The organism is Bradyrhizobium sp. RDI18, assembly GCF_043203335.1.
Taxonomy (GTDB): Bacteria; Pseudomonadota; Alphaproteobacteria; order Rhizobiales; family Xanthobacteraceae; genus Bradyrhizobium; species Bradyrhizobium retamae.
In genome coordinates this window covers 850,553-964,148 of the sequence record NZ_JBICRN010000006.1, presented here as the reverse complement: position 1 = coordinate 964,148, position 113,596 = coordinate 850,553, and the positions used below count along the sequence as shown (strand labels likewise).

At 61.0% G+C, this 113,596-nt stretch carries 101 protein-coding genes and 9 pseudogenes (2 of these 110 cut by a window edge); 68 read left to right on the top strand and 42 right to left on the bottom strand.

From position 1 onward, the window contains the following. The 4 genes and pseudogenes from ACFXS9_RS05665 to ACFXS9_RS05650 form a co-directional block, all read left to right on the top strand. Positions 1-228, top strand: a pseudogene (locus ACFXS9_RS05665) (tripartite tricarboxylate transporter permease) (its annotated part extends 45 nt beyond the left edge of the window); the annotation flags it as partial. A 228-nt stretch (positions 229-456) separates the two neighbouring features. Beyond that, a pseudogene (locus ACFXS9_RS05660) lies at positions 457-2,372 on the top strand (SDR family NAD(P)-dependent oxidoreductase). A gap of 48 nt (positions 2,373-2,420) precedes the next feature. Next, positions 2,421-2,723, top strand: coding sequence for a hypothetical protein (locus ACFXS9_RS05655; protein WP_392685949.1), 303 nt, complete (start codon positions 2,421-2,423; stop codon positions 2,721-2,723). 23 nt (positions 2,724-2,746) lie between these two features. Further along, complete coding sequence (locus tag ACFXS9_RS05650) at positions 2,747-2,989, top strand: hypothetical protein (protein WP_392685946.1); 243 nt, start codon at positions 2,747-2,749, stop codon at positions 2,987-2,989. A gap of 211 nt (positions 2,990-3,200) precedes the next feature. Here the strand turns inward: ACFXS9_RS05650 and ACFXS9_RS05645 are convergent, their stop codons facing one another. From ACFXS9_RS05645 to ACFXS9_RS05625, 5 genes and pseudogenes are all read right to left on the bottom strand, one after another. Further along, on the bottom strand, positions 3,201-3,860 hold the full coding sequence (locus tag ACFXS9_RS05645; protein WP_392685943.1) for a hypothetical protein: 660 nt from the start codon (positions 3,858-3,860) through the stop codon (positions 3,201-3,203). Between the two features lie 11 nt (positions 3,861-3,871). Next, entirely contained in the window at positions 3,872-4,348 is a 477-nt protein-coding gene (locus ACFXS9_RS05640) for a type II 3-dehydroquinate dehydratase (protein ID WP_392685940.1), read from the bottom strand. A gap of 200 nt (positions 4,349-4,548) precedes the next feature. Beyond that, positions 4,549-4,851 (bottom strand): annotated as a pseudogene (locus tag ACFXS9_RS05635) (CoA transferase); the annotation flags it as partial. 260 nt (positions 4,852-5,111) lie between these two features. Next, a complete protein-coding gene (locus tag ACFXS9_RS05630; protein WP_392685937.1) occupies positions 5,112-6,386 on the bottom strand; it encodes an ERF family protein in 1,275 nt (424 codons plus the stop codon). Further along, the gene (locus tag ACFXS9_RS05625; protein WP_392685934.1) at positions 6,370-7,191 is read right to left on the bottom strand and encodes a YqaJ viral recombinase family protein; all 822 of its coding nucleotides are present in this window, start codon (positions 7,189-7,191) and stop codon (positions 6,370-6,372) included. Before ACFXS9_RS05625 ends, ACFXS9_RS05630 begins: the two co-directional genes overlap by 17 nt. 226 nt (positions 7,192-7,417) lie before the next feature. On the opposite strand from ACFXS9_RS05625, the gene ACFXS9_RS05620 reads away from it, so the two are divergent. After that, positions 7,418-7,660 (top strand): multiprotein-bridging factor 1 family protein, encoded by a 243-nt coding sequence (locus tag ACFXS9_RS05620; RefSeq protein ID WP_392685931.1) that lies wholly within the window; start codon positions 7,418-7,420, stop codon positions 7,658-7,660. Between the two features lie 64 nt (positions 7,661-7,724). Here ACFXS9_RS05620 and ACFXS9_RS05615 read toward each other — a convergent pair whose 3' ends face one another. Next, a complete protein-coding gene (locus tag ACFXS9_RS05615; protein WP_392685929.1) occupies positions 7,725-8,918 on the bottom strand; it encodes a CaiB/BaiF CoA transferase family protein in 1,194 nt (397 codons plus the stop codon). 348 nt (positions 8,919-9,266) lie between these two features. Here ACFXS9_RS05615 and ACFXS9_RS05610 point away from each other — a divergent pair, with 348 nt between their 5' ends. The 9 genes from ACFXS9_RS05610 (at position 9,267) to ACFXS9_RS05570 (ending at position 19,471) form a co-directional block, all read left to right on the top strand. Then, positions 9,267-11,888: a M10 family metallopeptidase C-terminal domain-containing protein gene (locus ACFXS9_RS05610; RefSeq protein WP_392685926.1), complete on the top strand. Its 2,622-nt coding sequence runs from the start codon at positions 9,267-9,269 to the stop codon at positions 11,886-11,888. Positions 11,889-12,606: 718 nt separating this feature from the next. Beyond that, positions 12,607-13,503 (top strand): oligosaccharide flippase family protein, encoded by an 897-nt coding sequence (locus ACFXS9_RS05605; RefSeq protein WP_392685923.1) that lies wholly within the window; start codon positions 12,607-12,609, stop codon positions 13,501-13,503. A gap of 46 nt (positions 13,504-13,549) precedes the next feature. Further along, entirely contained in the window at positions 13,550-14,161 is a 612-nt protein-coding gene (locus ACFXS9_RS05600; protein ID WP_392685921.1) for a hypothetical protein, read from the top strand. A 3-nt stretch (positions 14,162-14,164) separates the two neighbouring features. Further along, positions 14,165-16,000, top strand: coding sequence for an asparagine synthase (glutamine-hydrolyzing) (gene asnB, locus ACFXS9_RS05595; protein WP_392685918.1), 1,836 nt, complete (start codon positions 14,165-14,167; stop codon positions 15,998-16,000). A gap of 1 nt (position 16,001) precedes the next feature. After that, a complete protein-coding gene (locus tag ACFXS9_RS05590; RefSeq protein WP_392685915.1) occupies positions 16,002-16,166 on the top strand; it encodes a hypothetical protein in 165 nt (54 codons plus the stop codon). A 109-nt stretch (positions 16,167-16,275) separates the two neighbouring features. Then, positions 16,276-16,593, top strand: a complete 318-nt coding sequence (locus ACFXS9_RS05585; protein WP_392685912.1) for an acyltransferase — start codon at positions 16,276-16,278, stop codon at positions 16,591-16,593. A 5-nt stretch (positions 16,594-16,598) separates the two neighbouring features. After that, entirely contained in the window at positions 16,599-17,666 is a 1,068-nt protein-coding gene (locus ACFXS9_RS05580) for a glycosyltransferase (protein ID WP_392685910.1), read from the top strand. 60 nt (positions 17,667-17,726) lie between these two features. Next, a complete protein-coding gene (locus ACFXS9_RS05575; RefSeq protein WP_392685908.1) occupies positions 17,727-18,545 on the top strand; it encodes a class I SAM-dependent methyltransferase in 819 nt (272 codons plus the stop codon). After that, positions 18,542-19,471 carry an NAD-dependent epimerase/dehydratase family protein gene (locus ACFXS9_RS05570; RefSeq protein ID WP_392685905.1) on the top strand — a complete coding sequence of 310 codons (930 nt, stop codon included), beginning with the start codon at positions 18,542-18,544 and terminating at the stop codon, positions 19,469-19,471. Before ACFXS9_RS05575 ends, ACFXS9_RS05570 begins: the two co-directional genes overlap by 4 nt. A gap of 80 nt (positions 19,472-19,551) precedes the next feature. Here ACFXS9_RS05570 and ACFXS9_RS05565 read toward each other — a convergent pair whose 3' ends face one another. Then, positions 19,552-19,914 (bottom strand): hypothetical protein, encoded by a 363-nt coding sequence (locus tag ACFXS9_RS05565; RefSeq protein ID WP_392685903.1) that lies wholly within the window; start codon positions 19,912-19,914, stop codon positions 19,552-19,554. A gap of 90 nt (positions 19,915-20,004) precedes the next feature. On the opposite strand from ACFXS9_RS05565, the gene ACFXS9_RS05560 reads away from it, so the two are divergent. Continuing rightward, a complete protein-coding gene (locus ACFXS9_RS05560; protein ID WP_392685900.1) occupies positions 20,005-20,631 on the top strand; it encodes a glycosyltransferase in 627 nt (208 codons plus the stop codon). Between the two features lie 80 nt (positions 20,632-20,711). Here ACFXS9_RS05560 and ACFXS9_RS05555 read toward each other — a convergent pair whose 3' ends face one another. Next, positions 20,712-22,064, bottom strand: coding sequence for a hypothetical protein (locus ACFXS9_RS05555; protein WP_392685897.1), 1,353 nt, complete (start codon positions 22,062-22,064; stop codon positions 20,712-20,714). 171 nt (positions 22,065-22,235) lie between these two features. Here ACFXS9_RS05555 and ACFXS9_RS05550 point away from each other — a divergent pair, with 171 nt between their 5' ends. From ACFXS9_RS05550 to ACFXS9_RS05510, 9 genes are all read left to right on the top strand, one after another. Then, on the top strand, positions 22,236-22,688 hold the full coding sequence (locus tag ACFXS9_RS05550) for a hypothetical protein (RefSeq protein ID WP_392685894.1): 453 nt from the start codon (positions 22,236-22,238) through the stop codon (positions 22,686-22,688). A gap of 331 nt (positions 22,689-23,019) precedes the next feature. Then, a complete protein-coding gene (locus tag ACFXS9_RS05545; protein ID WP_392685891.1) occupies positions 23,020-24,081 on the top strand; it encodes a Gfo/Idh/MocA family protein in 1,062 nt (353 codons plus the stop codon). Further along, positions 24,078-24,545, top strand: a complete 468-nt coding sequence (locus tag ACFXS9_RS05540; protein WP_392685889.1) for an acyltransferase — start codon at positions 24,078-24,080, stop codon at positions 24,543-24,545. The genes ACFXS9_RS05545 and ACFXS9_RS05540 overlap by 4 nt, the downstream gene beginning before the upstream one ends. Positions 24,546-24,557: 12 nt before the next feature. Further along, the gene (locus ACFXS9_RS05535; RefSeq protein WP_392685886.1) at positions 24,558-25,664 is read left to right on the top strand and encodes a DegT/DnrJ/EryC1/StrS family aminotransferase; all 1,107 of its coding nucleotides are present in this window, start codon (positions 24,558-24,560) and stop codon (positions 25,662-25,664) included. A 182-nt stretch (positions 25,665-25,846) separates the two neighbouring features. Continuing rightward, positions 25,847-26,845, top strand: coding sequence for an NAD-dependent 4,6-dehydratase LegB (locus tag ACFXS9_RS05530; protein ID WP_392685883.1), 999 nt, complete (start codon positions 25,847-25,849; stop codon positions 26,843-26,845). Positions 26,846-26,850: 5 nt separating this feature from the next. Beyond that, the gene (locus ACFXS9_RS05525; RefSeq protein ID WP_392685880.1) at positions 26,851-28,059 is read left to right on the top strand and encodes a LegC family aminotransferase; all 1,209 of its coding nucleotides are present in this window, start codon (positions 26,851-26,853) and stop codon (positions 28,057-28,059) included. 15 nt (positions 28,060-28,074) lie between these two features. Continuing rightward, positions 28,075-29,463, top strand: coding sequence for a hypothetical protein (locus ACFXS9_RS05520; protein WP_392685877.1), 1,389 nt, complete (start codon positions 28,075-28,077; stop codon positions 29,461-29,463). A gap of 456 nt (positions 29,464-29,919) precedes the next feature. Further along, on the top strand, positions 29,920-31,518 hold the full coding sequence (locus ACFXS9_RS05515) for a hypothetical protein (RefSeq protein WP_392685874.1): 1,599 nt from the start codon (positions 29,920-29,922) through the stop codon (positions 31,516-31,518). Positions 31,519-31,780: 262 nt separating this feature from the next. Next, a complete protein-coding gene (locus ACFXS9_RS05510; RefSeq protein ID WP_392685872.1) occupies positions 31,781-32,626 on the top strand; it encodes an FkbM family methyltransferase in 846 nt (281 codons plus the stop codon). 144 nt (positions 32,627-32,770) lie between these two features. Here the strand turns inward: ACFXS9_RS05510 and neuC are convergent, their stop codons facing one another. Continuing rightward, a complete protein-coding gene (gene neuC / locus ACFXS9_RS05505; protein ID WP_392685869.1) occupies positions 32,771-35,314 on the bottom strand; it encodes a UDP-N-acetylglucosamine 2-epimerase in 2,544 nt (847 codons plus the stop codon). Then, the gene (locus ACFXS9_RS05500) at positions 35,311-36,057 is read right to left on the bottom strand and encodes an acylneuraminate cytidylyltransferase family protein (RefSeq protein ID WP_392685866.1); all 747 of its coding nucleotides are present in this window, start codon (positions 36,055-36,057) and stop codon (positions 35,311-35,313) included. The genes neuC and ACFXS9_RS05500 overlap by 4 nt, the downstream gene beginning before the upstream one ends. A gap of 138 nt (positions 36,058-36,195) precedes the next feature. Between ACFXS9_RS05500 and neuB the strand changes: the two genes are divergently transcribed. The 12 genes from neuB (at position 36,196) to ACFXS9_RS05440 (ending at position 47,071) form a co-directional block, all read left to right on the top strand. Next, positions 36,196-37,278: an N-acetylneuraminate synthase gene (neuB, locus tag ACFXS9_RS05495; protein ID WP_392685863.1), complete on the top strand. Its 1,083-nt coding sequence runs from the start codon at positions 36,196-36,198 to the stop codon at positions 37,276-37,278. Then, entirely contained in the window at positions 37,275-37,916 is a 642-nt protein-coding gene (locus ACFXS9_RS05490) for an acetyltransferase (protein ID WP_392685860.1), read from the top strand. Before neuB ends, ACFXS9_RS05490 begins: the two co-directional genes overlap by 4 nt. Beyond that, positions 37,913-38,953: a nucleotidyltransferase family protein gene (locus ACFXS9_RS05485; RefSeq protein WP_392685857.1), complete on the top strand. Its 1,041-nt coding sequence runs from the start codon at positions 37,913-37,915 to the stop codon at positions 38,951-38,953. Before ACFXS9_RS05490 ends, ACFXS9_RS05485 begins: the two co-directional genes overlap by 4 nt. Then, positions 38,950-39,762: an SDR family oxidoreductase gene (locus ACFXS9_RS05480; RefSeq protein WP_392685855.1), complete on the top strand. Its 813-nt coding sequence runs from the start codon at positions 38,950-38,952 to the stop codon at positions 39,760-39,762. Before ACFXS9_RS05485 ends, ACFXS9_RS05480 begins: the two co-directional genes overlap by 4 nt. A gap of 37 nt (positions 39,763-39,799) precedes the next feature. After that, entirely contained in the window at positions 39,800-40,972 is a 1,173-nt protein-coding gene (locus ACFXS9_RS05475; protein ID WP_392685852.1) for an N-acetyl sugar amidotransferase, read from the top strand. 8 nt (positions 40,973-40,980) lie between these two features. Next, positions 40,981-41,946 carry a polysaccharide deacetylase family protein gene (locus tag ACFXS9_RS05470; protein WP_392685849.1) on the top strand — a complete coding sequence of 322 codons (966 nt, stop codon included), beginning with the start codon at positions 40,981-40,983 and terminating at the stop codon, positions 41,944-41,946. A gap of 265 nt (positions 41,947-42,211) precedes the next feature. Further along, positions 42,212-42,736 carry a formyltransferase family protein gene (locus tag ACFXS9_RS05465; protein ID WP_392685847.1) on the top strand — a complete coding sequence of 175 codons (525 nt, stop codon included), beginning with the start codon at positions 42,212-42,214 and terminating at the stop codon, positions 42,734-42,736. Between the two features lie 168 nt (positions 42,737-42,904). Beyond that, positions 42,905-43,564, top strand: a complete 660-nt coding sequence (locus ACFXS9_RS05460; protein WP_392685844.1) for a YdcF family protein — start codon at positions 42,905-42,907, stop codon at positions 43,562-43,564. Positions 43,565-43,579: 15 nt separating this feature from the next. Next, entirely contained in the window at positions 43,580-44,218 is a 639-nt protein-coding gene (gene hisH, locus ACFXS9_RS05455) for an imidazole glycerol phosphate synthase subunit HisH (protein ID WP_392685841.1), read from the top strand. 8 nt (positions 44,219-44,226) lie between these two features. After that, a complete protein-coding gene (locus ACFXS9_RS05450) occupies positions 44,227-45,003 on the top strand; it encodes an imidazole glycerol phosphate synthase cyclase subunit (RefSeq protein WP_392685838.1) in 777 nt (258 codons plus the stop codon). A 4-nt stretch (positions 45,004-45,007) separates the two neighbouring features. Next, a complete protein-coding gene (locus ACFXS9_RS05445; RefSeq protein ID WP_392685835.1) occupies positions 45,008-45,709 on the top strand; it encodes a hypothetical protein in 702 nt (233 codons plus the stop codon). 168 nt (positions 45,710-45,877) lie between these two features. Beyond that, positions 45,878-47,071: an acyltransferase family protein gene (locus ACFXS9_RS05440; RefSeq protein WP_392685832.1), complete on the top strand. Its 1,194-nt coding sequence runs from the start codon at positions 45,878-45,880 to the stop codon at positions 47,069-47,071. Positions 47,072-47,706: 635 nt separating this feature from the next. Here ACFXS9_RS05440 and ACFXS9_RS05435 read toward each other — a convergent pair. From ACFXS9_RS05435 to gmd (ACFXS9_RS05420), 4 genes and pseudogenes are all read right to left on the bottom strand, one after another. Further along, entirely contained in the window at positions 47,707-49,020 is a 1,314-nt protein-coding gene (locus ACFXS9_RS05435; RefSeq protein ID WP_392685831.1) for an aminotransferase class III-fold pyridoxal phosphate-dependent enzyme, read from the bottom strand. Positions 49,021-49,112: 92 nt separating this feature from the next. Beyond that, positions 49,113-50,348, bottom strand: coding sequence for a glycosyltransferase family 4 protein (locus ACFXS9_RS05430; RefSeq protein WP_392685828.1), 1,236 nt, complete (start codon positions 50,346-50,348; stop codon positions 49,113-49,115). Positions 50,349-50,396: 48 nt separating this feature from the next. Then, on the bottom strand, positions 50,397-51,359 hold the full coding sequence (locus tag ACFXS9_RS05425; RefSeq protein WP_392685826.1) for a GDP-L-fucose synthase family protein: 963 nt from the start codon (positions 51,357-51,359) through the stop codon (positions 50,397-50,399). Then, a pseudogene (gmd, locus tag ACFXS9_RS05420) lies at positions 51,340-52,417 on the bottom strand (GDP-mannose 4,6-dehydratase). The gene ACFXS9_RS05425 and the pseudogene gmd (ACFXS9_RS05420) overlap by 20 nt, the downstream one beginning before the upstream one ends. Positions 52,418-52,749: 332 nt before the next feature. On the opposite strand from gmd (ACFXS9_RS05420), the gene ACFXS9_RS05415 reads away from it, so the two are divergent. After that, a complete protein-coding gene (locus tag ACFXS9_RS05415) occupies positions 52,750-53,253 on the top strand; it encodes a hypothetical protein (RefSeq protein WP_392685823.1) in 504 nt (167 codons plus the stop codon). 100 nt (positions 53,254-53,353) lie between these two features. Here ACFXS9_RS05415 and ACFXS9_RS05410 read toward each other — a convergent pair whose 3' ends face one another. From ACFXS9_RS05410 to ACFXS9_RS05395, 4 genes and pseudogenes are all read right to left on the bottom strand, one after another. Continuing rightward, positions 53,354-53,869 (bottom strand): D-glycero-alpha-D-manno-heptose-1,7-bisphosphate 7-phosphatase, encoded by a 516-nt coding sequence (locus ACFXS9_RS05410; RefSeq protein ID WP_392685820.1) that lies wholly within the window; start codon positions 53,867-53,869, stop codon positions 53,354-53,356. A gap of 282 nt (positions 53,870-54,151) precedes the next feature. Continuing rightward, a complete protein-coding gene (locus tag ACFXS9_RS05405; RefSeq protein ID WP_392685818.1) occupies positions 54,152-54,322 on the bottom strand; it encodes a hypothetical protein in 171 nt (56 codons plus the stop codon). Between the two features lie 38 nt (positions 54,323-54,360). Next, positions 54,361-55,242 (bottom strand): NAD-dependent epimerase/dehydratase family protein, encoded by an 882-nt coding sequence (locus tag ACFXS9_RS05400; RefSeq protein ID WP_392685815.1) that lies wholly within the window; start codon positions 55,240-55,242, stop codon positions 54,361-54,363. Positions 55,243-55,613: 371 nt separating this feature from the next. After that, positions 55,614-55,940, bottom strand: a pseudogene (locus tag ACFXS9_RS05395) (single-stranded DNA-binding protein); the annotation flags it as partial. 592 nt (positions 55,941-56,532) lie between these two features. Here ACFXS9_RS05395 and ACFXS9_RS05390 point away from each other — a divergent pair. Beyond that, the gene (locus tag ACFXS9_RS05390) at positions 56,533-56,976 is read left to right on the top strand and encodes a hypothetical protein (protein WP_392685812.1); all 444 of its coding nucleotides are present in this window, start codon (positions 56,533-56,535) and stop codon (positions 56,974-56,976) included. Further along, positions 56,973-57,329 carry a hypothetical protein gene (locus ACFXS9_RS05385; protein WP_392685810.1) on the top strand — a complete coding sequence of 119 codons (357 nt, stop codon included), beginning with the start codon at positions 56,973-56,975 and terminating at the stop codon, positions 57,327-57,329. Before ACFXS9_RS05390 ends, ACFXS9_RS05385 begins: the two co-directional genes overlap by 4 nt. Before the next feature lie 155 nt (positions 57,330-57,484). Here the strand turns inward: ACFXS9_RS05385 and ACFXS9_RS05380 are convergent, their stop codons facing one another. After that, a complete protein-coding gene (locus ACFXS9_RS05380) occupies positions 57,485-58,711 on the bottom strand; it encodes a phenylacetate--CoA ligase family protein (protein WP_392685807.1) in 1,227 nt (408 codons plus the stop codon). 89 nt (positions 58,712-58,800) lie between these two features. Here ACFXS9_RS05380 and ACFXS9_RS05375 point away from each other — a divergent pair, with 89 nt between their 5' ends. Further along, positions 58,801-59,961, top strand: a complete 1,161-nt coding sequence (locus ACFXS9_RS05375; RefSeq protein ID WP_392685804.1) for an AGE family epimerase/isomerase — start codon at positions 58,801-58,803, stop codon at positions 59,959-59,961. Positions 59,962-59,975: 14 nt separating this feature from the next. Here ACFXS9_RS05375 and ACFXS9_RS05370 read toward each other — a convergent pair whose 3' ends face one another. The 7 genes and pseudogenes from ACFXS9_RS05370 to ACFXS9_RS05340 form a co-directional block, all read right to left on the bottom strand. Further along, the gene (locus tag ACFXS9_RS05370; RefSeq protein WP_334411133.1) at positions 59,976-60,818 is read right to left on the bottom strand and encodes an ABC transporter ATP-binding protein; all 843 of its coding nucleotides are present in this window, start codon (positions 60,816-60,818) and stop codon (positions 59,976-59,978) included. A gap of 188 nt (positions 60,819-61,006) precedes the next feature. Further along, a pseudogene (locus ACFXS9_RS05365) lies at positions 61,007-62,285 on the bottom strand (ABC transporter substrate-binding protein). Between the two features lie 58 nt (positions 62,286-62,343). After that, positions 62,344-63,417, bottom strand: coding sequence for a branched-chain amino acid ABC transporter permease (locus ACFXS9_RS05360; RefSeq protein ID WP_392685802.1), 1,074 nt, complete (start codon positions 63,415-63,417; stop codon positions 62,344-62,346). A 103-nt stretch (positions 63,418-63,520) separates the two neighbouring features. Continuing rightward, positions 63,521-64,414, bottom strand: coding sequence for a branched-chain amino acid ABC transporter permease (locus ACFXS9_RS05355; protein WP_392685799.1), 894 nt, complete (start codon positions 64,412-64,414; stop codon positions 63,521-63,523). Continuing rightward, positions 64,411-64,566, bottom strand: coding sequence for a hypothetical protein (locus ACFXS9_RS05350; RefSeq protein WP_392685796.1), 156 nt, complete (start codon positions 64,564-64,566; stop codon positions 64,411-64,413). Before ACFXS9_RS05350 ends, ACFXS9_RS05355 begins: the two co-directional genes overlap by 4 nt. Beyond that, the gene (locus ACFXS9_RS05345) at positions 64,563-66,494 is read right to left on the bottom strand and encodes a long-chain fatty acid--CoA ligase (RefSeq protein WP_392685793.1); all 1,932 of its coding nucleotides are present in this window, start codon (positions 66,492-66,494) and stop codon (positions 64,563-64,565) included. The genes ACFXS9_RS05350 and ACFXS9_RS05345 overlap by 4 nt, the downstream gene beginning before the upstream one ends. Continuing rightward, positions 66,491-67,312: an ABC transporter ATP-binding protein gene (locus tag ACFXS9_RS05340; RefSeq protein WP_392685792.1), complete on the bottom strand. Its 822-nt coding sequence runs from the start codon at positions 67,310-67,312 to the stop codon at positions 66,491-66,493. The genes ACFXS9_RS05345 and ACFXS9_RS05340 overlap by 4 nt, the downstream gene beginning before the upstream one ends. Positions 67,313-67,613: 301 nt before the next feature. On the opposite strand from ACFXS9_RS05340, the gene ACFXS9_RS05335 reads away from it, so the two are divergent. The 3 genes from ACFXS9_RS05335 (at position 67,614) to ACFXS9_RS05325 (ending at position 70,403) form a co-directional block, all read left to right on the top strand. Next, positions 67,614-68,288, top strand: a complete 675-nt coding sequence (locus tag ACFXS9_RS05335; RefSeq protein WP_392685789.1) for a Crp/Fnr family transcriptional regulator — start codon at positions 67,614-67,616, stop codon at positions 68,286-68,288. A gap of 92 nt (positions 68,289-68,380) precedes the next feature. After that, positions 68,381-69,466, top strand: a complete 1,086-nt coding sequence (gene gmd / locus ACFXS9_RS05330) for a GDP-mannose 4,6-dehydratase (protein ID WP_392685786.1) — start codon at positions 68,381-68,383, stop codon at positions 69,464-69,466. Further along, on the top strand, positions 69,447-70,403 hold the full coding sequence (locus ACFXS9_RS05325) for a GDP-L-fucose synthase family protein (protein WP_392685783.1): 957 nt from the start codon (positions 69,447-69,449) through the stop codon (positions 70,401-70,403). The genes gmd (ACFXS9_RS05330) and ACFXS9_RS05325 overlap by 20 nt, the downstream gene beginning before the upstream one ends. A 65-nt stretch (positions 70,404-70,468) precedes the next feature. Here ACFXS9_RS05325 and ACFXS9_RS05320 read toward each other — a convergent pair whose 3' ends face one another. The 3 genes from ACFXS9_RS05320 to galE form a co-directional block, all read right to left on the bottom strand. Continuing rightward, a complete protein-coding gene (locus ACFXS9_RS05320) occupies positions 70,469-71,170 on the bottom strand; it encodes a fumarylacetoacetate hydrolase family protein (protein WP_392685781.1) in 702 nt (233 codons plus the stop codon). Positions 71,171-71,268: 98 nt separating this feature from the next. Then, positions 71,269-73,089, bottom strand: a complete 1,821-nt coding sequence (locus ACFXS9_RS05315; protein ID WP_392685778.1) for an ABC transporter ATP-binding protein — start codon at positions 73,087-73,089, stop codon at positions 71,269-71,271. 104 nt (positions 73,090-73,193) lie between these two features. After that, entirely contained in the window at positions 73,194-74,207 is a 1,014-nt protein-coding gene (gene galE / locus ACFXS9_RS05310; protein ID WP_392685775.1) for a UDP-glucose 4-epimerase GalE, read from the bottom strand. Positions 74,208-74,335: 128 nt separating this feature from the next. Between galE and ACFXS9_RS05305 the strand changes: the two are divergent. Next, positions 74,336-75,381, top strand: a pseudogene (locus tag ACFXS9_RS05305) (glycosyltransferase family 4 protein). Here the strand turns inward: ACFXS9_RS05305 and waaF are convergent. Then, a complete protein-coding gene (waaF, locus tag ACFXS9_RS05300; protein WP_392685772.1) occupies positions 75,363-76,427 on the bottom strand; it encodes a lipopolysaccharide heptosyltransferase II in 1,065 nt (354 codons plus the stop codon). The pseudogene ACFXS9_RS05305 and the gene waaF sit on opposite strands and share 19 nt — an antisense overlap. Positions 76,428-76,591: 164 nt before the next feature. On the opposite strand from waaF, the gene rfaD reads away from it, so the two are divergent. From rfaD to ACFXS9_RS05275, 5 genes and pseudogenes are all read left to right on the top strand, one after another. Continuing rightward, positions 76,592-77,569: an ADP-glyceromanno-heptose 6-epimerase gene (gene rfaD / locus ACFXS9_RS05295; RefSeq protein ID WP_392685770.1), complete on the top strand. Its 978-nt coding sequence runs from the start codon at positions 76,592-76,594 to the stop codon at positions 77,567-77,569. An 18-nt stretch (positions 77,570-77,587) separates the two neighbouring features. Beyond that, a pseudogene (rfaE1, locus tag ACFXS9_RS05290) lies at positions 77,588-79,061 on the top strand (D-glycero-beta-D-manno-heptose-7-phosphate kinase). Beyond that, complete coding sequence (locus ACFXS9_RS05285) at positions 79,058-80,347, top strand: O-antigen ligase family protein (RefSeq protein ID WP_392685768.1); 1,290 nt, start codon at positions 79,058-79,060, stop codon at positions 80,345-80,347. Before rfaE1 ends, ACFXS9_RS05285 begins: the two are co-directional and overlap by 4 nt. A gap of 79 nt (positions 80,348-80,426) precedes the next feature. Then, positions 80,427-82,343 (top strand): SDR family NAD(P)-dependent oxidoreductase, encoded by a 1,917-nt coding sequence (locus ACFXS9_RS05280; RefSeq protein WP_392685766.1) that lies wholly within the window; start codon positions 80,427-80,429, stop codon positions 82,341-82,343. 54 nt (positions 82,344-82,397) lie between these two features. Next, positions 82,398-83,603: a glycosyltransferase family 4 protein gene (locus tag ACFXS9_RS05275; protein ID WP_392685764.1), complete on the top strand. Its 1,206-nt coding sequence runs from the start codon at positions 82,398-82,400 to the stop codon at positions 83,601-83,603. On the opposite strand, the gene ACFXS9_RS05270 is transcribed toward ACFXS9_RS05275, so the two are convergent. Continuing rightward, positions 83,600-84,622, bottom strand: coding sequence for a glycosyl transferase (locus ACFXS9_RS05270; RefSeq protein ID WP_392685761.1), 1,023 nt, complete (start codon positions 84,620-84,622; stop codon positions 83,600-83,602). The genes ACFXS9_RS05275 and ACFXS9_RS05270 overlap by 4 nt on opposite strands. Positions 84,623-84,651: 29 nt before the next feature. Next, complete coding sequence (locus ACFXS9_RS05265; RefSeq protein WP_392685758.1) at positions 84,652-85,611, bottom strand: lysylphosphatidylglycerol synthase transmembrane domain-containing protein; 960 nt, start codon at positions 85,609-85,611, stop codon at positions 84,652-84,654. A gap of 181 nt (positions 85,612-85,792) precedes the next feature. Here ACFXS9_RS05265 and ACFXS9_RS05260 point away from each other — a divergent pair, with 181 nt between their 5' ends. From ACFXS9_RS05260 to murJ, 5 genes are all read left to right on the top strand, one after another. After that, entirely contained in the window at positions 85,793-86,782 is a 990-nt protein-coding gene (locus ACFXS9_RS05260; protein ID WP_392685755.1) for an NAD-dependent epimerase, read from the top strand. A 6-nt stretch (positions 86,783-86,788) separates the two neighbouring features. Further along, positions 86,789-88,201: a mannose-1-phosphate guanylyltransferase/mannose-6-phosphate isomerase gene (locus ACFXS9_RS05255; RefSeq protein ID WP_392685752.1), complete on the top strand. Its 1,413-nt coding sequence runs from the start codon at positions 86,789-86,791 to the stop codon at positions 88,199-88,201. Positions 88,202-88,362: 161 nt separating this feature from the next. Continuing rightward, positions 88,363-89,379, top strand: coding sequence for a Gfo/Idh/MocA family oxidoreductase (locus tag ACFXS9_RS05250; RefSeq protein WP_392685749.1), 1,017 nt, complete (start codon positions 88,363-88,365; stop codon positions 89,377-89,379). A gap of 27 nt (positions 89,380-89,406) precedes the next feature. Continuing rightward, positions 89,407-90,558: a DegT/DnrJ/EryC1/StrS family aminotransferase gene (locus tag ACFXS9_RS05245; RefSeq protein ID WP_392685746.1), complete on the top strand. Its 1,152-nt coding sequence runs from the start codon at positions 89,407-89,409 to the stop codon at positions 90,556-90,558. Positions 90,559-90,671: 113 nt separating this feature from the next. Then, on the top strand, positions 90,672-92,213 hold the full coding sequence (gene murJ, locus ACFXS9_RS05240) for a murein biosynthesis integral membrane protein MurJ (protein WP_392685743.1): 1,542 nt from the start codon (positions 90,672-90,674) through the stop codon (positions 92,211-92,213). Here the strand turns inward: murJ and ACFXS9_RS05235 are convergent. Beyond that, entirely contained in the window at positions 92,210-92,575 is a 366-nt protein-coding gene (locus ACFXS9_RS05235) for a hypothetical protein (protein ID WP_392685740.1), read from the bottom strand. The genes murJ and ACFXS9_RS05235 overlap by 4 nt on opposite strands. Between ACFXS9_RS05235 and ACFXS9_RS05230 the strand changes: the two genes are divergently transcribed. Both ACFXS9_RS05230 and ACFXS9_RS05225 read left to right on the top strand, forming a co-directional pair. Further along, positions 92,543-94,852, top strand: a complete 2,310-nt coding sequence (locus ACFXS9_RS05230; RefSeq protein ID WP_392685737.1) for a xanthine dehydrogenase family protein molybdopterin-binding subunit — start codon at positions 92,543-92,545, stop codon at positions 94,850-94,852. The genes ACFXS9_RS05235 and ACFXS9_RS05230 overlap by 33 nt on opposite strands. Before the next feature lie 105 nt (positions 94,853-94,957). Then, positions 94,958-95,404 carry a c-type cytochrome gene (locus ACFXS9_RS05225; protein WP_392685734.1) on the top strand — a complete coding sequence of 149 codons (447 nt, stop codon included), beginning with the start codon at positions 94,958-94,960 and terminating at the stop codon, positions 95,402-95,404. 204 nt (positions 95,405-95,608) lie between these two features. On the opposite strand, the gene ACFXS9_RS05220 is transcribed toward ACFXS9_RS05225, so the two are convergent. After that, entirely contained in the window at positions 95,609-96,031 is a 423-nt protein-coding gene (locus tag ACFXS9_RS05220) for a CHRD domain-containing protein (RefSeq protein WP_392685731.1), read from the bottom strand. A 169-nt stretch (positions 96,032-96,200) separates the two neighbouring features. Here ACFXS9_RS05220 and ACFXS9_RS05215 point away from each other — a divergent pair, with 169 nt between their 5' ends. Then, positions 96,201-97,139 (top strand): c-type cytochrome, encoded by a 939-nt coding sequence (locus ACFXS9_RS05215; protein ID WP_392685728.1) that lies wholly within the window; start codon positions 96,201-96,203, stop codon positions 97,137-97,139. Positions 97,140-97,163: 24 nt separating this feature from the next. Here the strand turns inward: ACFXS9_RS05215 and ACFXS9_RS05210 are convergent, their stop codons facing one another. The 3 genes from ACFXS9_RS05210 to ACFXS9_RS05200 form a co-directional block, all read right to left on the bottom strand. After that, the gene (locus tag ACFXS9_RS05210; protein WP_392685725.1) at positions 97,164-97,658 is read right to left on the bottom strand and encodes a hypothetical protein; all 495 of its coding nucleotides are present in this window, start codon (positions 97,656-97,658) and stop codon (positions 97,164-97,166) included. After that, on the bottom strand, positions 97,592-97,960 hold the full coding sequence (locus tag ACFXS9_RS05205; protein WP_392685722.1) for a J domain-containing protein: 369 nt from the start codon (positions 97,958-97,960) through the stop codon (positions 97,592-97,594). The genes ACFXS9_RS05210 and ACFXS9_RS05205 overlap by 67 nt, the downstream gene beginning before the upstream one ends. Positions 97,961-98,219: 259 nt before the next feature. Continuing rightward, positions 98,220-98,465, bottom strand: coding sequence for an Lrp/AsnC family transcriptional regulator (locus ACFXS9_RS05200; RefSeq protein WP_057844007.1), 246 nt, complete (start codon positions 98,463-98,465; stop codon positions 98,220-98,222). A gap of 132 nt (positions 98,466-98,597) precedes the next feature. Here ACFXS9_RS05200 and thiD point away from each other — a divergent pair, with 132 nt between their 5' ends. The 4 genes from thiD (at position 98,598) to ACFXS9_RS05180 (ending at position 102,580) form a co-directional block, all read left to right on the top strand. After that, positions 98,598-99,398: a bifunctional hydroxymethylpyrimidine kinase/phosphomethylpyrimidine kinase gene (gene thiD, locus ACFXS9_RS05195; RefSeq protein ID WP_392685719.1), complete on the top strand. Its 801-nt coding sequence runs from the start codon at positions 98,598-98,600 to the stop codon at positions 99,396-99,398. A gap of 271 nt (positions 99,399-99,669) precedes the next feature. Next, positions 99,670-100,482, top strand: coding sequence for a UDP-2,3-diacylglucosamine diphosphatase (locus ACFXS9_RS05190; RefSeq protein ID WP_392685716.1), 813 nt, complete (start codon positions 99,670-99,672; stop codon positions 100,480-100,482). Continuing rightward, positions 100,479-101,537: a glycosyltransferase family 4 protein gene (locus tag ACFXS9_RS05185; RefSeq protein ID WP_392685713.1), complete on the top strand. Its 1,059-nt coding sequence runs from the start codon at positions 100,479-100,481 to the stop codon at positions 101,535-101,537. The genes ACFXS9_RS05190 and ACFXS9_RS05185 overlap by 4 nt, the downstream gene beginning before the upstream one ends. Before the next feature lie 53 nt (positions 101,538-101,590). After that, positions 101,591-102,580, top strand: coding sequence for a threonine/serine dehydratase (locus ACFXS9_RS05180; protein WP_392685710.1), 990 nt, complete (start codon positions 101,591-101,593; stop codon positions 102,578-102,580). Positions 102,581-102,943: 363 nt separating this feature from the next. Here the strand turns inward: ACFXS9_RS05180 and ACFXS9_RS05175 are convergent, their stop codons facing one another. Then, complete coding sequence (locus tag ACFXS9_RS05175) at positions 102,944-104,320, bottom strand: caspase family protein (protein ID WP_392685707.1); 1,377 nt, start codon at positions 104,318-104,320, stop codon at positions 102,944-102,946. 172 nt (positions 104,321-104,492) lie between these two features. Here ACFXS9_RS05175 and ACFXS9_RS05170 point away from each other — a divergent pair, with 172 nt between their 5' ends. Then, entirely contained in the window at positions 104,493-105,527 is a 1,035-nt protein-coding gene (locus tag ACFXS9_RS05170; RefSeq protein WP_392685704.1) for an AI-2E family transporter, read from the top strand. Here ACFXS9_RS05170 and ACFXS9_RS05165 read toward each other — a convergent pair. Together ACFXS9_RS05165 and ACFXS9_RS05160 are read right to left on the bottom strand one after the other, a co-directional pair. Then, positions 105,524-107,302 (bottom strand): metallophosphoesterase family protein, encoded by a 1,779-nt coding sequence (locus ACFXS9_RS05165; protein ID WP_392685701.1) that lies wholly within the window; start codon positions 107,300-107,302, stop codon positions 105,524-105,526. The genes ACFXS9_RS05170 and ACFXS9_RS05165 overlap by 4 nt on opposite strands. A 38-nt stretch (positions 107,303-107,340) precedes the next feature. Beyond that, positions 107,341-107,646: an AbgT family transporter gene (locus ACFXS9_RS05160; protein WP_392685699.1), complete on the bottom strand. Its 306-nt coding sequence runs from the start codon at positions 107,644-107,646 to the stop codon at positions 107,341-107,343. 397 nt (positions 107,647-108,043) lie between these two features. On the opposite strand from ACFXS9_RS05160, the gene glsA reads away from it, so the two are divergent. From glsA to ACFXS9_RS05135, 5 genes and pseudogenes are all read left to right on the top strand, one after another. Then, on the top strand, positions 108,044-109,042 hold the full coding sequence (glsA, locus tag ACFXS9_RS05155; RefSeq protein WP_392685696.1) for a glutaminase A: 999 nt from the start codon (positions 108,044-108,046) through the stop codon (positions 109,040-109,042). Positions 109,043-109,115: 73 nt separating this feature from the next. Further along, positions 109,116-109,865 (top strand): annotated as a pseudogene (locus ACFXS9_RS05150) (MFS transporter); the annotation flags it as partial. A 178-nt stretch (positions 109,866-110,043) separates the two neighbouring features. Continuing rightward, positions 110,044-110,766: an MFS transporter gene (locus ACFXS9_RS05145; RefSeq protein ID WP_392685694.1), complete on the top strand. Its 723-nt coding sequence runs from the start codon at positions 110,044-110,046 to the stop codon at positions 110,764-110,766. Between the two features lie 48 nt (positions 110,767-110,814). Further along, complete coding sequence (locus tag ACFXS9_RS05140; RefSeq protein ID WP_392685692.1) at positions 110,815-111,171, top strand: hypothetical protein; 357 nt, start codon at positions 110,815-110,817, stop codon at positions 111,169-111,171. 15 nt (positions 111,172-111,186) lie between these two features. Beyond that, positions 111,187-111,750: an HdeD family acid-resistance protein gene (locus ACFXS9_RS05135; RefSeq protein ID WP_392685689.1), complete on the top strand. Its 564-nt coding sequence runs from the start codon at positions 111,187-111,189 to the stop codon at positions 111,748-111,750. A gap of 152 nt (positions 111,751-111,902) precedes the next feature. Here ACFXS9_RS05135 and ACFXS9_RS05130 read toward each other — a convergent pair whose 3' ends face one another. Beyond that, on the bottom strand, positions 111,903-112,229 hold the full coding sequence (locus ACFXS9_RS05130; RefSeq protein ID WP_392685686.1) for a hypothetical protein: 327 nt from the start codon (positions 112,227-112,229) through the stop codon (positions 111,903-111,905). Positions 112,230-112,278: 49 nt separating this feature from the next. Beyond that, positions 112,279-113,190, bottom strand: coding sequence for a hypothetical protein (locus ACFXS9_RS05125; protein WP_392685683.1), 912 nt, complete (start codon positions 113,188-113,190; stop codon positions 112,279-112,281). A gap of 76 nt (positions 113,191-113,266) precedes the next feature. Between ACFXS9_RS05125 and ACFXS9_RS05120 the strand changes: the two genes are divergently transcribed. Further along, on the top strand, positions 113,267-113,596 hold the 5' portion of the coding sequence (locus ACFXS9_RS05120) for an MFS transporter (protein ID WP_392685680.1). Its footprint extends 870 nt past the window's final position; 330 of the gene's 1,200 nt are visible here — the first part of the coding sequence; its start codon is at positions 113,267-113,269; its stop codon lies beyond the right edge, outside the window.

Below are 113,596 nucleotides of genomic sequence, written 5' to 3'. Positions count from 1 at the left end.
GCTTACGTCTTCAAAAAGATCGGCATTCCGTTCACGCTGGCGCTCGGCAACCGCGCCGAGGATGCGTTCCGCCTGTCGATGATCGGCGCCGGCGGCGATTTGAAGGTGTTCTGGTCGAACGGCCTGGTCGGCTCGATCACGACGCTGGCGATCGTGTTGCTGTTCTGGCCCGTCATCGACAAGGCGCTCGGCAGCGTCACGCGCATGTCGCGGCAGGCGAAGGCGTAGCGGCGCGGATAAACATCCGCTTTCGCTCTTCGAGCTACGGCGGACAAGTCATCCCTTCTCTCGCAATTGCGGTTGGACTGGCGGCATGGTGCTGCAGGCCAGATCCCCGCGAGGCTGTGGAACCTTCCAGATTGTCCCGCCATGATCGCTGGCTTGCACGCGGCAGATAAGATATCAGCGGGCGCGGGGGCCTGAGATCCCCATCGTATCCGCCAGCCGGCCATTGGAATGACGCCTCTTTCGCAACTGACCCGTCGCAATTACCTGATCGCAACGCATGATGGGTTGGCGACGGCGCTTGCGCTGCTCGCAAGCTTCTACCTGCGCTTCGACGGTGGCGAGGCCTTCTATGCCCGCCTGCCGCTGCTGCTGAAGATCTTACCGCTGTTCGTCGCCTTCAGCATCGTTATCAGCTACGTCTTCAATCTGACGACGACGAAATGGCGTTTCATTTCGCTCCCCGATGCACTGAACATCCTGCGCGTGGCGACCCTTCTGGCGGTAACGCTCGTCGTGTTGGACTATGCCTTCATTTTCGCCGCATCGAACGGCAAGACGCCGGTGCTGTTCGGCCGTGTCACCATCGTTCTCTACTGGTTTCTGCAGGTGTTCGCGCTGAGCTCGCTCCGCTTCGGATATCGCTATTTCCGGTACACCCGGGTTCGCCGCCATGCTCAGACCGAAGGCGCGTCGGCGACGCTGTTGATCGGCCGCGCCGCCGACGCCGAGGTGCTGTTGCGCGCGATCGAGAGCGGCGCAGTCAAGCAGCTTTGGCCGGTTGGCGTGCTGTCGCCGTCGGCCGCGGACCGCGGGCAGTCGATCCGCAACGTGCCGGTGCTGGGCGGGATCGACGACGTCGAGGACGTGGTCCGCGATTATGCCGGACGGGGAAAGCCGATCTCGCGGGTCGTCATGACGCCGTCGGCGTTCGAACCCGAGGCGCACCCCGAGGCGGTTCTGATGCGGGCCAAACGGCTCGGGCTGTTCGTCAGCCGCCTGCCGTCGCTCGAAGGCGGCGACGTGCCGAGGCTGACCAATGTCGCCGTCGAAGACCTTTGCTGCGGCCAAGCGAGAAGATCGACTACGCACGGCTTGAAGCGCTGGTGAAGGGCAAATCGGTGATCGTCACCGGCGGCGGCGGCTCGATCGGTTCGGAGATATGCGACCGCGTCGCGACCTTTGGCGCTGCGCGGCTGTTGGTGATCGAGCACTCGGAACCGGCGCTTTATGCGGTAACGGAAGCGCTGACGGCACGCGCGGCCAATGCCGCCATCGAAGGCCGGATCGCCGACATCCGCGATCGCGACCGGATCATGGGCCTGATGAAGGAATTCAAGCCCGATATCGTGTTCCATGCCGCAGCGCTGAAGCACGTGCCGATCCTCGAGCGCGATTGGAGCGAGGGCGTCAAGACCAACATCTTCGGTTCGGTCAACGTCGCCGACGCCGCGCAGGCGGCGGGCGCCGAAGCCATGGTGATGATCTCGACCGACAAGGCGATCGAGCCGGTCTCGATGCTGGGACTGACCAAGCGCTTCGCCGAAATGTATTGCCAGGCGTTCGACCACGACCTGATGATCCAGTCGGAGGGCAAGCCGCACATGAGGCTGATCTCGGTGCGGTTCGGCAACGTGCTGGCCTCGAACGGATCGGTGGTGCCGAAGTTCAAGGCGCAGATCGAGGCCGGCGGTCCTGTCACGGTGACCCATCCGGACATGGTCCGGTACTTCATGACGATCCGCGAAGCCTGCGACCTTGTGCTGACCGCAGCCACGCACGCGCTGACGCCGGCGCGGCCCGATGTCTCCGTCTATGTTCTCAACATGGGACAGCCGGTCAAGATCGTGGAGCTTGCAGAGCGGATGATCCGCCTGTCCGGCCTCGAACCGGGCGTCGACATCGAGGTGGTGTTCACCGGCATGCGGCCGGGCGAGCGGCTGAACGAGATCCTGTTCGCCACGGAGGAGCCGCCGGTCGAGATCGGGGTCGCCGGCATCATGGCGGCGAAGCCGAATGAGCCGCCGATGCAGACCTTGCGAAAATGGCTTGCGGCGCTGGAGGATGCAATCGCGCGGGATGACCGCTCCACCATCCGCGCGGTGCTCAAGGATGCCGTGCCGGAATTCGGATCGAACGCCGCCTGATTTTGCTGCCTCGCCCGGTCGGTCCCCCCGCTGTTGCAATATCGTGGAATGACAAGCGACAAGATCCGCTACATTCCGAACTGGGCGACGCTTGCGCCGGGCGTTCGCGCGGTTGCGCCTGATAATCCCTTTCGCCGTCCGCTTTCGCCCGTTTCGTTGTCGGTCTATCCGGGCCGGGGGATGGGATTCGATCAACTAAATCACATGCAGTCTGAAGCGAAACTTCCGAATGTCATGCTGGTCGACCTCATCGAGGACGAACAGTTAGAGATGCTTCTTTCGGCCGCAGACGTCTGGATCATTCCTTACCGCAAGAGCGGAGCCGGCGTATCGGTACCAAGCCGGTTCTAAAATCTGCTGTCGATCGCCGCCCGGTGATCCTCATTTCCGAAACCGACGCCGAGGCGGCGCTGACGGTGACCGAACATGACATCGGCTGGGTCGTCGAGCCCGGTAACACCAACGAACTGGTGAAGATAGTCAGTGGCGCAGCCAAATCCGTGGACCCGCAGCGGGCCGAACGTGCGACAGAAGTCTCCAAACGCTTCGATTTTGCCGCGGCCATGGTCAGTTATTGCGACCTGATCCGCGAGCTCGTCCAGAAAAAGCCTAGTTAAGGCGCGGAAAACCCATGGATATATCCATGTTTTCGCGAGGCGGATGAAGGAGAAAGTTAGCCGCACCATCTCCGAACACGAGGTAGGTTAGCAATTTACAATTACAACGAGATCAGCATGCGGAGTACGTGGCGAAAATTGATTCCCAGTTCGCGAGGTGGTCGCGCTCCAGATGTAGGCCACTTGCACGCGTCGATGCACAGTAATTTCCTCAAGCCGGCAGAAGCCTTTTCGGCAAGCTGAACGCGAGCCGGTAGAGCGGCAGGCTGTCGATTGCACCGTGATCCTCGCCCGGAAGCGTCTTGCGGAGATGATGAAGGGCGTTGCGGACGGCGGCCTCGTCCAGTCCCTCGATTAGTAGAAGGGCGGCGAAGGAGCCGTCGTTGCTTCGCATGCCTTTCTCACGGGTCTTGATTGAGGTTTGCGCTATGTCGGTGCGCAGTACCCGCGCGGCGATGATGCGGTCGAGGCGAGCGAGCTCGGCGACAAGCGTGGCGGCATCCCAGGATGCCGCGGTGTCGAGGCGCAGGGGCGCGACGATGCCGCCCTGGCCAGTGCCGGCAGACGCCGCGACACGGCCGCCGCCGCGGGCGAACTTGCCGAGCCGCGGCATGATGCGTTGCGACCATGGCGTCGGCGCGTTCAGCCGCGCCAGATAGTCCGGCCCGCCGACGACGCGCTCGTCCTCGAGTTCGTAGAGGATAAAGTAGCGGTTCACCGACGCGCCCAGCGCGCGGAAGATGCGGCAGGCCAGGAAACCATTGATGCCGACGCGCTCGGCAGCGTGTTCGCGCGTGATCCAGTGCGCCCAGTCGGTTTCGTCCTGTGGTGCAAGATCGCTCCAGATCGCGAGATAGCCGGATCCCTGCATGTCGGGCTTCCTTACTTTGGTCCGATGCGCATGGCGGCCGGAAGGGCCGCGGGCAGTTGGCCGGCCCCCTGCAGTGCAGCCTGCATCGCGACGATGTAGCCATAGGGGCCGAGGCCCGCGATCACGCCTTTCACGGCTGCCGAAAGCTTGGAGTGCCGGTGCAACTCGTCGCGGGCATGAATGTTGGAGATGTGCACTTCGTAGATCGGCCCCTCGAATATTTTCATGGCGTCGAACATCGCAATCGAGGTGAAGGAGTAAGCGGCGGGATTGATGATGAGGGCGTCGGCCGAGGTCCGCGCGGACTGGATTAGATCGACCAGCTCGCCCTCGTGGTTCGACTGTTGAAACGCCAGTTGCGTGCCGGTGAAGGCGGCGAACTCCTCGCAGGAGGCCTTGATGGCATCGAGCGTGGTCGAGCCGTAGATATGCGGCTCGCGGATTCCGAGCATGTTCAGGTTCGGGCCATTGAGGATCATGATGCGCATGGAATGCCTTTCACGGGATTGGTGACAAGACAGTGTAGCGAATCGCGACGGCATGTCAGCCGGTAGACCGTAATCCCCCTACGGATTTCTGACGCACACAAGCCTCACCTCATTCCGATGAGCGGAGGCGACGAAGCATTCCATCTCACCGCAAGCGGATGAATGGATTGCTTCGCTTCGCGCGCAATGACAGTGGAGGCCTACACCACCTTGCGCTGTCTGAGATCCGCTATCTCGTCTTTGCCGAAGCCGAATTCGGTGAGCACCTCTTCCGTCTGCTTGCCGAATTCCGGCGGGCGCGCGGCCATCGTGCTTGGCGTGTGCGACAGCGTCACCGGCTGGCCGACGAGCTGGATGTGGCGGCTCTCGTCGTTCGGCACGTGTTGCGCGATGCCGAGGTGCTTGACCTGGGCGTCCTCGAACATGTGGTCGATCGAATAGATCGGGCCGCAGGGCACGCCGGCCTCGTTCAATTCCTTGACCCAGGTTTCCGTCGATTTCTTCTCGGTGTGGCGGAGTTTTTCGTTCCGCGCGATCACCCGCTTGGTGCTATCGATGACGCTCTCCTTCCCGAAAAAAAGTCCGGCATCGGCACTTCGGCCAAGAACGGCGCCCACGTCTCGATGGGGTCGAACATCTCCGTGCTCCGAGAGAAATCCTCCCAATCGCGGAAGCTCGTTTGCCACCTAATTTCCTCTCCGCGACTGGTGGCGAACTTTGTGACTTCACGAGATATACGGACGTAGGTTTGGCGGTGCCGCGGTCATTCGATACGACGCGTCGAAACCCAGAGCTTGCGCGACATTCCAACCGGATCAATGTTCTGTCTATCCCACCAGGCCTGCTCGTCTCCAAAGCGATGGTTGTCCTGGTGATGCGTTCTGCACAAAGGGACGGTAAATTCGTCGCTGACTTTGCGTCCCATCGCACGCGGTTGGGTGAATCGCAGATGGTGGGCGTCAGCAGGGCTTCTGCCGCAAACAAGACACGGCTGCGATGCAACGAACTTGAGGTGCGCTTTATCGCGATGCCGACGTGGCTCCCCGAACGTGAGCACGCTTTTGTCGATCTTGGCGGGGGCAGCGTCGACTTGAAGATGCGTCGAAGCCGCGGGATTGTCATCGATGGTTGGCTTCGACAGGACTGGAGGCTCAGCAGACAGCTCGACCGCGGTCTTGACGTTTCTAGGACGCCCCCGTGCTCGGAGCGGGGCGGCATCTTCTGATGAAAGCGGTTTGAGCAGTGTTGAACCTGATAGCGCGGACGTAGCTTCATCCGCCGACAGAACCTCCGTCAATCGGCCTTGCAGAACCATCCTAGCCGCGAAGGCGTCCTCGACCCGTTTGGCGTCATCCGCTGACAGGCTGTTCTTGGCCTTGAGGATAGCGATTGCGCGAGGCTGCAGGTCCTGTTCTGGCAGGGTTTCGATCTCCCTGACGAGTTGGGCCCGGATCGCGGCAGAGGCCTCCATACAGAGCTTTTCCTCGACCGGAGGGGTGCTTCGGCTCCCGGTTCGGAGCTGGCTTGAAGGGTTAGGCGCTGACGTAGCGCCGGACGCAACAGCACGGGGAATACCTACCGCCTCGTCTCCTAGAGGTTTGGGCTGGTCGTTGATGACGTCTGGCGCGTCGAGATCATCCTCCCCGGCGATCCCCACCATCGTGAACAGTGCGTAGCGGCGAGCGTAAGTCAGCGCCGCGCCCATCCGACGGGGTGCAGTTGTCTCGGACAATTGACAGACCGGCCAGTCCGATGAGATCCACTCGCCCGAGGTGTGCAGTAGCGTGGTGGTCAGGTTGACCATGCCGTTGACCCGATCGATGTCGGTGGTCTGTGCGATCGCGATCTGCTGGCTACCCAGCGTCTTTCTGATGATATCCAGACCACTCGACAATGAGGCGTAACGGAAACTTTGTGGAGTGTCTGACCTAACGTTGTAGAGCGTCCCCACCATCGCCTTCTCGGGATTGAAGAGTTCGGTCTGGGCTTTCGCCAGCGCGGTAGCTATAGCAGCGACGCTTTCACTGGATCGATGCACGGCTAACCTCCATCTCGACCAGATCAAAGCTGACTGCACCTGATTTCGAACGCCTCGCCCGGATGCCGTGGCCCATGGCCTCCTTGGCATCCTCAGGCATTAGCCCCTTGAGTTCGCTCCTGGCGCGCTCGTGGTTGGTGTGGGCCTCTCGGGTCTCAAGAAACAGTCCCGCAAATTCCGCCCAGGAGTTGGACGCGCTCATGTCGACGACGCGGACCGCTTCGATTCGTGGTTTCGGCGGCTCGCAATCGAACAGAACAGGGGTTTCGCCCACCTTGACCGCCCGCCAGAAAGCCTTTTCGGCCGCGATCAGGATCGTTTGGTAGATCGGGTCGGCTGCGACGGACAGTTCAACCCACTTGCCGCCACCGTTGATGATGGAGAGTACGGATTTCTTCGTGCCGGCGACCAGCATGTTGTGCTGGAGCTGGGCCATGTGCTTCTCCGTTGCCGAAACTTCCGAGAACGACCAGGGCAGCATGAACTTGGCTTCGAAGACGGCGCCGGTCTCCTTGACTAATCCGTCCAGCGTGGCGGCCATCCAGGGAATGGTGGGGTGCGTTGCGCGGCGCTGGACGTCGCCGACCCGGTGGCCGGAGTTTCTTTCATACCAGCGCCGGTTAAGGTCCTCCGTGACCAACCCAAGCTGGACGATCAGGGCGTCGGATAGGTCTGGTTCGGCCACCTCGCCTCGCTTTTCTCGCCACAAGCGGTGGAGGGCCTTCTCGTCCTTGCCCATGATGATGCGGGCATCGGAGCCGCCGATGAACTGGCGTCGATCGAGACTGTGTGTCTTTTTGGTCATTTGGCTATCTCTTCTTTGGAAATGGATGGGATTTCCGGTGTCATTCGCGAGGTGGCTGGTTGCGACGTCCTTTCCAGGACTTGGGCATAGCTCCGCTGGTCACCGAAAAGGTGCTGTCGACCGTTGGGGTTGCTCGGCAACAGGAAGCTTGTTACACTAGAAGTGTAAGATATACCCCTTGGAGTGTCAACACCTCAGGGGCAAATTTATACACCTACGGTGCAAAATGCTTTCTTCAAGTCAAATTCGCGGGGCTCGCGCAATATTGCGCCTTGGGCAGGCAGAACTAGCCGAAGCTGCTGACGTCTCACTGGAGACCGTTAAGCGCATAGAGTCGATGGAAGGCGAATTGAAGATTAGGCTTGATACGCTGACGAAGATCAAGACCGCGCTCGAGAAGGCCGGAATAGAGTTCATCGCAGAAAATGGGGGAGGAGCGGGCGTGCGTTTGCGCAAAGCGAAACGCTAGTCCTACGGGCAACTATTCTGTGGGCAAATTTGGTCGGAGATAGCAGTAAGACTCTGCCGTTGCGTCACACAACCTTGGCCTGCTTCAGCGAGACGATCTCGTCGGCGCCAAATCCAAATTCCGCAAGCACCTCATAGGTCTGTTCGCCAAACTCCGGTGGCGGTGCCACCATGATGCTTGGCGTACGCGACAGCGTTATCGGCTGGCCCACGAGCTGAATGTGGCGGTTCTCGTCGTTTGGAACGTATTGCGCAATGCCGAGATGCTTGACCTGCGCATCCTCGAACATCTGATCAATGGAATAGATCGGTCCGCAGGGAACGCCGGCCTCGTTCAATTCCCTGACCCAGGTCTCCGTCGATTTCTTCTCGGTGAGCTTGCTGATCACCGCATTGAGCTCGTCGCGGTTCTTCGAGCGCGCCGGTGCAGTGGCGTAATCGGGATTGGTGATCAGTTCGGGCGCGCCGATCGCCTGTGCGCAGCGTTCCCAGATCCGCCCGCCTGTGGTCGCGATGTTGATATAGCCGTCGGAGGTCTTGAAGACGCCGGTCGGGATCGAGGTCGGATGGTTGTTGCCGGCCTGCTTGGCGACTTCCTTCTCCATCAGCCAGCGCGAGGCCTGGAAATCCAGCATGAAGATCTGCGCCTGCAACAGCGAGGTTTGCACCCACTGACCCTCGCCGGAAACATCGCGCTCCAGCAGCGCCGTGAGGATACCGAGGGCGCAGAACAGCCCGGCCGTGAGGTCGGCGACGGGGATGCCGACCCGCATCGGGCCCTGGCCCGGCGCGCCGGTGACCGACATCAGCCCTCCCATGCCCTGCGCTATCTGATCGAAACCCGGTCGCTTGTGGTAGGGGCCATCCTGGCCGAAGCCGGAGATGCTGCCATAGACGAGGCGTGGGTTGACCTGGCGCAGGCTCTCATAGTCGATGCCGAGTTTTGCCTTCACGTCTGGACGGAAATTTTCGACCACCACGTCGGCCTTGGCGGCGAGGCGCTTGAATACTTCGAGGCCTTTCGGGTCCTTCAGGTTCAGCGTCATGGCCCGCTTGTTGCGATGCAGATTCTGAAAATCCGAGCCATGGCGCGGGCCTCCCGGCTGCTCGCCGCCGCCGTCCTCCAGGAGCGCGTCGATCTTGATGACGTTGGCGCCCCAGTCTGCCAACTGCCGCACGCAGGTCGGCCCGGACCGGACGCGGGTCAGATCGAGCACGGTGAAGCGGGAAAGGGCCTGCGAAGCACGTGGGAAAGGCATTGAGAAACCTTGTTGTTTTGGACTTTCGCGGTGGGAAAAGCAGCCCGATCCGACTTAAACAAATCTGGCGCCGATTTCCAACTGCTTGTTCGGCGCCCGACGAGGCCATCGTCGGGAGCAGCAAGGTTCCTTTATCGGGTCGGCGGGGACGGCTAGCGCGAAGAGCCGGAATCCGGCCCCGGAAGACTACGGGGTGGGACCGCGGACTCTGCTTTTCGCCGTAATGCAGCGTAAAGCAGGGACGCGACAAAGCCGGCCGGTAAACAAGCGTTAATGAAGGCGATTCTAGCCTTCCGCGTGCCTTTGCGATTCTCGCGCAACCGAACGACCTGCTGACAGGCCTGATCGATGAAGAAGAATGACCTGCTTTCCGATGAGATCTGGGCTTTCCAGCGGTTCGCATCGGGGGCGGGCGAGGGCGCGCTTCAGCATGATGGGGCGCACGACAATGAGTTTCGCGACGACGGCGAGCCTTACCCGCTGGCGCTAGACGCCGCAGCCGTGTCCAGCGGCGAGGTGTATGCAGCGAAGCCGGTCGCGTCGATCGCGACGCTCGCCAACTACCTCGTCAATGGTTTTTGGCAATACAACAACAACGTCGCCCATCACTTTGCTTCCAACACCATCACCTTCAATATCAACGGCCTGAATTCGGCGGAGCAGTTCCTCGCGCTATCCGCACTGCAGGCGTGGTCCGACGTCGCCAACATCAGCTTCGTCCAAACCTCCGGCTCCGCGAACATCACGTTCACCCACAACGGCACGATGCAGGCCTATAGCAGTGGCCAGTGGTCGGGGAGCGGCGCGATCTCTTACCAGATCATCAACATCAGCACCGACTGGGTTACGACCGACGGCGGCGCCAACGACGGCAAGACCGGCATCGATAGCTACGCCTACCAGACCTACGTTCACGAAATCGGGCATGCGCTCGGGCTCGGCCACCAGGGGCCGTACAACGGCAGCGCGTCGTATTCGACCAATGCGATTTATGCCAACGACACCTGGCAATATTCGATCATGTCGTATTTCGGCGAGCACAATTATTCCGGGAGCTCGTACCGCTACGTGGTCACGCCGCAGATGGCGGACATCTACGCCATGGCTTCGATCTACGGCGCGGCGACCTCGACCAGAACCGGCGACACCGTCTATGGCTTCGGCAGCAATGCGGGCGCGGTCTTCAATTTCGGCAACTACACTTCGGCGCCGGCGCTCACGATCTATGACAGCGGCGGCAACGACACGCTCGATTGCTCCGGCTATTCGTCGGCCCAGACCATCGACTTGCACTCCGGCGCCTTCTCCTCGATAGGCGGCCTCGTCAACAACATCGGGATCGCGCTCAGCGCAGTCATCGAGAAAGCGATTGGCGGCAGCGGCAATGACAGGCTGACGGCCAACGACGGCGGTTGCGCGCTGTGGGGCGGCGGCGGCGGCGATACACTGATCGGCGGTGGCGGGCTCGACAAGCTCTTCGGCGGCGCCGGTGTCGACAATTTGACCGGCGGCACAAGCGGCGACACGTTCATATTCCTCGTGGGCGACAGCTCGTCCACAAGCGGCCAACACGACCGCATCACCGATTTCGTCTCCGGCGCGGACCTTATCGACCTTAACGGATTCGATGCGATCAGCAGCACCGCCGGCTACCAGCAGTTCAAGTTTATCGGGACCGCGGCCTTCAGTGGCACCGCCGGCGAGCTCAACTATTTCTATAGCAGCACCACCGGCGTCACCACGCTGCAGGGTGATACCAACGGCGACAAACTCGCCGATTTCGCGATCGATCTCACCGGCAATATTGCCATCAATCGCTCGGATTTGATCGGGGCCGCGGTAATCCCGAGCGTTATTGAGTCTTATGGCGTTACTGCTCTCACTCAAGTTGGAGGAAATTACGCTTTCAATTCGAGCGGAGGCGAGGCCGGCCCTCTGATAAAGTACGGTGGGTCGTTGGTCACAGTCGGGCAGTTCGGGGCCTGGACGTTCATCGGAGCAGAACAGATAATGGGCGGCTATGAGGTCGCGCTGCATTTGGTCGGAACGGATCAGTACACCGTATGGAATACAGACAGCAGCGGGAACGTGGTCTCCAATGCTACGGGCGGGTTCGTATCGGGAACGAGTTACGCGCTGGAATCGCTCGAACCGAGCTTCTACCAAGACCTGAATGGCGACGGAGTTATCGGCGCACCCATGATTGTCGTCGAATCTTTTGGTTCGACAAGCCTGGTGCAGGCCGCGAACAACTACCTTCTGAGTTCTGGCGGTGGAGCGAGTCCGACACTGAAGTACGGTGGTTCACCAGTTACTGTCGGGCAGTTCGGGGCCTGGACGTTCATCGGAGCAGAACAGATAACGGGCGGCTATGAGGTCGCGCTGCATTTGGTCGGAACGGATCAGTACACCGTGTGGAATACAGACAGCAGCGGGAACGTGGTCTCCAATGCTACGGGCGGGTTCGTATCGGGAACGAGTTACGCGCTGGAATCGCTCGAACCGAGCTTCTACCAAGACCTGAATGGCGACGGAGTTATCGGCGCACCCATGATTGTCGTCGAATCTTTTGGTTCGACAAGCCTGGTGCAGGCCGCGAACAACTACCTTCTGAGTTCTGGCGGTGGAGCGAGTCCGACACTGAAGTACGGTGGTTCACCAGTAACTGTCGGGCAGTTCGGGGCCTGGACGTTCATCGGAGCAGAACAGATAACGGGCGGCTATGAGGTCGCGCTGCATTTGGTCGGAACGGATCAGTACACCGGATGGAATACAGACAGCAGCGGGAACGTGGTCTCCAATGCTACGGGCGGGTTCGTATCGGGAACGAGTTACGCGCTGGAATCGCTCGAGCCGGGCTTCTACCAAGACCTGAATGGTGATGGCGTGATCGGCGTTTCCGTACAGCAGACACTTGTGATGGACTCGTCTGGTACGACAAACCTCCACTCAGGTTTCTTACTCTTCTAGAATCTGGATCTTGCTCATATTAGATCTTGGTGTGTTCCCAAAAAACCTACATTCAGGCGGGCGGCTTCCTTGCGGCCGTGAGGTGGTGCGGTCCAGCGAGCTGAGGGGAAATGACAGTACTTATTCTCTACAATGTTTACCAATACTATAGGCAGGAGAGTGCTGAGGCCAATGATTGGCGGCACTTGCCACACATGACGACGCAGAATCGGATGCAGCAGATAGAGCTAAGTAAGAGTCGTGGATAGTGTATGATATAAGGCGGGTGAGAGAATCTAGGCCAGTTACGAGCGCTCGAAACGCTCCTGTTTAGATATTGTGGTATCAATAGCCCCATACATACCGTTATTCTTTGCGCTTGGAAGGCGTGGGCCGATGCGACATTCAACACCCGCCTGACGGTCCATTCGAGCTCTGTTCGTTAGCCGGTCCAATACAGCTAGACCAAGTGCGAAGCTGCCAAAATGGGCTGTTGCTCACCAGAATTAATGATACCAGCTTGCGCCAAACCGCCAAAATGATAGCGTGCACTCCCTCACTATCGGCGCGCACAATCTCGAATGCCGGGCACGCGGTTGCCTGTCGAAATCGCGTCGCATCACTATTAGCGCTCGGCTAAACCAACCTGATCAACCGATCCATAGCGCCTTGCAACGAGTAACGCCCCGGCGGTTAAATGATCATGTCACTAAGCTATTCATAGCAGCCGGAAACTGACATGGCGTTAGAAAAAAGCCCTATTGATCTGCTTGGCAACTCGGCCTGGAACGCGATCGCCTTTGCGGCGGCCGTGGCGCTGAATCTTCTCGTTCTGCCGTTCGTAGTCTTTCGCCTCGGCGTGGCTGCGTTCGGCGTCGCTGGTCTTGTTACGGCCTGCGTTGCGCCTGCACTAGCCTTCAGCAACGCGCTGACATTGTCGACCACGCGGGAACTTGCTCTTCGACTGGAGCCGGCCGAGCGCGACGATGCGCGGCGCCTGTTCGCTACGGCCGTGATGCTCGCATTTGCAGCGGGCGGCCCGATCGTGGTCCTTTTCGCTTTGGCCGGGGCACCGCTTGCGCGCCTTGGGTTTCACTTGAGCGGGCCACCGGCAAGCGATCTTGAACTTGCGTTTCTATTGGCTGGCGCGGGATGGCTGTGCCAGTGCCTTTCCGCCGTCATCCTGGCCCTATTCACGGCGCGCCAGGACTATCGACGCGTTGCTTCGATCAGCATCGTCAGTACCCTGGTTGCGACGGGCTCCATGCTGCTGTTGATTCCGCGCTGGCCTCAGGCCTCGACGTTTCTCGGCTGCCAGGCGCTGGGTTTTGCAACGAGCCTGGTTCTGGCGTTCGGATGGTCCCGACGTGTCATCCCCGCCTGGCTGGCGCGCCCGGCAATCGATCGCGGGGCGCTTGGTAACCTGGTCAAGCTGGGTGGCTGGCAACTGGCTGCCCAGGGCGGCGCGCTGATCGCCACACAGGCGGATCGCTATTTGCTCGGGGCTTTACTGCAGCCGCAGTTCGTCGGCTTTTATGCGATTGCGCAGCGGCTGGAAGAGGCGGTGTATATCGGCGTTTTGAAGGTCGGAGAAATCCTCTTTCCGTTCTTCAGCACGCTGCAAAAAGGAGGCTGACGATCGCAAGGCCGATCTCCTGTTCCGCTCTTCCTGGATCCTCAACGTGCTCGCCGCCAGTGGGCTTGGCGGCCTGATCCCCGTTGCCGGCCCGTTGCTTCATTTGTGGACCGGCGCCGAAGTGGCTGCCGAGGGCCAGCGCGTATTGGTGATACTGGCGATCGCCGGCATCCTTGGATCGAGTTCGAATGTTTTTGCTTTCTATCTTCTGGCGCAGGGGCGTTCGAGCTCGAATGCCTTGATCTCGCTGCTTACGGGCGTGTTCACGCTGGCGACCAGCGCGATTGTCCTGCCTTATTTCGGATGGCAAGCGGCAGGGTGGAGCGCCTGCTTCGGCATGATCGCCCAAATGGTCACCACGGTGATCCTGCTGCGGCGGCGTTTCAGCCTCACCGGCATGTGGTTGCGTCTAATACACTTCGTCTTAATGCCGATCGGGGTCGGTATCGCAACCGCGCTGGCGTTGCGATATGGCTTCCGCGCCGCGCAACTCGACCAGGCGATTGGTTGGTGGTACGTGGCGGGTCTCTATCTGCTGGCGGCCGCCATCGTCTTCCTCACTGCGGTTGCGGTTTCGCGCCTTGGCCCTTTTGGGGTGGCCTGCTGGCGGGACCTTCGCGTCATCGCCAGCCGCTTCTTGCCCCTAAAGGCGACCTGACGAATGTGCGGAATTGCAGGCATCGTGAACCTCCGTGGCAACGCGGTCGAACCGGCGGAAATCTCGCGACTGACGAATCTCCTCGCGCATCGCGGACCGTTTGGCGAGGGAAGCTGGTTCAGCGCGAACCGCAATCTAGCGTTCGGCCATCGCCGGCTCGCAATCATTGATCCCGGCGAGGGAGGCTATCAGCCGATGGTCTCCGGCGACGGCCGCCACGTGATCGTGTTCAACGGTGAGATCTACAATTTCCTCGAACTGCGGCGCGAGCTCGAGGCGCAGGGGGCAATTTTCCACAGCCAGTCGGACACAGAGGTCATTCTGGCCGCATGGCAAGCGTGGCGGGAAGGCATGCTGACGCGCTTCAACGGAATGTGGGCGCTGGCGATCTTCGACACCAAAACCGAAGAACTGTTTCTGGCGCGCGACCGCTTCGGCATCAAGCCGCTGTTGTATGCGCTCACGTCGGAACGCTTTGTCTTTGCATCCGAGCAGCGCGCATTGGTGCGAAGCGGCCTGATCAACGTGTCGCTGGATATCGACGTGGCGCGGCGACTTATGCTTGATGCCTTCGGAATCGAAGGAAGCGAACGGACCCTTTGCCGGGAGGTGCGCCGCCTTCAGTGCGGACATTGCATGTGGCTGCGCCAGGGCAAATTGGAGGTCCGGCGTTGGTGGCGGACGGTGGATCACCTGCCGGTGGTCCCGAACACCGAAGCCGAACGCGTGGAACGCTTTCGCGAACTGTTCCAGGACGCGGTCGCGCTTCGGATGCGCAGCGACGTGCCGATCGGGACCTGTTTGTCGGGAGGGTTCGATTCGTCGGCTGTGATCAGCACCATGGCCGCGCACGAAAAGGCCGGCATGGGTCCGCGGGACAGCACCTCGTGGCGCCACGCTTTTGTGGCGACGTTTCCCGGCGCCTCGAATGACGAGCGGCCGATGGCGGAGGAGGCGGCGGCGTGGGCGGATGTCGTGCCGACCTTCCTCGAGATTGGGCGGGCCGACGCGCTGACCGAACTCGACCAGATCCTCGACGACAATGATGACGTCTATATCGGACTTCCAAGCGCGGCCTGGTTGATCTATCGAGAACTCAGGCGTCACAACGTGACAGTGTCGCTGGACGGCCATGGCGCGGACGAGTTGATGGGGGCCTATCTTCAGGAGGGGCAAGCGGGAGCGTTCTGGATGCGAAACCTGCTCGCTGGATTTTCTTCCAGTTCGGCACCGGCGCGGCGAGGCACCGATCTGTTGCGGGCGCTTATGATCCGGCGCCAGGGAAACTATTTCCTGCGGGGCGGTCTGCGCGATATTCCGGCGGAGCTTCCGCTGGTCGGAGAAGATGACGTGCTGCCGCGCGACTGGGGTGCATTGAACCGACGGCTCTATCGGATGTTTCATAGCACCGTGCTGCCGACCATCCTGCGAAACTTCGACCGCCTGTCAATGGCTCACGGCATTGAGGTCCGCATGCCGTTCATGGACTGGCGTCTGGTCACCTATGCGATGGCGTTGCCGGAATCCAGCAAGTCATCGAATGGCTATACCAAGGTCGTTGCACGAAAGGCGATGGCCAACCTGATGCCGGAATCCATCCGGATGGGACGCAGAAAGGTCGGATTCAATTCGCCGATGCCCGAATGGTTGAACGGACCTCTGGCCGGCTGGACCGCGGGATTGCTCGGCCAGAAGGTGCCGGCGTTTGGCGAACTGGTGGATGAGGAACGCTTGCGCCGGACCGTTGACCATCTGACCTCCTCGAAACAGTGGGATTGGGAATCGGTCGGCCGCATCTGGCCGTATCTGAACATGAAATGGATGCTGGCGAGGTCTTAGCATGCGGCGCATCCTGATAGGCCTGATCGACGCCATCCTTGGCTGGAAAAGCCGGCTTTCCGGGGCGGTAAGTATCGGACGTGGATCGACGATCGCGTGGCGCCGCATCAGGCGCGCGGCAGGCAACGCTTTGTCGGTAGGAGAAGATCTCGATCGTCCACGCTGATATCAGTTTCGAGGAAACCGGAGGCAAAATTCAGATCGGAAGCCGCACATTTATCGGACGAAGTCATCTGGTCTGCTATCGAAGCCTCTCCATCGGCGACGATGTCATCATGTCATGGGGGATTACGATTGTGGACCACGATTCCCACAGCGTCGATTGGATAGACCGCCGGAACGACGTTCGCGAATGGAGTGCCGGCCGGAAAGATTGGAAGAAGATCGCGCACGCGCCGGTGGTGGTGAGCAATAGGGCTTGGATCGGATTCAACGTGAGTGTGCTGAAGGGAGTAACGATTGGAGAGGGTGCCGCAATCGGAGCCTGTTCAGTCGTCACCAGGGACATTCCGCCGTACACGTTGGCTGCCGGGAATCCGGCCAGAGTGATCCGGACATTAAGCTCCCCGCCAGATGCAAGTATCGAAGGTTGAGTGTCATGCGTGTTTTCCAGAACAACGGCTTGTCCCGTGGATTCCAGGCCCATCGTCGCCGCTTGCCGTATCAAAGTTTCGCCGCCGGACGAGCGCAGTTTCTGGATACCAGATTTACGGCGTCCCATATCCTTCTGCCCGTACTGACCAACGGCCCGGATGCATTTTACACCAACGGAGACGACAAGGACCTGCAACTGCTCTGGGCGAAAGAGAACGGTGTGCAGACAGAAGATCTGGAGCAAATTCTGCTCGCGCAGATCGAGCAACATCGCACTGAAGTGTTCTACAATCTTGACCCGATCCGTTACGGTAGCGAGTTTGTCGCGAAATTGCCGGGTTGCGTGAAGAAATCGGTTGGCTGGCGTGCTGCGCCGTCCGGAAACGCAGATCTGACGAAATACGACCTGATCGTATGCAACTTCCCTTCAATTCTCGAGCGTTGGCGACAAAAGGGTTGTCGAGTAGCGTATTTTTTCCCGGCCCACGATCCGGTGATGGATGCCTATGCCGCAGCTCGAAGTGATGAACTCGATCTCATCTTCATCGGCGGATTCTCGCGCCATCACGTCAAGCGCAGCCAAGCCCTTCGGGCGGCGGCTTCAGCGCCCGGTGTGCGGGCACGCTTTTACTTCGAAGATCTGCGTCTTACCCGATTGGCAAATTTTCTTCCTCCTCTGCCTGCGCTGCGCTCATATCGTCATCCGGACGAAATTCGGAAGATCCGCGCCGATCCGTTGTATGGCCGCGATGCCTATGCCGCGATTGCCAAGAGCCGGATCGTTTTCAACGGCGCCGTGGACATGGCGGGGGAGGACCGCGGCAATATGAGATGCTTTGAGGCGACAGGATGCGGAGCGGTCCTTCTGACCGACGCGGGGCGCTATCCGGAGGGGTTCGTTAATGGCGAAACCATGTTGCAATATTCCTCGCCTGAACAAATACCGGAATTGATCGACAAGCTCATGAGAGATGAAACCCTGGCAAGATCCATCGCTCAGGCGGGTTGCGCCATGGTAAAAGAGCGCTATAGCAAACAACTGCAATGGACGAAATTTCAGGATCTGATCTGAATGGCGCGCTGGGTTAGCTAATTTATGGTGGAGCAGCCATTCACGACGTGGGAAGATGCCGTGGTTTGGCTGCGCAACCAGCCGGACCAGCGTCAGCTTGTGCTCGACGCGTTCTATGACGACCCTCTGATCGATGCGGCCGAGCGCTATTTTGCTAGCGCCGAATGGCAGGCGATTTTGAAGCTTCTGCGGAACCGGACCGGCCGAGCGCTTGATGTTGGCGCCGGGCGCGGCATTGCGAGCTATGCGCTGGCGCGAAGCGGATTTGCGGTCACTGCGCTCGAGCCTGACCCCAGCGCGGTGGTCGGGACGGCGGCGATCCGCGTGCTCGCGACCGAGGCTGGCTTGCCGATCGAGGTGGTTGAGAAGTTTTCCGAGCGCCTCCCGTTCGCCGACGGCGTGTTTGATGTCGTGTTTGCGCGCGCCGTGCTGCACCATATGCACGATCTCGACAGCGCCTGCCGGGAAATGTACCGCGTGCTTCGCCCGGGCGGAATGCTCATCGCCGCGCGCGAACACGTGATCAGCAGGGAATCCGATCTCGGGGCATTCCTCGGCCAGCATCCCCTGCATCACCTCTATGGCGGCGAGCACGCGTATCTTCTGGATCGATATATCGGCGCGTTGAGGAATGCGGGATTTGCTGCGATCGAGGTGCTGTCGCCGCTCAAGAGCCCGATCAATCTGTTTCCCCATACAATCGAGACTCTGCGGACGGCCGTCGTGGAAAGATTGACGGACAAGATGCCGGTGAGACCCGTTTGGCGCGCTGCGCTCGCTTCCAGGAACGTCTTCACGTCGCTGCTTTCGATGGCAGAGCGCTTTGACCACCGGCCCGGTCGGCTTTACTCGTTTGTCTGTCACAAGGCGCAGTCATGAGCGTGTGGATTACTGGCGCCAATGGCTTCATCGGTCGGCATCTCGTCAGGGTGTTGGCCGATCGGGGCAATCGCGTTCACGGCATCGGTCACGGCGCGATCGGCGAAGCCGAACGGCACTGCATCGGTCTCGAGCATTGGCTGAACGGCGAGATCGATGCGGCCAATCTCAACGCGCTTGCGGAGCGCGGCGGACTGCCGTCGACGATTTTCCATCTGGCCGGCGGGTCGTCGGTCGGGCTGTCGATCGCGCAGCCGTTTGAGGATTTTTCCCGTACCGTTGCGAGTACGGCGAGGCTGCTGGAGTGGCTGCGCGGGGTCGCCAGGGATTGTCGCTTGATTGTCGCGTCGAGCGCGGCAGTCTATGGAGACGGTCATGGCGGTGCGATTGTGGCGGATGCCGTAACGCTTCCAATGTCGCCCTATGGGCAGCACAAGCTGATGATGGAGCAGCTCTGCCGAAGTTATGCCGTCACTTTTGGCATACGCAGCACGGTGGCGCGGCTGTTCTCGGTCTACGGCCCAAACTTGCGCAAGCAATTGCCATGGGACATCTGCTCCCGCTTGCAAGGTGGTGAGCGGAACCTGGTGTTGGGAGGAACAGGTGCGGAGGTGCGTGACTGGACCGATGTTCGCGACGTCGCCCGGCTGTTGGCCGTGATCGGCGGAACGCCGCAGGCAGAGACCTTTCAAATGATTAACGCTGGCTCCGGGCTTGGAACGACGGTGGCGCGGGTTGCCGCTATGCTTGCAGAATGCTGGGGCGGAACCGTATCGGTACAATTTTCGGGCATTGTGCGCGCTGGCGATCCGTCAAGTCTGCTGGCGGACGACGCAACGCTCCGCGCTCTGCCCTTCGAGTGGACGATCCCGGCTGAACAGGGCTTTGCGGACTATGTCTCGTGGTTCAAGAGTCAGAGCCGGTGAACGAGGGGGCGCCGCTGCGTGTCGCTTTTACGCATATTCCCCGCAGGCTCTGGGCCGGCGGCTACAACTATCAAAGCAATCTATTTCAGGCGCTGAGCAAGTTCCGCACCGGCGAGTTTGCGCCCGTCCTGTTTGCCGGGACCGGTGATGATGATGCCGATCTTGCGCCGCTTGCCGCGATACCTGGTGTGGAGGTGGTGCGATCGGCGGCGTTCGACGGCCATGTCGGTTTGGCTACGTCGCTGGCATGGGGATTGGACCGGGAGGCAATAGCAGAATTCCGGACGCATCGCATCGACGCCGTCTTCGAAGCTGCCCGGTTCTTTGGCTGGCGTCTGCCCTATCCCGCTGTGGCCTGGTTTCCCGACTTTCAGCATCGACGGTTGCCTCAGCTCTTCCCGGCGGCGGCGCGCTGGCGCCGCGAAGCCGGTTTCCGAATGCAAATCGCATCCGGCCGGACCGTAATGCTGAGCAGCGAAAGCTCGCATCGCGACTTCAGGAAATTCTATCCCGGAGCGAAGAACGAGGTCTGTGTGGTTCGTTTCGCGACCGGGCTGTCGCCGGCATTCCTGACCGCAAATCCGGCCGAGATTGTTGCGCAGTACCAGTTGCCCGAAAAATACTTCTACCTGCCAAATCAATTTTACACGCACAAGAACCACCAGGTAGTCGTGGATGCGCTGGCCATCCTGGCGCAGCGCGGGGTCAATGCGATCGTGTGCGCATCGGGCAGCACCGAAGATCGGCGCGAGCGCGGCTATTTCGATGAGATCATGGCGCGGGTGCGAAGCCGCGGGCTTGAAGGGCGGTTCCGTCATCTGGGAATAATTCCGCTATCGCATGTATACGCGTTGCTTCGGGCGTGCACCGCGCTGATAAATCCGTCCCGGTCCGAGGGGTGGAGCACAACCGTTGAAGAGGCGAAATCGTTTGGGGTGCCGATGATATTGTCAGATCTCGATGTGCATCGCGAGCAGACCGCCGGTGCGGCGAGCTATTTCGGAACTGACGATCCTGTCGCCCTGGCGAACGAACTCATGCGTCTCTCAGAGGATCCTGGCGGACTTGTCATCCGCAACCTCCTTCCGAATCAGGATGTCCGCGTCGCTGCCTTTGCGGCGGACTTTGCCAAGACCGTTCGGCTTGCAACGCAGGCTTGACTTCGGTTGCAGGCCTGCCTATTGCGCACGCGATCCGTGCAATTTTCTGCACCGGTCGCTTTAGCCTTCAAGCATGTTGGTCACCGGCTAAGATTTTGAGGGCCCGGCGTCGCCGCCACTCCAAATGCGTCGCGCGGTAGAATGTACCAAAGAACAAATAGCACGCCGGCGCCATGGGTGAGCAGCACCGTTGTCAGGGGTACGTTAAGAAGCGCTTGGGCTAGAATAGCGCCCGAGATTAGGATGAATTGCGGCTGCAAACCGGAAGAGAGGCGGTTGCCTAACGCAATCACAAGTCCCGCTGCGAATGCCGTGACCGGGGCAAAGAAGGCTCCGACCGACGCGATACCCTCCGTCGCAAACAGCGAGGCATTGAATTGTCCGCCAATGCCAAAAGCATTGTAAATGACGTTCGCCAGCTGCTCCTGATAGGGGCAAGCGACGAAAGGCCTGAGCAAACGTATCTGACAGAAATTCGTCACGGGATGGGCGAAGAAAAAGCTATTGTAATAGTCCATGGCCAACGAGGGAATCGCGATCATCCGAAAGTTCACGAGCCCGAAATAGGGAAAGGTCATGCTGTAAGGCAGTATCTCCTGCTGGAACAGGATGATCAGCAATAATCCGACGGAAATCGGCACAAGCAGCGAAAGAGTGACGGCAAACTTGAAGTTGAAGTATCGCGAAAGGGCCAACATTGCCACGAGCCAGAACGGCGTGAACAGGGCCAGTTTGCTCAGCGTGATCGGATAGAACATCAAAAGTAGAAACAGAGCCGCCCCAGCACGCCAGATATTTCCGCGTCCCACGAAACAGGCGAATGCAAATGGCAGCAGCGCGTTGGATGCTATTCCGATCACGTAATTCAGAATCACCGGTAATCCAAGTTCGGAGCGGTAGTTGTAGATGTTTTCAATGCTGACAAATTTGAAGTTATAGCTGGCGCCGACGAGGATCGTCGCAGAACTCAGCAACAGGATCAGTGTGAGCAGGCGATCCAATGCCGATAAGGACAGAGTGTAGATTTGGCGAACGGGCGAGGAGATGAACAGGGCGGGCAACAAGAATGCGATCGCCGATGCTGCCGCGGAAAGCCCTGCTAATCGATGATTGTAAACTAATTCGGAAAAATTATTCAGCCAAAGATACCCCGCGATCATCGCATACGAATAGAAGCCCACGACGTAACCGAAGCTATTGCCGGCAAACGCAAAGAGAATTGAAACGAGGGAAAACGCAGCAATCAGTATGATTGCGCCAGGCACGCCCGAAGGCCTAAATGATATGTAATAATCCGAATAATAGTGGGCAACATACACAAGAGAAACACAGGACACCGCAATCAGAATCCAGTTCAAGAGGATAAAGCCCTTACGGCTCCCAAACAGCAGGTTTGGTGCAGACGTTTGCTTTTGCTCGGTCAAGTTTTCCATTTTTCGGAGGCCTGCATCCAGGTTCGCGACGGCTTACAATCGACGTTTTCAGAGCTGAGGCAAGAGAAAGCTCACGGGCACTGTACCATTTAAGGAATCAACGAGGTCAGGTTGCGGCAAAGGTCGCTTTCAGGTTACTAGTACCTGGCGCTAGGCACTGGTGCGAAGACCATGACCTCAATCGTACGTTGGGATAATCGGACCAAGCTGCTGTTGGCGATTGGCGCAATCAGTGCCTATTTCCTGACGGCCAGCTGGCTGCGGTCCCAATATTCGCAGCCTGCAATCTCCCGAACCGAGCCAAGAGTTGCAGGCGAAAAGGTTTTGCTGCGCAGGCCATTCGTAAGATTTTTGAGTTCCGAGTTCGGGGTCATCGCCCGCGACGAGACATTTGCCAGCCTAGCGGACTCGCCGGACAACAACGAACGGTCGCCGATCGAAATCTACGAAGACGGAAGACCTATCGGCCCCCCGCATAGCGTTCACGCGGACGTCGCTCGCATTGGTAGAGGTCGTTATTCCCATTGGAGAAACAAGGTGTCTATCTTCATTTTCTCCTCATCAGACAACAGCGATCCTCAGAGCAACGGCCGAGCCTATTGGGCTGTCAAACCTACTCCCTGAGACGTTTGGGGCTGCTTTACGGAGGTCAGCTGTCCTGGTGCGACGTTCGTTGTTCTTGCGAGACTCCGAACCATCGCGCTTTTTTGGCCGAGGTCGTCAGATTCGGACTTTTTGCGTCTATGACGCAGTCCGGTTCGATAAGTCCAGTTCCAGAGTTGACAATATTTGAGCAGCCAGTGACATATTATTGAATGTCAGCGGTTAAGTCATATCAGGCGATCAGATCCACAAAAAGTGTCTAGAGACAGAGATTGTTTGACTATCGAGAATGGCCTCTGGTGGCTTGCTAGGCTCCTCATCGCAATGTAGTCGGTCGGTATAGGGACGTACGATGATCAGATCTGGCCTGCTCGGGTGTGGGCGCATTGCCAAGCGTCACTCCGAATTGCTCGGAGGCGGCTATATCAGCGGAGCGAGGCTCGTCGCGGTCTGCGATCCGATTTCGGCGCGGGCCGACGCGATCGCGTCGAAATTCGGTGTTCCGGCGGATTATGATATCGATGCTTTCCTTGAGCGAACGGACATCGACGCTGTCGCAGTATTGACGCCGAGTGGAATGCATCCTGCTCATGTCATCGCCTGCGCAAAGGCTGGCAAACATGTGGTCGTCGAGAAGCCAATGGCGCTGCGGTTGCAAGATGCCGATGAAATGATCCGCTCCTGCGATGAGGCCGGCGTGAAGCTGTTCATCGTCAAGCAAAACCGTTTTAACGTTCCGGTAGTGAAGGCGCGCGAGGCGCTTGAGGCCGGCCGCTTCGGCCGCCTGATCCTTGGCACCGTCCGCGTGCGCTGGTGCCGCGACCAAGCCTATTACGATCAGGATGCCTGGCGCGGCACGTGGGCCTATGACGGCGGCGTGCTCTCAAACCAGGCCAGCCACCACGTCGATATGCTCGAATGGTTTTTCGGCGATGTTGTCAGCGTTCACGCCCGCGCCGTCACGGCCCTGGCAAAGATCGAGGCCGAGGACACCGCCATCGCAACGCTGAAATTCCGCAACGGCGCGCTCGGCATCATCGAGGCGACGACGGCCGTGCGTCCAACCGACCTCGAAGGTTCGCTCTCGATCCTTGGAGAGAAGGGAGCGGTCGAGATTGCAGGGTTCGCCGTCAACCAGATCCGTCACTGGCGCTTCGCCGACGAACTTCCGTCCGACAAGGATGTGGTTGAGAAGTTTTCCGTCAACCCGCCGAACGTATACGGCTTCGGTCATCAGGCCTACTACCAGCATGTGGTCGATTGCCTTGTGCATCAGCGCGCGGCTCTAGTTGATGGTCTCGAAGGACGCAAGAGCCTGGAATTGATCTCGGCGCTCTACGAATCGATCGAGACAGGCGCCGAGGTACCGCTCCGCTTCACGCCTCGCCTGGGCCGGCTCGGTGTGTCATCGTGAAGCGGCCGGAAGTGCATCAGGCTGGCGTCCGCGACGTCGATTTCGGCGCCCGGGTCAGGATCGTCGAGCCGTGCAATCTCTATGGCTGCAAAATCGGCGACGATTGCTTTGTCGGGCCGTTCACCGAAATCCAAAAGGGCGTTGTGATTGGCGCCCGCACGCGGGTGCAGTCGCACGCCTTCATCTGCGAACTGGTGACGATCGGTGAAGATTGTTTTGTCGGCCATGGCGTGATGTTCGTCAACGACACCTTCTCGACCGGCGGCCCAGCCCGCGGACAAAGGGAGTTGTGGCGTGAGACCTTGATTGGTAATCGGGTCTCGATTGGCTCTAACGCCACGATCATGCCGATCAGGATCGCCGACGACGTGGTCATTGGCGCGGGGTCTGTCGTGACCAGGGACGTGACGACGCCAGGGAAATATGCAGGCAATCCGGCGCGCCGGCTGCTGACGGACCAGTAGGGAAGACGATCGATGCCGGTGCCTTTTGCGGATCTGCAGCTGCAATATCAGAACATCAAGAGCGAGATCGACAGCGCGATATCGGCTGTCATCCGCGATAACGCTTTCATCCGTGGATCCTATGTCGACGCCTTCGAACGGGAGTTCGCCGCGGCCGTCGACGTCAAGCATTGCATCTCCTGCGCAAACGGCACCGACGCGCTGTATCTGGCCATGGCCGCGCTCAAGGTGCAGCCGGGCGACGAGGTGATCACCACAGCGCATTCCTGGATCAGTACCTCGGCGATGATCACCCACGCCGGTGCGACCGTGGTGTTCTGCGACACCGATGGCGCGACGTTCACGATCGATCCGGCGGCGATCGAGGCCGCAATCACGCCGCGCACCGTCGGCATCATTCCGGTCCATCTTTATGGGCAGCCGGCCGACATGGACGCGATCATGGCGATCGCGAGCAGGCATAAGCTCTGGGTGATTGAGGACTGTGCGCAGGCGCATCTGGCGCGTTACAAGGGCCAGCAGGTAGGCACGTTCGGTGCCGCCGCAACCTATTCATTTTATCCGGGCAAGAATCTCGGCGCGATGGGCGATGCCGGGGCCGTCGTCACCAATGACGACACGCTGACCGGACATATGACTATGTTGGCGCGGCACGGCGGCCTGGTGAAGCACCAGCACTGGATCGAAGGCATCAATAGCCGCCTCGATGGCATGCAGGCGGCCATCCTGTCGGCCAAGCTGCCGCATTTGCCAGACTGGACCTCGGCGCGCCAGCGCGCTGCCCAGGTCTACGATGCCGGCCTCAATCAGATCGAGGACGTCGTTGTGCCCGAGGTCGCTACGGATAGAAGCCACGTTTATCACCTCTATACGATCCAGCATCCCCGGCGCGACGCGCTGGCGGCGCATCTTAGGAACAATGGCGTGCAGACCGCGATCAACTACCCGACCGCACTGCCGTTTCTCGCCGCCTATCGCCGCTTGGGCCACCGCCCTGAGCAGTTTCCCAACGCGTACCGCCAGCAGGGCATGATTCTGTCGCTGCCGATGTTCGCGGAGATCACGGCGGATCAGCAGCGGACGGTGATTGACCTGGTCCGCAGGTTCGCCTCTCAGTAGACGTGGCAAAATAGTAAAATTATCAATACGTTATGAAAAAATGGCGCACCTACCGGAAATGGGGCCATAAAACGGCCCGGGGTGTTTTTTGTCCGTTCGATCTGGTTTCCAGCCGCAGTACTGTTTAGAAGCGGCCAGGACGCGCCGAGAGGCGCACGGGTCTGGCAACGGGGACGGGAACCTTGCGAAAAATACTGCTAACAGGCGCGGGCGGATTCATCGGGTCGCATCTTGCGGAAGAGCTGATCCGCAGGAACTTCGATGTGCGCGCCTTCGTGCACTACAACGCCCTCGGTTCGTACGGCTGGCTCGACGCGTCCCCCGCCGATATCCGCAAGCAGTTCGACGTGTTCGCTGGCGATATCCGCGATCCGAATGGCGTGCGCACCGCGATGAAGGGATGCGACGCCGTGTTGCATCTCGCGGCGCTAATCGCGATCCCTTATTCGTACCACTCGCCTGACACGTATATCGAAACCAACATACGCGGCACGCTCAATGTGCTTCAGGCAGCCCGCGATTTCGACATCTCCCATGTCATCCACACCTCCACCAGCGAAGTGTATGGCACAGCGCAATTCGTTCCCATCACTGAAGATCACATGCTGCAGGGGCAGTCGCCCTATTCGGCCAGCAAGATCGGCGCCGATCAGCTCGCGCTGTCGTTCGAGCGCTCGTTCGGTACGCCGGTGACGGTGGTACGGCCCTTCAACACCTACGGACCGCGGCAGTCGGCGCGCGCCGTTATTCCGACCATAATTACGCAGATCGCGGCTGGCGAGCGCACCATCAAGCTCGGCAGTATCCATCCGACGCGCGATTTCAATTTCGTCACTGACACGGTCGGGGGCTTCATTGCCGCGCTCGAGACCAAGGCCGGCGTCGGCGAAGTCATCAACATCGGCAACGGGTTCGAGATTTCGATCGGAGATACCGCACGGCTGATTGCCGAACTGATGGACGCGAAGGTCGAAATCGAGCAGGACGCGGTCCGGCTGCGGCCGGAACGCAGCGAAGTTGACCGGCTGTGGGCCAGTAACGCCAAGGCGCAAAAGCTCTTAGGTTGGTCGCCGCGCCTGGCTGGCATCGAAGGAGTTCGCAAGGGCCTGGAGCAAACGATATCCTGGTTCACGAAGAAAGAAAATCTGTCCCGCTATCGCGCCAACGCCTACAATTTGTGAGCCTGATGAGCCATTCTCCAGTCATTGCCGACCACCGCGCCGAGTTCGATTTGCGCGCCGTGCTGGAAGCGGTCGATATCGTTCTTGCTTCCGCCACCCGTCCGGTGGCGCTACACGAACCGCGGCTGGGCACACGCGAGCGCGAACTTGTTCTCGATTGCATCGACACCAACTGGGTGTCGTCAGCCGGCAAATATGTCGCCCACTTCGAGCAGATGGTCGCCGCCGCCACCGGGGCCCGTCATGCCATTGCGATCATCAACGGCACCGCAGCACTTCATGCCGCCCTGCTGCTCGAGGGCGTGCGCGCAGACGATGAGGTCATCTTGCCGTCGATCACCTTCGTAGCCACGGCTAACGCCGTCAGCCACGCCGGCGCCGTTCCGCATTTCGTGGATCTGACCTGGAACACGCTGGGCCTCGATCCGGCAGCGCTTGATATTCACCTTAAGGAGGTATCGGTTCGGCGTGACGCTGGCCTCTTCAACAAGCAGACCGGCCGACGGATTCGTGCCGTCGTTCCGGTGCATATCTTCGGACATCCGGTCGACATGGCGGCGCTGCTCGCGGTGGCTGAAAAATACGGCCTCGTGGTCGTCGAGGATGCGACGGAGTCGCTGGGCTCGACCTGGCAAGGGCAGGCGTGCGGCACGTTCGGCCATTCCGCCGTGCTCTCCTTCAACGGCAACAAGATCATCACCACCGGCGGCGGTGGCATGATCCTGACCGACGACGGCGCGTACGCCACGCGCGCACGGCACTTCACCACCACGGCCAAGAAGTCGCATGCCTGGTCGTTCGATCACGACGAGGTCGGCTACAACTATCGGCTTCCCAACATCAACGCGGCGCTCGGCTGTGGCCAGATGGAGCGGCTGTCAGCGATGGTCGAGGCCAAGCGCGAATTGGCCGGGCGTTACCTCGAGGTTTTCGACGGGTTCACCAATGCCGGCATCTACCGCGAGCCGAACGGTGCGCGGAGCAATTATTGGCTCAACACGCTGGTTCTGGATCGCGAATACGCCGGCGAACGCGACCGGCTGCTCTCGGCGCTCCATGCCAATGGCGTTCATGCCAGGCCCCTGTGGACGCCCATGCATCTGCTGCCGATGTATCGCAACTGCCCGCGTTCACGTTTGCCGGTTGCCGAGGACATGTATGCGCGCTGCATCAATCTGCCGAGCAGCCCATTTTTGGCTACAGACAAGCAATAACCCCCCGATCCACCGATGCCAAAAGTCGTCTTTTTTGCGATCCATAGTACAACGCGATGGTGGAAGTATCTCGCGTCCCGTTTGGATTTTGCTGATGGCGTCGTGCTGAGCGATCTGCGCGGCGAGGGCGACTGGGTGCTTGTTGATGACTTCTATCGCTTTATGCGGAAGGGCGATGCTGAGGCCGTTGCGATTTCGCGCTTTGGAGAAGACGGCTGCGCGGAGATTATCCTTCGGTGCCGGTCACTGAGGAGTCTGGACCGAAACCTTGCTCTTCAAATGATTGGCGGCATGGTGCAAGCCATCGAGCGTGCATTTGATAGTCTCGACCCCGGTCTCATAGTGACATTTACTATAGATCGGTACGTCACGGACGTGATGGAGCGAGTCGCCCGCGCGCGCAATATTGACTTTCTGGAGATGACAACGTCAATACTTCCAGATGAAGTAATATTCATGCGTCGCGGTCAACTCGTTCGGCTCCGCGAGCCGTCGGACGATCATGTTGATTCCGCAGTGAAGGCACTTTGTCAGACCGATTTTGCCCCGACTTATGTGCGCGACGCCAAAAGATTCTCCAGGTGGAAGTTCTGGCATGTATTTGGATATTTTGCATTGCGCGGTGCGTTCTTCAATTTGTGGAGATCTCGTTCGCCGGGATCCGTTAAACCTACATTATGTGGACTCTTAAAGAGTCTCAAACACAAGGTCAGACCGGAAGATGTCGTGGTCCTGGAAATGGTTGCGCCCGATTGGGAAAGCCGGTTGAAGGCGGTCACATTCGATCGGCGCGTTTTTCTCGGGTTACAACTTTTCCCGGAAGCGTCGATGGACTACTGGCTGCGATCATTGGACATGCTTCCGCACGACGATGTCATCATGGAGTACTGCGAAGTCCTCGGTGAGGCCGGGTACCACACATTCGTCAAAGATCATCCGCTGCAATTCGGCTTTCGACAGCGTGAACTGTTGGAGAGGCTGTCGAAGTTGCCTCTCGTAACGCTAGTCCCGTACGATGTGCCGGCAAATTTGCTGATCGAGCAATGCGGTATTTCAGTGACCTTTACGGGCACGATCGGCTTTCAGGCTGCCCTTGCAGGCCGTTGCTCGGTGGTGAGCGAGCCTTATTATGCGACAGAACAGCACTATCTGCATGTCCGCAGCTTCGGAGAGATCCGAAATGTTGCAGAACAACTTGAACGTTGGCAGCCGCCCGAGAACCTGAACGAGGCACGCCGGGATATGGTCAGACATTTGGCCGCGGCCAGCGTCGAGGGCAACTATTATACGTGGCAGAACTTCGATGCAGTAAAGCCGGCAATACGTGCCAGCGTTGAGCCATTGGTCCGTAGCCTCAACCAATACCTACCGCGGTTCTTGAAATCTCGCGAAATCTCACTTTGACTTTGCGGCGTTCTCGGGCGATCGCGATTTCAGGGGCTGCAGCCAACAGCGCTGGATCTGCGATAATGCGAGCCTACCTGGTTGGCTTTTCCTGACACGTCCTGCCGTCATTGTTATGAGGCCGGTGTTGATTTTGCGGGTCTGGTGCCGGAGGTCCTGGCTTTTGCGTCTCGATCGGACTGGAATCGGTGAGGTCGTTGGGATTGCCGTCCTCGCGGGTCAATACTCGCTCCGATTGTGCCTGATTTCTGCTGCGCAGGATAGGGAACTCCAGCGAGCCTCCGCGACGATGTTAGCCGGCCTTCCCACCGGCCCAGATATGCTTTACCCACCTGTCGCCTACATCTGATATGGGATCGAGCGATCGATGTCCTGCTGTCTGGCCGCCCTCATACACCGCGGTACAACTGGTTCTTTCGCTGAAGTTTGACGTAGGAAAATGGTTGGATTGATCCAATGCGGCAATTGAACACCATAGCCCGCGGTTTTCTATCGCCGCCAGTTCTCTTGAGCACTGTTTGGGCCCTCATTTTGGTCATTATTCTAATCGGGCCTATCCACTATCCTTCATTGCCATCGATGTCGACCTTTTTGCTCATAGTCGTTGGGTTGGTGTTGTTTTCTTGTGCTCATTGCGCCGGCGCCTGGAGTTTCGCGCGCTCGTTGGGGCCTGGGCTACGCCAATCGGCGACACCGGAGGTGTTGAATCTAACTGTCGGTGCAGCGTCGATAGCGGGTCTGGTTGGAATTGCGCTGATAGCTCTTGATCGCACTGTGTTTAGTGGCATGAGCAATAGTGATCGCGCCGCCTTGCTCCGCTGCGCGCCGGCACTGGTTGACTTCATTCAAATCAAGCGGACACCCTTGCTCTATCTTGGTTATCTCAGCTTTTCTTTCGGTTTCGTGTCATTGGCTTTGTTTCTGCTAAGAGGCGAGGACATTAAGGGATGGGCTGTCTATCCTGCGCAGCTTTCGATTCTATCTCCGGTCGGCTATGCGATTTTGTACTCAGGACGAATGCCGATCCTGCTTATGCTCGCCTTGATCCTTTCTGTCGTCGTTGTCCGCTTGGCTTGGCGGCTTCCGCCGTTACCTCGCGGACACCATTTGCTGGTTAAGGTTATGGTGGTGAGTGTCCTTTTCGGGGTTTATGTGAATGCCATGTGGTCGAGCAGACAAAATTCTTGCGCTGAGATGGAAGCTGTCGTCCGAGAATTACAAACGGCAAAAGAGCAGCACTCCGACAATCGGCAGTCTCTTCCTAAGCGCGCGAAGCCAATCGAGAAAATCGAAGCGCTGCGTAAGCGATCCGACGCTGCGGATGAAGTTGAAGCAAACAATGTTAAAGAAACCCTTGTGCCGTCTAATTCGCCTCAGCTCGGAATCGATGCGGCTAGGGTGAGTAAGATGTTTGAGGACGTTAGGCCAAGGGTGGCCTCAGCGGGCGCGCCTGAGGTCGGGCCGTTTTTGAATAACATGCGGCAGTCCTGGAAAGTGGCTCCGCGCCAGTATGTGGTTTCGGCACATGAGGCTGGATATCTCTCATCCTCAGCCTTCAGAGCGCTGTTGAGCAATCACTTCTATCTCACGCATGGCGTTCGTACGCTTGGTGTGATTTGGCAGTCGAGGGCGGAATTGTCGCCGAGCTGGGGAGTTTACGAGATCGGCATTCTTTCACCCATCTCGCGGATATTCTTTCCAGCGAATCAGCTTCTTACGACGATGAACAACGAACTGATCAAGGCAGACATATACGGGTTTTTCCCAACGGTCTGGGGGGCCGCCTTGGTCGATTTTGGTGCTTGGGGGGCGGCTATCTACATTGTGTTTTGGGGCTTTTGCGGCGGGTGGGCCTATTGCGGGACGACGCGTTCCACTCTCGTTACGCCGCCATTGTTGCTGACTTTTACGATTGCCAGCATAGTACTAAGTCCCATTCAGGGGCCGCTGGGAATATCGAACTCCGCGCTCGTCCTGCTCTCAATGTTGACGATTGGCGGCATTGTCGACACATGCACGTTGCGAGACAAGCCTCGAACAGACGTTTCGACATAGTGTCAATTTCGAGCACCGATTGGTTCAGTGCGGCGAAAATCCCGCTTAACCACTCGACAGGTGTTCTTTGGGTGCGGGCGATCGTAAAGGGCAAAGGCTACATGGCTTCGCGAGATATGGGGATGACGCTGCGCCGCGCGGGATTCGGAGATCTTCTCACTTCGTCATGCGGCAACGCTTTTGACATCGTGCGGTTTCAGGGCGATGAGTGAATGTTCGTGAAGCCGCATGATATCGGCTCTGGCAATTGGAGGGCGAAGACATGGCAGAATATACCCAGAGTAAAGCGGGGCCGATGCGACAAGTGCTAAGGGGTTGCATGCGGGTTGCCAGCCGTTTTTTCCCCCGTACGCCTACCGTTCGTCAAACGAAGTTCCATGGCTTCGATCTTCTCGTTTGGGCCAATGAGTATATTGGCCGGCGCATTCTGACGGTCGGGTCGTTCGAAAAGGACGAGATGGCGAGGCTCCCTAGCTTTGTAGGACCCGGAGACACCTGCGTTGATGTCGGGGCTAATATCGGATTGCATACCCTCAGTTTGGCGCGCGCGGTTGGCGCGACTGGTCATGTTTTCTCATTCGAACCGGTGAGGAAAAACGCCCTGCTGGCACAGCTAAACTGCGAGATCAACAATCTTCATAATGTGACGATGGTTGCATCTCCGCTTTCGGATGTCAGCGGCAAGATACTTTCGGCGAATCTCCCCGATAACGACAGTTCTTTTGCGTTCTTTTCGGAAACCGGCGGGATGGGGGATGAGGGCGCAACCCGGACCTTGGATGAATTTTGCGAGTCAAGAGCAGTCGCCACTGTGCATTTCATCAAAATCGATGTTGAAGGCGCAGAAATGAAGATCCTACGTGGGGCGTCAAAGCTTCTGTCGTCACCCGGAGCTCCGCGCGTCGTGATGGTGGAGATGGTCGATAACTATCTCAGGCGATTTGGAGACAACGCAGGCGATGCGGTCGCCTTCATGGCGTCTCTTGGCTATCGGCCATTTGTCGTCAGAGACGGCCAGTTGAAGGCTGCTACCGTTGAGACAATCGATACCGAGAACGTGTACTTTCAGAAAGTCTCTGTTCCTTCCGAGGGCATGCCAGCCCGGTAGCTCGCGGCGAGTCATGGCGTCAAATCGCCTGGATACTTGACATCCGTGGGGGCGCTTGTACTCGTTTCGCTGCAAGTCTACAGTCCGAAGAAGCCACTTCTTCAGTCGCGCTGAAATGACGAACTGGCGTAGCTCGAGTCCAAATCAATCGGGTTTATCTGCGGTAGCGGCCGTCCGCCCGGCACAGTCCGTACGCTTCTTGCCGAAACGCCTGATAGCGAAAGCGCCCTCTACGATGAGCAAGATGAAACCTGCGCCCAACGATCCGATTGCCGCGCCCTGCAATCCCAGGGCCGGGATCAACATGGCGCTTAGACCGATCGCCGTCAGGGCCGAGGCAATGTTGCTCACAAGAAGTTCGCGGTCGGCATCGGCTGAATAAAGTGCGTAGGCGGGGATGTCTGCAAAACCTCTAAGAGCCGAAGCCGCGAGCAGGGCGAAAAAGATACTCAGATTCTCCGAGTAGTCGGACTTGTCTATCAGCCAGAGCAGCGGAAAGATCGCGACGATCGCCAGGGCATTGGCGGCGGTGGAACAGTAGGCCATGGTCCTTGCAAAATTGACGAGCGAGCGCCTGTGAGCGATTGCCCCTTGATTATGCGCGACAATGATAAGCGGCAAATGCTGCTGAGATACGCTGGTTATAAGCGACTGCATCCCGATCGCGAGCATGGAGAAGAAAGTGTAGATGCCGACGTCACGCCTCGGCAGGTAGGCGTCAATAAAAAAGCGGTCGCAGTAAGTGCTCGTCAGTATGCTTGCGACGATCAGCATGAATGGCGTCGAGGTTCTGAGGCCGCTCTTGATCCACTTCCAGTCCACGCCGTGCCACGGCACTTCTCTCCAGGGCAGCTTTCGAAACAACACGATGGCTATCAGGATGCCGCAAATGCCGCCGATCAGCCACGCGATGAAAACGGTTTCTACCTTCCGGGTCACCGGCATGATTGCCATCACAATGCCCACGGCATAAACCCACAGGCCGCCTCGAACGAGCAGGATCATGTTGGCCGCGAGAGGCCGCGAGAAGGCGATCAGGTTTCGGAGCGCCTCGATGGTGAGATGCTCAACGGCAAGCAGGGCGACAAACCAGCACACGGCGACAAGCTGATCTGGCCTGAACAGCACGAAGACCGCGGCGCCTGCGAGCATGACCAGATAATTGCAGAAATAGAGTGCGCCTTGATTGCGGATATGTTCAACGCGCTGCTGTGGTGTGGCGACAGCCTGTTTCCGGATCAGGAAATTGTGGAACTCGAGGCCGATCAGAACAATGCCGAATGGCAACGCCGCCGACAGCAATCCGAAATAACCGAGATCTTCCAGACTTAGCGCCCGTGCCAGTATGATCGACAACAGGAACCGGCTGGCGAGCGTTATCGCGCGCACCATGAGAATATTGACGCTCGCGTTTGTCAGCAGGCGCCGAGCCGCGCGCCCGAGAGCTGCTGTCAGTTCAGACGGCATGGTTGCTCCATCACCCGCGGCTGGTCGTGGCCATGCTCCCCCATCCCGATCCAGCCTCGGGTAGGTCCAAAAATGCTTTGGAAAGGCATTCCGCAGGTCGACCTTTCGAAGGGCTCCAGCAATCTTCTCGGACGCGCCGCCGCGGCCATAGGGCGGTTCGCTTGACATGTCCGGCTGGAACCGGCCTTCGAGGATACTCTCGATCGCTGCGAGAATCGTCGCCTGGTCGGCAGGACAATCGATGATCGATGCCGCGCGCAGCCGGCCCAGCTGACGGTCGCCGATATTGACCGAGGGAACCCCGACTGCAGGCGCCTCCAGAATGCCACTCGACGAATTGCCCACCACGGCGTCTGAAAGTCGCAACGCCGCCCAGTAGCGCTCGCTGCCGAGCGAAGCAAACAAATGCGCCCGGCCGGGCCGCTCGGCCACGAACGCCCTGACGGCATCGTCGATCACGCGGTAGCCGGGATCAGCGTTGACGCCGGTGAAGATGAAACTGCGATCCTCGATCTGGGCTAGCGCGCCCAGCAGCGCGGCGACAGTGGCGGCGTCGGCATATGGCCGCGCGGTGGTCGGATGCAGCGTGACGAGCAGGAATCGTTCCGGGCCACTGATGCCGAGTTCACTAACCAAGGCGGCTCGGCTGATCGTTGGCGCGGTGGTTGCCAAATCGAGGCCCGGCGCACCGACATTAAAGACAAAATCCGGATTCTCGCCCATCTGGATGACACGCCGCCGATACGGCTCGGCGGCGGCAAAATGCACGCAGGCCATCTTGGTGATGGCATGGCGTATGGCGTCATCGAACGCGCCGGCCGTGATCTCGCCGCCATGAATATGGGCGATCGGAATATTCAACAGCGTTGCCGCCACCGCCGCCGACAGGATTTCGTAGCGATCGCCGAGCACCACCAGCAGATCAGGCGCCAGGCTCGGCAGCGCTTCGGCAAATCCGGCCACACCGATCCCGGTGCCGCGCGCCACAGTTTCCGCGCGATCATCGCTCAGTTCGAGGTCGATCTTGGCCGCGATCTTAAAACCGTCAGCCTCGATGATGCGCCAGGTCTCGCCGAATTTCGGCAGCAGATGCATGCCGCAGGCGATGACCTGCAGGTCGACGTCATCCATCTTCTGCAACCGCGTCAGAACGCCTTTCAGCAATCCGTAATCCGCCCGCGATCCGGTCACCACGGCGATGCGTCGGCGCGCGGTCGTCATGGCTGTTTTCGCCACGGCGAGGCGTCGAGCATTCCGTGCTCGATGACGTAGGAGGCGTAGGCGAGGTCGGCCGCGGTTTCGATTTCGAGCGAGTGCAGGCGATCCATCAGGATGCCGTAGCTCGCGGCCGGGTCGGAATAGATCTTGCCGTGCTTGCGCATGGCGTCCCACCCGATCAGATAGAGCGCGCCATTCATGGTCACCTCTAACGGCTGGTCCTGCCGCCGCTGCGCGGTCGTAGCGAGCATCTTGTCGACGATGGTGCCGATCGAACCATCTTTGCCGAGCGGGCCGACGAAGATCGACGACACCTCGGTCTCGCGAATTCCGACTACGAGGCTGGCGTTGCGCGCCACGAACAGATCGATCGCCTCGTCGAAATGCTCGGGGCGGGCGAACGGAGATGATGGTTCCAGCAGCATGATGGCGTCGTAGCGCCGCCGCTCATTTGCCTCGATCCAATCCATGGCGTGGAGCACTACGTCGTTGGAAGACGCAGTATCGGTTGCAAGCTCCGCCGGCCGCTCAAATAGCATCTCGGCGCCATGCCTGACAGCTTCGCTTCGGATCTCGGGGCTATCGCTGGAGACGATCAGCCGCGAGCAATGGCGCGACCGCAGCGCGGATCTGGCCTTGTAGCCGATCAGGCTAAGCCCGCCGATGTCGCGTAAGTTCTTTCCCGGCAATCCCTTTGATCCGCCGCGTCCCACCAGCAGGAACAATATCTCCGGTTTGTCAGTCATTTGCTCTCGGTAAATCCCGCCCGCAAGGAAATTCGGCACCGTCCGCTTGCGTTGCTTTTACCAGTGTACTCGACTAAGACAACCGCTTGATTTAGGGGGCGATTTCGATTGTCCGCACCGGTCAGCGACGAAAAGCGCATGCAACGCCGAACCATGATCATTGCCGAGGCCGGCGTTAACCACAACGGCAATTGTGCCAGGGCGCTGGCGTTGGTCGAGGCGGCGGCGCGTGCCGGCGCCGACGTCGTCAAATTTCAGTCGTTTCGGGCTGACAAGCTCGCCACCGCCGAAGCCGCCAAGGCGAGCTATCAGCAGGCTACGACTGGCACCCAGCACTCCCAGCTCGAGATGCTGCGCGCGCTCGAACTGCGCGAAGACGACGAGCAGCGCATTGCGGCAGCCTGCGCCAAAGCCAGCATCACCTATATGTCGACGGCGTTCGACGCCGACAGCGCGACGCATCTGGTCGAGCGCATCGGTGTCTCTACCTTGAAGGTCGGCTCGGGGGATCTGACCAATGCACCGTTGCTGCTGCATCTCGCACGCTTTCGGTTGCCGATCATCCTGTCCACGGGCATGGCGACGTTGGCCGAAGTCGAGCAGGCCCTTGGCGTGATCGCGTTCGGCTATCTGCGTGAGCCAACCGCGCAGCCGATGGCGGCGGATTTCGCCAACATCCTGCTCGATCGCGAAACCTGGACGGAATTGCGCAGCAAGCTGACGCTGCTGCATTGTACGACGGAGTATCCGGCCGATCCGCAGTCGATTAATCTGCGCGCGATGGCGACGCTCTCCAATGCGTTCGGGCTTCCCGTCGGTTTCTCCGACCACAGTCGCGGCATCCATGTCGCGGCCGCGGCGGTGGCGCTCGGCGCGACCGTGATCGAAAAGCACCTGACCCTTGATCGCAACCTGCCGGGCCCCGACCACCGCGCCTCGATCGAGCCGGATGAACTGGCCGCGATGATCGCCAATATCCGCGAAGTCGAAGCATCGCTGGGCGACGGGCGCAAAATTCCGGCGCCGGAAGAGATCGCGAATCGATCGGTGGCGCGGCGAAGCCTTGTCGCAACCAGCGCGATCCGCAGCGGCGAGCTTTTCACGGAACGGAATCTCGGCGTGAAACGTCCGGGCGACGGCATCCCGCCGACCGAATACTGGAGTTATCTGGGCAAGAAGGCCGATCGCGATTACGCGGCCAATGAGGCGCTGGAGCCATGAGCCTGATTGTGCTCTGTGCTGGCGGTCATGCCCGCGTTGTCATCGAGGCGTTGCTCAGCCGAGGTACGCGTCCGAGCGCCGTGACCGACCGCGATTCCGCCCGCGTCGGCACGATGTGTGGGGGAATTCCGATCACAGGCCCGGACGAAGACATACTGAAGATGAAACCGGACCAGGTTGAACTCGCCAACGGCCTCGGCAATCGCGCATCGCGATCGAGTTCCGGGTTGTCGGCACGGCGCGAATTGTTCGACCGCTTCGCTGCGCTAGGATACAAATTCCCGGTGATAACCCATGCGGCCACTGTGGTTGCCTCCGATGCTTCCCTTGGCGAGGGCGCTCAGGTGATGGCGGGCGTGATCATTCAGCCAGCTGCACGAATCGGACGAAATGTGCTGGTGAACACCCGCGCGGTGGTGGAACATGATTGCCAAGTCGGGGACCACTGCCATATCGCGCCGGGCGCGGTGCTGTGCGGGGGCGTGCTGGTAGGCGAGGGCGCCCATGTCGGCGCGGGCGCAGTGGTATTGAGCGGGGTTAGCCTCGGCGCCGGTGCGGTCGTCGCTGCCGGCGCGGTGATAACGAAGAACGTTGAGGCCGGCGCGTTTGTGGCGGCGACCGGGAATAGGACGTCATGAACGGAGCATTCATTGTCAGTGAAGATACGCCCCTGATCGAGACGCTGCGGCGCATCGATCAGGGCAATCTGCAACTGGCGATCGTCGAGCGCGACGGCAGGATCATCGGCACCGTGACCGACGGCGACGTGCGGCGCGCGCTGCTCGGCGGCATCGGCCTCGATGCATCGGTTGGGCTGGTCATGAACCGGACGCCAATTACTGCGCCGGCCGGGATCACCAATCCAGCCGCGCTCAATCTGATGCGCCGTCACTCGATCCATCAATTGCCGATTGTAGACGCGGCCGGAAAAGTCATCGAGGTCAAGCTGATCGACGATCTCGCGCTGGCCCAGCAAAGCGATCATTGGGTGGTGCTGATGGCAGGCGGGCTCGGTTCGCGGCTGAAACCGCTCACCGATGAATTGCCAAAACCGCTGATCAAGGTCGGCGACAAGCCGATTCTCGAAACCGTACTCGGTGGCTTCGCGAAAGCCGGCTTCGGCAAGTTCTTCATCTCGGTCAACTACAAATCAGAGATGATCCGCGACTACTTTGGCGACGGCTCGGCCTGGGGCGTCGATATCAGCTACCTCCAGGAGAGCGAACGTCTTGGCACCGCCGGCGCGCTCTCATTGTTGCCGGAGCGGCCGAAGCAGCCGTTCTTCGTCATGAACGGCGATCTCCTGACCACCGTCAATTTCGAGCAGATGCTGAAATACCACCGCGAGCATCAGGCGTTCTCGACTGTCTGCGTGCGCGAGCATTCCGTCACCGTGCCGTTCGGGGTGATCGACTTCGACGATCACCGGCTGCTCGGCATCCGCGAAAAACCGACCCAGAAATTCTTCGTCAATGCAGGCGTCTATCTGCTGGACCCCGGCGTGCTCGACCATATCGCCGGGAACGAAGTGGTCGACATGCCGACCTTGATCGAGCGGACCATAGCCGGCGGCAAGCGATCCGTGGTGTTTCCGCTGCGGGAATACTGGATCGACGTCGGCCGTCTCGACGACCTGCAGCGCGCGTCGGACGAATTCCAGAGGATTTTCGGGTGAGCGCCGACCGCACCTTGCGCGAATTGATGTCACTCGACGGGCGCGTCGCGCTGGTCACGGGCGGCGCCGGCCATATCGGCAGGGCGATCGGCCATGCGCTGGCCGAACTGGGGGCCAATGTCGCCGTCGTTGACCTTTCACCATCCGGTGCCGAGGCGGCAGCGAGCGAACTTGGTCAACGTTGGCCAGCCACAGCCGCCAGCTTCGCCTGCGACCTCGAGCGGTCCGACGAGGTGCGCGATCTGCCCCGCCTGGTTCGCGAGCGATTCGGGCGGATCGATGTTATCGTCAATTGCGCGGCCTTTGTGGGAACCAGCGGCCTGGAGGGCTGGGCGGTTCCTTTCGAACAGCAGTCAGAGAAGACCTGGAGGAGGGCGCTCGAGGTCAATCTGACCGCCCCGTTCGTCCTGGTTCAGGCCGCCGCGGCCGATCTGAGGGCTTCCGGGCACGGCAGCGTCATCAATATTTCCTCGATTTATGGGCTCTCCGGGCCCGATTGGCGGCTCTATGAGGGCACCAGCCTCGGCAACCCCGCCGCCTATGCTGCCAGCAAGGGCGGGCTGATCCAGGCCACCCGCTGGCTCTCCACGACCCTGGCGCCGCACGTCCGGGTCAATGCGATCGCACCGGGAGGCGTGTTCCGGGACACCTCGGAGCCGTTTTTGAGCCGCTACACCGCCCGTACGCCGCTGGGGCGGATGGGGCGCGAGGAAGACTTCAAGGGGGCCGTGGCCTATTTGGCGACCGATTTATCTGCATACGTGACCGGCCAGTGCCTGGCGGTCGACGGTGGATGGACCGTGTGGTAATGCCACGGCAAATCATGAAACTGCGAGAGTTCTCGAAATGTTGAGCTGTAGCAAGTGCCTGCTGCCGGAAACGGCCGAAGCGACATCGTTCGATGAGACCGGATCCTGCAGCGTCTGCGCGCAGATCGAAGTCCGCGACACCCAGATCAACTGGGATGAGCGCCACACCCAGATGATGGAACTCGTCGCACAATACCGCGACAAGGGACTTTACGACTGCATCGTCCCGTATTCTGGCGGCAAGGATAGTGTTTTCCAGCTCTGGTATGTGGTGAAAAAACTGGGGTTGAAGCCGCTGGTGGTGCGCTTCGACCACTGGTTCTACCGTCCGCTGGTCGAGGAGAACAACACCAGCGTGTTCAAGCAGCTTGGCGTCGACGTGCTGAACTTCACGCCGAACTGGCATGTGGTCCGCGAACTGATGCTCGAGTCGCTCAAGCGCCGAGGCGATTTCTGCTGGCATTGCCACACTGGCATCTACGCCCACACCATGCAGATCGCGATCCGCTACGAGACGCCGTTGCTGATCTGGGGCGAGAGTCTTGCCGAATACCAGTCGTTCTATTCCTACGACGAAATGGAAGAAGTCGACGAAAAGCGCTTCAACCGCGTGATGAATCTCGGCATCACCGCCGACGACATGTATGAATTTTTGGGCGGCCGTGTCGCCAAGCGCGACCTGTATCCGTTCGCATATCCAGCACGAAAGGAACTGATGCGGATCAAGTGCCGCTCGATCTGCCTCGGCAGCTACATCAAATGGGACACCAAAAAGCACGTCGAGACCATCAAGCGCGAACTCGGCTGGAAGGGCCAGGAAGTCGAGGGTATTCCGCCCGAGTACGACTACGAGAAGATCGAGTGCTTCTTTCAGGGTGTCCGCGACTACCTAAAATACATCAAGCGCGGGATGGGGCGGACCAATCATCTGGTCAACATAGACATCCGTAACGGCCGGATCTCGCGGGAAGAGGGTTTGAAACTCGTAAGGGAATACGATGGCAAGCGCCCGCCGAGCCTCGATCTTTTTCTCGAATACCTCGAGCTTACAGAGGAACAATTCCTTGAAGTTGCCATGCGCCATCAGGTGGATCCCTGGCAATTTATGCCCAACAAGATCGAGCCGGGCCGGGTGATGCCGGATATGGAAAGATGGGATCGCACGAAGGTTGAATGGCCCGGTCGTCCGAGTAGCATCGAAATCGGATAAAGCCGCTATTGGCGCCGCAGGGAGCACTTTGCTTGATTGAAGAATCGCCAAGAGTGGCGCCCGCTTTGATGTTTCACCATTTCTGTGGTGCACATCACCCTCGCGGGCAGGGGGCAATCACTGCGGACGAACTGGCCCGGCTGATCGAATGGATCGGGCCGCCAAACATCCTGCCGGCCGGCGATTGGCTGCGCGGTTTCCGGCGCGGCTCGCTTTTGCCGAGCCAGATCTGCCTTACCTTCGATGACAATCTGAAGTGCCAGTACGACATCGCCCTACCGGTGCTGGAACATTACGGGCTGACGGGTTTCTGGTTCGTCTACACCTGCTACTCGACCGAAAAGCTGTTGCCTCGGTTGGAGGTTTACCGGCATTTCCGGACCGTTCAATTTTCCGACGTCGAGGCTTTCTACGAAGAATTTTTCGGCTTGTCGGCGCAGTTGTATGGCGATGAAGTCACAATCTGGCTGGAGCAGTTCGATCGGTCGCGTTTTCCCATGTATCCTTCCTTCTACAGTCTCAACGATTGTAGATTCCGGCAAAGCCGCGATTCGCTCCTCGGCCAGGAGCGATATTTCGGGATAATGGACCAGATGCTGGCGAAATATGGCTTCGATGCCGGCGATATCGCGCAGGCCGTGCTGATGAGCGATGCCGAGATTTCCGACCTGCATCGCCGCGGCCACGTGCTGGGCCTTCATTCACATACCCATCCGACGGATCTTTCCAAACTGCCGGAAGACCGTCAGGTGTGGGAATACGAGCGGAATTTTGCTTCCCTACAGGCGATCATCGGAGAGAAACCGACTACAATGTCCCATCCGTGCAATTCATACGATGCCTCCATCTTGCGCCTGCTAGGTCGTCTCGGGATTGAGCTTGGCTTTCGAGCGGATGTCGCACACACAGCCTATTCGCGACTTGAGGTGCCGCGCCGAGACCATAGCGGCGTCATGCGGGAGGTGCTGCAGTGAAAGTCACGGTCTTCACCAGCAACCAGCCACGCCATTTTCGGTTGATCGAAAAGCTCGCAAGCGTCGCAGATCACGTCTACGCCATTCAGGAGTGTACCACGCTGTTTCCGGGGAAGAAGAAGGACTATTACGTCGCTTCGCCGGTCATGGAGGAGTATTTTTCGTACGTGCGCGGCGCCGAGACGAAGGCGTTCGGTGATGTTGCCTTTCCCCCAAGAATTGTACCTCGCTCGCGCTCTTTCTGGGCGATATCAACGACATCGATATGCAGGCATTGGCGCCGGCGTTGGAGTCGGACTACTATGTCGTGTTCGGTGCGAGTTTCTTGAAGGGCCGGTTGGTGGATTTCCTGATCGAGAAGCGGGCCATCAACATCCATATGGGGGCGTCGCCGTACTACCGGGGCAATTCATGTAATTTCTGGGCAATCCATGATGGTCATGCCGATTACGTCAGCGGAACGATTCACATGATCACAAAGGGATTGGACAGCGGTCCGATCCTGCTTCATGCATTACCTCGTCCTCAGGCCGTCGATCCATTCCTGCTCGGAATGATTTCGGTCGATGTGGCGCAAAACTCGGTGGTCCATCACATCAAGAATGGAACATTGTACGATCTGCAGCCGGTCCCGCAGGACCGGTCGCTCGAACTGCGTTACACGAAAAACGTCGAGTTTACCGATGATGTTGCGGCGCGATACTTGGGTGTGCGACCATCACCGGAAGCCATAAGGGGCATTCTTGAGAAGAGAGATCTTTCAAAATTCATCAATCCGTTTGTGATGTGAGAGTAGCGCAAAGGCCCAGGTATGTTTTCTGTACTGTCGAAGATTTCTCGACTAGCGCTGGAGCCAGCTACCGTGTTGGTCTTGTGTTGCACTGTCGGAGTTGTCCTGCTGTATTGCAATCTCTGCAGTCTCGGCATGCTTTTCGGGACAATTGGAGTTCTGGGGCTTATGGGGATCGGGTTCGGGCCCCTTACCAGTGTGGCGGTATGGATACTGGAAAACCGCTTTCCTCAAGTTCGCGAAATTTCCGGCGACGTTGACGGGATCGTGGTTCTCGGCGGCGGTGAACGATTAGTGAGGGGGCAAATCGTCGTAGGATCGGCAGTTCGCCTGGTGACTGCTGCAGATTTGGCGCGAAAGTTTCCGAACGCGAAGGTCATTTTTTCCGGCGGTGTACCTAACATCTTTGGAGCTCTCGGCATGCGGGAGGCGCCGGTCGCAAGCTACCTGTTCGGGCTATTGGGTGTCGATGAGAAGCGCATTTGGATAGAGGATCGTGCCAAAAATACTCGTGAGAGCGCGATGTTCATTGCGGAGAAATTTCCGTTTCCGAAATCGGAGCGCTGGCTCTTGATCACCTCTGCGGTTCATGTGCCCAGAGCCGTTGGTGCGTTCCGGATGTTTGGAGTAAACTTTGTTCCTTATCCGGTGGACTACAGCCTCGCGGCCGAATTCAAACTGTTCGATCTTCGGCGAGGAATGGCGGGATGGTTCGTCCTGGCGGAGGGGGCGGCGCGCGAATGGTTTGGGCTGGTTGCTTACCGATTGGCTGGATACACATTTGAACTGCTGCCAAGTCCCGACGCCATTCGGCGGTCGACACTCTAGCTAGTGGGTGGGTGGATGTCAGACGTTGCGATCGTCGACTACGGCATCAACAATGTGCGATCGGTCCGCAATGCCGTCGAGTACTGCGGCTACAATCCGATTGTGACCCACGCCGCTGACGCGATCGCCGATGCCTCGCATGTGATCCTGCCCGGCGTCGGCGCCTTCGGCGACGCCATGCTCAACATCCGCGCCCGCGGCATTGACGAGTTGCTTGAACGTCACGTCCGTGAGAAGGGCAAGCCGTTCCTCGCCGTATGCCTCGGCATGCAATTGCTGGCGCAGTCCTCGGAAGAGCATGCCGATGACGGCGTCCTGCATCGCGGGCTCGGCTGGTTCGGCGCCGATGTCGTGCGCCTGATGCCGAACGATCCCGCGCTGAAGATCCCGCATATGGGCTGGAACATGGTGGCCAGGGAGCGCGACCATCCGATCCTAGCCGGTATCCGCGAGAGCAATCTCGCGTTCTACTTCGTGCACTCCTTCGCCATGCGGTGCAATAACTCGGGGGACATCGTAGGCCTTGCGCAATATGGCCAGTCCGTGACCGCGATCATCGCGAAAGACAATATAGTTGCGACCCAGTTCCACCCCGAGAAGAGCCAGGACAGCGGCATCGAGCTGATGAGCAATTTTCTTCGCTGGAAGCCGTAAGGCGCGCGATGCTGAAAAAGAGACTGATCCCAAAATTCCTGCTGCGCGACGGCAGGCTAGTGAAATACGTCAGGTTCTTCGAGAACGAGCGTGTCGCCGGCAATCCGGTGACGACCGCAAAAGTCTATAACGACTACGGAGTCGACGAATTGATCGTGCTCGATATCGTGCCGAGCAAAGCCTCGCGCGGCCGCGTCGTCGATATCATCGAGCGGATGTCGGAAGAGATATTCATGCCGTTCACGGTGGGCGGCGGCGTCAAGACGCTTGAAGACGTCAACATGCTGCTGCGCGCCGGCGCCGACAAGGTTTCGGTCAATTCGGAAGCGGTGCGGCGCCCCGAATTCGTCCATGACGCGGCGCGGGTTTTCGGCGACCAATGCATCACGGTGTCGATCGACTATAAGAAGATCAGCCCCAACCATGCCAGCGTGTTCATCGATGGCGGCCGCGAGCATGCAGCGCTCGATCCGGTCGAATGGGCGCTGCGTTGCGAGGACCTGCATTGCGGCGAGGTTCTGCTCGGATCGATCGACCGGGACGGCACCATGTCTGGCTATGATCTCGACGTGATCCACAAGGCGGCCAATGCGCTGAGCGTGCCCTTGATCGTGTCGGGCGGTTGCGGTTCACTGCAGCATGCGATAGAGGCGCTGGAGGCGGGCGCGTCCGCGGTGGCGATCTCGTCGATGTTCTTGTTTACCGACCACAGCCCGATCAAGCTGCGCAGCCACCTGGCATCGCGCGGCCTCGACGTCCGCACCAGTGCCAGCAGCAGGAATTGACATCGTGCACCTTTCGCTCAAGCAGGCTGACCTTGCGCAGTATGTGCGAAAGCAGTTCGAAAACACGTTTCCGGACGGGACCGGCCTCGGCGATCTGCCCATGCTCGTCGAACTGGCGCTCGGCCGGGTCGAGCACTGCTTTTCACGCGTGCGGCTGAAGGGATTCTTCGCCGACGGGCAGGCGCGCTTTTCGCACTGGCATTGTGACCAATACGCGATCTTCCTGTATTACCTCGCCAACACCGCGTTCCGCGAGAAAGCCGGCCACCCCATCGCCGACAAGGCCTATGCTCTGAACAAGGCCCTGCACGCGGTCGATGCGTTTTATGAAGTGCAATTGCCCGACGTGTTCGCGTTTCAGCACCCCGTCGGCACCGTGCTTGGCCGCGCCAGCTATTCGGACTACTTCATCTGCTATCACAACTGCACCGTCGGCGCGAACCTCGACAACGATTACCCCTCGTTCGGCCGCGGCATCGTGATGTACGGCGGCAGCCGCGTGATCGGAAAGACCTCGGTCGGCGACAACACCTTTGTCTCGACTGGCGCGATCGTCATCGATGGTGGCACGCTGAGCCCGAACAGCATCCTGCACGGCATGTATCCAAAGGCCGGGAGGTCGCAGACGGAGCGGAATGTGGTGCGCGATATTTTTGGGGTTCCCGGATTCGACGACAGTTCCATAGGGTATCACTCACGGCTATGAAGGCCGAGAAGGTATTGTAGGATCCGTCGACCACGCCGGTGAGGGGATAAGGGTTGCTCCTGGCCGAGAACGTGCGCTCGAGAATGGGGCATGTTGAGGCGACGAATGCCATGCTGTTGCTCGCTTAGGGTTGCCGGGATAAGAATCGCCGGCGAATAAGGGGGGCACATGGGAACCGTTACAATCAAAAGACCAACTTCTGATTTGATGGACGCGTTGCGCGGGATCAGCGCCTTGGTGGTTGCCGTCGTTCACGCATTCCAGATTTTCATCATTCCGTATTGCGGATTCTGGACGTACCCGCATCTCCTCACCAGCCTTTTGGCGACTTACGCGATAGTCGCGTTTTTCATCGTCAGCGGCTTCATGATCTGCATAAGCGTCCTGCGGCACAGAACATACGGCGGGTTCAACAGCATCGGTTTTGCCAAGGCTAGAATTCTTCGGATTTACCCGCCGCTGATCGCAGCCATTCTCATTACGATCGCCGTCTACTTGATCATTTCAGGCTTTGGTCTTCACGGCGCAGTGTCCTATCGCCTTGGTGGCGAACTGGATGTTGTGAGGGAGAATGCGAAACTGGAATGGTCCGCGATCCCGACCACATTCTTGCTGTGGTACGGCGTTGTGCCTTGCCTACCCTTTGCGCCATGTCTACCGGGGGAGTTCATGCCGGGACCGCTGATTATGGATGGTCCGCTTTGGACGCTGAGTTATGAATGGTGGTTATATATTCTTGCGTTTCTGACGGCCCGACTATGGAACGGCTGGCGCGCTGCAATTCCGCTGGCGCTTGTCATACTTATGCTGATCTACGGACGGAACTTGTTGTTCTACCGATTTGGCGCCATCTGGTTTAGCGGCTTCGTGTTAGGACTTTTCTACGTTTACGGTTCTCTGTTCTCGGCAAAGGCGGGGCGTTGGATTCTGTATGCGATGGCCGCGCTTTTGGTCTTCGCTGTTGTCGTTATTGTCGGCGGCTCAACCCAAGGACGTATGTTGTTGGACGTGCTTGGTAGAGGTCAAAATCTCATGGTGATTACTGGGCTGGTTCTTACGCTTTACACCGGACTGATGATTAGACGCTTTGAGGTAACCAACATTTGCTTACCGAAACTCCTGACTGGAACCGCCGCCTTCTCCTACACGATTTACGTCATCCACTATCCATTGCTGATGTTAAGCTACAGCTTCTTGCATCCCCTTATCCACGGAAAATCCTGGGTGGTTGCCGCACTCGCTGCCTTCGGAGCAACTGTCCTGATTACCTTTCTCGCCGAAAGGCTTTCGAGGATCGTTGAGAATCGCTCGCTCCTATCGCGCGGTTTTGATGATGCAGTCCGTAGGGCGGGAATAGCGTAGCGTATTCCGCCGCATTGCGACGGCGGATAACGCCTTAGCTCCAATCCGCCCTACGGTTCAATCGAAATTGGAGCGCCGTCATTGCGAGCGGAGCGAAGCATCCATGTCACCTAATGTAGGAAGAATGGATTGCTTCGTCGCTTGCCCCTCGCAACGCGCCTGACCCAAGGCACCCTCATATTTTCCGCGCCGTGCCGGCCCGAGAGGGGCCCTGCTGGCCATCGTCACGAACGTTGGACCGGGATACGGGGGCGCGGCAGCGTCGGACCCGGACAGGAATCGCAGGGCGGTTTTGGCGGGTGAGCGATCGACAGGCACGCAGACGACGGGATTGATGCTGACGGTGAAATCGCGTGGTCCTGCTATCTGTTGCTGACGGACGGAGGTTAAGTCGGCCCAACCGGGTGCGACAGGCCTTTAATCCGCCGATGACGGTGATAGGAAATCGCCGGAGAGAGCACGACATAAGCCGTTAATGGTTTCGTACGCAGTCGGCCGCGAGTTCACGAACTCATTGCGACCGAAGCTGAATTTGTAGGATAGGCAAAGCGCAACGGGTCCACCATTGTAACGGTATCATGCATGGGCACGACGCAAGTCCGCTTTTGCCCTACGCTTGCGAACACCCCGTCCCCTCAGGTCAGCCGCTTGAATCCCGAATGCGCCACCGGGCCGCGCAGCAATTGCCGGACCGCCTTCTGATCGATCGCGTTCCGCAGGTCGCGGAACACGGCGTTCACCGCTTCGAGGTAACGGTCGACATGGGCGTCCGTGTGGGCCCACATCGCATAGAAGGAGCCCGTCGCGAAAATGCCGCGGTCCAGCATCATCTGCGTGAACAGCGTGCGTGCTTCCTGCGCTTCGGGCAAGTCGATCGCGAAATGTCCCAGCGGCGATATGCCGGAAACAAGAATGGGGAGATCGGCTGCACGCGCGGCCTCGGCCCAGCCGTCCTGCACGCGTGTACCGATCCGCATCAGATGTTTGGGGACGTTCTGCTCACGATGCTTGCGCAGCGTCGCCAGCGCAGCGGCCGGGCCGACGCGCTCGGTCCAGGCGGTGGAACTCACGAAGGTTTCCTGCGCAGCATCCATGGCGGACGCCCGGCCGACGATCGCGGCCATGGGAAATCCGTTGGCGATTGCCTTCGCGAACACAGCCATATCGGGATCAACGCCATAGGCGAGATGGGCGCCGCCGGAGTTGATGCGGAATCCGGATGTCACCTCGTCAAATATCAGCACCGCGCCGCAACGGTCCGCAAGCTTTCGAATCCCTTTTAAGAATTCCGGCGTAGGCTCGGTGCTGCGCACCGGCTCCATTACAATGGCGGCTAGCCCTTTGCCATTTGCCGCGACGATGGCTTCGATCTCTTCAAGCTTGTTAAAGTGGAACGGGTGCATCAGCCCGGCCAGCCCGCGCGGCACGCCCTTGGTATCAAGGCCGGGCAGCAGATGACCGTCGAGCGCGCTGGTCTCGCCGAGATTGGCGCTGAGATACCAATCGTGCCAGCCATGATATCCGCAGAACGCCACCAGATCGCGGCCGGTTGCGGCGCGCGCGATCCGGATCGCGATCGCCATGGCTTCGCCGCCGGCTCGTCCAAAGCGCACCATGTCGGCCCACGGATGAAGCTCGATCAATAGTTCCGCAAGCTCGACGTCTTCTGCACAATTCAGCGTCGACATCGAACCCATGTCGACCGCGGCCTTTACCTCAGCATTCACATCTGGATCGGCAAAGCCAAGGATGGTGGCGCCAATCCCGCAGTAGCTCATGTCAAGATAGGTCCTGTCGTCGAGATCGACGACCTCGGCGCCCTTGGCGGATTTGAAATAGGTCGGCCACTGTTCCGGCAGAAACATTTCCGGACGCTTGGACAGTAGCTGCGTGCCGCCAGGCATGACTTTACGCGCGCGTCGGTAAAGCTGCTGACCTGTGCCCACCATCCAATTCTCCTGCCTAGAGTCCCGTTGGGAGATACCCTATAGCTTCGCGTCCGGCAAGGTGTCAGGTCCGCGCGCTGGTCACGAGCAAAGCGTCAAACTGACGGAGACCGCGCAGACGCGATGGCCCCCTTCTTCAATGCGCTTACGACTTCGCGGTAGCGCACGAGCGCCGCTTCCTCGCTATATTTCTGAGCCACAACTGCCGCCCGGAGTCCCTTCTGGTTCGTGGCCCTACGATCCGTCGCTGCTTCCCTGATAGTCTGCGCAAGTTGCTGCGGATCCTCCGGCGGCACGACCCAACCTATTGCTTCCTCGCTGAGCTCGATCGCAGCTTCGGAATGCGATTCCGCTGCGACGATGACCGGTCGGCCGACCGCCAGCAGATTGTAGAGACGGCTCGGGATGGATACCCCAGCGACATTTCGACGATACGGGATCACCCATACGTCTGCTGCAGACAGGAACTCGATTAGTTCCTCATGGGGCACAGGATTCAGCATGGTAACATTGTCGAGCCTTTCGCGCGCAACGAGGTCGTTTAATTCCTTCCAGCCCACTCCCCATCCGGAAAGGATGAAGTGAATGTCTTGTTCCGAACGCAATAGTTTGGCGGCCTCAAACACCGTTGCCGGCGAGTGGGTGAAGCCAAGGTTTCCAGATAGCCCAACGATGAATTTTGAGCTCAGCCGCATACGAAAGCGGTTGCAGGGATCAATCTCGCGGTAACCAATCGGAAGCAGCACCCAGTTGGGAATGAGGTGGATTTTTCCCGGTGCGACCCCCGGATATCTGGCGAGCAGGGGAGGCACGTCACGTCCGATCACGACAATGGCATCCAAGTGTCGAAACAGATGCGTGTTCGCGAAGCGCAATAGACGCGCCGCAATTGAAGTGGATTTGACAAAACCGGCTGCCTCCAGCGCCTCAGGATACAGGTCGTAAATAAGCAACATAGTCGTTGCCCGGCGTAGTTTCGCCGCCAGGACTACCGCATAGGGGAGAGTGAACGGTGTCGTAACGCAGAAGACAATATCTTTTGATCGGGTTCGTTTGACGATCGAAAAGAACATTCGAACGGCGAGTACACAAACGGCGATCCCACGCTTGATCAGGGCGGATTTTTTAGGATTCCAGCTTCTAACTTCGATAGCGGCCGGATTCTTCGCAGCGTTCGCGCCGCATGAACTCGAATTTGGGGTCGCGGAGATAACAGTTACTTTGTTTTCTGCTGCAAGACCTTCAGCGATTTTTCCCAGGTAAACTGCCGTCGTGCTCGCGTCAGGCGGATAGAATTGGGTCGCAATGATCAACTTTGTGGACGCGTCCATGGCCTCTGCAGGTGCTTGTCGTTACGACTATTTGCTGCGCTCTGTCTCCTAGACCCTCGTGGATTGAACGGCCTTCTCCTCAAGATAGGCGTGGTACGCCAGAACGATGCCCTCGTCTAGCGCGGTCCCTGCGCGCCAGCCGAGTTTTGCGAGCCGGCTGACGTCGAGCAGCTTGCGCGGCGTGCCGTCCGGCCGCGAGGCATCAAAACTGATCTCGCTAGTATAGCCGACGCTCGCCGCGACCACGCGGGCGAATTCGGCGATCGTGATGTCCTCGCCGGTGCCGATGTTGACCAGTTCAGTGCCTGAATAAGTCTTCATCAAGTGGATGCAGGCATCGGCAAGATCGTCGACATAGAGGAATTCGCGCCGCGGCATGCCCGTGCCCCAGACCACGACGTTCTTTGCGCCGGAAACCTTCGCCTCGTGGAAGCGGCGGATCAGGGCGGCGACGACGTGGCTGTATTCGGGATGATAATTGTCGCCGGGTCCATAAAGATTGGTCGGCATCACATTGATGAAGTCGGCGCCATACTGGCTGCGATAGGCCTCCACCATCTTGATCCCGGCGATCTTGGCAATCGCATAGGGCTCGTTGGTCGGCTCCAACGGTCCGGTCAGCATCGAGTCTTCGCGCAATGGCTGCGGCGCCAGCCTCGGATAGATGCAGGATGAACCGAGGAACATCAATTTCTCGCTGCCGTAGACTTGCGCGGCGTGAATGACGTTCGAAGCGATCGCCAGATTGTCGTAGAGGAACTCGGCGCGCAGCGTGTCGTTGGCTATGATGCCACCGACCTTGGCCGCCGCGAGAAACACCACCTGCGGGCGGCGCGCGCCAAACCATTGGTTGACCGCGGCCTGATCGCGCAGATCGACTTCGCTGCGGGTCGCGGTCAGCAGTTCAACGTCTTCTCCTGTCAGCCTGCGCACCAGCGCAGAGCCGACCATGCCGCGGTGCCCGGCGACGTAGACTGTCTTGCCTTTCAGCTCAAACGGAACGCTTGCCATTGGCGGCCTCCAGCCTCGCCTCTTCGAGATCGCTCGCGACCATCTCCTTGACCAGCTGGCTAAAGGGCGTCTTGGGCTTCCAGCCCAGCTTCTCGCGCGCCTTGCTGGCGTCGCCGATGAGAAGATCGACTTCGGCCGGCCGGAAATAGATGGGATCGATGCGGATAACGGTCTTGCCGGACTTTCTGTCGACCCCCATTTCATCGACACCCCTGCCGCGCCATTCGATGCTGTGGCCGATTTCGGCAAACGCCAGTTCGACGAACTCGCGGACCGACCGGGTCTCGCCGGTCGCCAGCACGAAATCGTCAGGCGCGTCCGCCTGCAGGATCCTGTGCATGCCCTCGACATAGTCTCGCGCATGGCCCCAGTCGCGCTTGGCCTCAAGGTTGCCCAGATAGAGCGTGTCTTCCAGACCTACTTCGATGCGGGCGACCGCGCGCGTGATCTTGCGGGTCACAAACGTCTCGCCGCGGATCGGGCTCTCGTGATTGAACAGGATGCCGTTCGAGGCATACAGGCCGTAGGCCTCGCGGTAATTGACCGTGATCCAGTAGCCGTAGAGCTTTGCCACGCCATAGGGCGAGCGCGGATAGAACGGCGTGGTTTCCTTCTGCGGCACTTCCTGGGCGAGACCGTACAGTTCGGAAGTCGAGGCCTGGTAGAACCGCGTCTCCTTCTCCATGCCAAGAATCCGGATCGCCTCCAGCAGCCTCAGCACGCCGAGCGCGTCGGCGTTCGCGGTATATTCCGGGCTCTCGAAGCTCACCGCAACGTGACTTTGGGCAGCGAGATTGTAGATCTCGGTCGGCCGGATCTGCTGCATCAGGCGGATCAGATTGGTCGAGATCCGTCATGTCTCCATAATGCATGAGGAACGGCACGTTACCGACGTGCGGATCCTGGTAGAGGTGATCAACCCGCGCGGTGTTGAACGAGGACGATCGCCGCTTGATGCCGTGGACCGTGTAGCCAAGGCCGAGCAGGTATTCGGCAAGATAGGCGCCGTCCTGCCCGGTGACGCCTGTGATCAGCGCAACAGGCCGTTTCCGTGTCATAGCTTCAACCTATACAGAAGGTTCTGGAAGATCTCGTACGAGACGCGTGAGGCGAGTCGTTGGTAGGCACGCAAAAACCTAAGCTCGCCCGCAGAGTTACGGCGTGGAATTTGACTCCATACTCGCTGTAAGTATGCAGTTCAAGAGGATCGTAGAGCGTACCAGAAGACATTTGGTCAGATTTGCTTGGTCAACGAGCATTTGTGCGGCTACACGGTTCATGGTGCAGGGCGCTCGGTTGCCAATCGCATGAACGCTTATTAGGGTTCCCGTCCTGCCGAGCACGGCTTTTGCCAACATGAACCATTGTCCCATTTGTTGCCATTGTCCCAATGACCGTTCCACACAAAGTCATAAAGTCAGCCTGCGCTGTCGCCGCAGTTTGCGCCTATTTTGCTGCAGCACATTGGCTGCAGCTTACCTACGCGCCAGATCCAAACTTTGCTTTTGGCCCTGATGTTCCTGGTGAGAAGATCCGGCTCGTGCCGCCATTTGCGCGGTTCGAAGGCTCGAAATTCGCAGTAGCAAAGGAGAGATATAAGTTGTTCGACGAGTTGGCCGACTCCAACGATGACAATGGCCGCTCCACAATCGAACTTTACGAGAACGGTACACGCCTTGGACCGGCACACAGCGACCACCTGGATATCGCAAGCTCAGGTTATGGTCGTTTTTCTCATTGGAGGAAGAATGGCACGACCATATATTGGTCTTCAAGTGACAACACTGATCCCGCAACGAATGGCAGAGCCTATTGGGTGGTCAAACCCGCAAAATCTGAAAAGCCGCACCCGAATCGTGCGCCAGGTACCGCGGAAGCCGATGCTTCTCAGTGAATTTAACAATGTAGACGATGCACGTCCACCGCTCGGATATTTTGATTAGTGTTAGCGCCGCATCCATCAACCTGACACTAAGAATCGGTGTTTAGGTATCCTAAGCCTTATTCAAGTCCCAAAGGACTGATCTCAAGAAATGCTGAAGGTTGTCGCCCGGAAACAAATATCCCTTTATCCCAGCGGCCCGTGCTGCTTCCAGATCCGTGGGTTTGTCGCCTATAAGAATGCTTCGACCGACATCCACTGGAAAGCGCTCCAATAGATCGATGATCATGCCTGGAGCAGGCTTGCGCCGATGGCTTACTCGACGATACCGTTCTATCACCGCTTCAGGGTGATAAGGGCAGTATTCGAATGCATCTATGTGAGCTCCAATGTTGGCCAAATCGTCTATCATCGCCTTGTGTAATGCTTCAACGTGAGTTTCCTCATAGAAGCCTCTGGCCACACCCGATTGGTTCGTAACGACGAATACAAAGTATCCAGCATCATTGGCAGCCCTTACCGCTTCGCGTGCGCCATCTATCCACTTCAGCTTAGTGACTTCGTAAACGTAACCGCTGTCTTCGTTCAACACACCGTCCCGGTCGAAGAAAACTGCTGGTCTCTTCATTTCAATGCCTTGGACCGCCGAGTGCTATCAAGCTGAGAACCTTCTGGATTGCAATTCTAGCTGAACAACAGAACATCATAGGGCCGGATGGAGGCGACTGATCAGGGATTCGATCGCCAAATCAATCTGAGGCTGCGTATGCTAAATTTTGTTGATGAGCGCTTCAGAAGGCGCGCCTCTCACTCGCACCCTCGGGTGCGCTCGATCCTTCCATCCGTATCGCCTATATAGGGGCGTTCTGCTGCGCAGCAGTTGTTGCGAGATTGATGAGTGTTCTAAGCATCAACAATTTTGCTTTTCCGCGATGAAGATCCGCAGATCGCCACTGAAGCGATGAAGCAGCCCATCTGGGTTGTGCAGGATGTACGCATGATCATTAGCTGCCAGAAATATCCAGACAGAACCAAACCGCGATGAATGTTCGAGGATGCCGCCTTGCTGTATCTTGTCCAAAATACGAAGCCTTTTGTTCTCGCCACGGCGCAAATCGCTCAGGACGGCTGCCAGCCGATCGCAAGCAGTTTTGTTGGAGGAGCTACCAGAGGCCGGCCGATCCGTTCCCAAATCGCGCGCTTGCCTGTGATGCTGAGGGACGCCTTAATCCAGCTTTCGGGTACTCGAATAAGCCCGGGCGATCTGCCGAGGCCAGCGCGGTGGCGCGCTATCAGTTCTGCGATCGTGACCGGTGTGGGATCCGACACAATGAAAGTTTGTCCTCGCGCGTGGGGATTGCGCAATGCCGTCTCGACGGCCGAGCACAAGTTCTGGATCGACAGCACGGATCGCTGCGCGGTCAACGCTCCGAATGGAAGCGGAATTGGCACGCGCGAAAGCCGGTGGACGGTCGCGAAGTTCCCCTTCTCGCCTTGGCCGTAAATCACGACCGGCCGCAAGATTGTGAATGAAATGCCTGCTGCGCGAATGGCTTTTTCGGCGGCAAGTTTTGATCGTCCATACGCATTATTGGGCATTGGAAAATCATCCTCGGTCAGCTCGTGACCCGCATAAGAGCCGGACTGGGCGGCGATCGAGGAAATGAAAACCAGATGCTTTATGCCGCTGCGTGATATCGCCTGCGCGAGCGCCGAAGTCGCGCGATGATTGACCCGGTCGCAAATGTCGTCGCCAGCGTACTTATGAGCGATGCCCGCAAGGTGAACCACCGCTTCGCATTGATTCAGAAGGGGTTGCCAGTCGAACAAGCTCGAGAGATCCGGAAGCGAAACGGCGGCGATGTTCGGATTATTGAAAGTGAATGCTGCCTTCGATGCGGCAATCACTGTGTATCCCTGCATGGCCAGGTAGGGAACGAGGTGGCGCCCAACGAACCCGTCGGAACCGGTCACGAGCACCCTGGGTTTCTCGTCAGCCACTGTTCGAGTTGGACGCAAATGTGCGGAATTCGGGCGCAGCAGATTCGTGAGCAGGTATGGCGCGCAACGTTGTCAGCCGCGGGGCATTCACTTGCCGCTGAACTTCTAGCTGCATGTAACCTGCAAATACGGGCTTTGGGTTTGAAGCGATTGATCCATTGAACTTCCAATATAGCCAGACGAATTTCCGGGGGCAACCGATGGTTTGGCATCCAAAGCTGGAACCAACTCTGGCTTGGTGGGCGCTGGCCCCGGACGGGAAAATGTGGATCTCGGTCCGCATTGGCCGAGCCCTAAAGACGGACTGAAAGCGATACTGCCATGCTGCGAGCGAAATCCGGCCGAAAAGTTGGATAAACCACTCTATGACATCAGCCGCCTCGCTCCGCCCCCGTCGATCCCTGGATCGCGATCTCGCTCGCCTCCCACAGTTGCTTGGCAATAAGCAATGGTACTATCTGCGTGTTCGCCCACCACGCTCGTTCGTTGCCGTGTCGATGTAAATCGCGGTGATGCGTACGGCAGAGTGGCACAGTAAATTCATCGCTAACCTTGCGGCCTAACGCTTTCGCTTGAGCGAATTTCAGGTGGTGAGGATCTGAAGGAACCTGCTTGCAAATTAGACAGGGTTGGCCCCGCACAAACGAGAGGTGCGCTTTGCTTCGCTTGCGGACAGGCTCCTTGGAAAATGCAAGACCGTTACAGTGTCCGCTAGCTTCCTTTGCGTCTTCAGGCACGAGTTTCTCAAGTTCCGCTTTGGTGATCTTGTGATCCTGGTGCGCCGCGCGTGTTTGCAAGTAGGTAGCAGCGAGCTCTGCCCGCGAGTTCGATGGCGACATGTCCACAACCTTTACGGCTTCGAGCCGTGGCCGTGGCGTTTCAGTCCCGAAAAGCGATTGGGACTCGCCCGTCTGCACACGTCGCCAGAACTTTTTCTCTGCCGCCAAAAAGGGAGGTGCTGGTAGAGCGGATCGGCATGGACCTTAATCTCTACCCATTTGCCGCCTGCGGTTATAATCGAAATACCTTAGTGGAAAGTCAGTCTCGCTGCAAAAAAGTCTGTGGAAAGCGCCTGGCATTAGTGGTCCAAGCCGTTAGGCAAACAACTTTCGCATAGCTTGTGTTCTCAAGGAGGCAAATCATATCGCGTCCTTGGCCGGCGTATAACTCGGACTTCCTCATGGAAGTCGCGTTACCATTCGTCGGTGTAAATCACGAAGTGTAGCAAGTCCGTTGAGCAACAGGGCTCTTCGCAGCTCTTTCTCAGAGGGACACTTTGTGGAGTTAGGAATGATGATGAGCGATGAGAAAAAGCTTGGACGTCCGAAGCGATATAGAAAGCCGAATGCGCTGAAGCACGGTGGCTTCTCACGTATGGAGCTGTTCCCGTGGGAGAACCCAGCAGAATTTGAACGCCTCCATCGTGATCTGATCGAGCAATACCAGCCGCGAGGACCGCTTCAAGAAGACTGCATTCAGACAATCGCTTCCTTCATCTGGCGCAAACGACGAATTCGAGACAAGAGGCGTTTCGATACTCAAGCGGCCCTCGATCGTGCTGAAAATGCGGTCGTGTGGGGTCATCCGCTACCGCTCATGGACACCGATGAGGATATAACGTTGCATCGGCTGACAAATATGAACCGCAGCCGCGCGCGCGCGACGATTACCAGCAGCTCATGGCCTTCAGTTGTTCTCTTTACCGCGATCGAACCAGTTCGATGCTGTCCATGAGAATTGACTTCCTGCCGGGCGAGTTCAGAGATCACCTCAAAGAAAAGGTTCCGGAGGATAACTACGAAACCACTTCGCAGTGGATCGTCGCGCTGAAGAGGGAAGTAGATGGTGTGCTTTTGCCAATGGTGCGGAAGCGTCAGCCGAAATCGGATTACTACGCCGAGACGGCCGCTAACTTCCTCACCAACGAACGATTGATGGCCGATTTAGATATTGAAGAACGTTTCGATGCAGGCATCGACCGGGCACTAAAACGTCTGTTCAGCCTGAAAGCGGCCGAACAGCTCGATAGACCTCGGGTCGTTGAATCGAAGCCGCCTCCGCGTTTACAGCAGACGGTGTCCACGTAGGAACAGTAAGCTGGAGGTGTTGGAATACCATGGAACCTACGTCATGACGGTTGAAGAAAGCGGCGATGCAAGATATGCGAGCAAACTCACAAAATGAAGTATGTAAGTTATTGAAACATAAGGAGATATTGTCCAGCCGCCTCTTGATAAGTCGCTCAGGTGCGCTCGTCGGCGATCACCTTGCCGTCATTCGGCAGCGAGCCCGCCGCCACCAGTTCGACATTGCCGCCAAGCTTCGTCACCGCGCGCAGCGTTGCCGCGAGTTCGCTCTGTAGCGCCTCGCCGGGCGAAGCCGTCTCCGCCTTCAGCGTCATCAAATCGCTTTCGCCGGATCGCGTGACGACGAGGCGTAACCGTCCGAGTTCGGGATGGCGCTTGCCGATCTCGGCGATCTGCTCGGGGCGGACGAACATGCCCTTGACCTTGGTGGTTTGATCGGCGCGACCCATCCAGCCCTTGATGCGCATGTTGGTGCGTCCGCATGGGCTTGTTCCCGGCAGCGCCGCGGTAAGGTCGCCGAGCGCGAGCCGGATCCAGGGATGCTGCGGATCGAGCGAGGTGACGACGATCTCGCCGACGTCGCCGGGCGCCACCGGATCGCCGGTGCCGGGACGCACGATCTCCATGATCAGGTCCTCGTTGACGACCATGCCCTCGCGCGCCGGCGTCTCGAACGCGACCATGCCGAGGTCGGCGGTGCCGAACGCCTGATAGGCGTCGATGCCGCGCGCCTTGACTTCGTCCTGCAGTGATTTCGGAAACGCCGCCCCGGAGACCAACGCGCGCTTGATCGAGGAGACATCACGCCCGGCATGCGCGGCGGCGTCGAGCAGGATCTTGAGGAAATCAGGCGTGCCGCTATAGCCGACCGGGCGATAGGCTTCGATCAGTTCAAACTGCTGCTCGGTATTGCCGGGGCCGGCCGGAATCACTGCGCAGCCCAGCGCTCGCGCCGAAGCATCGAAAATGAAGCCGCCCGGCGTCAGATGGTAACTGAAGGTGTTGAGCACGACGTCGCCGGGCCGAAAGCCCGCCGCAAACAGCGCCCGCGCGCCACGCCATGGGTCGGCGTGAACGGGCTCGGGCTCGAAGATCGGTCCCGGCGAGGTAAACAGCCGTCCGAACGACCCAAGCGGCCCCGCCACAAATCCGCCGAAGGGCGGCGCGGCCTTGTGCAGGGCAGGGAGTTCCGATTTGCGCAGCACCGGCAACTCAGCAAGCGCGGCGCGGCTGGTCACGGCGACGGGATCGATGCCTTTCAGGCGCACGGCATAGGCCGGCGCGGCGAGCGCCCTGCGCAGGACGTCCGGAAGCTTTGAAAACAGCTCCGCCTCGCGTAGGCCCGGCTCGCGCGTTTCAAGGGCGTCGTAGTGGTCGGTCATGGCTGATGCCTCAGGTGAGGGCCGATTGCGTGCCGCCTCTGACGTGCTATCAGACGGCTTCTACCGGTGTTGATGTTCCAGGGAACGCAATGGCTGAAAGAGATACCGCAGCGGCGGCAGACACGCCGGATTCGGCCGATATCGTCGCCAAGCTGAAGCTTCGCATGGTCGATCGTTGCCTGCCGCTGTGGTCGACCGAGGGGTGGGACGATAGAGCGGGCGGCTTTGTCGATCGGCTCGATCTGGACGGCCGTGCAGACCGCCTGGCGCCGCGCCGGGTTTTCGTGCAGGCGCGCCAGATCTATTGTTACGCCAAGGCGGCGCAAATGGGCTGGTATCCGCAGGGGCGCGCGATCGCGCTGAAGGGGCTGGAGCACCTGCTGGCGAAGGCGAAAGCCCCCGACGGCAAGCCCGGCTTTGTGCACACGCTGCAGCCTGATGGCGCGGTGCTGGACCCGCTGCGGGATTCCTACGATCACGCCTTTATCCTGCTGGCCCTTGCGACCGTCTATGGACTCGATCGCGATGCGCAGATCCGCGCCGAGATCGACGGGCTGTGCCACTTCATCGAGACGCAGCTTCGTTCGCCGCACGGCGGGGTTCACGAAGGATTGCCGGTATCGATGCCGCGGCGGCAGAACCCGCAGATGCATCTGTTCGAAGCGATGATCGCGGCGTTCGACGCGACACATGACCTCGTGTTCCAGAACAGGGCCGGAAATTTCTTCAGCCTGTTTCTGGCCAACCTCTACGACAAGCAGCGGCAGGTGCTTGGCGAATATTTCGAGGAAGACTGGTCGAAGATCGAGCCGGTCAGCATCGAGCCCGGACATCAGGCGGAATGGGCGTGGCTGCTGAAAGGCTTTGAGCGCATCACCGGCTGTCCGACCGGGCGCTATCGCGGCGAATTGCTGGCAACAGCGCTGCGTTATCGCGACGAGGCGACCGGCTGCCTGGTCGACGAGGGTGACGCCCGCGGCAACATCAGGCGGCATACGCGCCGGCTGTGGCCGCAGACGGAATTCGCCAAGGCGTGGATCGCGCAGGCCGAAGCGGGCGAGGCAGGCGCGGCCGATGAAGCGCGCGCGGCGCTGGCGCGGCTCGAACGCCACTATCTCAGCCATCCCGTCACGGGCGGCTGGTATGACCAATTCGACCGCGACGGCAACTCCCTGGTCGCCACCATTCCTGCGTCTTCGTTCTATCATGTTCTCAGCGCGGTAGCGGAAGCGGAGCAGGTGCTCAGCTAAGCGTGGGGCGGCGCTCACAGCCACCGCTTCCGCCGCTTGAAACTCTTCAGGTTCTTGAAACTCTTGCGCTGGTCGCCGGCGCCGCCGAGATAGAACTCCTTGACGTCCTCGTTGTCGCGCAATTCGTCAGCGGTGCCGTCGAGCACCACCTTGCCCTGTTCCATGATGTAGCCGTGGCTCGCGACCGACAGCGCCGCGCGCGCGTTCTGCTCCACCAGCAGGATGGTGACGCCGAGGTCGCGGTTGATCGCTTTGATGATCCCAAACACTTCCTTGACCAGGAGCGGGGACAGGCCCATCGACGGCTCGTCCATCAGGATCATCTTGGGGCGCGCCATCAGCGCGCGGCCAATCGCCAGCATCTGCTGCTCGCCGCCGGAGAGATAGCCGGCGAGCCCGGTACGCTCCTTGAGCCGCGGGAAATATCTGAACACCATGTCGATGTCGGCGGCGATCTCGTTGTCGGTGCGCGTGAACGCGCCGAGCTTCAGATTTTCGATCGAGGTCATGTCCGCGATGATGCGGCGGCCTTCCATCACCTGGAAGATGCCGCGGCGGACGATCTTGTCAGGATCGATGCCGTTGATGCGCTCGCCATCGAAGACGATTTCGCCGCGGATCACTTCGCCGTCCTCGGTCTTGAGCAGGCCCGAGATCGCCTTCAGCGTCGTCGACTTGCCGGCGCCGTTGGCGCCGAGCAGCGCCACGATCGCGCCCTTCGGCACTTCAAGGCTCAAGCCGCGCAGCACCAGGATGACCTTGTCATAGACCACCTCGATGTTGTGGACGCTGAGCAGCGGGCCGGCGGCTTGCGCGGCCGTCTTCGCAGGACGATTGAGTTCGGTTGCTTCAGTCATTTTTCCGATCCTGGCGTTGTTAGTGGAGCGGGTCGTCCGCTCCACCCACCGCCGTCATCACCCGCGTATGCGGGTGATCCAGTATTCCAGAGGCGCCTGCGATCAATCGAGAAGCCGCGGCGTACTGGATCCCCGCTTTCGCGAGGATGACAGTTGAGTGTTGAGGCGACTACAGGCGCCTCCCGTTCTCACCAACCCAGCCACTCGGGCTTGCGCGGCAGGTCGATCGTCTTCACCTTCTCCATCTTGATGCCGCCGTTTTTGACGAGCTCGTTGAGGGGGCGTCGGTCGCGCCTGCGACCTTCATGCGATACAGATCGACCTTGAGCGTGCCGCGGTGATCTTTCTCGGTGAAGGTCGAAGGGTTGCAGATGCCTTCGCCGCCGGCGGGCACCCAATCCTTCTTCTGGTAGAAGCCCTTCTTGACGTTCTCGCCGGTGGCGCCGCCGTTCTTGGCAGCCCATTCGACGGCTTCCTTCATGTAGAGCGCGGTGCAGACGCCGGCGAGGTAATGCACGGGACGGTAGGCGGTACCGGCCGCGTCCGACATCTTGGAGATTTCCGTGAACGTCTTCATGCCGGGTGCGTTGCCGCCCCAGGCGATCGCGGTGCGCAGCGGAAACACCACACCATCGGCGGCAGCACCGGCGGCCTTGGCGGCGTTCTCATCCATGCCCCAGACGTTACCGAGGAACTGCACGTCGACGCCGGCTGCCTTGCAGGCGTTGAGCACGGAGATGTTGGAGCCCGCGGTATTGCCGAGATAGGCGTAGTTGGCGCCCGAGCTCTTCAGCGTCAGGCACTGCGCGCTGTAGTCGCCGGGCGTCAATGCGAACACGATCGGCGGCAGCACTTCGAACCCGAGGTCGGTGGCAATCGCTTCACCTGCCGCCTTCGGCGCGTTCGGATAGGGGTGGTTGGCGCCCATGTGGACGTATTTCGGCTTGCCGGGCTTGCCCTTGGCTTTCCAGTCCTCGGCGGCCCAGGTCAGCATGCCGCGAAGTGCGTCCGAATAGCTCGGTCCATAGAAGAAGTTGTAGGGCGCCGGCTTGGCCTTCCGCCGGCGCCGGTCGGATCGGAGAGTGCTGCGGCATAGGATGCCGAGATATCCGGGATCTTGTCCTGGGCCAGGAATCCCGTCAGCGCCTCGGTATCAGCAGTGCCCCAGCCGAGAATGGCGGCGACTTTGTCGGCGCCCGACCATTTCTTGTACTGAGCGATGGCGCGCGGCACCTGATAGCCGTAATCGACGGTATCGAGGTTGACCTTGGCGCCGTTGATGCCGCCGCTCTTGTTGATCCATGCATAGGTGTCGGCGACACCCTGTCCGAACGGCGTTCCGACGTCCGAAGTTGGTCCTGAATAGTCGGTGAGATGCCCCAGCGCGACCGGCGCCTGGGCCGATGCAGCGGTAGAACCCAACAGCAAAGCAAGCGAGGCTGTGCTCAACAGAGTCTTCATCGTCATGGACATAGTCCTCCCGGTTACTTCTCGAGGTCTTCTCGTTGTTCGTCCCGTTCCGACCTCAATGCGAGAACGGGTAGAGTTTCCAGTATGCCTTGATCTGCCGCCATCGATGCGCAAGTCCATCCGGCTCGAACACCAGAAAGATGATGATGATCAGGCCGATGGCCATCTCGCGCAAGAAAGCGATATTGTTCTTTAGTCCCAGAAATTGATCGATCGGGCTGTCGCGGAGCGCGACGCTGAGCCATTCCATCGATTCCGGCAGCAGCACCATGAAGGCGGTGCCCATCAGCGTGCCCATGATCGAACCGAGCCCGCCGATGATGATCATGGCGAGGAAGATGATCGAGCGATCGATGCCAAAGCCTTCGTTGGAGACCACCTGATTGTAATGCGCATAGAGCGCGCCGCCGACGCCGGCAAAGAAGGCGGCGAGGCCGAACGACAGCGTCCGGTATTTGGTCAGGTTGATGCCCATGATCTCGGCGGACAGATAATGGTCGCGCACGGCGACCAGCGCGCGTCCGTCGCGCGAACGGATCAGGTTGGTGACCAGGAGATAGCAGACGACGACATAGGCCAGCACGACGTAGAAATATTGCTTATCGCCGCGCAGCATGTATCCGAAGATCGAGAACGGTTCGGCGCTGGCGGGAACGCTGCCGCCGGTGAACCATTCGGCGCGGGCAAAGAAGTCGAGCAGGATGTACTGCGCCGCCAGCGTCGCGATCGCGAGATAAAGCCCTTTCAGTCGCGCCGCGGGCAGGCCGAAGACCAGACCGACCGCGGCGGTCACGACGCCGGCGAGCGGAATGCAGAAGAAGACGGGAATGCCGAACCGGTTCGAGAGATAGGCCGAGGTAAAGGCGCCGAAGCCGAAGAAGGCAGCATGACCGATCGAGATCTGGCCGGTGAAGCCGACGACGATGTTCAGCCCAAGTGCTGCGATGCCGAAGATGCCGATCTGGATCAGCAGGCTGAGGATGTATTCGTTGACGACGTGTGGGGCAAAGCAAATCAGCGCGATGCCGACGATCATGGCGTTGCGGCTGGTCGTGGTCGGAAACACGGTGGTATCCGCCGCATAGCTGGTGCGGAAATCGCCGGCGGGAATGAGGGTCTGGCCTGCCATAGGCTCTACCGTCCGTGCCGATTGATAGGTGTCACTGGCCCGCCTCTTTTTGTTTGGGCATGATCGTTACCGAAAACCGGTTTCCACTTTTCGGCGATCATGCCTACACCCGCTCGATGTCTTTGGTGCCGAACAGGCCGTACGGCTTGATCATGAGGATGATGATGAGCGCATAGAACGGCGCGATCTCGTAGAGATTGCCCCAGTGCAGATATTCGCTGTCGAGAAAGTGCGCGACGTTTTCCAACAGGCCGATGATGATGCCGCCAAGCACGGCGCCGCCAACGCTGTCGAGACCACCGAGGATCGCGGCCGGAAACACCTTGACGCCATAGGCGGAGAGGCCTGCCGAGACGCCGTTGACGACGGCCACCACTACGCCTGCGACGGCTGAGACGGTCGCCGAGATCGCCCAGGCCATCGCGAATACGCTTTTGACGGAAATACCGAGCGACTGCGCCACCTGCTGGTTGAACGCCGTGGCGCGCATCGCCAAGCCATATTTGGAGAGGCGGAAGAACCACGCCATGCCGACCATCATCGCCACCGAGACCGCTAGGCTCATCAGATAGACGGTCTGCACCTGAAGTCCGAGGATGTTGACGTTCTGGGTCTGAAAGATGCGCGGGAACGGCTGCAGATTGACGCCGAACATCCACTTCATCAGCGCGGCGAACACCGTCGATAGCGCGATCGTCACCATGATTACGGAAATGATCGGCTCGCCGATCATGGGGCGCAGGATGACGATCTGGATCGCGATGCCGAACAGGAACATGAACACCAGCGTGATCGGCATGCCCAGGTAGAACGGCACCTGATATTTGGTCAGTAGCCACCAGCACACCCAGGCGCCCACCAGCAGCAGCTCGCCCTGCGCAAAGTTCACCACCTGCGTCGCCTTGTAGATCAGCACAAACGACATCGCGACCACGCCGTAGAGCGTGCCGACCACGAGGCCGTTGACGAGGAGCTGGATCAGGAGCTGGGTGTTCATGCGAAGTCACCAGACGTGCAAGCTGTCATCGCCGGGCTTGACCCGGCGATCCATCGCCTGAAGAAGCACTTTTTCCGAAGAGGATGGATGCGCGGGTCAGGCCCGCGCATGACGATCAGTTTTACGGCGCCAGCGGCAAACATCAGCTTCATTCCGCGGCCTCCGCCATCGGCGCAGGCCCGCCGAGATCGACGACCCGCAGCGTGGTGCGGATGCGCTGGGTGGTGCCGTCCTGGAAGCGGATCACGGTATCGACCGGAATGTCGCTCTTGCCGGCGTAGATCGCGTCGATGATATCGGCGTATTTTTCGTTGATGACGCTGCGGCGGACCTTGCGGGTACGGGTCAACTCGCCGTCGTCAGCGTCGAGCTCCTTGTAGAGCAACAGGAAGCGGGAAATACGCTGCGCCGGCGGCAGCGTGGCGTTGACGCCCTCCACTTCCTTGCGCAACAGCGCATAGACCTCGGGGCGCGAGGAGAGGTCGGTATAGGTCGTGAACGAGATGCGGTTCTTCTCCGCCCATTTCGAGATGATCGAATAACGAATACAGATCATCGCCGCCAGCGCATCGCGGCCGGCGCCGAGCACCACCGTCTCGGCGATGTAGGGCGAGAATTTCAGCTTGTTTTCCAGATATTGCGGAGAGAAGCGCTCGCCGCGCGCCGTCTCGGCGAGATCCTTGATGCGGTCGATGACGACGAGCTGGCCCTGATCGTTGAAGTAGCCGGCGTCACCGGAATGCATCCAGCCGTCCTTGATGTCGGCGGCCGAGGCTTCCGGATTCTTGTAATAGCCCAAGAACATGTTGGGGTGGCGGACGACGATTTCGCCGACGCCGTTGACATCAGGGTTATCGACGCGGATCTCGATATCGTCGGCCATCGGCACGCCGGTCGTATCCGGATCGACCTTGCCGGCCGGATGCAGCGTGTAGGCGCCCAGCAATTCGGTCTGACCATAGAGCGTGCGCAGCGGCACGCCCATCGCCTGGAAGAACTTGAAAGTGTCGGGGCCGAGTGCGGCGCCGCCGGTTGCAGCCGAGCGCAGCCGCGTGAAGCCCAGGCGGTCGCGCAGCGCGCGGAACAGGAGCTGATCGGCAAACATCGAATGCTTGCCCTGCGCCAGCGCCGAAAGGCCCGTCTTCATTCCGATGTCGAACAGCTTTTGTTTCAACGGCGAAGAGTCCATCACGTTGGCGCGGACATCGGCGGCAATCGATTCCCAGAGCCGCGGCGCGAACAGCACGAAAGTCGGCGCGATCTCGCGGAAATCGTGCATCATGGTCTCGGGCTCTTCGACGAAGTTGACCTTCATCCGGCACAGCAGCCCTTTGCCGAGCGCGTAGACCTGCTCCATGATCCAGGGCAGCGGCAGTACCGAGACGTATTCATCGTCCGGTCCCTTCGGATCGAAGGCCAAATATGTCGCGCAATGTTTGAGGACGCGGCCAGCCGCCAGCATCGCCAGCTTGGGATTGGCCGTGGTGCCTGAGGTGGTGCAGAGGATTGCGACGTCCTCGCCGCGCGTCGCATCCACTAACCGATCGTAGAGCCCGGGCTCGCGCGCGGCGCGGTCGCGTCCCATCGTGGCCAGCTTCTCGGCTTCCATCAGGCGCGGATCGTCGTATTTCCGCATGCCGCGTGGATCGGAATAGACGATGTGCTTGAGGTTGGGGGCGCGATCGGCCAGCGCCAGCAGCTTGTCGACCTGCTCCTCGTCCTCGGCGAACACCAGCTTGGCCTCGCCGTAGCTGAGCAGATAGGCCGCTTCTTCGTCCAGCACGTCGCGATAAAGACCGAGGCTCATGGCGCCGATAGCATGGGTTGCGATTTCGGCGGCCACCCAGTCCGGGCGATTGTCGCCGATGATACCGATGACGTCGCCGCGCCCAAGACCCAGTTCGACCAAGCCGAGCGCGAAATCATGGGCGCGGGTGTGGTAATCGCTCCAGGTGAAGATGCGCCACAGCCCGAGATCCTTTTCGCGCAGCGCAATCTCGCCGCCGTGCTCCCTCGCGTTGAGGCGCAGCAGCTTTGGAAAGGTATCGGCTAGGGCGGCGCGCCCGGCGTAATCCATCATGCCACGCTCTCCCGAGGCGCCGGCGTGTCGTCGGGGTCGACGAGGACCTCATCCTCTTCGCCGAGATAGGCGCGTTTCACATGCGGATCAGCGAGGACGGAGGCGGGATCGCCTTCGGCGATCTTGCGGCCGAAATCCAGCACCATGACTCGGTGGGAGATATCCATGACCACGCCCATATCATGCTCGATCATCATCACGGTCATGCCGAACTCCTCGTTGAGGTCGACGATGTAGCGCGCCATGTCCTCCTTTTCCTCGAAGTTCATGCCGGCCATCGGCTCGTCGAGCAGGATCAGTTGCGGCTCCAGCGCCATCGCTCGGGCCAGCTCGACGCGCTTGCGCAGGCCGTAGGGCAGGGTGCCGGCGGTCGCCTTGCGCACCGACTGCAGGTCAAGGAAATCGATGATCTCCTCCACCTTGCGGCGGTGCTCCAGTTCCTCTCGCCGCGCGCCGGTCAGCCAGTAAAGCGAGCCGGTGATAAAATTGTTCTTCAAGAGGTGATGCCGCCCGACCATGATGTTGTCGAGCACGCTCATGTGGTGAAACAGCGCCAGGTTCTGGAAAGTGCGGCCGATGCCGAGCTGTGGCCGCGCGTTCGGATTGAGGCCGGTGATATCCTTGCCGCGGTAGAATAGCCGGCCTTCGGTCGGCTTGTAGCGGCCGGAAATGCAATTGACGATGGAGGTCTTGCCGGCACCGTTCGGGCCGATGACCGAGAACAATTCGCCCTCGTTCACGCCGAACGAGACCTCGGTCAGCGCACGGACGCCACCGAAGCGCAGCGACACGCCGCGCACTTCCAACGTATGAGCCACTCATTCCCTCCAGATGAGGCGCTTGCCGCGCTCTTTATCTATCGTTCGCAACTGAACCCGCAATCTTACATCCGCAGTGACCTTCCGGCCATCCGACTAACGATGCCGATCACGGCCGGCCTCACGCGTGGTAATGCCGCACCCCAACCGGTAGCGCCATGGACACGCCCGCCGAGGTGGCCCTCCTTAGGGCAATGCGATAGTTTGAAATGTCTTTTGCCTGACAATTCGTCGGGAAATTTTGCCAGGCAACACTTCTGTTGCAGCGCAACAAGTATAGGGCGCGACGGTCGATGCGATCATGATTGCTGCGGATAACCTCAAGCGCATCGCGGCCTGGTCGCGCGAACTGAACGAGCGGGAAATCGAGATCGCCCGTGCCGGCATCGTCGAGAAATCCTATCGCGCCAACGAGCATATCTTCATGCGCGGCGATCCCTTCGACTACTGGACCGGCATCGTCACGGGTCTTGCCCGGATGAGCACCGTGTCGAGCGGGGGCAAGGCCGCGACCTTCGCAGGCCTCACGGCCGGTGCATGGTTCGGCGAAGGCTCGGTGCTGAAGGGCGAGCCGCGCCGTTACGACGTGGTGGCATTGCGCGACACCAGGCTGGCGCTGATGGATCGCAGCACCTTCTTCTGGCTGTTCGAGAACAGCGTCGCGTTCAACCGCTTTCTGGTCCGGCAGCTCAACGAGCGGCTCGGCCAGTTCATCGGAGCGGTGGAACATGGCCGCACGCTCGATGCAACCAGCCGCGTCGCGCGTTCCATCGCCTCGCTGTTCAACCCGATTCTCTATCCGGACATGACGCGCCACCTGGAGATCACGCAGGAGGAAATCGGAGCGCTCTCCGGTATTTCGCGGCAAAACGCCAACCAGTGCCTGAAGCGGCTCGAGAAGGAGGGCTTGCTGCGGCTCGAATATGGCGGCGTCACCATCATCGAACTCGAACGCTTGCGCCACCATGGCGACTAGCTGCCTAAGAGGCTGATTTCAAACGACTTTGGCGATAGACTTGGCACAGGTCGAATGCTATGGCCTGCGCGACGAGCGGGTTTGGAGAAGATATGGCGGCTCAGGATTTAAAGCGGCGCGTGGCGCTGATCACCGGCGTCACCGGCCAGGACGGCGCTTACTTGGCCGAATATCTGCTTGGCCTCGGCTATGAGGTCCACGGCATCAAGCGGCGCTCGTCCTCGTTCAACACCGCGCGGATCGATCACCTGTACCAGGATCCGCATTCCCGCAAGATTCCGTTCCTGCTGCATTACGGCGACATGACCGACTCGACCAACCTGATCCGGCTGATGCAGCAGATTAGGCCGACCGAAATCTACAACCTCGCCGCCCAGAGCCATGTCGGCGTCAGCTTCGAAAGCCCGGAATATACCGCCAACGCCGACGCCATCGGCGTGCTGCGGCTGCTGGAGGCGATCCGCATCCTCGGCATGGAGAAGGAGACGCGGTTCTATCAGGCCTCGACGTCGGAGCTCTACGGCCTGGCCCAGGAGGTGCCGCAGAAGGAGACCACGCCGTTCTACCCGCGCTCGCCCTACGGCGTCGCCAAGCTGTACGGCTACTGGATCACGGTGAACTACCGCGAGGCCTACGGCATGTTTGCCAGTAACGGCATCCTGTTCAACCACGAGAGCCCGATCCGCGGCGAGACGTTTGTCACCCGCAAAATCACCCGCAGCATCGCCCGCATCGAGGTTGGCCTGGACGAGGCGCTCTATCTCGGCAACCTCGAAGCCAAGCGCGACTGGGGCCATGCGCGGGACTATATCGAGGGGATGCACCTGATCCTGCAGGCGGACGCGCCCGACGATTTTGTGCTGGCGACCGGCGAGACCCGCTCGGTGCGCGAATTCGTCGAACTGGCGTTTGCTGAAGTTGGCCGCCGCATCGAGTGGCGCGGCCAGGGCGTCGACGAGACCGGCGTCGACGCCAAATCCGGCAAAACCGTGGTCCGCATCGATCCGGTCTATTTCCGACCGACCGAAGTCGATCTTCTGGTCGGCGATGCCAGCAAGGCGCGCGAGAAACTCGGCTGGAAGCCCAAGACGTCGTTCGCCCAGATGGTCAAGGAAATGGTCGCGAACGATCTCGACGAAGCGCGGCGGGAGGTCGCCAATGGCAAGCCTGCCGTTTGAACTGAAGGGCAAGACGGTCTACGTCGCCGGCCACCGCGGCATGGTCGGCGCCGCGCTGGTGCGCCGGCTGGCTGCGGAACACGTCGAACTGCTGACGGCAACTCGCAGCGAAGTCGATCTGCGCGATCAGGCCGCGGTCAATGCGTGGTTTGCCGCCAGGCGTCCGCAGGTGGTATTTCTGGCGGCCGCCAAGGTCGGCGGCATCGTCGCCAACAACACGCTGCGCGCCGAATTCCTCTACGACAATCTGGCGATTGCTTCGAACGTGATCCATGCGGCGCATGTCCACGGCGCCGAGAAGCTGATGTTCCTGGGCTCCTCCTGCATCTATCCCAAGCTGGCGCCGCAGCCTTTGCGAGAGGACAGCATGCTGACGGGCCCGCTGGAGCCGACCAACGAGCCCTATGCGATTGCCAAGATCGCCGGGATCAAGATGGTGGAGGCCTATCGGAGCCAGTACGGCGCCGACTTCATCAATGTGATGCCGACCAACCTGTACGGCCGCGGCGACAATTATCATCCCGAATACAGCCACGTCGTCGCCGCCCTGATCCGCCGCTTTCACGAAGCCAAGGTTGCCAGCGCCGACAAAGTCGTGGTTTGGGGCACCGGCACGCCACGGCGCGAATTCCTCTATGTCGACGACCTTGCGGATGCCTGCATCCACTTGATGAAGGCCTATTCGGATAGCGAACTGGTCAATATCGGCACTGGCGATGACATCACGATCGCCGATTTCGCCCGCGTGGTCGCGGCGACCGTCGGCTACAGCGGCGAGATCGGTTTTGATGCCTCGCGCCCGGACGGTACCCCGCGAAAATTGCTCGACGTCAGCCGGCTGGCCAAACTCGGCTGGCGTGCCAGCACGAAGCTCGAGGACGGCATCCGGCTCGCCTACCAGGCTTATCTCAGCGAGCACGCAGTGGCGCAGAAATAGGCCTTCCTGCAATAAAAAAGCCCCGGATGTATCCGGGGCTTCTTGCTGTCGAAAGTACCGTCGGCCTATTCCGGCTTGCCGATACTCACCTTCAGCGTGCCGACGCCGTCGACGCCGCACTCGATCTTGTCGCCGGGATTGAGCTGCGAGACTCCGGCCGGCGTGCCGGTCATGATGATGTCGCCGGCGGCGAGTTTCACCTGCTGCGAGAGCTGCCAGATGATTTCGGGCACGCTCCAGATCAGTTCGGTGAGGTCGCCCTTCTGCGTTTCCTTGCCGTTGACCGTCAGCCAGATCTTGCCCTTGGCAGGATGGCCGATCTTGGATGCGGGCTGGATAACGGAGCAGGGCGCGGAATAGTCGAAGGACTTTCCGACTTCCCACGGCCGCTCCTTCTTGCGCGAGGCGATCTGCAGGTCGCGGCGGGTGAGGTCGATACCGACGGCGTAACCGTAGACATGATCGAGCGCCTTGTTGGCCGGGATGTTGAGGCCGCCGCTCTTCATCGCGACGATCAGTTCGACTTCGTGATGCAGGTCCTTGGTCAGCGGCGGATAGGGAATCGTGGCGCCGTCGGGCACCAGCATGTCGGCGTGCTTGGCGAAGAAGAACGGCGGCGCGCGCTCGTCATTGCCCATCTCGCGGATGTGCTCGAGATAGTTGCGCCCGACGCACCAGATGCGGCGAACCGGATAGGAGCCGGTCTCGCCGACGACGGGAAGCGTGGGCTGCGGGGCTGCTGATATGACGTAGGAGGCTGCGGTCATGAAAAGGGTCTCGGGTTACAGTGGAATTCCGGAGTTTTCTAGTTGGGCATGATCTTTCGGAAAACCGGTGCCCACTTTTCCGGATCATGCTCTAGCTTTTACGCGGTTGCGCTGACCGGCGCCAGACTGGGCGGACCGGCTTCGCGCTGCTGCAGGCGGAAGAAGGAAGCATAACGCCCGCCGCGGCGCAGCAAATCGTCATGCTGGCCGCGTTCGACGATCTCGCCGGCCTCGACGACCAGGATGGCATCAGCATGCATGATGGTGTGCAGGCGGTGGGCGATCACGATGGTGGTGCGGTTCCGGCAAAGATGCTCGATCGCCTCCTGCACGGCTTTCTCGGATTCGGAATCGAGCGCCGCGGTCGCCTCATCGAGCAGGATGATCGGCGCGTTCTTGATCAGCGCCCGGGCCACTGCGATGCGTTGGCGCTGGCCGCCGGATAGCTGCGTGCCGTGCTCGCCGACCGGCGTATCGTAGCCGAGTGGAAAGCCCATGATGAAATCGTGCGCGCAGGCCGCCTTCGCAGCCGCCACGATCTCGTCCTGGCTGGCGCCTTCCTTGCCGAAGGCGATGTTGGCGCCGATCGTGTCGCGGAACAGGTAGACGTCCTGCCCGACATAGGCGGTCTGCCGCCGCAGCGATTGCCGCGACACGCTGGAAATGTTCTGGCCATCGACCAGGATTTCGCCTCGGTTCACCTCGTAGAGCCGCAGCAGCAGCGCGAGCACCGTAGACTTGCCGCCGCCGGAGGGGCCGACCAGCGCGGTGGTCTTGCCGGGCTCAGCGACGAAGCTCATGCGATTGAGGACCGGCTCGTCTGGCCGGTAGCCGAAGGTCACGTCGCGGAACTCGACCCGCGCGTCAGTGAGTTTCAGCGTCGGCTTGTCGCTGTCGTCAGGTTCGCTTGGTGGGCTATCGACGATTTCGAGCAGCTTGCGCGCGCCGATCAGGTTGCTGTTGAGCTCGATGTTGAGCCGCGCCAGCCGCTTGGCCGGCTCATAGGCCAATAGGAACGCGGTCAGGAATGAAAAGAACTGGCCGGGCGAAGCGCCCATCGCGACCACGCGATAGCCGCCATACATCAGGCCGCCCGCGATCGCGAAGCCGCCGAGGGTTTCCATCAATGGGCTGGAGCGGTTGGAAACGCGCGCCATCTTGTTGGCGTTGCGCTCGACCGCGGCGATGCTGGCGTCGATCCGTTCGCGCATCGCCTGTTCGAGCGTAAAGGCTTTCACGGTGCGGATGCCCTGCAGCGATTCCTGCATCGTCTCCATGATGTCGGCAGTGCCGGAGAACTGGTTGTGTGCAAGACCCTTGATGCGCTTCACCAGCTTGCGCAGCACGATCATCGCCGGCGGCGCCACCGCAAACCCGAGCAGCGCCATCAGGGGATCGGTCATCACCATGACGACGACGAGCGCGATCAGCGACAGCAGATCGCGGCCGATGGCGTTGATCAGGAGATTGAGCACCTGCGTCACCGCGGTGGCGCCAGCAGTGAGCCGCGCCAGGAATTCCGATGAATGCCGCTCGGAGAAGAACGCGATGTTTTCGCTCATCAGCTTGGCAAACAGCCGGCGCTGGTTATTTGCGAGGATCGCATTGCCGATCTGCGACAGGATTACGGTGTGTCCGTAGGTCGCCGCACCCTTGATCGTAAAGATGACGACGGTGACCAGCGACAAGAGCGCAATCCCGCGCACATCCTTGTCGACATAGGCCTTGTTGATGACCTCGCCGAGCAGGTAGGCGGAACCCGCGGTTGTCACCGCCGCTAGTCCCATCAGCGAAAAGGCGAGCAGATAGCGCCGCCAATAGGCGAGCCCCTGTTCAGCGACGAGGCGCCGAATCAGGATCGCCGCACCATATGGGTCGTCGGTGATTTTCTTCGGGGTTTCTGTAGGAAGTTCGGTCATCCGCGTTCCATTGACGGCGCCTGGATAGCCCGGCGCGTCAGGGCTGCTGCGATGCCTCCTTGCCTGCTTAGAGGGGCTTTTTCAAGCCAAATAAGCGCTTGATTTCAGGCCGATTCCGCACGCTGCGGAAGGCCGCCGCGTTCGCTGAACAGCCTCTTTTCCCAGGTCAGCGCGTGGCCGGCAATGGTTTCGAGATTGTCGTATTGCGGCGTCCATTCCAGCATCGAACGAATGCGGCTGGTATCGGCAACCATGGTCACGATGTCGCCGGGGCGGCGCGGCGCGTATTGAACCGCGAAATTGCGCATCGAGACGCGGCGGACGGCCTCGATGGTTTCCAGCACCGAGTAGCCGCGGCCGTAGCCGCAGTTCAGCGTGATCGAGCTTCCGCCGCCTCGCAGGTACGACAGCGCGGCTCGATGGGCCTCCGCGAGATCGCTGACATGGATGAAATCGCGGATGCAGCTTCCGTCCGGCGTCGGGTAGTCGGTTCCGTACACGTCGACCTTGGCGCGCTGTCCGGTGGCGGCTTCGACCGCAATCTTGAGCAGATGCGTCGCGCCGACGGTCGAGAGGCCGCAGCGGCCGTTCGGATCGGCGCCGGCGACGTTGAAGTAGCGCAGCACGACATACTTCATGTCGTGTGCACTGACGACGTCATGCAGCATGATTTCGGTCATCAGCTTGGATGAGCCGTAAGGCGACATCGGCCGCGTCGGCGCATGTTCCGGCACCGGCACCTGGTCCGGATTGCCGTAGACGGCAGCCGTCGACGAAAAGATGAAGCGGCTGACACCACCCTTCACGGCTGAATTCAAGAGGCTGCGGGTCGTCATGGTGTTGTTGCGGTAATAGCCGAGCGGATCGCGCATCGAATCCGGCACCACAACAGAGCCTGCGAAATGAATGATGCTCTCGACACGGTGTTGGGCGATCACGCCCTCGACGAGGTTTTCGTCGCCGGCGTCGCCGATGAACAGCGGCACGGGGCGGGGCAAAAGTGAGGAAAATCCGGTGGACAGGTTGTCGATCACGACGACGCTTTCGCCGGCATCCACCAGCGCATGAACCGTATGACTTCCGATATAACCGGCGCCACCGGTGACGAGCACGGTCATGGGTCACCTCTCCCGATTTATTTGGAAGGCAATGCTAGGAGCTCGCGGTGAAGAGGGGGTTTCGGCGCCGGTGAACTGGCCACTATGCTTAATGTTGCGTATAGGAACTGGCCGAAACGGAGCCGGACGTGCCGATCGAGAACAATTTGGCCAGTGATCTGCAGCTCATCGTGCCGAATCTGCACAGGCGCTATTCGGGCGTCACGGCGACCAACCGGATGGTGGCGCCGAAGCTCGCGCAGATGTACCGCGCAGCATGGCTCGGGCCGCACGCGCCCGACGGCATCGCGCGGATGGGTTTTGCGGATCTGTTGAAACTCTGGCGGCATCGCCACTCCCTGATCTGGCACGCGCGACGCAATGACGAGATGATTGTCGGCGTCGTGCTGCGTGCGCTGGGCTGGCCGCTGAAACTGGTCTTCACCTCGGCGGCGCAGCGGCATCACACCTGGCTGACGCGTTGGCTGATCCGGCAGATGGATGCCGTGATCGCGACCTCCGAACTGTCGGCGTCGTTTCTCAAACGCGAGGCGACGGTCGTGATGCATGGCGTCGACACCAACGCCTACGCGCCGCCGGTCGACCGCGCCGCGGCCTTTGCCGAGGCGAAACTGCCGGGACATTACGCGATCGGCTGCTTTGGCCGCGTGCGCGCGCAAAGGGCACGGATGTGTTCGTCGAGGCGATGTGCCGGTTGCTGCCGCGCTATCCCGATTTCACCGCCGTCATCGTCGGCGCGGTCGTGCCGGAGCAGCAGGGTTTTGCCGACGGCTTGAAACGGCAGATCGAGGCGGCCGGGCTGCAATCGCGCATTGTCATCACCGGCGAGCTCGAAATCGAGGAAGTGCAGCGCTGGTATCAGCGGCTGACGATCTACGCCTTCACCTCGCGCAACGAAGGCTTTGGCCTGACGCTGATCGAGGCGATGGCGGCAGGTGCGGCGCTGGTGGCGGCGCGGGCAGGCGCAGCGGAGTTCGTGGTCGAGGACGGCGTGACCGGCGTGCTGACGCCGCCGGGCGATACTGAGGCGCTGGTCGCGGCGCTTGAGCCTTTGATGCGCGATCCGGCCTCGGCACATGCGACGGGCGAGCGGGCGCGTGCGCGCGTGCTGGAAAAGTTCAGTCTTGAGGCGGAAGCGAATGCGATCGCCGCAGTCTATCGCACGCTCGATTGAGCCATCACGCGCTGCGCGATGTCGGCCACCTCGGCCGCCGCAATGTCACGCATGCAGCGGTGGTCGTTCATGGTGCAGACCGTGCGCTGGCAGGGCTGGCAGGACAGCTTCGATTTGGTCTGCAGCACCGTGGCGGCAAGGCCGTTCAGCGGCGCCCAGAGATAGGGGCTGGTGGGGCCGAAAATGCCCATGGTCGGCGTGCCGATCGCGGCCGCGATGTGCATCAGGCCGGAGTCGTTCGAGATCGCCACGCTCGCCGCCGCCATCGCCAGGATGCCGTTGCGCAGGTCAGTCCCGGTGAGGTCGCGGGCCTTGCCGCCGGTGGCGGAGACGATTTCCTGCGCCAGTGTCTTTTCACCGGGACCGCCGACAACCCAGACGTCGAGGCCGCGCTCGATCAGGAGCCGCGCAGCTTCCGGATAATAGGTCCATCGTTTTGAGGCGCCGACGGAGCCCGGGCCGAGCGCCACGGCGGGACCGGTGCCGAGCCCGCCTGCCTGCCGCCAGTGGGCGGTTTCCTCCGGCGGAACCACGAGCTGCGGCACCGGCCATTCCGGCGGCAGCGGCGTGCTGTTGGGCAGCGCCAGCGCGGCATTCTTGTCGATGAAGCGGGGCAGGGCCTTTTCGCCCCAACGCATCCGGTTGATCAGCCCGAATCGCGCCTCGCCGAAAAAGCCGACGCGCTCGGGGATCCCGGCCAGCGCGGGCGCGATCGCCGCCTTCCAGGTGCGGGGCAGGACAAGGGCGGTTCCATAACCGCGGGCGCGCAGTTCGGCGGCGAGGCCCCGCTGCTTGGCCAGCGCAAGCCTGCTGCGCGGCAGGTTCCAGACGACGCCCGCCCGGACGCCGGGCATATAGTCGACCAGCGGTGCGCAAAGGGGGGTCACCAAGAGGTCGACCGGGCGGTTCGGCCAGCGCTGCTTCAATACCCGCACCACCGTATGGCCGCGGACGAAGTCGCCAATCCACATATAGGGCACGATCAGGATAGGCCTGGTGTCGGCACTATCTTCCATTTCGATCCCATTTAGTGAATTTAAATTCATATCTTGGCTGTTTCGCCGCTAACCAACTGCCGGCTCGTCGGTAACCGCTCCAAGGCGACACGTAAAGCCGGTCGATTCGGTCTTGGATCCGCCGAGAAGCAAAGTTGCCTGCCGCGCGGGAGTGAGGCAAAGCTTTCGCCCGAACAATCGTGGCAGGGGATGGCATGTTGCTGGTGACCGGGGGCGCCGGTTTTATCGGGTCGAACGTCGTGGCTGCGTTGAATGACGCCGGCCGGGACGTGGTCGTGTGCGACGTGCTCGGCCATGACGGCAAATGGCGTAATCTGGCCAAACGCCGGCTGGCCGATTTTGTACCGCCTTCGGAACTGATGGACTGGCTGAAGGGCCGCCGGCTGGAGGCGATCATCCATCTCGGCGCCATTTCCGAGACCACGGCAACCGACGGCGACCTGGTGATCGAGACCAATTTCCGTCTGTCGATGCGGTTGCTCGACTGGTGCACGGCCAACGCCACGCCGCTGATCTACGCGTCCTCGGCCGCGACCTATGGCGACGGCGAGCAGGGGTTTGGCGACGACCAGTCAATGGACGCGCTGAAGCGGCTGCGGCCGATGAACCTCTATGGCTGGAGCAAGCATCTGTTCGACATGGCGGTCGCCGAACGCTCAGCGCGCGGCGAACGGCTGCCGCCGCAATGGGCGGGATTGAAGTTCTTCAACGTGTTCGGACCCAACGAATATCACAAGGGCACGATGATGAGCGTGCTGGCGCGGCGCTTCGACGACATCAAGGCCGGCCGTCCGGTGCAATTGTTCAAGTCGCATCGGGAAGGGATCGCCGACGGGGACCAGCGGCGCGACTTCATCTATGTCGACGACGTCGTGCGCGTCACGATGTGGCTGCTCTCGACGCCTAATGTCAGCGGCATCTTCAACGTCGGAACCGGCACGGCGCGCAGCTTTCGCGATCTGATGCTGTCGGCCTATGCCGCGCTCGGCATTACACCGAACATCCAGTATATCGACATGCCCGAGCAGATCCGCGGCAGCTATCAATACTTCACCCAGAGCGAGGTCGATCGGCTGCTGAACGCCGGGTATAATGGCGGCTTCACGGCGCTGGAAGACGCGGTCGAAACCTATGTGAAGGTTTTTCTCGATTGTCCCGATCGCTTTCGCTGATGGGCACCAGGTAGACAGATGTTCGATTTTGAAGCCCTCAGCCAGGCGATCCCAAATCAGACCGTGCTCTGCGTCGGCGATCTCATGCTCGATGAGTTCGTTTATGGCGAGGTGTCACGCGTTTCGCCGGAAGCGCCGGCGCCGGTGATCGCGGTCCAGCGCAGCGAGACCAATGTCGGCGGCGCCGGCAATGTCGCGCGCAACATCGCTTCCCTCGGCGCGCGCTGCATCTTTGCCGGTCTCGTCGGCGAAGACGAGGCGGGCGCCAAACTGAAGGCCGATCTGGCACGAGAGAAGCTGATCGAGGCCGTGCTTGTTTCTGACACCTCGCGGCCGACGACGCGGAAGGTCCGCTTCGTCTCCGAGCATTTTTTCCACCCACATGCTTCGCGCGGATTGGGAGCTTTCCGTTCCGGCCTCGACCGACGTCGAGCAAAAGCTGATCGACGCGATCCTGCCGCATCTGCCGCGCGCCGACATCGTGCTGCTGTCCGATTATGCCAAGGGGGTTCTGACGGCGCGCGTCATCCGCAACATCATCGATGCCGCGAGAACGCTCGGCAAGCGCGTGATCGTCGACCCCAAGAGCGCCAATTTGGCGATCTATCGCGGCGCCACGCTGTTGACGCCCAACCGCAGGGAGTTTGCGGCGGCCACCCGCAGCCGCGCCGACACTGACCAGAACATCGCTGGCGCGGCGCTGGATGCGATGCGTCTGGCCGATTGCGAGGCCATTCTGGTGAAGCAGAGCGAGCACGGCATGACGCTGGTGCTGCGCGACGGCGAGACGATCCACGTGCCGGCGCTTCCGGTAAGGGTGCGCGACGTCTCCGGCGCCGGCGACACCGTCGCCGCGGTGCTGGCGCTGATGCTTGCAGCCAAGGCCGATTGGGAGACCGCGCTGCGGATGGCGAACGCGGCGGCGGCCGTCGCCGTCGGCAAGAAGGGCACTGCGACCGTGACGCCGGCCGAACTACGGCGGAAGATTCTGCCGCATGCGTCGCTGGTGGCAGAAGAGAAGATCGTGCCGGCAGGCGGCGATCTCGCCATGCATCTGGCAGAGTGGCGCCGGCAGGGGCTGCGCATCGGCTTCACCAATGGCTGCTTCGATATTCTGCATCCCGGCCACGTCAAAGTGCTGACGGCGGCGCGCGGCGCCTGCGACCGCCTGATCGTCGGCCTCAACAGCGATGCCTCGGTGAAACGATTGAAGGGCGAGGGACGCCCGGTGCAGGATGAGCGGGCGCGCGCCGAAGTACTGGCAGCGCTGGAGGCGGTCGATCTCGTCGCGATCTTCGCGGAGGACACGCCGATCGACCTGATCACGCGGGTGAGGCCGAGCGTGCTGGTCAAGGGCGGCGATTATACGCGCGAGCAGGTCGTCGGCTACGAGATCGTCGAGGCTACCGGCGGCGAGGTCGTGCTCGTCGATATCCTGCCGGGCCACAGCACGACGTCGCTGGTCGGCCGCGCGAGGGGAGGCAAGGCGTGAGCGCGAACGCAGCTTCGTCGTCGATCGCCAAGGCGCTGCCGATCTGGCGCGATCCCGCCGCATGGATGAAGGTGAGCGACGTCGTCGCGGTCCTGCTTGCGCTGTCGCTGCCATGGTCGACTTCGCTGGTCGGCATTTTCGGCGCAGTGCTTCTGGTCACGGTTGCGCCGACGGTCGAGTTGAAGGGCTTTCTTGCGTCGCTGAAGCGCCCGATTTCGGCGCTGCCGATCGTCCTGTTCGTTCTGGCGCTTGTCGGAACCCTGTGGTCGGACGCCGCTTGGGGCGCGCGATTCTATGCCGTGGGGCCGGCCGCGAAGCTCCTGGTGCTTCCGGTCCTGCTCTATCATTTCGAGCGTTCGGCGCGCGGGTCGTGGGTGCTTGTGGCGTTCCTCGCTTCGTGCACGCTGTTGATGCTGATGTCCTGGCTGGTGTTTCTCCGTCCTGAACTTTCGTTGCGGACGCCGGACCTCGCCGCACGCGGCATCTTTGTCAAGAACTACATCGCCCAGAGCCAGGAATTCACGCTGTGCGCGGTTGCGCTGGCCTATCCGGTCATCATGCTGCTGCGGGCAAAGCGGATTGCGCCGGCCGTGCTGCTCACCGCCATCGCCTTCGGCTTCTTTGTCAACATGGCGTTCCTGGTGGTGTCGCGCACGGCATTGGTCACGGTGCCGATCATGTTCGCGGTGTTTGCGTTTTTGCATCTGAGGTGGCGCAGCATCGTCATCATCCTGTGCGTAGCGGCCGCGTTCGCCGCCGTTGCCTGGCAGAGCTCGCCGGCGTTGCGCCGGACCGCGGAGACGTTTGCCCGGGACTACCAGCTCTACAAGGAACAAAACATTCCGACATCGATCGGCCTGCGGCTTGAGTTCTGGCGGAAGTCTCTCGGCTTCTTTGCCGAGGCACCGCTGATCGGCCATGGCACGGGCGCGACGCGCGGCCTGTTCGAGCGCGTCGCCACGCACGACTCATACCAGGCCAGCAGCGAAGTGATCGGAAACCCCCATAACCAGACGCTCAACGTCGCGGTGCAATGGGGCATTGCCGGTGTCGTCATACTTTACGCGATGTGGCTGTTGCATCTGCTCCTGTTCCGTGGCGATGGGCTCGCGAATTGGATCGGGCTTTTGGTCGTAGTGCAGAATATCTTCACCTCGCTGTTCAACTCCCACATCTTCGACTTCCATGAAGGCTGGATGTATGTGCTGGGCGTCGGAGTTGCCGGAGGCATGGTGCTGCGTGCCAGGTCGGAGGCGGTGGAATCTTCCGGAACAGTCCGGCCATGATTGCTGGCATGCACGCCGCAGATGAGATATCAGCGGGCGAGGGACGCCCCGCGAATCCCGATCGCAGCCGGCCAATGGAATGACGCCTCTTTCGCAATTGACCCGTCGCAATTACCTGATCGCAACGCATGATGGGTTGGCGACCGCGCTTGCGCTGCTCGCAAGCTTCTACCTGCGTTTCGAGGGAGGCGAGGCCTTCTATGCCCGCCTGCCGCTGCTGCTGAAGATCTTACCGCTCTTCGTCGCCTTCAGCATCGTTATCAGCTACGTCTTCAATCTGACGACGACGAAATGGCGTTTCATTTCGCTCCCCGATGCACTGAACATCCTGCGCGTGGCGACCCTTCTGGCGGTAACGCTCGTCGTGTTGGACTATGCCTTCATTTTCGCCGCATCGAACGGCAAGACGCCGGTGCTGTTCGGCCGTGTCACCATCGTTCTCTACTGGTTTCTGCAGGTGTTCGCGCTGAGCTCGCTCCGCTTCGGATATCGCTATTTCCGGTACACCCGGGTTCGCCGCCATGCTCAGACCGAAGGCGCGTCGGCGACGCTGTTGATCGGCCGCGCCGCCGACGCCGAGGTGCTGTTGCGCGCGATCGAGAGCGGCGCAGTCAAGCAGCTTTGGCCGGTTGGCGTGCTGTCGCCGTCGGCCGCGGACCGCGGGCAGTCGATCCGCAACGTGCCGGTGCTGGGCGGGATCGACGACGTCGAGGACGTGGTCCGCGATTATGCCGGACGGGGAAAGCCGATCTCGCGGGTCGTCATGACGCCGTCGGCGTTCGAACCCGAGGCGCACCCCGAGGCGGTTCTGATGCGGGCCAAACGGCTCGGGCTGTTCGTCAGCCGCCTGCCGTCGCTCGAAAGCGGCGACATGCCGAGGCTGACCAATGTCGCCGTCGAAGACCTTTTGCTGCGGCCAAGCGAGAAGATCGACTACGCGCGGCTTGAAACGCTGGTGAAGGGCAAATCGGTGATCGTCACCGGCGGCGGCGGCTCGATCGGTTCGGAGATATGCGACCGCGTCGCGACCTTTGGCGCTGCGCGGCTATTGGTGATCGAGCACTCGGAACCGGCGCTTTACGCGGTTACTGAGGCGCTGACGGCACGCGCGGCCAATGCCGCTATCGAAGGCCGGATCGCCGACATCCGCGATCGCGACCGGATCATGGGCCTGATGAAGGAATTCAAGCCCGATATCGTGTTCCATGCCGCAGCGCTGAAGCACGTGCCGATCCTCGAGCGCGATTGGAGCGAGGGCGTCAAGACCAACATCTTCGGTTCGGTCAACGTCGCCGACGCCGCGCAGGCGGCCGGCGCCGAAGCCATGGTGATGATCTCGACCGACAAGGCGATCGAGCCGGTCTCGATGCTGGGACTGACCAAGCGCTTCGCCGAAATGTATTGCCAGGCGTTCGACCACGACCTGATGATCCAGTCGGAGGGCAAGCCGCACATGAGGCTGATCTCGGTGCGGTTCGGCAACGTGCTGGCCTCGAACGGATCGGTGGTGCCGAAGTTCAAGGCGCAGATCGAGGCCGGCGGTCCTGTCACGGTGACCCATCCGGACATGGTCCGGTACTTCATGACGATCCGCGAAGCCTGCGACCTTGTGCTGACCGCAGCCACGCACGCGCTGACGCCGGCGCGGCCCGACGTCTCCGTCTATGTTCTCAACATGGGACAGCCGGTCAAGATCGTGGAGCTTGCAGAGCGGATGATCCGCCTGTCCGGCCTCGAACCGGGCGTCGACATCGAGGTAGTGTTCACCGGCATGCGGCCGGGCGAGCGGCTGAACGAGATCCTGTTCGCCACGGAGGAGCCGCCGGTCGAGATTGGGGTCGCCGGCATCATGGCGGCGAAGCCGAATGAGCCGCCGATGCAGACCTTGCGAAAATGGCTTGCGGCGCTGGAGGATGCAATCGCGCGGGATGACCGCTCCACCATCCGCGCGGTGCTCAAGGATGCCGTGCCGGAATTCGGATCGAACGCCGCCTGATTTTGCTGCCTCGCCCGGTCGGTCCCCGCGGCCGTTCGTGCCCCTTCGGAAGCCATGATGCAGAAGTCCGGAAAAGTCGTCGTCGTCAGCCAGCATTATCCGCCCGATCCGAGCACGACGGCGGCGATCATGGCCGCGATTTCCGTCCGCGCGGCGCAGGAGGCCGAGGTGCTGGTGCTGTCGGGAACGGCGGGCTCCGCGATATCGGCGCAAGCGGGCAAGCCTGAGGTCGTCGAGGTCAAGAACTGGATGCCGGGGAAGGGCGCGCTGGGAAGGCGCGCCGTGGCCGAGTTGCTGTTCACGGTCCGGATGTTTTTCGTGCTGCTGGGGAGGTTGCGGCGCGGTGACGTCACGCTGACCGTGCCGGCCCCCTTCATGCTGCCTTACGCTTTTGCCGCCGCGGCCAAATTGAAAGGCGCGAGATCGGTGCTGATCATGCACGATCTCTATCCCGACGTCCTCGTGATGGCAGGCCTCCTGAAGCCGGATTCGTTGCTGGCGAAGGTGATGCATGCCCTGAATGCGCCGATGTTTCGCGCGCTCGATGCCGTCATCATCATCGGCCGCGACACCGAGAAGCTGCTGCTGCGCTATGGCGGAATGACAAGTGACAAGATCCGCTTCATTCCGAACTGGGCGACACTTGCACGTGGCGTTCGCGCGATCGACCCGGACAATCCGTACCGCCGGTCGCTTTCCGCCCGCTTCGTCGTCGGACTGTCAGGCAATCTCGGCTTTACCCACGATCCCGTCATCGTGTTCGAAGCGGCGCGCCTGCTGCGCGACGACAAGGAAATACACTTCCTGCTGTCGGGCTGGGGGATCGGCTTCGACCAGTTGAAGGCCATGCAGGCTGAGGCAAAGCTCCCGAACGTTACCCTGGTCGATCGCGTCGAGGAGGAGCAGCTAGAGGCGTTTCTTTCGGCGGCGGACGTCTGGATCATTCCCTACCGCAGGAACGTCGCCGGCGTGTCGGTGCCCAGCCGGTTCTACAATCTGCTGGCGATCGGCCGTCCGGTGATCCTGGTTTCCGAAGCGGATGCCGAGGCGGCGCTGACGGTCATCGAGCACGATGTCGGCTGGGTGGTGGAGCCCGGCAATGCCGGCGAACTGGCGAAAACGGTCAGTCGCGCCGCTCGGGCCGACGACCCGCAGCGGGCCGAACGCGCGGCTGAAATCTCCAGGCGCTTTGATTTTGAAATCGCCATGGCCAACTATTGCGGCCTCATCCGCGAGCTCTTGCAGAAGAAGCCACGCTAGCCGGCGGACGGCCGCTGGCGCGAGAAGCGGTGCATCAGGAACGCCGTGGCGATGCCGCCTGCAACGAAGAGTAGGATTGCGATTGCCGTCGACGACGTCATGACCGAGCCGATTGCGAGCGCAGCGAGCAGGATGTTGAGCGCGAATACCTCGCCCACCACCCGCGATACCGAAAAGCTGTTGTCGGTGGCGCGCTGATAGAAATGGCTGCGATGTGCCGCCCAGAACGGTTCGCCCCGCGCGATGCGCCGGAACAGTGTGACAGTGGCATCGGCGAGATAATAGAGCGGCAACAGCAGGGCGGCCGCGACTTGCTGGTGCCAGGCGAGCTGCAGCAGACACCAGCCAACGAGCAGGCCGATCGGCAGGCTGCCGACGTCCCCGAGAAAGATTTTCGCTACCGGCCGGTTGAAGGGAGCGAAGCCGAGCATCGCGCCGAACAGCGCTGCGGCAGCGACCGTCGTCGATGCCGGAAGTCCGCCGAGCCAACCGAGCAGAACGAGTGCGCCGGTGATGGGCACGATCTCGGCGACCGTCATCAGGTCCAGCCCGTCCATGAAATTGACGAGGTTCACGAACCACAGGCCTGCCAGGATCAGGAGGCCGCGCTCGAGCCAGAGCGGGCAGGCGGGAACGATCCTCAAATTTTCGGGCGCGGCCAGGATCACCGCGGCGACGGCAAGGCCCTGCAGCAACAACCGCGGCAGAACGGGAATCGATTTGACGTCATCGGCGATGCCCACGGCCCCAATGAACAGCGTCGCGGCAAATACAGCGACGGGAATCTTCATCTCCGCAGCCCCGGCAAACACGATGACCGCAACAGTCGTGATCAGCGTGGCCATGATCACCGCGATGCCCGCGCCCTGCGGCGTCGGAATCCGGTGGGAAGAACGCGCGTTCGGTTTTGCCAGCGCTATCCGCAAGAGCAGCGGCCGGAGCGCCCATGTCAGGGCGGCTGACAACAGCGCCGCCAGCACCGCGGCGGCGAACGACAACAGTAGTTGCGAATTGGCCATTCTGTCTGCGCCGGGGAGCTGCTCGAAGATTATTTGGGAACTTCAATGGGCGCCGTGCCCTGCGCGGCCTTCTCGGCGCTCAAGATCCAGACCAGTCCGCCGATCAAACCGACGACGAAGGACACCGCGCCATAGAGCAGAGAAATGTTGACGCCCTCGTTGGCCATCAGGCCGGCATAGCCGAACGCCAGCCCCATGGTGGCTTCGCGAACACCCCAGCCGGCAATCGAGATCGGCAGCATGGTGATCAGCATGACGGGCGGAACGAGCTGGAAGATCTGGCCGAACACAACGGGGGCGGCGATCGATTGCACCACGCACCAGGCGATGACGACGGCAAGCACGTGCACCAATAACGACAGCACCGCGACTTTCGGGCCGTGAGTGCGGCTGAACAGCACGCGATTGGCGATCACCGAGCAGGCGTGGATGTGATGGGTGCCCCACCAGTGCTTCAGCCACGGCCACCGCAGCCTGCCGAGCAAGAGAAATCCGAGGCCACCGGCAAGCGCTGCGAAATCGACGAACAGCAGCGCCGACCTGCCATGGGGATCGGTGATCAGGCGATAGCTCCACGGCAGGCTCGCAACGATGACGACCGCGAGCGCGATCAGGCCGATGGCACGATCGACGAAGATGGAATAGGTCGCCGCCCGCCAGCCGGCGCCGTTGCGCGCGACGAGCCATAGCCTGACCGCATCGCCGCCGATCGAGGACGGTAGCGTCTGGTTGAAGAACATCCCGATCACGTTGAAGCGCATCGCCTGCCGGGTCGGCAGCGGAGCGCCGCATTCCGCGCCGATCTCGCGCCATCGCAACACGCCGACGAATATCTGCAGGAACGTCACGGCAATCGCCACGCCGAGCCAGCCGAGGCTGGAAACGTCGATGCGGGCCGCGAGGTCGGCGAGGTCCACCTTGCGCAACGAAAAATACAAGAGCGCCGCCGAGACCAGTATCTTCAATGTCGAAAGCAGGATTCGGCGCATCTCGCCCGTGCCGGGTTTGAGGAGAGGGTGCAAAAAGCGGTGCAATTCGGCGCCTTGGTATGGTTTTCGGGCCGATCTGGCAATAGCGGGGCTGGTAGGTGTTGCGGTGGCCTCGGCAACGCAGGTAAAGAGGCCCAGCGACAGAAATTTCAGCCATTGAGCGGCGCCTTCCAGGGATACGATGCCGGATCAACCCATATTGGTCACCGGAGCTGCGGGTTTCATCGGCTTCCACGTTGCGCGCCGGCTGGTGGCCGAAGGCCGCGCCGTGATCGGCCTCGACAATCTCAACGACTATTACGATCCGGCGCTGAAACGGGCGCGGCTCGATATCCTGCGTGGGGAGCAGGGTTTTGCGTTCGAACAGATCGATCTCGCCGATCGCGCGTCAATGGAACGCCTGTTCGCCGAACACCGCTTTCCAAGCGTGGTGCATCTCGCAGCCCAGCCCGGCGTGCGTTATTCGATCGATCATCCGCACGCCTATGTCGATGCCAATCTCGCAGGCTTCGTCAACGTGCTGGAAGGCTGCCGGCATCATGGATGCGGCCATCTGGTCTATGCCTCGTCCTCATCGGTCTACGGCGCCAATGCCAAAATGCCATTTTCGGTGGAGGACAAAACCGACCATCCGATCAGCCTCTATGCTGCCACCAAGAAGGCCAATGAGCTGATCGCGCATTCCTACAGCCATCTCTACCGTCTTCCGGTAACGGGCCTGCGGTTCTTCACCATCTATGGGCCATGGGGACGGCCCGACATGGCGGTTTACCTGTTTACCAAGGCGATCGTGGAGGGTACCCCGATCAGACTCTTTAACCATGGCAGGATGCGACGCGACTTTACTTATATCGAGGACGTGACACGCGCCGTATTGCGACTGGTCGACCAGGCCCCGCGCGACGGCGGGCAGGGCGCCGGGGCGCCGGCAAAAGTCTATAACGTCGGCAATAATCATCCGGAAGAGCTGACCCATGTGGTAGCGGTTTTAGAGCGGGAATTGGGCCGCGCGGCGGTCAAGGAGATGCTGCCAATGCAGCCCGGAGATGTGACCGAGACTTTTGCTGACGTAACCGAACTGATGCGCGACACCGGCTTCAGGCCGCAGACTTCGATTGAGGAAGGGCTTCGCGACTTCGTTGCCTGGTATCGTGACTACTACAGGATTTGAGCGCCGATGAACCGACGAATTATTCCTCTCATCATGTGCGGCGGCGCCGGAACCCGGCTGTGGCCGGCCTCGCGCGAGGTTCATCCCAAGCAGTTCCTGGCCCTGTTCGGCGCACGTTCGACGTTCCAGGATACGCTGTTGCGGGTTTCGGATGCTGGTCTGTGCGAACGGCCCGTCATCATCACCAACAACGCCTATCGCTTCATGGTGCTCGAGCAATTGGCGGAGATCGGACTGGAAGCCGACGTGCTTCTCGAGCCGATGCGGCGCGATTCCGGGCCTGCGATCGCGGCCGGCGCTGCCTTTGCGCAAGCGCGCGACAAGGATGCCATCGTGCTGGCGCTCGCCGCCGACCACGTGGTGCGTGATACGCCCGCTTTCCTCGCCGCCTGCCGCGAAGGGCTGGCTGCCGCGGAAGCCGGGCACATCGTGACGTTCGGCGTGCAGCCCGAACGCGCCGCCACCGAATATGGCTACATCAATCCCGGCGAAGTCATTTCCGGCAAGGTTCGTGCAGTCGCGAAGTTCGTCGAGAAGCCCGATCCGGCAACCGCGGCTGAGTACGTCAAGTCGGGCTATCTCTGGAACAGCGGCAACTTCATGTTCCGCGCCGCCGTGCTGTCGGATGAGTACAGCAAGCTTGATGCGGACAGCGTCCAGGCCGTCACTGATGCAGTGACGAAGGCAGGCACCGACCTCGGCTTCGTCAAGCTCGACGAGGCCGCGTTCGGATCGGCGAAATCGATCTCGATCGACTATGCAGTGATGGAGAAGACCTCGCGCGCCGCGGTCGTGCCAGTCGCGTGCGGCTGGTCCGACGTCGGCTCCTGGCATGCGGTGTGGGAATTGTCCGGCAAGGACGGCGAGGGCAACGCAGCGCGCGGCGCAGCCGTGTTTGAGGATTCTCGCAATTGCAACGTATCGACCGATCGCGCGCTGGTCGCGCTCGAAGGCGTCGACGACCTCGTGGTGGTCGCAACCCAGGACGCCGTGCTGGTTAGCCGGCAGAAGGATGCCAACGGGCTGAAGCGGCTGGTCGCGAAACTGAAGACAGTGGCGCCGCAGGTGACGGAAGACCACATCAGGGTGCATCGGCCCTGGGGATCCTATCAGTCGGTCGACAATGGCGACCGGCATCAGGTCAAGCGCATCATCGTCAAGCCGGGCGGGCGGCTGTCGCTGCAGAAACACCATCATCGATCCGAGCACTGGATCGTGGTGCGCGGAACGGCGCAGGTGACCGTCAACGAACTGGTCAAGACCGTGCACGAAAACGAATCGATCTACATCCCGATCGGCGCGGTGCACCGGCTGGAAAATCCGGGCAAGATCCAGCTCGAGCTGATCGAGGTCCAGACCGGGAGTTATCTCGGTGAGGACGACATCATCCGCATCGAGGACGACTACCAGCGCAGTTGAGCCGACCGTAGTTTTACCGGGCCCGCGGTTGTAATTCTTTGAATCAAAACGTGTCTGAAAACCGTCGATCGCGTTCGCCACATCTGTGATGGCGTGCTAGAGAACCGCCGGGGATACTACCGGCGCAATTCTGCCTGGAATCTGCTTGGGGTCGACAAATCATGAGTTCCAAAGGGTCCGCATTCGACGCGAAGGCCGACACAAAACGCGGCCTGCGCGTCGGCGTGGTCGGCGCGGGTGTGATGGGCAGCAACCATGCCCGCGTGCTGGCCGGTCTGCCCGGCGTGACGCTGGTCGGCATTGTCGATCCGTTGCCCGAACACCGCGCGCGCGCCACCGCGCTCGCCGGCTGCCGTGCGTTCGCCGAACTCGACGAGCTGTTTGACGAGGGCGTCGATGCCATTACGATCGCGGCGCCGACCCATCTCCATCACGAGATTGCGCTCGCCTGCATCACCCGCAACATCCACCTCCTGGTCGAGAAGCCGGTGGCCTCGACCGTCGAGGAAGGGCAGGACATCGTCAATGCGGCGCGTAGTGCCGGGGTGACGCTGATGGTCGGCCATGTCGAGCGCTTCAATCCGGCGGTCGCCGCGATCAAGCAGGCGATCTCGGGCGAGGACATTCTTTCGATCGGCATCACCCGCGTCGGACCGTTTCCGCCGCGGATGTCCAATGTCGGCGTCGTGATCGATCTCGCCGTCCACGATATCGACCTGATCCGCTGGTTCACCGAGTCCGATATCGTCGAGGTGCAGCCGCAGCTTTCCAGCGCGGTTGCCGAGCGCGAGGACATCGCGCTCTTGCAATTCCGCACCGCCTCCGGCGTGCTTGCCCATATCAACACCAACTGGCTGACCCCGTTCAAGGCGCGCAGCGTTACGGTCGCAACCCGCGGCAAATATGTGATGGGCGATCTTTTGACACGACAGGTGACCGAGTGCTTCGGCTTCAAACCCGACGGCAGCTACTCGATGCGGCATCTGCCGGTCGGCCATGACGAACCGCTGCGCGCCGAGCTGATCGCATTCCTCGATGCCGTCCGCACCGGCAATATGCCGGCGGTTTCCGGCGACGAGGGCGTCGCCAGTCTTGAAATCGCCATTCGCTGCCTCGAGCAGCCCGCCAAGCCCGCGGCGTCTGCCGCGCGCAAGGGACCGCGCCGCATCGCCGGCTGAATTTCTTCCAGAACCGAGCAAGGCTCCATGAACCAGCACATGCGTCCAGAACCCGTTCCCTTCGCTGATATCGCCGCGCAGCGCCGCCGGCTCGGCAAATCGATCGATGAGGCCGTTGCCCGCGTGCTCGATCACTGCCAGTTCATCAACGGACCGGAGGTCACTGAGCTGGAAGCCGCGCTCGCAAAGTTTTGCGGCGCCAAGCATGTGGTGAGCTGCGCCAGCGGCACCGACGCGCTGCTGATGGTGTTGATGGCGAAAAATATCGGCCCAGGCGATGCCGTGCTGTGTCCGTCCTTCACTTTTTGCGCAACCGGCGAGGTGGTGGTGCTGACCGGTGCCACGCCCGTCTTCGTCGATGTCGATGAGGTGACCTTCAACATCGACCCCGGCTCGCTCAAGCGCGGAATCGCAACCGCGCGGCAGCGTGGCCTGAATCCGCGCGCCATCATTCCGGTCGACCTGTTCGGACAGCCGGCCGACCAGGACGCGATCGGCGCCATCGCCGAAGCCGAAGGCCTGTTCGTGCTCAACGACGCCGCCCAGAGCTTTGGCGCCAGCTACAAGGGCCGCCGGCTCGGCACCTTCGGTCTGGCGACCACTACCAGCTTCTTTCCCGCAAAGCCGCTCGGCTGCTTCGGCGACGGCGGCGCGATCTTCACCGACGACGATGCGTTGGCCGAAACGCTGCGCAGCATCCGCGTCCACGGCCAGGGCTCGGACAAATACGACAACGTCCGTATCGGGCTTACCGCGCGGCTCGACACCATGCAGGCCGCGATTCTGATCGAGAAGCTGAAAATCTTCGAGGACGAGATCGCGGCGCGCAATGTGGTCGCGGAGCGCTATGCGCGGGGGCTCGGCAATGTCGTGACCGTGCCGCGTCTTGCCAGCGGCCGCAGCTCGATCTGGGCCTGCTATACGATCCGCCTGCCCAAAGGCACGGACCGTGACCGCTTTGCTGCCGACCTCAAAGCGCAGTGGATTCCGACCGCGATCTATTACACGAAATCGATGCATCAGCAGACCGCCTATCGCAATTTCCCAGTCGCGGATGGCGGACTGCCCGTGTGCGAGAGCCTGTCCGCCGACGTCATCAGCCTGCCGATACATGCCTATCTCGACGAGCCGACGCAGGAGCGGGTCATCAAGGCGGTACGCGGCGCGCTTCAGGCGTGATCCCGACCCGAAGGGCCGCGTCAGCAACGTGGCCGCCGGTTTCGGTCAACATCATGGCTAAGCTGCCGGCGGACTGATTTCCCCGTTTTGCGAATATGCGCTAGAAGCGGCGCATGCTTGGACGCATCTTCACCGTCGGCGGTTATACGCTGCTTTCGCGGCTGACCGGATTCGCGCGCGATATCATGCTCGCCGCGATTCTCGGCGCAGGGCCCGTCGCGGACGCGTTTTTCGTGGCACTGCGGCTGCCCAATCATTTTCGCGCGATCTTCGCCGAAGGTGCCTTCAACGCCGCCTTTGTGCCGGCCTATGCGCATCTGCGCGGCAAGGGTGAAGCCTCGGCGCGGCTATTCGCCGACCGCATCTTCACGCTGCTGTTCGCCGTGCAGGTGATCCTGCTCGTCCTGGCGTGGTGGTTCATGCCCGAGGTGATCGCCATTCTCGCGCCAGGGTTCAAGGACGACCCGGCGCGCGGCGAACTGGCAATATCGCTGACGCGGATCACGTTTCCGTATTTGCTGCTGATCACGCTGGTGACGCTGTACGGCGGCATGCTCAACGTGATGCACCGTTTCGCCAGCGCCGCCGCCGCGCCGATCTTCCTCAATCTGTCGATGATGGCGACGCTGGCGCTGGCGGCGTTCTTTCCGGGCGCGGGCTACGCCGCCGCATGGGGCGTTCTGCTCGCCGGCATCCTCGAATTCCTGCTGCTGGCTGGCGACGCGGCCAAGACCGGCATCCTGCCGAAATTCGCTTTCGTCAAATTCGATGAAGACGTGCGCGCGTTCTTCCGGGCGCTGGGGCCTGCGACCATCGGCTCGATGGGAACGCAGATCGCGTTGTTCGCCGATACGATCATCGCGACCTTTCTGCCGGCGGGCGCGCTTTCGGCGCTGTATTATGCGGACCGTCTCAACCAGTTGCCGATCGGCGTGATCGGGATCGCGATCGGCACCGTGCTGCTGCCGGAAATGTCGCGGCGCCTTGCGGCGAACGATATCACCGGTGCATCCGCCGCGCAGCGGCGGGCGTTCGAATTCTCGCTGCTGTTTTCGGTGCCTTTCGTCGCCGCCTTCCTGACCGTGCCTGATGCGATCATGCGCGCGATGTTTGCGCGCGGCGCGTTCTCGAACGCGGATGCGGTGGCCGCCGGCGCCACGCTGGCCGCTTACGCAATCGGACTCATCCCGTTCGTGACCATCCGCAGTGCGGTAGCAACCTTCTATGCCCGGCAGGACACCGCGACGCCGGTCAAGGCGGCGCTGACCGGCGTTGCCGTCAACGTCGCGCTGAAGGTCGCGCTGATGGGCGCGCTGGCGCAAATCGGCCTGGCGCTCGCCACCGCCATTGGAGCCTGGGTCAATCTTTTGCTGGTACTCTTCTTCGCGGTGCGGGCAGGCTATCTCGAACTCGACCGCGCCTGGATGATGTCGCTCGCCAAGTTCGCGGTGGCCGGTGTGCTGCTCGCCGCCGCGCTTTGGGCCACCGCGCGATTCGCCAGCTTCTATTTCGCGCAGATGCACGCCTTCCGGGACGAGACCGCGTTGCTATTGCTGATTGTGGCTGGTGCCTTCGTATACGGCGTCTTGATCCTGCTGCTGTTCGGCAGGGGCTGGCTATTCGTGCTGCTGCGCGACCGGCAATCCCGGAGCTAAACTTCTGTGAATAAAAGAAATTTTCTAGAAGTCGCGCGGTGGCCGCGTTGACGCAGTTCGCGTCGACCGCCGGAAAAACGCCGGCATTGTGAGCCGGACATCATCAAGTTTTCTTGTTGTGCAGGTGCGGAAAATCCGGCCGCTGAATATTCGCCGCCGAAAGCGGGTTTGCGCTGGCTCGCGAACCGCTGCAATATAGAACGCTTCCAGGTGCGTGATCCGGAAACGCGGGTACCGGATTCTCCCGAAAGGATCATGCTCAAAACAAAAGTGAGTGCGGTGACGTTTCCAGGAAAAGTCATCACGCGCCAATGGCAATTGGAGATACGATGGCAGCTCCCATCAAGTTCGGCGTCGGTCAAAGCGTCCTTCGCAAGGAGGACGACGCGCTCATTCGCGGCAAGGGTCGCTATACCGACGACCATTCGCCACAGCCGGCGTTGCACGCGCTGATGCTTCGCTCGCCGCATGCGCACGCGAAGTTCACGCTCAACGTCACCAAGGCCCGCGGGATGCCGGGCGTGGCTGCGATCCTGACCGCCGACGATGTCAGGGATCTCGGCGACCTGCCGTGCCTCTTCAACTTGGAAGTCGATCCGTTCACCGGCCCGCCCTATCCGATTCTTCCCAAGGACGAGGTGCGCCATGTCGGCGACGCCGTCGCCTTCGTGGTCGCCGACGCCATCGACCAGGCCCGTGACGCAATCGAGGCGATCGACGTCAAATGGACGCCGCTTCCGTCGGTGGTCGGCGTCGTCAACGCCGTGAAGAAAGACGCGCCGCTGGTCTGGCCTGACAAGCCCGGCAACGTGCTGTTCGACGTATCGATCGGCGACAAGAAGGCGGCTGAGGCCGCCTTTGCCAAGGCGCATGCGATCGCCGAGATATCGATCGTCAACCCGCGCGTCATCACCAACTTCATGGAGACGCGCGCCGCGGTCGCCGAATACGACGCCAAGCGCGATCATCTGACGCTGACCATCGGCAGCCAGGGCAGCCATCGCCTGCGCGAAATCCTGTGCGGCATGGTACTGAAGATTCCGATGGAAAAGATGCGTGTGATCTGCCCCGACGTCGGCGGTGGCTTCGGCACAAAACTGTTTCCTTACCGCGAGTATGCGCTGATTTCGGTGGCGGCGCGCAAGCTGCGCAAGACCATCAAGTGGACCGCAGATCGCTCCGATCACTTCATGGGCGACGCGCAGGGCCGCGACAACGTCACGACCGCGAAGATGGCGTTGGCCGAGGACGGCAAATTCCTCGGCATGGACGTCGATCTGATGGGCGACATGGGCGCCTATCTCTCGACCTTTGGGCCCTACATCCCCCATGGCGGCGCCGGCATGCTGCCCGGGCTCTACGATATCCGGGCCTTCCACTGCCGCGTCCGCACCGTGTTCACCAATACCGTGCCGGTCGACGCCTATCGCGGCGCCGGGCGCCCCGAAGCGGCCTATGTGATCGAACGTCTGGTCGATGCGGCCGCGCGAAAGCTTGGGCTGACGCCGGACGCTATCCGGCGCAAGAACTTCATTCCGCCGAAGGCGATGCCCTACAAGACCGCGACCGGAAAGGTCTACGATTCCGGGGACTTCACCGCGCATATGAAACGCGCCATGGAAGTTGCCAACTGGAAGGAATTTCCGAAGCGCGCCAAGGCGGCGAAGAAGCAAGGTCTCGTGCGCGGCATCGGCATGTCCTGCTACGTCGAGATCTGCGGCACCATGGGCGAGGAGACCGCCAATGTCGCGCTCGATCCCAATGGTGACATCAACATCCTGATCGGCACGCAGTCGAGCGGGCAGGGCCATCAGACGGCTTACGCGCAGCTCGTCGCCGAACAGTTCGGCGTGCCTCCGGAGCGTGTCCACGTCCTGCAGGGCGATACCGACAAGATCCCCACGGGTCTCGGTACCGGTGGCTCTTCTTCGATTCCGACCGGCGGCGTCAGCGTCGAGCGCGCCACCCGCGAGCTAGGCACCAAGCTGAAGGAGATCGCGGCCGAAGCGCTGGAGACCAGCGCCGGCGACCTCGAGATCAGCAATGGCCTCGTGCGCATCGCAGGTACCGATCGCTCGATCAGCTTCGCCGATCTCGCAAAACGTCCAGGCGTCGATCCGTCGAAACTGAATGCGAGTGCGACCTTCGCGCAGGCCGACGGTACCTACCCGAACGGCACGCATCTCGCCGAAGTCGAGATCGATCCCGCCACCGGCATCATCAGAATAATCAACTATGTCATCGTCGACGATTTCGGGGTCACGCTCAATCCGCTGCTGCTCGCCGGCCAGGTGCATGGCGGCGCGATGCAGGGCATCGGTCAGGCCTTGATGGAACACGCGGTCTATAGCGCAACCGATGGCCAGCTCGTCACAGGCACCTTCATGGATTATGCGGTGCCGCGGGCTTCCGACGGTCCGTCGTTCCATTTCGAAACGCACAATGTGCCGTGCACGACCAATCCGCTCGGCGTCAAGGGGGCAGGCGAGGCGGGCGCGATCGGCTCTTGCCCCGCGGTGGTCAACGCGATCATTGAGGGCCTGTGGCGCGAGTACAAGATCGATCATATCGACATGCCGGCGACAGCCGAGCGCGTCTGGATCGCGATCCGCGAGGCACAGAAGCGGCATAACCTCTGATATTTTGTCGCAGGCGGAATGAAGCTCCGGCTGCGGTGTTTAAAAACAGTCGGTCCGCACCACCTTTGGGGCCGGTACAAACCCGAATTGAAGGGGATTTAGCCAATGAAGCGGATCGTCGTCGTCGCAGCTGTGCTTGCATTCAGTGCCGGTGCGGTCGTTGCACAGCAGGATCAGGTCAAGCGGACCCAGGGCATGATGAAGGACAATGGCAAGAACGCAGCCGCGTTATCGGCGATGGTCAAGGGCGAAAAGCCCTACGATCAGTCGACTGTCAATGCGGCGCTGGCCCAGTTCGATGACACTGCCAAGAACCTTCCGACGCTGTTCCCCGAGAGCATGAAAGGTGTCAAGCTGGAGGGTGATTACGATGCCTCGCCGAAAGTCTGGACAGACAAGGCCGGCTTCGAGTCCCAAATTAAGAGCTTCGCCAAGGTCGTCACCGATGCCAAAAGCAAGGTCAAGGATCTCGACACGCTAAAGGCGGAACTGCCTGTCATCGGCAAGCAGTGCAGTGGCTGCCACGAGACATATCGGATCAAGAAGGGCTGATCGCATTCTAACTTTGAGCGTGATCTCCGCGCAAACGCGTTCCGCGTTTGTCGCGAGGGAAAACCGCTACACATTTTTCCGAATCATGCGCTGACCTCAAAAACGGGCGGACGCCGCGAAGCGTCCGCCCTTTGTGTTAGCCTTTTCTTGTTTTTGTTTGCTCGCGTTCGAACCTACGTCACCAAGTTTACTTGGTGACTTGATTTATTTGGTTACCTGGCCGCGGATTTCACCGCCCGGATTGGCGGCGGTGTGAATGTTGATGTAGTACCTGCCGGCCATGAGATCTGCGGCCTGCGCGTCGGTCAGCGTCGCGCTGCCCTCGACCGGGCTCGACGTCGCATTTGGGATGGCGACGGCGACACCGGCGTTCTTGCCGGCTTCCGCGGGCCCGTGGAAATGTGCGGCGGTGGCAGGGCCGGACAGGCCGGAATAGGAGAGCTTCCAGCTCAGCTTCTTGCTGGCGGGATCGTAGTCGATGTCGGCGGTGCCCTTGGCCGCGCTGGTGTTGGGCGGCACCTGGGATTTACCGTCGAGTGTTGCCTTCATCTTGTCGGCAGATGCTGGTCCGGCAAAAGCAATCGCTGCCCCCAACGCAAGCGTGACAAGCATGGTCTTGTTCGACATGGTGTTTCTCCCTGTGGACGTCAAAACGGCGATGTCAGCCTCAGAACAACGCCTTTCCGAATTTATTCCCGAGACGCAGACAAAGGCTCGAAATTTCGCAGAAGCCTATGGCGCAAAGTGCGTTCATACTGGTTGTTGAGTTTAGGACTCCCTGACAACGGATCAGTGAATGCTGCGACGAATTCTCCTTGGCTTGATTTTGGCTGGCGTCGCCGGCGCCGGTGTCTTCTGGTGGCTGACGATCCCGGCGGTCGTTGCTCCAGCCTCGCTTCCTCCTCGCGCACCGAACCTTGCCAACGGCGTTGCAACGTTCAATGTCGGGGGCTGTTCCTCCTGCCATGCCGTTCCCAACCAGCCCGATCGACTGAAGCTCGGTGGCGGGTTAGCAATGCCGTCTCCGTTCGGGACGTTCTACGTTCCCAACATTTCGCCTGATCCGACCTACGGTATTGGCCGGTGGAGCGAGGCGGATTTTGTGACCGCGGTGCTCAAGGGGACGTCGCCGGACGGCGTGCATTATTTTCCGGCCTTTCCATATACGTCCTACCAGAACGCTACCGTCGACGACGTTCGCGATCTCTTTGCCTACCTGAAGACTCTTCCAGCAGTGGCCGGCAAGCCGCGCGATCACGACGTGCCGTTTCCATTCAATATCCGCCGCAACATCGGCGTCTGGAAATGGTTGTTCATGGACGGAAAGCCTCACGTAGCCGACGCCTCACATTCGGCGTCGTGGAAACGCGGGGCTTATCTCGTCAACGGTATGGGCCATTGCGCCGAGTGTCACAGCCCGCGCAACTTCCTCGGCGGTATCGTCCAGACGCAACGCTTCGCAGGTGGGCCCAATCCGGAAGGAGAGGGCTGGGTCCCCAACATCACTCAGAAGAGATTGGCCGAGTGGAGTGCGAAGGATATCGCCTACTTCCTCGAAACCGGGCAAACGCCGGATGGCGACACTGCCGGCGGATCGATGGCGCGGGTGATCAGGAACACGTCGCAATTGCCGCCGGAGGATCGCGACGCCATCGCGGAGTATGTGAAGTCGTTGCCAGCGGTCGAGGGACCGCCGCGGCCGCCGAAGAAGGCAAAGGACGATCAAAAGTCTTGATGGACAGCGTGACGTCGCGCGTCGTCAGTTAGTCAAGGCGGCGGTGATCGGCTCACGCCTTTCCGGCAATGTCGGCACGATCGTCAACGGCTTGCGCGGCACGGGCGGCGCGGCGGTTTTGGTCCGTTTCAAGTCCGTGGGACGTTTGGCCGACGCGGCGAACGAGCGATCGAAATCGCCCATCCGGTACAGCACGACGCCGCGGTCGAAATGGGCGGTTGCGAACCGCGGATAGTACTGGACGCCCAAATTGTACGTGGCGAAGGCCGGGACGGGCTCGAAGCGGCCGATGGGGGCGGCGCCCGATTCCTTGGCTGCGGGTACTGCGGAGGCGAGCGCGATCGCTCCGCCGGTAGAAACCTCTCCACCGCGCTGGATGCGCGGTTCGTCCTGCGCCGGGCCGTCGGGCTGCACGGCCGCAACTTCCTGCACGCCGCCGGCGGTTCTGTCGGTCAGCATTTCGGCGGCGCCCGGCGGTTTTGAAAACAATCCGAACACGGTGTAGCCGCCGACCAGCACCGCAGAAATGATCGTTGCCGCCATCGTATTGGAGGCGACCTTTCGGACGGTCTCATAGGTGCGGATTGCTGGGGGGCAGGCGGCTGCAGCGCAATGGCGAGCAACTGATCGTAGGTCGAGCGCTGCTCGGTGTCGGTCAGGATGTCATAGGCGCGCACCAGTTCCCTGAACCTCAGCGCGGCGTCGGGATTATCGGGATTGATATCGGGATGGGTCGCCTTCGCGGCCTTGCGGAATGCCTTCCGCAATTCCTCCGCGTCATCACTCGGAAGCGCTCCGAGCAAATCGTACAGCGTCCCCATGGTGGTACTCGCGACTGTTTCCCCCTCGGAATGTCCCCGCCGCGGAGCTTCCGATTGACGACGCCCTAGTTAATCAAAAATATCAAGGCGGTAGGATGATCCTCATATGGCAAAAGCATGCCATGGTTAACGTCGTTAACCCTCCGTTAACCCTTCGTTGCGGTGAGAAGCCCCGCGATCGGGGGTAGGCTGAAGCGGCGCGCCCCCAAACCTCCAGCCATCCGCCGGGCTAGGATAGAGGGGGAAGGCAGGCCGATGCCTAACCCGCGCCGAACGCCTTGAAGGTGATGATGGTGTGGGTGTCCTGGATCCCTGGAATCACCTGCACCTTCTCGTTGACGAAATGGCCGATGTCGGTGTCCTTGTCGACGTAGAACTTGACCAGCAGATCGTAATCGCCGGCAGTGGAATAGATCTCCGAGGCGATCTCGGCCTCCGCGAGCGCATTGGCGACGGCATAGGATTGGCCGAGTTTGCATTTGAACTGGACGAAGAAGGGAACCATCGCAGTCGTCTCCGAATTGGTTGGTCCCAATAGGCCAAAAACCGCTGATAATGGCAAGCCGGCTTGCTGCCCATGCCACGGCGCGATAGGACATTCCATGGCCTTCAACCGACGACTTGCACGAGGTTTGCGATGACGGCGCCGATCGCGCTGACCATCGCCGGCTCCGATTCCTCTGGCGGCGCCGGTATCCAGGCCGACCTGAAGACGTTTGCCGCGCTCGGCGTCTACGGCGCCTCCGTCATCACGGCGCTGACAGCACAGAATACCGAAGGCGTCAGCGGCATCCATCAGGTGCCGGCGGAGTTCGTGACCGCGCAGATCGATGCAGTGTTTTCCGATCTCGACGTCGGAGCGGTCAAGATCGGCATGGTGGCGCAGCCATCGGTTATCGACGCCATCGTCGCCGGTCTCAAGCGCTGGTCGCCGCAGCATGTCGTGCTCGATCCCGTGATGGTCGCAACCTCCGGCGATCGGCTGCTGGCTGCAGAAGCGGTCGATGCGCTGCGGACAAGACTCATTCCGCTTGCTTCGGTCATTACGCCCAATTTGCCTGAGGCCGCCGCGCTGCTCGACGAACCGGTGGCTGCGGGTGAGGCCGCCGTCGAAAGCCAGGGCAGACGATTGCTGGCCATGGGCTGCAAGGCGGTGCTGATCAAGGGCGGCCACGGGGAAGGCGCCGAATGCGTTGACTATCTGATCGGCACGAGCGGCACCATCGCGCTGGCCGCGCCGCGCATTGCGACGAAAAATACCCATGGCACCGGCTGCTCATTGTCCTCGGCGATTGCAGCGGAGCTCGCTAAGGGCGGGGAAATGGAAACAGCCGTACGTAGCGCCAAGGCGTGGATCAGTGCTGCGATTGCCGCGGCAGACCGGTTCAGCGTCGGGCATGGTCACGGGCCCGTGCATCATTTTCACAAGTTTTATTAGCTGACCTGTCGTCCCTGCGAACGCACGAACCCATACGCCGCGGCTTGTCAATTGAAGCAATCGGCTCGTTATCTTCTCCAACAATAAGCATCGGTGGTTATGGGTCCCTGCGTTCGCAGGGACGACGAGAAGATGTTGCGGAGGCCATGTCGCTTGCCTGTCGCATCGCGCTGCTATCCGCGAGAGCAAGGGCGCAGCATTGATTCTCGTGGGGCTATAGGTCGCGTGAACAGTCATCGCCCTGTCACAGAAATCTGGTAGGTGCACAGATATGGGCAGTGACTCCCTGAGCGAAGAGAGCCCCGAACGGCGCTTTCGTACCTTGTTCATCTCCGACGTCCATCTCGGAGCCCGCGGCTCGCAAGCCGACCGTTTGCTGGACTTCCTCAAAAGCCACGACGCCGACACCATCTATCTCGTCGGTGATATCGTCGATGGCTGGGCGCTGAAGTCGAGCTGGTACTGGCCGCAATCGCATAACGACTTCGTGCAGAAGATGCTGCGCAAGGCGCGCAAGGGCGCCAAAGTCATCTACGTGCCGGGCAATCACGACGAGTTCCTGCGCAACTACTACGGTACGCATTTCGGCGGCATCGACGTGGTGGAAAACACCATCCACACCGGCGTCGACGGCAAGCGCTATCTCATCATCCACGGCGACATCTTCGATCTCGTGGTGCAGAACGCGCGCTGGCTCGCCCATCTCGGCGACAAGGCCTACGACTTCGCCATTCAGATGAATCGCCTCGTCAACTTCTTCCGCCGCATGTTCGGCGTGCCCTATTGGTCGCTATCGCAATGGGCGAAGCTGAAGGTGAAGAACGCCGTCAACTACATCGGCGCGTTTGAACAGACGTTGGCCGGCGAGGCGCGGCGGCACGGCGCCGACGGCGTGATCTGCGGCCACATCCACTACGCCACCATCCGCGACGAGCACGGCATCCACTACATGAATTGCGGCGACTGGGTGGAAAGCTGCACCGCGCTCGCCGAGCACGAAGACGGCCGGTTCGAGATCATCACCTGGACCGATCCGCAGCGAAGGGCGGCGCCCGTTCCCCGCGTCGCGGCGCGCGCCGCATGACGCATATCCTCGTCGCGACCGATGCGTGGCATCCCCAGGTCAACGGGGTGGTGCGGACGCTGACCGCGATGGCGGAGGCGGCCACGGGGCTTGGCGTCGAGGTGAGTTTTCTGACGCCGCAATCGTTTCGCACCTTTGCGATGCCGAGCTATCCCGACCTGCGGCTGGCTCTGCCGCTTCCCGGCAAGATCGCACAACTGATCGAAGCGGCAAGGCCTGACAGCATACATATCGCGACCGAGGGGCCGATTGGGCTGTTGGTGCGGCGCTATTGCCGCAAGCGCGGCTTGCCGTTCACCACGAGCTTTCACACCCGGTTTCCGGAATATGTCTCGGCGCGCTCGCCGATTCCGGAAGCCTGGGTTTGGTGGGCGCTACGTACCTTCCACCGGCCGAGCCGGGCAGTGATGGCGGCGACGCCGGCGCTGGCGGCTGAGCTGCGCCTGCGTGGCTTTCGCAACGTGGTGCTGTGGTCGCGCGGCGTCGATACCTCGCTGTTCCATCCGCGCAGCGCCGATCTCTGCCTGCCGACGCCGGTATATCTCAGCGTCGGCCGTGTCGCGGTAGAGAAGAATCTCGAAGCCTTCCTCGATCTCGATCTGCCCGGCACCAAGCTCGTCGTCGGCGATGGGCCGGCCCGGATGGCGCTGGAGCGCAAATATCCTGGCGCCGTGTTTCTCGGCGCGCGGCATGGCGAGGAACTGGCCGAAATCTATGCGGCGGCCGATATTTTCGTCTTTCCCAGCAAGACCGACACGTTTGGCTTGGTGCTGCTGGAAGCGCTGGCGAGCGGCCTGCCGGTTGCGGCTTATCCAGTCAACGGTCCCCGCGACGTGATCGGCTCGGCGCCAGTTGGCGTGCTGAACGAGGATTTGCGCGCGGCCTGCCTGGAGGCGCTGCAGATTTCGCGGAAAGAATGCGTGGAATTTGCTGCCGCCCATAGCTGGCAGGCCTCGGCACGGGCTTTTGTCCATCATGCCCTCAATCTTGGTCCCCTGCAGCCGGAAGGCGAGCTGGCCGAATTTGTGGCGGAGGACCCGCATTTCGCCGCCTGATATCACCTGAATCTGTATTGCCCGCCGGTCCGCTTGCGCGATACAAAGTGCGCATGACGGAAAAAGCCTCAACGGCACCGGTCGGTGCTGCAGATATCGATGCGGCGGCGCGCGTAGTTGGCCCGTTCGCGGTGCGGACGCCGCTGTTGTCGTTCCCCGTTCTCAACGAGCGCGTCGGGACCAAGGTCTTTCTGAAGCCCGAAATGCTGCAGCGGACCGGATCATTCAAGTTCCGCGGCGCCTTCAACAAGCTGGCCTCGATCCCGCAGGACAAGCGCGGCGGCGGGGTGGTCGCATTCTCCTCCGGCAACCACGCCCAGGGCGTGGCGGCGGCGGCGCAGATCCTCAACATGCAGGCCACCATCGTGATGCCGGCGGACTCGCCTATCACCAAGCGCGAGCGCACCAAGGGCTATGGCGCGGAGGTGGTGCTCTACGACCGCGACAAGGAGGACCGCGAAGCGATCGCCAACGGCATCGCCAGCAAACGCGGTGCGACGCTGGTCCGGCCGTATGACGATCCCTTCGTCATTGCAGGGCAGGGCACTGCGGGCCGCGAAATCGCCGAGGACATGACAGCGCTCGGGCTCGTGCCCGATATCGTGGTAGCGCCGGCCTCCGGCGGCGGGCTGATCGCCGGCGTCGCGACGGCCGTGAAAGCAAAATTTCCGCAAGCGCAGGTGATTGTCGCCGAGCCCAAGGACTATGACGATCACGGCCTGTCGCTCCGCGCCGGCCATCGCGAGGCCCATCACGCCGCCGGCCGCACCATCTGCGATGCGCTGATGGCGGCGATGCCGGGCGAACTCACCTTCTCGATCAACAGCAAGCTGCTCGCAGCCGGCGTGACCGCATCCGACGAGGAAGTCGGCGCGGCGGTGGCCTATGCCTACCGGGAATTGAAGCTGGTGGTCGAGCCCGGCGGGGCTGTCGGCCTCGCCGCACTGTTGGCCGGCCGCATCGATGCCAGGGGAAAGAACGTCGTCATCGTGCTTTCCGGTGGCAACGTCGACGCGGACCTGTTCGCCAAACTGGTCGCCTGATCATCACGTCTTAAACGAAAGCGGGCAGAGCATGTGCTCTGCCCGCTTTTTTGCTGTCCGGAGCTCCGTGTTCAGCGCCTGAAGCCGCCGCCGAACGAGCTGCGGGACGGGCTTGAGGCGAAGCGCTGGCTGAAACCTCCTCCGCCGCCCATGCCGCCGCTGAACCGACGCGGCGCGGTCGTCATCATGGGCCTCGTCATCATGGGTTTGGTCGTGATGGGCTTGGTGACCCGTATCGGATTGTTATGAATCCTGGGCGGCAAGGTCGTGACCTTGCCGACCTTGCTGCTGCTGTTGCTGGCATTGACAGGGATCGGGTTGATCTTGCCGGGCAGGGTCGTGGCCTTTCCGCCAATGCCATTACTATTGCCAGTGAGCTTGCCAGGCAGGGTCGTGACCTTGCCCGTGTTGCCGTTGTTGATGCCATTGATCGGGTTTTTCGTTGCCGTGCCCTTGGCGAGGCAGCGTGATGATCTTGGAAGGCACCGGCATGTGGGCCTGGGCACCAAGATTGTGCTTGGAGATGCCGAGGATGGGTGAATTGCCGATGTTGCCCGGCTTGAACGTCGGAGACTGCTTCGCCAGATGCGTGAACTGCATCAGGGGCACGGCCTTCGGTGCGACCTGCAGCTTCAGCGCGGACTTGGCGTAGGGGCTGCTGGAATAATTGTCATGGAACGTCTTGTAGGCAAACGGCGAGTTGGCAACCACCGCTTTGTGCCACGCCGTCGCCATCCGCAGATTGCCGAGCAGCAGACGGATGTGGTCGCACAGCGGATCGTGCGGGTAAAGGCGGATGAATTCCTCATAGTACTCGGGCGAGCCTTCCGACAGCACGTAGTCGTAAGCCTGGCGCACCGAACGCGACGGCAGATTCGAGGCGGTCTGGATAGTCGGGCGGCGATCCGGCGCGCGGCCTGCGGCGACCGCGGTATCGCCGAAGAAATAGAAGTCGGAGGTCAGCGACGAACTTTCCCACGGTGTCTGCTTTCCGGAGGTGGTGTTGTTCACTTCGAGCCGGACGCGCTTGAACAATTGCTCGATCGGCAGGTTCGGCTCGCGTGCGACATTCAGGAAAGCTGACGTATACGGGCTGTGGTTGCCGTCGCCGTCCTGCGCTTCCATGCCCGGCGCGGTCGAGTAGCCGACGATCGAGCCTCGGGGTGCATCGACGATTGCCAAGCCGCGCCCGGCGTCGTTGATCTCGGGGAACGGATTGTTGCGGCAGGCATCGAGCACCACGATGCGCATCCGGCTCGGGATCGATTCCAGCGTACCCATCACGTCGACCAGCCGGACCGAATTGCCGTCAAGATCGGACGGCGAAGCGATCTTCGCATCGACCGGAAGCAGATAGTTCTCGCCTGCGACCTGCACGCCGTGACCGGCATAATAGATCATGGCGACGGTGCCGGGGCCGCGCTCGGCGACCCTGGCGGAGAAGTCTTGCACGACCTTGACCATGTCGCTGCGCGTCAGGTCGGTGGCCTGGGTGACCTCGAAGCCGGCAGAGTTCAAAAGCTGCGCCATCGACTGTGCGTCGTTGCCGGGATTGGCGAGCTTTGGCGCGATCTGGTAATTCGAATTGCCGATCACCAGCGCGACGCGCTGGTCGGCCGGCGGCGTTTGCATGCCGTTGCGGATGTCGACGTTCGGGGCTTCGGCCAACGCCGCACCAGCGAAGCCGAACAGGCCTGCCAGCAGGCCGGCACCCATTAGCAGTGACTTAAAGCGGGACATGGCTGCCTCCTCAGGCGAGACCTCGTTGCGAGATTTGCTGCTGGCAAGCTAAGCCGGGTGCGGGCCGTCGTACGTGACCGCGGTCACGGTTGCAGCGCGCGGCACTTCCACGCTTGCCGCCGCACGATGCCGCTGACAATCTCGGGTTGCTCCACGGTCGGAGGAACCCGAAATGGGCGCCGGACTAAAGACCACCGCAGGAGTTATCGCGGCCGTGTTGGTCACGGCGGCGCTGGCTCAGGCGAGCAGTGTGTTCGCGCCGCTTGCGGCGGCATTGTTCATCATTGCGATTGTGTGGCCGATCCAGAAGCAGTTGCAGTCCTGGATGCCAAAACTTGCCGCGCTGGCGATCACCATCATCGCCACCGTGGCGGTCTGCCTCGGCTTCGCCTCGCTCGCAGCCTGGGGATTTGGTCGGGTAGGGCAATCACTGCTCGCCGACCTGGGGCGCTACCAGGCCCTTTATACGGCGGCCGTAAATTGGCTGGACGGCCACGGCGTCTCGGTTGCGGGCCTGTGGGCTGAACATTTCAACGTAAGCTGGCTGCTGCGCGCCACGCAATATGTCACCGGACGGGTGAACACGACGCTCAGCTTTTGGGTGATTGCGCTGGTTTACGTCATGCTGGGGCTTCTCGAAGTCGAGAGCATCAGGCGAAACATCGAACGGCTGGATAACCGTACTGCAGCACGCCTGCTGCTCGACGGCAGCGAAGCGACCGCGGCGAAATTCCGAAAGTACCTTTTGGTGCGGACGCAGATGAGCGCGGTCACCGGCCTGCTGGTCGGCGGCTTCGCCTGGATTACCGGGCTGCCATTCGCGTTCGAATGGGGCGTGATCGCGTTCGTGCTGAACTATATCCCGTTCATCGGCCCGTTCGTTGCGACACTGTTTCCAACCCTGTTGGCGATGACGCAGTTCGAGACCTGGCCGGCGGTGCTCGGCGTGTTCGTGTGCCTGAACATCATTCAATTCGCGGTCGGCAGCTACATCGAGCCGCGGGTGGCCGGCAGCCTGTTGTCGATCTCGCCGGTGGTGGTGCTATTTGCGATCTTCTTCTGGACGTTCCTGTGGGGCCTGTTCGGGACCTTCATCGGCGTGCCCATCGCGCTCGCCATACTCACCTTCTGTGCGCAGCATCCGTCGAGCCACTGGATTGCTGATCTGCTCGGTGGACCGGAGCCGGAGAAACCCGGCAAGCTCTAGTCGGCTGTCTCGCCTTCGATCTCTACCCGCTCGGGCGGCAACAGGCCCAGCCGGCCATCATGGCCGGCCGTAAGCGAATGAATATAGAAGTACGTCGCCGCAGCGTCGGTCGCACCCATCACAGGCGACGGAGCGGAGATGATCTTTAGCCCGCCGCACGCGCCGATCCAGTCGATATGACGGTGGCCATGCATCACGACGGCGCGATCTCCCAGCGCTTCCAATCTGCGGACGAACCAACTGCCGTTGATCAGCGCCGTTCCGATGCGCTCGGAAAATGCTTTTACCGGCATGGGATATTCCGCCAGGTGGTGGTGCAATGCGACGATCCAGCGCGCCCGTGGAAAATATTCGATGGCTGCCTCGAGGCGATGCGCCTGTTCGACGGAGACCAGTCCGAGCGCGTTGGTGAAGGAAAAGTGGGTCTTTGCATTCGAGTTCAGGATAGCTATTCCGAGGCCATCTTCCGGCTCCGGCGGCAGGATCATCGGAAACTGGTCGTCGAAGAGGCTGCGCAGCGCGGCGACACGGCGCAAGCCTCCAGACTCCGCAACGGCCACGATCGCGTCGCGGTGCAGCGCCAGCGCCTGTTGCAGCGTAGCGGCCGGTCTTCCCTTGGCATCGACGACGTGCACCCGTTCGCCCTGCACGGCCGCCATCGCCGACAGCGTCCGGATTTGCCGCAGCCGTTTGCCGGTGCTGAACGGCAGGTCGAGCCGGGCCGGATTGGCGCGGTCGACGATGTTGACGTCGTGATTGCCCGGCAACAGGATCGTGCGCGCGGCAAGCTCCGGGTGGCGCGCCAATGCTTCGAGGACTAACGCCCATTCGCTGGCGCGACCGGCGTCGGTCATGTCGCCCGTGATCAGAACGTGATCGAGCGGATTGCTGGCGTGGATGGCGGCCAGCCGCGCGAGGATTCGATTGAGCCGGCCATTGCCGCGCGGACCAGCCCGCCCGCTTTCGATGCGAAAGCCATATTGCTCGCCGATCACGTGAAGATCCGACAGATGCGCAACGCGCCAAGTCCGGCCCTCGGCCGAGGCGGCATCGAACATGGCAAGATCTAGCGGTTGAGGCATGCTGGCATCGGCAAAACCCCAAACCAGCGATGCGACCGCCAGATAACCCGCCATCAGTACGACGGCATTCGCAAGCGTGGGCACGGCGAGCCGATGCAGCAAGAGCAGATCGCTCCAGTTACCAGCCCAACGCGAGGCAGGCCAGGCGAGTATCGCGATCACCACCGCGCATGCGGACAACATGATACCGGCGCCAACCGAATTGGCGCTGCGCAAGCGCGCCCGACCGGCAGGGGTGAAGTTTTTTCCAACGATCAGTTCCGTCAGATGACGCAAGGCTTCGCGCGCAAACGCATAGCCGGGCTGGACCGCGAGCGCATTGAGCGACCAGAAATTGATCTCGGCGATCCGAAGCAGCGGGCGCCATCCGATCCATCCCACCGCGACGATCGCGGCAAATAACAGCGCGGTGCCGATTTCGGTCAGCGCCGCAAGCTGTTCCGACAAGGTGGAAAACCAGGCCGAAGCCAGCAACGGCGCCAGACCGAGCAACACCGACGGCAACAACAGCAAGACCGTCCAGGCGAACAAGAGCTTCGGCAAACTGATTTCAACCAGCAGGCTTCCGGCGATTGCCAGCAGCGACCGCTGTCCCGGACTGGCGGCATCATCCTCGATATCGCCGTTGCGCGGATCGACCAGGATATTCTCTGCGGCTTTCGTAACGTGTCGCTCGGAGATCGGCTTCGTCATTGCTCAATACCGCATCCTTCCGCTCGCGCCGTCTCCGGCTAAACGCCCCAGGGGAGGCCCAACAGGTACCACGCGACAAAAAGAAGGGTCCGAAGTGCGGACATCCAGAGCACATAGGGCAGCATCAGCGCGATGACGGTGCCGACGCCTGCTTTGCGGTCGTACTTCTGGGCAAAGCCGACGACGAGCGCGAAGTAAGGATTGAGCGGAGTGATCGAGTTCATCGGCCCGTCTCCGACCCGATATGCCGCCAGAACCGCCGCCGGATCGACGGCCAACTGCACGAACAGCGGGACGAACACCGGCGCAAACATCATATGCGGCGCGCGAGGGCTCGACACCAAATCGGCCGATCAGGACGATCCCGCAGAGCCGCGGTTGCCAACGGCAGGCAGCTTCGCCTTGGCGGCGCACGGCATGGTTTTGACCGTATCACAACCTGCGAGAGAGCGGAACACGGTTCGCTGATCGCTCCCACCAGACCGTGACAGCGCGCTCGGTCAAGTTGGTTTTTAATTCGCCGAGGTTTGTCGATACATGATCAGCATCATGCGACTCATCACAAAGCTTTGTAGCGGGCAAAAAGCTACTTTAAGGTTGTATGATTGACTCGATGCACTTTCGAGCGTTTGCTCAGTTGCAATGAGAGGAAGCTGAGGCGGTCAACGCAGACCGCCTATCGGCGTGTAATTTGCGTTGCCGACCGCTCGACCGCTGCGAGCGGCCGGGTGGAGGAGTCCCATGGACTCACGCTTGATCTCGGAACGATCAGAACGGCCGTACATCTCGACGGGACATCTGCCTGAGCCGGATATGGTGCAGAGGTTGGTGTCCGACGCCCATCGGCGCTTCAAGTCGAATGGCGAGGGACAAAATTCACAGGTCTATCCGGCCCTTGCCAGGGTTCCCCGCGAACTGTTCGGGATTTGCGTCGCCGGCACCAGTGGGCGCGTCTACGAGGCCGGCGACACCGAATACGAATTCTCGATCATGAGCGTATCGAAGCCGTTCGTGTTCGCGCTTGTTTGCGAGACGATCGGCCCGGAAGAGGCGCGCAGAAGACTTGGGGCGAACGCCACCGGATTGCCGTTCAACTCCCTCGCGGCCATCGAGCAGGGCGGTGGCCGCACCAACCCGATGGTCAACGCGGGCGCGATCGCGACCACCAGCCTCGTGCCGGGCCTGACGGCTGAAGGCCAATGGCAATTCATTCACGACGGGCTGTCACGGTTTGCCGGGCGCAAGCTCACGCTCAATGAAGAGGTGTACGCCTCGGCGTCGCAAACCAACTATCGCAACCGCAGTATCGCCCGGCTGCTGCAGAGCTACGACCGCATTTATTGCGACGCCAAGCAGGCGACCGATCTCTACACTCGGCAGTGCTCACTCAACGTAAGCGCCAGAGATCTGGCGGTCATGGGCGCGACGCTGGCGGACGGCGGCGTCAATCCGGTTACCCGGCAGCGCGTGGTGGATGCTGCGGTCTGCCACTACGCGCTGACCGTGATGATTACCGCCGGCCTATACGAGACCTCGGGCGACTGGCTCTACGACATCGGCCTGCCCGGCAAGAGCGGGATTGGTGGCGGCATCGTCGCGGTCTCTCCCGGCAAGGGCGGCTTCGGTACCTTCGCGCCGCCGCTCGACGCGGCCGGCAACAGCGTGAAAGGGCAACTCGCGGCAAAATTCCTGTCGCAGCGGCTGGGAATGGATCTGTTCGTATCGCAACCGGAAAACTGAAGCAGATGCAAAGAGGGGATTGATCGAGCCGATAGCTTGATCGATCCGGAACCGAGCCGCTCGGGAGGACACCATGGCGACGCACTCGATGTCGATCGGAGCAATCCGAGAAGGTGCGCGGGAGTCATGGGTACCGATGATCGCCATCGCGCTCGGCCAGATGATCATGTCCTACAACGTCGCCTCGCTACCGGTGGCGCTCGGCGGGATGGTGAAGAGTTTTGGCGTCCCGCCGACGACGGTTGCGACCGGCATCGTGGCCTATTCCATGCTTGTTGCCGGTTTCGTGATGCTCGGCGCAAAGCTCGCCCAGCGGTTCGGCGCGTTGCAAGTGTTCCGCTTCGCCGTCATCCTGTTCTGCGCGTCGCAGATACTGATGACATTCAGTCCTACGGCGACGTTGATGATCACGGCGCAAGCGCTTTGCGGCGCGGCCGGCTCCGTGATCGTGCCGTCGCTGGTGGCGCTGATTGCCGAGAATTACACGGGAAGGCAGCAGGCGACGGCGGTGGGTGCGCTCGGCTCCGCGCGCGCGGCGGCCGGCGTGCTGGCGTTCATCATCGGCGGCGTGCTCGGCACCTATATCGGCTGGCGCCCGGCATTCGGTATCCTGATCGCGGCTTCTGCGATTGTGTTCCTTCTGAGCTTCCGTCTCAAGCGCGACTATGGCCGCCCGGATGTGCATATCGATTTCTTCGGTGTGGTTCTGGCGGCATCGGCGATCGTTCTCATCAGTTTCGGCTTCAACAATCTGAATGGATGGGGACTAGCGCTGGCCACCGCCAATGCGCCGTTCGACCTGCTTGGCCTTTCGCCGGCGCCGATCATGATCGTTCTCGGCGTCGTGCTCGGGCAGGCATTCCTGATGTGGACGCATCGGCGTCAGGCCGCCGGGAAGACCCCGCTATTGGCGCTCGAGGTGATCGACTCGCCGGAAGAGCGCTGCGCGGTCTATGCGCTGTTTGCCGTGGTCGCGCTGGAGGCGGCGCTTAATTTCTCCAGTGCCGTTGTACATTCAGATCGTGCAGGGCCGCTCGCCGCTTGCGACCGCGATTGCGATGATGCCGTTCAATCTGACGGTGTTCTTCACGGCGATGCTTATCGTCAATGTCTACGACCGGCTGACGCCGCGGCAGATCGGCCGCTACGGCTTCCTGCTGTGCACGGTTGGTCTGGTGTGGCTGGCCGTTGTCGTGCGCAACGACTGGAGCGAGATTCCTGTGCTGATCGGCCTGGTGCTGTTCGGGATCGGGCAGGGCTCGCTGGTAACGCTGTTGTTCAACGTGCTGGTGACCGCCTCGCCCAAGGAGCTTGCAGGCGACGTCGGGTCGCTGCGCGGCACCACGCAAAATCTTGCCGCTGCGGTTGGAACGGCGGTGGCGGGTGCACTTCTGGTCGGTCTGTTGAGTGCGATCGCGCTCAGCAGCATCGCGGCCAGCCCCGTGCTGCCGAAGGAGATCCAGAGCCAGGTCGATCTCGACAACATCACCTTCGTCAGCAACGACCGGCTGCGCAGCGTGATGGAAGGAACGACCGCGACGCCGCAGCAGGTCGAGGAAGCGGTCCGCGTGAATACCGAAGCGCGGCTGCGTGCGTTGAAGATCGGACTATTGATCATGGCCGGTCTTGCGCTGCTGGCGATCATCCCGGCGGGCCGGCTTCCGAATTATCTGCCGGGCGAGATACCGAGCGATGCGCCCGGCACCCGATTGAGGTCCGGCTGATCAGCACGAGCATGCGAGGAAAGGGTCGTCCCAAGAAGGAGAACAACGATGGATGCAATCGACCGTCGCGCTGCGCTGCGGGCTCTGGTGTGCGGTGCCGTGACCATCGGCCTGGCCACAAGCCTGCCACCAGGCATGGCCGAGGCGGCGCCGCTCGCGGTGCAGAAGGATCCTGGAAAGGACGCCGGAGATTTCAAGCTCGAGGCTCAAGGCCCTGGCACGCGGCCGCCTGGACCATCGGCTGGACGGCCACCGGGACGGCCGCCCACGCGGCCGTCGCGTCCTCCCCTCACTGGCATCGTCGTCGGCGTCGCCGTTGGGTCTGCTGGTGGCACCGCGGCCGTCGCCGGTGCGGCTGGCGATGGCGGTGATGGCCACGCTGCTCGAGGCTGCGATGAGACGTGAAGTGAGGAGGCTGACATGACCACAATTGACAACAGCTCGCCGACGGGCGTCACCAACCTGCCTGCGCCGCCGTTCTGGATCTGTGTTCTGCTTGGACTCGCCTTGATCCTGGCGGGCTTCCTGGTTCTCGGCGACGTCATGCTCGTCACCGTGATCAGCACCATCTTCATCGGCTGGGTTTCGATCGTCGCCGGCGCCTTCGAGATCGTCCATGCATTCTGGACCAAGGGATGGGGAGGTTTCGTATGGCAGGTGCTTCTCGGCATCCTGTACATCGCCTTTGGCGTCGTGCTGGTGGGCCAGCCGGTCGCCAGCGCCTTGATTCTCACCTACGTCCTCGGCCTGGTGTTGCTGATTTCCGGTTTCGTCCGCATCCTGATCGGCATCAGCCATTGGCGAGAGGCGGGCTGGATCATGCTGCTATCCGGCGCGTTCGGCATATTGGCTGGCCTCGTCATTCTGACTGGATTTCCGATGACCGGCTTGTGGGTCCTCGGATTGCTGCTCGGCGTCGATCTGATTTCCCATGGCATCGGGTGGTTGGCTTATGCGTGGCAGCCTACCACCCGAAGCGCGTAGCTCCTCCTGCCTACTAGAGCGAGATGGCTTTTCTTCGAGATCGTCATCTCGCTCTCTTTTTCAGTTAGGGACGTCCGGGCGATCTGGTGCCCCACTTTGCTGCCGACGCGTCATGGAAGCCGGCGCGGTTTCCAGGCGGCGGCGCAGAGCTCTTATGAAAAGAACGCGATCTTCTCGGCTTGGCTCATGCGCCGGATCGGTGCCAGCGGGTCGTTCGCCGCCGTGACCGGCTTTCGCAATATGCCGCTCGCGATGAGGGTCGAGCCGAGCGACACTTCTACTGCCGCGGCGGGTGCCGGTGCGGCAACGGGCGCCGGAGGCGACTGAACCGTCTGTTGGACCGGCGGCGACGACGGTGTGGCGACCGGTTCGGGCACGATCTTGGGAGCAATCGGCGCAGGCTCCGCCAGACGGACCTGCTCGGCTATCGCTTCGGCGATCTCCTCGTCGCTGATCGGATCCGGCGCGCCCATCTCCATGGCGATCATGTCGAGGACCGCCTCGTCTTGCGCATCAGCGTCCCGCGCATCAACGTCTTGGGCAGCCGCGTGCCGGACGGTCGCGTCTTGCACAGAGGTATCTTGGACCGAAGCCTCCTGGAGCGGTGGCGCTTTCGGCAGCCAGCGGCGTTTCCGCTTCCGTCAGCGCGGCTTCCGCCGCCGCAAGCGCGGCCTCTGCGGATGCGGCCATCGAAGCGAATGCCGTCTCGGCAGCTTCCGGTGCTTCCTGCGCGAAGGCTGGCTCGGCTGCCAGGGAAGTTTCCTGCGCGGCCGGGAAGGGCGATGCCGCCTCGGGCTCGGCAGCCGGCGCTGACGACTGGTCCTCGTCCCCGAATTCCACCAGCCGGCCCTGGAGGGCGGCGAAGGCCGCACGCAGCGCTGCTCGCGCCTCCTCGGAGGAGAACTGTTCGGTGCCCTTTTCGATGACGGTGACCTGCGAATCGATCAGGTCGCAAATTCGCCCGTCATTGCCGATTTCCCGGAGCCGCCAGGCGATTTCGCGCAGCACCCGCGCGCCCTTGCGGACCGGGGCCAGCCGTTGCTCCAGTGCAAGGCTGTCGAGCGCCTCGACCGCGGATTCCTCGGCCGCCTCGACGGCGCCGCGAATGGCGGCAAGCGCCTCGGTCAGGCGCTCTTGCGCCGCGGCTGCCGCTGCGACGGCCTCGGCCGCCTGCTGCGCCGAAAGGCCTTCCTCCCGCTGGAGGTTTGCTTCTCGCTGAAGGGTCTCTTCCCGCTGGGCGGTGAGGCTTTGCTCGATCCGCGCCACCGCGTCCAGCACCATGCGGGTGTCGGCGTTGCGGTTGCGCTTGGCGTATTCGGTCAGGAACCAGCGGCCCCGCGACGTCTCCATGAAGGCTTCGGCGATTGCAGCATAGTCCTCCTCGCTCGGCAGCGCGGCGCGTGCTGAGATCGGCGAAAGGGCGAATGCTTCGTCGGCCATGTCAAACTCTTCGCGCAAATCGGCGCGCATTGCGATAACGAAACAACACGATATTGACCGAATCGCAATTGAATTGATGCCAAGCGAATCACAAATCCCCATCGCTTCTCAAGGTGCATCGAAGCGATTCGCGACCCGGGTGGCGCTGTTTTACGGCACGCTGTTCGGCATGACCGGCGCCCATCTTCCGTTTTTCACGGTATGGTTGAAGGCCGTCGGGATCGATGCGTTTTGGATAGGGCTGATCACGGCCGTGCCGCCGGTGAGCCGATTCACCGTCCTTCCGGTGGTGACGGGCCTTGCGGAACGGCGGCAGGCCTTGCGCGGCGGCATCATCTTGACCGCCTTTGCCACCGCTTTGGGCTTTTTCGTGCTGGGCACCCAGCATCTGCCTGTGCTGGTGTTC

Excerpts from the sequence above, each read along its gene's own strand:
- ACFXS9_RS05245 (WP_392685746.1), top strand. The coding sequence starts at position 89,407 with ATGAACCAGCACATGCGTCCAGAACCCGTTCCCTTCGCTGATATCGCC.
- ACFXS9_RS05410 (WP_392685820.1), bottom strand. The coding sequence starts at position 53,869 with ATGAAGAGACCAGCAGTTTTCTTCGACCGGGACGGTGTGTTGAACGAA.
- neuC (WP_392685869.1), bottom strand. The coding sequence starts at position 35,314 with ATGACGACCGCGCGCCGACGCATCGCCGTGGTGACCGGATCGCGGGCG.
- ACFXS9_RS05655 (WP_392685949.1), top strand. The coding sequence starts at position 2,421 with ATGACAAGCGACAAGATCCGCTACATTCCGAACTGGGCGACGCTTGCG.
- ACFXS9_RS05230 (WP_392685737.1), top strand. The coding sequence starts at position 92,543 with ATGGCAGCTCCCATCAAGTTCGGCGTCGGTCAAAGCGTCCTTCGCAAG.
- rfaD (WP_392685770.1), top strand. The coding sequence starts at position 76,592 with ATGTTGCTGGTGACCGGGGGCGCCGGTTTTATCGGGTCGAACGTCGTG.
- ACFXS9_RS05380 (WP_392685807.1), bottom strand. The coding sequence starts at position 58,711 with ATGACCGACCACTACGACGCCCTTGAAACGCGCGAGCCGGGCCTACGC.
- ACFXS9_RS05260 (WP_392685755.1), top strand. The coding sequence starts at position 85,793 with ATGCCGGATCAACCCATATTGGTCACCGGAGCTGCGGGTTTCATCGGC.
- ACFXS9_RS05430 (WP_392685828.1), bottom strand. The coding sequence starts at position 50,348 with ATGGACGCGTCCACAAAGTTGATCATTGCGACCCAATTCTATCCGCCT.
- ACFXS9_RS05615 (WP_392685929.1), bottom strand. The coding sequence starts at position 8,918 with ATGCCTTTCCCACGTGCTTCGCAGGCCCTTTCCCGCTTCACCGTGCTC.
- waaF (WP_392685772.1), bottom strand. The coding sequence starts at position 76,427 with ATGAATTTAAATTCACTAAATGGGATCGAAATGGAAGATAGTGCCGAC.
- ACFXS9_RS05375 (WP_392685804.1), top strand. The coding sequence starts at position 58,801 with ATGGCTGAAAGAGATACCGCAGCGGCGGCAGACACGCCGGATTCGGCC.
- ACFXS9_RS05490 (WP_392685860.1), top strand. The coding sequence starts at position 37,275 with ATGAGCCTGATTGTGCTCTGTGCTGGCGGTCATGCCCGCGTTGTCATC.
- ACFXS9_RS05525 (WP_392685880.1), top strand. The coding sequence starts at position 26,851 with ATGAGCCATTCTCCAGTCATTGCCGACCACCGCGCCGAGTTCGATTTG.
- ACFXS9_RS05535 (WP_392685886.1), top strand. The coding sequence starts at position 24,558 with ATGCCGGTGCCTTTTGCGGATCTGCAGCTGCAATATCAGAACATCAAG.
- ACFXS9_RS05500 (WP_392685866.1), bottom strand. The coding sequence starts at position 36,057 with ATGACTGACAAACCGGAGATATTGTTCCTGCTGGTGGGACGCGGCGGA.
- ACFXS9_RS05140 (WP_392685692.1), top strand. The coding sequence starts at position 110,815 with ATGGATGCAATCGACCGTCGCGCTGCGCTGCGGGCTCTGGTGTGCGGT.
- ACFXS9_RS05170 (WP_392685704.1), top strand. The coding sequence starts at position 104,493 with ATGGGCGCCGGACTAAAGACCACCGCAGGAGTTATCGCGGCCGTGTTG.
- ACFXS9_RS05545 (WP_392685891.1), top strand. The coding sequence starts at position 23,020 with ATGATCAGATCTGGCCTGCTCGGGTGTGGGCGCATTGCCAAGCGTCAC.
- murJ (WP_392685743.1), top strand. The coding sequence starts at position 90,672 with ATGCTTGGACGCATCTTCACCGTCGGCGGTTATACGCTGCTTTCGCGG.
- ACFXS9_RS05130 (WP_392685686.1), bottom strand. The coding sequence starts at position 112,229 with ATGGAGATGGGCGCGCCGGATCCGATCAGCGACGAGGAGATCGCCGAA.
- ACFXS9_RS05270 (WP_392685761.1), bottom strand. The coding sequence starts at position 84,622 with ATGGCCAATTCGCAACTACTGTTGTCGTTCGCCGCCGCGGTGCTGGCG.
- ACFXS9_RS05350 (WP_392685796.1), bottom strand. The coding sequence starts at position 64,566 with ATGAAGCTGATGTTTGCCGCTGGCGCCGTAAAACTGATCGTCATGCGC.
- ACFXS9_RS05325 (WP_392685783.1), top strand. The coding sequence starts at position 69,447 with ATGGCAAGCCTGCCGTTTGAACTGAAGGGCAAGACGGTCTACGTCGCC.
- ACFXS9_RS05125 (WP_392685683.1), bottom strand. The coding sequence starts at position 113,190 with ATGGCCGACGAAGCATTCGCCCTTTCGCCGATCTCAGCACGCGCCGCG.
- ACFXS9_RS05355 (WP_392685799.1), bottom strand. The coding sequence starts at position 64,414 with ATGAACACCCAGCTCCTGATCCAGCTCCTCGTCAACGGCCTCGTGGTC.
- ACFXS9_RS05570 (WP_392685905.1), top strand. The coding sequence starts at position 18,542 with ATGAGCGTGTGGATTACTGGCGCCAATGGCTTCATCGGTCGGCATCTC.
- ACFXS9_RS05280 (WP_392685766.1), top strand. The coding sequence starts at position 80,427 with ATGACGCCTCTTTCGCAATTGACCCGTCGCAATTACCTGATCGCAACG.
- asnB (WP_392685918.1), top strand. The coding sequence starts at position 14,165 with ATGTGCGGAATTGCAGGCATCGTGAACCTCCGTGGCAACGCGGTCGAA.
- ACFXS9_RS05200 (WP_057844007.1), bottom strand. The coding sequence starts at position 98,465 with ATGGTTCCCTTCTTCGTCCAGTTCAAATGCAAACTCGGCCAATCCTAT.
- ACFXS9_RS05250 (WP_392685749.1), top strand. The coding sequence starts at position 88,363 with ATGAGTTCCAAAGGGTCCGCATTCGACGCGAAGGCCGACACAAAACGC.
- ACFXS9_RS05515 (WP_392685874.1), top strand. The coding sequence starts at position 29,920 with ATGCGGCAATTGAACACCATAGCCCGCGGTTTTCTATCGCCGCCAGTT.
- ACFXS9_RS05225 (WP_392685734.1), top strand. The coding sequence starts at position 94,958 with ATGAAGCGGATCGTCGTCGTCGCAGCTGTGCTTGCATTCAGTGCCGGT.
- ACFXS9_RS05510 (WP_392685872.1), top strand. The coding sequence starts at position 31,781 with ATGGCAGAATATACCCAGAGTAAAGCGGGGCCGATGCGACAAGTGCTA.
- ACFXS9_RS05435 (WP_392685831.1), bottom strand. The coding sequence starts at position 49,020 with ATGGTGGGCACAGGTCAGCAGCTTTACCGACGCGCGCGTAAAGTCATG.
- ACFXS9_RS05440 (WP_392685832.1), top strand. The coding sequence starts at position 45,878 with ATGGGAACCGTTACAATCAAAAGACCAACTTCTGATTTGATGGACGCG.
- ACFXS9_RS05645 (WP_392685943.1), bottom strand. The coding sequence starts at position 3,860 with ATGCAGGGATCCGGCTATCTCGCGATCTGGAGCGATCTTGCACCACAG.
- ACFXS9_RS05320 (WP_392685781.1), bottom strand. The coding sequence starts at position 71,170 with ATGACCGCAGCCTCCTACGTCATATCAGCAGCCCCGCAGCCCACGCTT.
- hisH (WP_392685841.1), top strand. The coding sequence starts at position 43,580 with ATGTCAGACGTTGCGATCGTCGACTACGGCATCAACAATGTGCGATCG.
- ACFXS9_RS05580 (WP_392685910.1), top strand. The coding sequence starts at position 16,599 with ATGCGTGTTTTCCAGAACAACGGCTTGTCCCGTGGATTCCAGGCCCAT.
- ACFXS9_RS05605 (WP_392685923.1), top strand. The coding sequence starts at position 12,607 with ATGGCGTTAGAAAAAAGCCCTATTGATCTGCTTGGCAACTCGGCCTGG.
- ACFXS9_RS05425 (WP_392685826.1), bottom strand. The coding sequence starts at position 51,359 with ATGGCAAGCGTTCCGTTTGAGCTGAAAGGCAAGACAGTCTACGTCGCC.
- ACFXS9_RS05385 (WP_392685810.1), top strand. The coding sequence starts at position 56,973 with ATGAGAATTGACTTCCTGCCGGGCGAGTTCAGAGATCACCTCAAAGAA.
- ACFXS9_RS05345 (WP_392685793.1), bottom strand. The coding sequence starts at position 66,494 with ATGATGGATTACGCCGGGCGCGCCGCCCTAGCCGATACCTTTCCAAAG.
- ACFXS9_RS05265 (WP_392685758.1), bottom strand. The coding sequence starts at position 85,611 with ATGCGCCGAATCCTGCTTTCGACATTGAAGATACTGGTCTCGGCGGCG.
- ACFXS9_RS05205 (WP_392685722.1), bottom strand. The coding sequence starts at position 97,960 with ATGGGGACGCTGTACGATTTGCTCGGAGCGCTTCCGAGTGATGACGCG.
- ACFXS9_RS05550 (WP_392685894.1), top strand. The coding sequence starts at position 22,236 with ATGACCTCAATCGTACGTTGGGATAATCGGACCAAGCTGCTGTTGGCG.
- ACFXS9_RS05555 (WP_392685897.1), bottom strand. The coding sequence starts at position 22,064 with ATGGAAAACTTGACCGAGCAAAAGCAAACGTCTGCACCAAACCTGCTG.
- ACFXS9_RS05220 (WP_392685731.1), bottom strand. The coding sequence starts at position 96,031 with ATGTCGAACAAGACCATGCTTGTCACGCTTGCGTTGGGGGCAGCGATT.
- thiD (WP_392685719.1), top strand. The coding sequence starts at position 98,598 with ATGACGGCGCCGATCGCGCTGACCATCGCCGGCTCCGATTCCTCTGGC.
- ACFXS9_RS05215 (WP_392685728.1), top strand. The coding sequence starts at position 96,201 with ATGCTGCGACGAATTCTCCTTGGCTTGATTTTGGCTGGCGTCGCCGGC.
- ACFXS9_RS05135 (WP_392685689.1), top strand. The coding sequence starts at position 111,187 with ATGACCACAATTGACAACAGCTCGCCGACGGGCGTCACCAACCTGCCT.
- ACFXS9_RS05190 (WP_392685716.1), top strand. The coding sequence starts at position 99,670 with ATGGGCAGTGACTCCCTGAGCGAAGAGAGCCCCGAACGGCGCTTTCGT.
- ACFXS9_RS05255 (WP_392685752.1), top strand. The coding sequence starts at position 86,789 with ATGAACCGACGAATTATTCCTCTCATCATGTGCGGCGGCGCCGGAACC.
- glsA (WP_392685696.1), top strand. The coding sequence starts at position 108,044 with ATGGACTCACGCTTGATCTCGGAACGATCAGAACGGCCGTACATCTCG.
- ACFXS9_RS05335 (WP_392685789.1), top strand. The coding sequence starts at position 67,614 with ATGATTGCTGCGGATAACCTCAAGCGCATCGCGGCCTGGTCGCGCGAA.
- ACFXS9_RS05585 (WP_392685912.1), top strand. The coding sequence starts at position 16,276 with ATGTCATGGGGGATTACGATTGTGGACCACGATTCCCACAGCGTCGAT.
- ACFXS9_RS05185 (WP_392685713.1), top strand. The coding sequence starts at position 100,479 with ATGACGCATATCCTCGTCGCGACCGATGCGTGGCATCCCCAGGTCAAC.
- ACFXS9_RS05475 (WP_392685852.1), top strand. The coding sequence starts at position 39,800 with ATGTTGAGCTGTAGCAAGTGCCTGCTGCCGGAAACGGCCGAAGCGACA.
- ACFXS9_RS05180 (WP_392685710.1), top strand. The coding sequence starts at position 101,591 with ATGACGGAAAAAGCCTCAACGGCACCGGTCGGTGCTGCAGATATCGAT.
- ACFXS9_RS05590 (WP_392685915.1), top strand. The coding sequence starts at position 16,002 with ATGCGGCGCATCCTGATAGGCCTGATCGACGCCATCCTTGGCTGGAAA.
- neuB (WP_392685863.1), top strand. The coding sequence starts at position 36,196 with ATGCAACGCCGAACCATGATCATTGCCGAGGCCGGCGTTAACCACAAC.
- ACFXS9_RS05175 (WP_392685707.1), bottom strand. The coding sequence starts at position 104,320 with ATGTCCCGCTTTAAGTCACTGCTAATGGGTGCCGGCCTGCTGGCAGGC.
- ACFXS9_RS05370 (WP_334411133.1), bottom strand. The coding sequence starts at position 60,818 with ATGACTGAAGCAACCGAACTCAATCGTCCTGCGAAGACGGCCGCGCAA.
- ACFXS9_RS05360 (WP_392685802.1), bottom strand. The coding sequence starts at position 63,417 with ATGGCAGGCCAGACCCTCATTCCCGCCGGCGATTTCCGCACCAGCTAT.
- ACFXS9_RS05640 (WP_392685940.1), bottom strand. The coding sequence starts at position 4,348 with ATGCGCATCATGATCCTCAATGGCCCGAACCTGAACATGCTCGGAATC.
- ACFXS9_RS05315 (WP_392685778.1), bottom strand. The coding sequence starts at position 73,089 with ATGACCGAACTTCCTACAGAAACCCCGAAGAAAATCACCGACGACCCA.
- ACFXS9_RS05450 (WP_392685838.1), top strand. The coding sequence starts at position 44,227 with ATGCTGAAAAAGAGACTGATCCCAAAATTCCTGCTGCGCGACGGCAGG.
- ACFXS9_RS05620 (WP_392685931.1), top strand. The coding sequence starts at position 7,418 with ATGCTTTCTTCAAGTCAAATTCGCGGGGCTCGCGCAATATTGCGCCTT.
- ACFXS9_RS05610 (WP_392685926.1), top strand. The coding sequence starts at position 9,267 with ATGAAGAAGAATGACCTGCTTTCCGATGAGATCTGGGCTTTCCAGCGG.
- galE (WP_392685775.1), bottom strand. The coding sequence starts at position 74,207 with ATGACCGTGCTCGTCACCGGTGGCGCCGGTTATATCGGAAGTCATACG.
- ACFXS9_RS05165 (WP_392685701.1), bottom strand. The coding sequence starts at position 107,302 with ATGACGAAGCCGATCTCCGAGCGACACGTTACGAAAGCCGCAGAGAAT.
- ACFXS9_RS05465 (WP_392685847.1), top strand. The coding sequence starts at position 42,212 with ATGCAGGCATTGGCGCCGGCGTTGGAGTCGGACTACTATGTCGTGTTC.
- gmd (WP_392685786.1), top strand. The coding sequence starts at position 68,381 with ATGGCGGCTCAGGATTTAAAGCGGCGCGTGGCGCTGATCACCGGCGTC.
- ACFXS9_RS05415 (WP_392685823.1), top strand. The coding sequence starts at position 52,750 with ATGACCGTTCCACACAAAGTCATAAAGTCAGCCTGCGCTGTCGCCGCA.
- ACFXS9_RS05275 (WP_392685764.1), top strand. The coding sequence starts at position 82,398 with ATGATGCAGAAGTCCGGAAAAGTCGTCGTCGTCAGCCAGCATTATCCG.
- ACFXS9_RS05460 (WP_392685844.1), top strand. The coding sequence starts at position 42,905 with ATGGGGATCGGGTTCGGGCCCCTTACCAGTGTGGCGGTATGGATACTG.
- ACFXS9_RS05520 (WP_392685877.1), top strand. The coding sequence starts at position 28,075 with ATGCCAAAAGTCGTCTTTTTTGCGATCCATAGTACAACGCGATGGTGG.
- ACFXS9_RS05485 (WP_392685857.1), top strand. The coding sequence starts at position 37,913 with ATGAACGGAGCATTCATTGTCAGTGAAGATACGCCCCTGATCGAGACG.
- ACFXS9_RS05625 (WP_392685934.1), bottom strand. The coding sequence starts at position 7,191 with ATGACCAAAAAGACACACAGTCTCGATCGACGCCAGTTCATCGGCGGC.
- ACFXS9_RS05390 (WP_392685812.1), top strand. The coding sequence starts at position 56,533 with ATGATGATGAGCGATGAGAAAAAGCTTGGACGTCCGAAGCGATATAGA.